Genomic DNA, 113549 nt, shown 5'->3' on the forward strand with positions numbered 1-113549 from the left:
CATACCGTCAATAACAAAATTCCAGGCAATCAGAGAAAAATGATAAATACCTGAAACTATTATGATATTTTCATGACGGTTGCGTGACTGCCCAAAACGGCGTCTGTATCCGTCTAAATTTGCGGCGCCGTCTCTGCTCCTCCCTGCGCTTTTCAACGGTGAAAGCCGGTTCGCCCGGTGCTATGGGAGTTCATGATCTGAAAGCGGCCCAAGCCCGCCCCAATGATGAGGAACATATGCTGGTTCTCGACAGCGCAGAGACGCGCAACGCTCTTCCCTTTCCCGCACTCATAGAGGCGCTCAGGGCAATCTTCTCCGGCGGAGGGACCGCCCCTCCCCGTCATCATCATGAGATGGAGGTTCCCGGAGAAGCCGCCGCGACGCTTCTTTTGATGCCGGCCTGGGTTGCCGGACGCTATTTCGGCGTCAAGATGGTGTCGGTGTTTCCCGGCAACGGCGGGCGCGGGCTGCCGGCCATCTTCGGCTCCTATCTTCTGTCCTCCGGTCTGACCGGTGAATTGCTGGCGGTGATGGATGGCGGCGAACTGACGGCGCGGCGGACGGCGGCGGCCTCGGCGCTCGCTTCCTCCTATCTGTCGCGCCCTGACGCCTCGACCATGCTGATGGTCGGAACCGGTCGTCTGTCGCTCAACCTGATCGAGGCGCATGCGGTTGTCCGTCCCTTGAGCCGCGTGCTCATCTGGGGCCGCGATCACGCCAAGGCTCAGGCGATCGCCCAGTACGCTGCAGGCTTTGGCGTGAGCGTCGAAACTGTCGCCGATCTCGAGGAGGCGGCCCGGCAGGCCGACATCATCTCCTGCGCCACCCTGTCGGAACAGCCGCTGATCCACGGCGACTGGCTGAAGCAGGGCGCGCATCTCGATCTCGTCGGCGCCTTCAAACCCAGCATGCGCGAAAGCGACGACCGCGCTGTCAGCCGCGCCAGCCTGTTCGTCGACACCTATGAGGGCGCGCTGTCGGAGGCCGGCGACATTCTTCAGCCGCTCAAGGCCGGCGTCATCGATCGGGACGCGCTCAAGGCGGATCTGGCTGAGCTTTGCTCGGGCCGGACAGCGGGACGGTCGAGCGCAGACGAAATCACGCTGTTCAAATCGGTGGGCGCGAGCATCGAGGATCTGGCCGGCGCGATTCTCGCGCTCGAACAGGTGCAGCGCAAGGCCGCCGAGGAATTGTGATTTCAGCCATGCCGTTCAGCCTGCCGCATTATCCGGTCTCCGACGTGCTCGACGAGATTGCCGCCGCCCTCGCCAAACAGGGCCGCGCGGTGGTCTCGGCGCCGCCGGGCGCCGGCAAGACCACGCTGGTTCCCCTCCATCTACTCGACGCGCCCTGGCGTGGCGACGGCCGGATCATCCTGCTCGAACCGCGACGGCTCGCGGCGCGGGCCGCGGCCCGGCGCATGGCTTCGCTGATCGGCGAGGAGGTCGGCGGTCTCGTCGGCTATCGCATGCGCCTCGACCAGAAGGTTTCGGCGCGCACCCGCATCGAAGTGGTGACCGAAGGCGTGTTCGCCCGAATGATCCTCGACGATCCCGAACTCTCCGGCACGGCCTGCGTGATCTTCGACGAGTTCCATGAACGCTCGCTCGACGCCGATCTCGGCCTGGCGCTGGCGCTCGACGTGCAAGGCGCGCTGCGCGAGGATCTGCGCATCCTGGTGATGTCGGCGACGCTGGATATCGAGCGGGTCGCCCGGATGATGGACGATGCGCCGATGATCGAAAGCCTGGGCCGCGGCTTTCCGATCGATATCCGCCATCAGGACCGCGATTCGTCCTTGCCGATCGAGGATGTCATGGCGCGGGTGATTACGGAGGCGCATCGTTCCGAAACGGGCTCGATCCTCGCCTTTCTGCCCGGACAGCGGGAAATCATCCGCACCACTGAACGGCTCGAGGGGCGGTTCGGCCCGGAGACCATCCTCGCGCCGCTCTATGGCGCGCTCAGTCAGAGCGAGCAGGATCTCGCCATCAAGCCTCCGCCTCCGGGCCAGCGCAAAATCGTGCTCGCCACCTCGATCGCCGAGACCTCGATCACCATCGACGGCGTGCGTATCGTGGTCGATTCCGGCCTGCAGCGGCTGCCGGTGTTCGAGCCGGCGACCCAGATTACCCGGCTGGAAACGAGGCGGGTAAGCCGGGCCTCGGCCGATCAGCGCGCCGGCCGCGCCGGCCGCACCGAGCCGGGCATCGCCATCCGGCTGTGGTTCGCCGGCCAGAATGCGGCGCTGGAGGCCTTCACGCCGCCGGAGATTCTCGCCAGCGATCTCTCCGGTCTGGCGCTCGACCTCGCCGCCTGGGGCGTCAAGGATCCCACCACGCTCGCCTTTCTCGATCCGCCGCCCGAAGCGGCCTTTACCGAAGCCAAGACGCTGCTGATGCGGCTCGGCGCACTCGATCGGCAGGGCGATCTCACAGAGACCGGACGGATGATGCGCCGGCTGGCGCTGCCGCCGCGACTGGCGGCGATGACGGCGAGCGCGGCGTCCCAGGGCCTGGGCCGCCAGGCCGCCGAACTCGCCGTGCTGATCACCGAACAGGGGCTTGGCGGCAATGCGGTCGATCTCGACGAGCGGCTGTCGCGGTTCCGCTCGGATCGTTCCGAGCGGGGGCAGGCGGCGCGGGGTCTGGCGCGGCGCATCGCCGAGGCGCTTCCGAAAATAGCGGCGTCGGATCAGCCTGTGACAGCCGGGCGGCTGTTGCTGCACGCCTTCCCAGACCGGATCGCCGCCCAGCGCGGGGCGCGCGGCCGCTATGTCATGGCCAATGGCCGCGGCGGCGAATTGGCCGACACCGACGCCCTGGCGCGGTCGGACATGCTGGTCGTCGCCGATCTGACCGGCCGCGCCGCGGCGCAGCGCATCCTGTCGGCGGCCAGCGTCAGCCGTGCGGAGATCGAGGAGGAACTGCCCGGCGCGATCGTCACGGAAAGCCAATGCGTCTTTGATATGGGCTCGCGGCAGGTGCGCGCCCGCCGCGTGACGCGGCTCGGCGCGATCGTGCTCGAAGAACAGCCCTTGCCGCGTCCCAATGGAGAAGAGGCGGCGAGAGCGCTGGCCGAGGGGATACGCGCGCTCGGGCTCGACGCCCTGCCGTTTTCGAAAGCGGCGCGACAATTGCGCGAACGCATCGGCTTTCTCTATCGCATGCTCGGCGAACCCTGGCCGGATGTGAGCGACGCGGCGCTGCTCACGGGGCTCGAGGCCTGGCTGATGCCTTTCGTGCTCGAACCGCGCGGCGTCGATTCGATCGGGGCGGACGCGCTTCATGAAGGGCTGATGAGTCTTGTGCCGCATGAGGTCAGGCGCGAACTCGACAAGGCGGCGCCGACCCATTTCGATTCGCCGGCCGGCAATCGCCATCCGATCGATTATTCGGGTGAGGAGCCGCTGCTCACCATCCGGGTGCAGGAACTGTTCGGTCTCAAGAGCCATCCGGCCATCGGCAACGGACGTATTCCTCTTGTGCTGGAATTGACCTCGCCGGCGCACCGGCCGATACAGACGACGCGAGACCTGCCGGGTTTCTGGAAGGGGTCGTGGAAGGATGTGCGCGCCGATATGCGCGGGCGCTATCCCAAACACCCCTGGCCGGAGGATCCGGCGGAGGCGGCTCCCACCGCCCGGGCCAAGCCGCGAGGCACATGAGGCGCGAAAGGATTGAGAATGGCGATCGAGGCTTTTTCCCAAGGGGACGACAGCCGCAGGCTGAGGCTGGAAACGCTGGTGCGGCTGCGCTGGCTATCGGTGGTCGGCCAGACGACGGCGGTGCTGATCGTGTCGCTGGTGCTGCAGTTTTCGTTGCCGCTCAAGATCTGCGCGGCGCTGATCGCGCTTCTGGCCATGGTCAACGCCTTCCTCCAGCTTCGCTATCCCTCGACCCAGCGGCTAGCGCCGGAGCCGGCGCTGTCGCTGCTGGCGTTCGACCTCCTGCAACTCGCCGCCCTTCTTTATGTGACGGGCGGTCTCTCCAATCCCTTTGCGCCGCTGATCTCGGTGCCGGTGATCATTTCAAGCGCCTCGCAGCCTTTGCGCTATAGTCTCGCGCTGGTGGCGGTGGCCATTCTCTGCATCACCGCGCTCGCCTTCACACCCTATCCGCTGCCCTGGTATCAGGGCGTCACCGTGCCGTTCGAGCCCTTGTTTCTCGCCGGCATGTGGTTCGCCATCGTGCTGACCACCTCTTTTGCGGCCTTCTATTCCTATCGCGTGTCGCTGGAGGCGAGCCAGCTGTCGGAAGCGCTCGCCGCCACCGAACTGGTGCTGCAGCGGGAAATGCATCTTTCGGAACTCGACGGGCTGGCGGCGGCGGCGGCGCATGAACTCGGCACGCCGCTCGCCACCATCGCGCTGGTCGCCAAGGAAATGAGCCGCGAAATCGGCGCGGGCGATCGCTTCCATGACGATGTTCAACTGTTGATCTCGCAGAGCGAACGCTGCCGCGACATCATGCAGAGACTGACGACGCTGTCCTCCGGCAGCGAGGAGCATATGCGCAATATGCCGCTGTCCTCGCTGATCGAGGAGGTGATCGCGCCGCATCGCGAATTCGGCATCGAGATCAAGGTCATCGAAGAAAGCCCGCGCGCCGAGGAGCCGCTGGGCCGGCGCAATGCAGGCGTGGTCTACGGGCTCGGCAATCTCATCGAAAACGCTGTCGATTATGCGCGGTCGGAAGTGGTGGTGCGGGTCTATCACGACAAGGATTTCGTGCGGCTGTCGATCGAGGACAATGGCGAGGGTTTCGCGCCCGATATTCTCCAGCGCATCGGCGAGCCCTATGTCACCCGGCGCTCCCCGCACGCCAAGGCGGGCGGCCTGGGCCTCGGTCTGTTCATCGCCAAGACGCTGCTCGAGCGCTCAGGCGCGGAATTGACATTCGAAAATGCCCCCGGCGCCCGCATCACCGTGATCTGGAAGCGCGAATTCATGGATCAGAAAGCATAATCCACGCCTGAGACCATTTGGCAAATCCCAAAACGCGCTATATTCGTAGAAACAATGCGCGACCGAGATTGAAAAAAGGCAAGAACAATGGACGCAGCATCCAAAACGGCTCCACAGGACGTCATCGGCGCCGACGCCTCGCTCCTGATCGTGGAAGACGATGCGCCGTTTCTGAAGCGCCTGGCGCGCGCCATGGAAACGCGCGGCTTCAAGGTCGAAACCGCCGAAACCGTCACCGAAGGCATCGCCAAAGCCAAGGCCCGGCCGCCGAAATACGCCGTGGTCGACCTCCGCCTCGCCGACGGCTCCGGGCTCGACGTGATCGAGGCGATCCGCGCCAAGCGCGACGACAGCAACATGATCGTGCTGACCGGCTATGGCAACATCGCCACGGCGGTGACGGCGGTGAAGCTCGGCGCAGTCGATTATCTCGCCAAGCCCGCCGACGCCGACGAAGTCTATGCCGCGCTGACCCGCCGCGCGGGCGAGAAGGTCGAACTGCCGGAAAATCCGATGTCGGCCGATCGCGTCCGCTGGGAGCATATCCAGCGCGTTTATGAAATGTGCGAGCGCAACGTGTCGGAAACGGCGCGCCGGCTCAACATGCATCGCCGCACGCTGCAGCGCATCCTCGCCAAGCGCGCGCCAAAGTAAGCGCGCCCTCAGGCTTCAGCCGAAATCATCCCCGATATCCTGCGGGTCGGCGAGCCCCAGCCGTTCGGCCGCCCATTCCGCCTGCATCAGCCTGTGAGACGCGATGCGGGCGATCGACAGCGTCATCGCCTTGCGCTGCGGCGGGGATAGGCGATGTTCGGGCGCCTCGCGCAGCATATGCGCGCCATAGGCGTCGGAGACGAACAGACCGCAGTCTTCCGGAAAGATCTCCGCCGGCACATCCGGCAGCGTCGCGAAAAACAGCCGGTCGCAGAAGGCGCGGTAATCGCCCCATTTGCGGTCGACGCGGAAATCCTCGATCGACGACTTGATCTCGATGATCCAGATCTCGCCCTTGGGCGTGAGCGAAACGAGATCGGCGCGGCGGCCGCTCGCCAATCCAAGCTCGGGCAAGGTCGAATGTCTCATATCCAGGAGCAAGCGTTGCATGCCGCGTCGGACCGACAGCGCGCGCTGAGACTGCCTCCCATCTCTAAGCGGATTATCTCCATGCACGGATATGATCGACATCGGCGTTTCCTCGTCCCCGTCAGGCGAAAACTCGTTCGCAATCTGCTAAATGTTGCAAAAAAACCATTCTTTCCCTATTTGCCCGCCACCATAGGGGACAGGGGTTTGGGGCCGCTTGCAAAGCCGGAATTTATCGAAAATAACACGCCCATAGAGATGGTGGGCGTGACGCCATCCTCCCTCCGAGAACCTACACAAGAGACAAAGATGCGCTTTCGCACTGCGACTACGGCTTTTGGCATGCTCCTCGCCATGGGCCTTGCTTCCTGCACCACCACGTCCGAAACCAAGACGGCCGGAAATGCGCCCGCCAAGGTCGAGACTGCGGAGATCTTCACCGATTCCTACGGCAAGACCACTGATTCGGGCTATGCCCTGCCGGCGATCCCGATCAATCGCGTCGACAAGAAATTCCACCGCCAGGTCGTCAATTACGAGACCGACCGCAAGCGCGGCACCGTGATCGTCGACACCAAGAATCGCTTCCTCTACTACGTTCTGGGCAATGGCAAGGCGATGCGCTACGGCATCGGCGTCGGCAAGCAGGGTTTCGCCTGGAAGGGCGAAGCCTATGTCGCCTGGAAGCAGGAATGGCCGACCTGGCATCCGCCGGCTGAAATGGCCGAGCGCAAGCCTGAGGTCGCCAAATATGTCGAGAAGGGCATGGAGCCCGGCATCACCAATCCGCTCGGCGCGCGCGCCATGTATCTGTTCAACGATGAAGGCCGGGACACGATGTTCCGTCTGCACGGCACGCCGGAATGGAGCTCCATCGGCACCGCCGCGTCGTCGGGCTGCATTCGCCTGATGAACCAGGACGTGATCGACCTCTATAACCGCGTCCGCCCCGGCAAGGGCACCCGCGTGGTGGTTCTATAGCAGGATATCAAGATCCATCGCCCACGATGGATCGAAGGCATTGAAAAAGCCGCGTCGGGAAACCGAGGCGGCTTTTTCTGTGATGATGCGTGCGACGCGCGGCTCAGGCCGCGCTTTTCGTCTTCAGTTCCAGTCGACGGCGATGCAGCACCGGCTCGGTATAGCCGTTCGGCTGGGCGCGACCCTTTAACACCAGATCAAGCGCCGCCTGGAAGGCGATCGAGCTGTCGAAATCAGCGGCCATCGGCCGATAGAGGGGATCGCCGGCATTTTGTCCGTCGACAACCGCCGCCATGCGCTTCATCGTTTCAGTCACCTGCGATTCGGTGATGATCCCGTGATGCAGCCAGTTGGCCATATGCTGAGCGGAGATGCGCAGCGTGGCGCGGTCTTCCATCAGGCCCACATTGTTGATGTCAGGCACCTTCGAGCAGCCGACGCCCTGATCGACCCAGCGCACGACATAACCGAGAATGCCCTGGCAATTGTTGTCGATTTCGCGCTGGATTTCCTCGGCCGTCCAGTTGGGGCGCACCGCAACCGGCACGGAGAGAATATCCGACAGGTTCGCCTTGGGGCGGGATTTCAGATCCGACTGCACCCTGGCCACATCGACCTTGTGATAATGGGTGGCGTGCAGCGTCGCCGCCGTCGGCGAGGGAACCCAGGCGGTGTTGGCGCCGGCCTTGGGATGGGCGATCTTCTGCTCCAGCATCGCCGCCATCAGATCGGGCATGGCCCACATGCCCTTGCCGATCTGGGCGCGACCCGACAGGCCGCATTCGAGGCCTGTGTCGACATTCCAGTTCTCGTATGCGGCAATCCAGGCGGCCTGCTTCATGTCGCCCTTGCGGATCATCGGACCGGCTTCCATGGAGGTGTGGATCTCGTCGCCGGTGCGATCGAGGAAGCCGGTGTTGATGAAGACGACCCGCGATCGGGCGGCGCGGATGCATTCCTTGAGGTTGACCGTCGTGCGGCGTTCCTCGTCCATGATGCCCATCTTGATCGTGTTGGGCCGCATGCCGAGCGCCTGCTCGACCCGATCGAAGATCTTCACCGCGAAGGCGACTTCCTCGGGTCCATGCATCTTCGGCTTGACCACATACATCGAGCCCGCTGGCGAGTTCATGCGACGGCCATCAGGACCGACATCGTGCAGCGCAATCAGCGCAGTGACCAGCGCATCCATGATTCCCTCGGGAACCTCATCGCCATTCTTGTCGAGAATGGCCGGATTGGTCATGAGGTGGCCGACATTGCGCACCAGCATCAGCGAACGGCCGCGCACGCGCACCGGCTCGCCTTCGGGGCCGGTGAACTCCATGTCCGGATTGAGTCGGCGGGTGAACGTCTTGCCGCCCTTGCTGACCTCTTCGCTCAGGTCGCCCTTCATCAGGCCGAGCCAGTTGCGATAGACGGTGATCTTGTCCTCTGCATCGACGGCGGCGACCGAATCCTCGCAGTCCATGATGGTGGTGATGGCCGATTCGAGCCTGACATCGGCGATATGGGCCGGATCGGAGCCGCCGATCTGGCTCTGGCTGTCGATGACGATCTCGATCAACAGGCCATTGTGCCGCAGCAGGATGCCCGGCTCGCTTGTCTTGCCCAGAGAGAAGCCCGCGAATTGCGAGGGATCCTTGAGCCCGGTGACGCCGATGTCGTTTTCGACGAACAGACCGCCATCGGCAATGCTCAGCGAGGTCGCCATGCTCCAGCTGCCGCCGGCGAGCGGCACGGCGTCATCGAGAAAGGCCTTGGCCCAGGCGATGACCTGGGTTCCGCGCACCGGATTATAACCTTTGCCCTTTTCCGCGCCGTCGGTTTCCGGAATGGCGTCGGTGCCGTAAAGCGCATCATAAAGCGAACCCCAGCGGGCATTGGCGGCGTTCAGCGCGTAACGGGCGTTCATCACCGGCACGACGAGCTGCGGCCCGGCGATGGAGGCGATTTCGGCATCGACATCGCTGGTGTCGACCTGGAAGGCTTCGCCTTCGGCAACGATATAGCCGATCTCGCGCAGAAAGGCTTCATAAGCGGCGAGATCGCTGGGCGCGCCGTTCTCCCGGTGCCAGGCGTCGATCTCAGCCTGAATGGCGTCGCGCTTGGCGAGCAGCGTGCGATTTTCAGGCGCAAGATCATGAACGATCGCGGCAAAGGCGGCGAAGAACGCGTCCACATCCACGCCGGTGCCCGGCGCCGCCTCATTGCGGATGAAATCATGGAGGTCGGCGGCCATCTTCAGGCCGTGAATGTCGATCCGGTCGGTCATGCGCATGCTCCCGCGTCAAAAACTGGCGCGGCAACAGTGCTGTAAGCGCGCGCCAGCGTCAATCGGATCGGGCGAGACAGGATTATTTCCTTTTATGGAAACAATCTCAGGTGATTTTGGGTCGACCCGACGCGGTGGCGATGAATCGCGCTTCCACCAGCTTGGGGCTGCCCTCGATCTCGGGCCGGTCGATCTCCTCGATCATCCGCACAACGGGTTCCTCCGCGCCGCTGTCGATCGCGGCCTGGATGGCGGCGGCGCGGGCCCGGTCGCGGGCGTAATCGAGCGTTGCGGCCTCATTGGTGCGCCGCTCGGTTTGACCACCGCCGGACACCATGAACACGCCCTCCTCAGGCGCGGTTACCGTCACCTGCACCGTCTGGCTGATTTCGCCGGCCACCGCGCCGATGGCGTTGGCGACGCCGGCGTCAGAAGGGATTACCGATTCGGCCGAGAGCATCTCGGCAATGGCGGGATAATAGACATGCGCCGAAGCGCCGAGACCGATCAGCGGACGGTCAAGGCTGACGGCGAAGCGGACGACGCCCGGCTTGCGCTTCAGCGCCCGGTCGACCGCTGACGACTGGGCGGGATCGACGCCTTCGACGCCATCCTCGCTGAGGGCTGCGGCGAGAATCACCTCCGAAGACTGCCGCGTCATGCGGTCGGCGATCAATTCGGCGAAGGCTTCGGCTGACTCGGCGATGGGCTTGCCGGCGCCGGTGCGGGCGCGGGCCCCGAGTTCCAGACCGAGCCGCGCGGCCTCCGCATCCCACTGACCCTGACGGCCCAGCACATGCATGGCGTCGGAGGGAGTGACGCCGGAGATATGCACGAGGCCGCGGCTGACCAGCCGGTCGAGCGAGGCGCGCTGCATGGACGAGGCCAGGAGATCGTTGAGCGCCTGCGGCTTTTCGGTGATTCGTTCATAAAGGCCAGCGTCGGCAGCCGACAGCCCGCTCGCAAACCGGTCCGGCAGGCCGGAGCGCAACGCGAAACGCCCGTCATGGCGGCCGGCATGGGTCGCCTTCAGCTGGCGGTCCAGCATCTCCTTGATCTCAGGACCATGCAGATGCGCCGCGAGACTCAGCGGCAGGATGCGGCGGGGGCCGAGCGTCAAAGCGCCCTCAAGGCCACGGGTGGAGACATGCACTTCCGAATCGCCGCCGAGGCCATAGGTGCGCATCGCCACCGCCTGCACCATGGTGCGATAACCGCCGACCACGGCGCCCTCGCCGTCCAGCCGCGGCTTGCCCTTGTCGAGGATGGCGACATCGGTGGTGGTGCCGCCGATATCGGAGACGACGGCGTCATCAAGCCCGGTGAGAAAGCGGGCGCCGACGAGACTGGCGGCAGGACCGGACAGAATGGTCTCGATCGGCCTCAACCGCGCTTCCGCCGACGAGATCAGCGCGCCGTCGCCGCGCACCACCATCAAGGGGGCTTCGACGCCGCGCGCTTTCAGAAAATCTTCAGAAGAGCCGATCAGCCGGTCGATCATCGACACCAAACGCGCATTCAGCAGCGTCGTCAGCGCCCGGCGGGGGCCTCCGAGCTTGGAGGAGAGGTCATGGCTGCAGGTGACAGGCAGATGGGTGTGATCGCGCAGGAAATCGCGCACCCGGATTTCATGCGCCGGATTCCGGACGGCGAAATAGCCGGCCACGGCGAAGGCGGTCACGTTTGAGCCGAGCGTCTCGATCGCCTCTTCGAGCGCGGCCATGTCGAGCGGCGTCTCATGGCCATGGACATTGTGGCCGCCGGGCAGGAAGATCACCGGGTCGGTTCCCAGCGCGGTCTTCAAGCCGTCACGCTCCAGGTCTTCGGGACCGAAGCCGATCATGATCAGGCCGACGCGGCCGCCCTGTCCCTCGACCAGCGCATTGGTGGCCAGCGTGGTCGACAGCGAGGCGAGCCGGATGGCGGAAACGTCGACGCCGGTTTCGGCCAGCACGCGATCGACAGCGCCGCGAATGCCCTCGGCGAGATCGTGCCGCGTCGTCAGCGCCTTGGCGCGGGCCTTCACGCCCTCGGCGGGGCTGAAGATGACGGCGTCCGTGTAAGTGCCGCCGGTGTCGATGCCGAGAAGAAATTGCGAGGTCACGCCGTTACATCCCCATAAGCAGGCGAAGGTCGCCTGAAGCCGAGTTGCGCCGAGCCTTCGATTATGGGATTTCATCCGTCAACGAAAGGTCAGGCTGCGGCAGATCCGCGGTGAATTTGAGCAAAATCAAGCGAGATAAGGTCATGCGCCCTTCCCTTCTCCGTCTTTCGCTCCTGGCGGCGTTTCTCTCCGCCGCCGCATCCTCTTACGCGCAGGACCAGAGCGAGGACGAGTTTGCGCCGAAACTACCGGAGCGCAGCATCTATGAGGCGATGCTGGAGGCCAACAAGCCGAGCGGCTGGGTGCAGTTCCGCAATTTCGCCGGCGGCCAGTATCTCTATTTCACTATGCTGCAGGTGATGCGCTGTCGGCTGTCGGAGGTCCGCTATTCGATCAATTCCACCGCGCTCGACCAGCGCTTTCCGCTCGGCCCCTGCGATCCGCAGCAACCGTTCAACGTGCCGGATGATCCGGACAACAGATATGTCTATCTCAAGCTCAAGGCCGGCGAGGCGGTGACGGTGACGGTGCAGGCGGTGTGGGACGACGGCGCAGGCAGCGAGATCATCACCTATCGTCCCTGCGACAATGTCGGCGAAAGCGCCTGCGCCCGCATCAAGGCGATCGACCGGCCCGAGGTCAAGCCGGACGCGCCGAAACCCGCATCGCAATCCCGTTGAGCGGCTGGGTGGTCAACCGTTGAACCGGCCAGGGCCTTTCGCCGGCTAACACATCGAAGCGGAAGCGCTTCATCAGCACGGCGAGCGCAATCACCGCCTCCTGCAGCGCAAAGGTCGCGCCGATGCAGACCCGCGGCCCCGCCCCGAACGGCAGATACTGAAAACGGCCGATCCGCTCGCGGTTTTCCGGCAGGAAGCGCTCGGGCATGAAATGCCGGGGCTTGTCCCAGTAGAGCACATGGCGATGCAGCGTCCAGGGCATGATCAGCACCGAGGTTCCCTTGGGCAGCGTGATGGTGCGGCCGTTTTCATCCGTCCACTGGTCGTCTTCGATGGGCGCTCGGTTGATCGACGGTGCCGGCGGATAGAGCCGCAGCGCTTCCTCGAAAGCGGCGCGCACATGCGGCATCGCCTCCAGCCAATCGACGGGATCGCGGCCTTCGGCCATCACCCGATCGATCTCCTCTTCCATCCGGATGCGGAAATGCGGGCTTTCCGACACGCAATAGAGCGTCCAGGCCAGCGCCCGGGCCGTGGTTTCGTGGCCCGCGCCGATGAAGGTGAGGATATTGTCCTCGATCTCGTCGCGCGTCAGACCCTCAGGGCCTTCGAGCCGCAACAAGAGCGTCAGGAAATCGTCGGGCACGCCGTCCGGATCGGCCTTCATCCGGGCGCGGCGGGCGTCCATCGTGTCGGAGACGATCTTGCGGAAGGCTGATAGCGCGCGTTTTCCCGGGATGCGGGTCAGGCGGGGGATCCAGGCTGGGGCTTGGAGCAGATCAAGCGGGTCGATCCGGCCCATATTGTGCAGAAGCGAATCGACACGATCGGCGAAACCCTCGGTGCCCGTGGCGATCTCGCCTGAAAACAGCGTGTCGGCGAGGATTTCATAGGTGAGTTCGGTCATGCCGACGGCGATGTTGACCGGTTCCCCCGTCCGCGCCGCCTCATCGTAGCGTTCGGCCAAGGTTTCGGAGATCCGCAGCATCTTGCCGGCGAAGCCGCGGGCATGGCGGGGCGTGAACACCGGGGCCATGGCCTTGCGCGAGCGCTTCCACACCGCGCCTTCGGCGGTCAGCAAGCCATCACGCAGGATCGGCCTGAGCACCAGCTGCCGGATCGGCTGCATGGCGTAATTGGCGGCGTTATCAACCAACACATGGCGGATGAGGCCGGGATGATTGGCGATAGTGGTGAGCCGGCCGAAGAATTTCACCTGGATGTAAGGCAGCGAATAGCTCGGCGCGCCCCAGAGCTCCAGCGGATTGCGGAACATCACCTTGATGATCTCGAGCCGCGAGGGCGGCACGGTGCGCGGGATCGGAGCCGGCGGCTCGAAGGGTTCGGGGCGGATGTCCATGATCGTCTCCTCGCCCCCATCGCTTTATCGTCAGAGGAGGCTTTCGAGTTCCGCCAGCTTGTCGTTGACCAGCCAGCCGTAATAATTTTCTTCCGGCAGTATGGGCGCAACGCCCTCGCCGCGCGAGCGGTTCCTGGCGGCGAGCCTTGCGGCGCGTTCGTCGGAATTGCCCACATTATACAGTGTCGCGATCACGCCTGGATTTTTTGAAATGTCCATTTTTGCAATCCGCCTGTAGTCGTCGATCGACATGCGGATCGAAGCGGCCATATAGGCGAGCGATTTGTCGGGATCCATGATCGCTTCATAGACGGCGTTGGCGTCGTTTTCATCGAGCTTGGGATAGCCCGAGGTCTCATGCACCATGTCGGAGAGTTCCAGCGCGGTCAAAGGGTTGATCTGGCCGAGGCCGAATGTCTGGCCGGCATAGAAGGGCTGGAAAAACACCGCCGAAAAGCGGTTGTTCGGATAATCGATCCCATCGACGCTTTTGCCGCGGAAGCTCTTTTCCCAGACGCGCTCGCGGCAGGTCCAGAGATCATAGGACCCCTTCTCATTGGCGCAGACGGAGAACTCGGCGCGGGAGACGAATTCGTCCACTTTGACGCCGTCATAGGCGAAGCGGAAGGAATTGCCGGCATACGCCGCCGCCTTCACGTAGTAAGACTGCAGCCGATCATAGGCGTCGACATTATACGTGTGCTCGCCGACGATCGCGCCGACCATATGGATCGGATCGATGCGATACTCGCGCGCCGTCGCCTTGATCTTGTCCATCAGCTTGCGATCATTGGCGAGCAGATCGCGCACTTTCTCATATTTGTCGTCGAATGTGGTGCGGCCGGCCTTGGTGCGGCGCTTGGAGGCGCCGGGAATGTCGGGCTGCTCGGCATTGCGGTTGCCCTTGGGCACCAGCGTCACGCCATCGGCCTGGGCCGGGACGACGAAGGAGAGGCCGAGGACTGTGGTCAGGGAGAGCAGCAACAGGCGCAAGGGTAAGGTCCGCAGGGTGTATGATTGAAATGTCACATGCGGATGGCCCGCAATCGTGTCAAAATCAAGTGCCGAGCGCGAGGCCCGGCTCCGATTTCTCTCAAACCCTTATCAGGCCTTAGAGAATATAGCGCGACAGATCGGCGTTTTGGGCGAGTTCGCCAACATGCTTCTGCACATAGGCTGAATCCACGGTGAGCTCGCGATTCGGCTGGTCGGGCGCTTCGAAGGACAATTCGTCGAGCACCCGCTCCATCACCGTCTGCAGACGGCGCGCGCCGATGTTTTCGACGGTCGAGTTGAGCCGCACAGCCACATCCGCCAGCGCGTCGATCGCGTCTTCGGTGAAATTGAGTTTCACCTCTTCGGTGCCCATCAGCGCGATATATTGGCGGATGAGGCTGGCTTCCGTCTCCGTCAGGATCCGGCGGAAGTCTTCCTTGGTCAGCGCCTTGAGTTCGACGCGAATCGGCAGACGGCCCTGAAGCTCCGGCAGGAGATCAGACGGCTTGGACACATGGAAGGCGCCCGAGGCGATGAACAGCACATGGTCGGTTTTGACCGGTCCATATTTGGTCGCCACCGTCGTGCCTTCGACCAGCGGCAAGAGATCGCGCTGCACGCCTTCGCGGGATACGCCCGCGCCGACCCCGCCGTCACGGGCGGCGATCTTGTCGATTTCGTCGAGGAAGACGATGCCGTCGTTTTCCACCGCCTTCACCGCTTCCCGCGCGATCTGGTCATTGTCGAGCAGTTTGTCGGATTCGTCGGCGACCAGCAGATCATAGGAGTCCTTGACCGTCGTCTTGACCTTCTTGGAGCGGCCGCCCATCGCCTTGCCGAGGATGTCGGAAAGATTGAACACGCCGACATTGGCGCCCGGCATGCCCGGCATTTCGAGCGTCGGACCGGAAGAGGAGGCGTCGGCCACCTCGACCTCGATTTCCTTGTCGTCGAGTTCGTTGTTGCGCAGCTTCTTGCGGAAGGAATCGCGCGTCGCCGGCGAGGCGGTCGCGCCCACCAATGCGTCAAGCACCCGCTCCTCGGCGTTCTGATGCGCCTTGGCCTTGACCTCGGCGCGCTTTTTCTCGCGCACCAGGCCGATGCCGACTTCGACGAGATCGCGGATGATTTGTTCGACGTCGCGGCCGACATAACCGACTTCGGTGAATTTGGTCGCTTCGACCTTGATGAAAGGCGCGCCGGCGAGCTTGGCGAGGCGACGGGAGATCTCCGTCTTGCCGACGCCGGTCGGGCCGATCATCAGGATATTCTTGGGCATGACCTCGTCGCGCAGGTCATCCGACAGCTGCTGGCGGCGCCAGCGATTGCGCAACGCGATGGCGACCGCGCGCTTGGCCTCTTTCTGGCCGATGATGTAGCGGTCCAGTTCGGAGACGATTTCCCTGGGGGTGAATGTCGTCATTGTCTTTCCGTTTCCTGTTGGGCGTCGAGATGCATCAGAAGCACGACGCCATATTCGGTGTCTCTCTGGTCGAGCCGCTGAAACCCGGCCTTTTCATACATTTTGATCGCGGCGGCGTTTTCGGCGTCGGGATCGGCGATGATCCGGCGCGCGCCCTCGGTGAACAGCATCTGGCAGAAGGCCCGCGTCATCGCCGTGCCATGGCCGAGGCCGGTGAGTTCCGCGACCCCGATAAACTGATCGATCCCCAGAGTTCCGGCCGGCTGGTCGGCATAGGGGTGGCCGTAATCCTCATGCGGATCGTAAGCCTGGAAGTAACCGGCCGGACGTCCCAGAAACTCGCCGATAAAGGGCTTCACCAGCCCGAGATCGAGAATTTCGTCGATTTCCTCCAGCGCCGTCGCCGCCTCGCCCCACCACTGGCTCACATGCGGAGCCAGAAGCCAGCCGCCGACCAATGCGAGGTCGGCGCGCTCCATGGGCCTGAAGCGATAAACCTTGTCAGGCGGCTTCAAGGGTTTCGACCACGATATTGTGGTTGGTGTAGACGCAGATGTCGCCGGCGATGGTCATGGCGCGGCGGGCGACCTCTTCGGCCGAATGTTCGCTGTCCATCAGCGCCCGCGCCGCCGCATAGGCGTAATTGCCGCCCGAACCAATGGCCATTGTCCCATGTTCCGGCTCCAGCACGTCGCCCTGGCCGGTAACGGCCAGCGTGATCGATTTGTCGGCGACCAGCATCATCGCTTCCAGCCGACGCAGATATTTGTCGGTGCGCCAATCCTTGGCGAGTTCGACGCAGGCGCGCATCAACTGGCCTGGATATTGTTCGAGCTTGGCTTCCAGCCGCTCGAGCAGGGTGAAGGCGTCGGCAGTGGCGCCGGCGAAGCCCGCGATCACATCGCCCTTGGCGAGGCGGCGCACCTTGCGGGCGTTGCTTTTCATCACGGTCTGGCCGAGCGAGACCTGGCCGTCGCCCGCCATGACCACCTGGCCGCCCTTGCGGACGGTGATGATGGTGGTGGCGTGCATGGACTGGTAGGGATTGTCTTCACGCATAACTGTCTCTTGTTTTTCTTGTCGGTTATTTTTCTTGTCTGCGGCGCGAACTTGCGCCGTCCGTCCGGCTTTATGTAATCGAGAGGCTTCGAAATACAATCCCGGCGGGTCGGCGGGCCCCGAGGCCGTTATCGGCTGGATTCTTGGTCGATGGACTGTTATGGAGCCGGCAAGGCAAACGGGTGGCGGTGAGTAGAACCATGTCCCAGCAAGAATCCCAACGCATCGGCAGCGTGTCGCGCAAGACCAACGAGACCTCGGTCTCCGTTTCGGTCAATCTCGACGGAACCGGCGCCAACACGATTTCCACCGGCGTCGGCTTTTTCGACCATATGCTCGACCAGTTGTCGCGCCATTCGCTGATCGACATGGAAATCGAGACCAAGGGCGACCTGCATGTGGACGACCATCATGCGGTCGAGGATACCGGCATCGCCATCGGGCTGGCCATTTCCAAGGCGCTGGGCGATCGTCGCGGCATCACCCGCTACGCCTCGCTCGATCTCGCCATGGACGAGACGATGACGAAGGCCGCCATCGACGTGTCGGGGCGTCCCTTCCTTGTCTGGAACGTCGCCTTCAGCGCGCCGAAGATCGGAACCTTCGACACCGAACTGGTGCGCGAATTCTTCCAGGCGCTGGCCATGAATGCGGGGATCACCCTGCATATCCAGAACATCTACGGCGCCAACAACCATCATATCGCCGAAACCTGCTTCAAATCCGTCGCCCGCGTTCTGCGCGCGGCGCTCGAAATCGATCCGCGCCAGGCGGGACGCATTCCCTCCACCAAAGGCGCTCTCTGAGGTTCCATGGCCAGTTTCTATGCCTTGACGCCGAAAACCTGCCGCGACCCGGCGGTGGAGACGCTGTTCATCCGCGACGGCTTTTCCTGGGGCGCTTTTCTGTTGCCCCTGCCCTGGATGCTCTATCGCCGGCTCTGGCTGATCACGGCCCTTTCCGTCGTGGCGCTGTTTTTCGCAAGCCTTGCGGCCGAAGAGTTCGGGCTCGACGGTCTGTCCTTGGCCTTCGGCTTGATCCTGTCGCTGTGGACCGGTTTCGAGGGCGGCCATCTCCGCGCCATGCATCTGGAAAAGAAGGGCTGGCGGATCGAGGACGTGATCAACGCCCCCGATATCGACACGGCCGAAGCCCTGTATTTCGAGGCGCTGGCTGACACGGCGCCGACCCAGCCGACGGCTCGGCCCAAGCTGCCCGAAGGGCGCGCCGGCGCGCCCGGACCCACCGTGGCGCTCGGCCTTATCGAACCCTATGGAGGACGCTGATGCGCGTCGCGATCATCGATTACGGTTCCGGAAATCTGCGTTCGGCGGTGAAAGCTTTTGAGCGCGCTTCACGTGAAACAGGCGCCGACGCCGAGATCGAGCTGACCGACAAGGCCGACCGCGTCGCCACCGCCGACCGCATCGTGCTGCCGGGCGTCGGCGCTTACGCCGATTGCCGCCGCGGCCTCGACGCCGTGCCCGGCATGGTCGACGCCCTGCGCGACAGCGTGGAACACAAGGGCAAGCCCTTTCTCGGCATCTGCGTCGGCATGCAACTGATGTCGTCGCGCGGATTGGAAAAGACCGTGACCGAAGGCCTCGGCTGGATCAAGGGCGACGTCACGCTGATGACGCCCTCCGATCCCGCCCTCAAGATCCCGCAGATCGGCTGGAACACGCTGACGCTGCATCACGAACATGCGCTGTTTGACGGCATCCCGACCGGCGAAGACGGGCTGCACGCCTATTTCGTCCATTCCTATCATCTGGCGGCCGAGCGCGACGACGACGTCGTGTCGACAACCGACTATGGTGGTCCGACGACCGCCTTCGTCGCCCGCGACAACATGGCCGGCGCGCAGTTCCATCCGGAAAAGAGCCAGACGCTCGGCCTGCGCCTGATCGGAAACTTTTTGAGCTGGAAACCCTGACATGATTCTTTTCCCGGCTATCGATCTCAAGGACGGTCAATGCGTGCGCTTGAAGCTCGGCGACATGGAGCAGGCCACCGTCTATAATCCCGACCCGGCCGCCCAGGCCCGCGCCTTCGAAGACCAGGGTTTCGAATGGCTGCATGTGGTCGATCTCAACGGCGCCTTCGCCGGCGAAAGCGTCAATGGCGGTGCCGTCGAGGCGATCCTGAAGGCGACGAATAACCCGGTGCAACTCGGCGGCGGCATCCGCACGCTCGCCCATATCGAAGCCTGGCTCGCCAAGGGTCTCTCCCGCGTTATCCTCGGCACCATCGCGGTGCGCGATCCGGCGCTGGTGAAGGAAGCCTGCCGGCTCTTTCCCGGCAAGGTCGCCGTCGGCATCGACGCCAAGGGCGGCAAGGTCGCCGTCGAAGGCTGGGCCGAGGCCTCCGAACTCGGGGTGATCGAACTGGCCCAGCGCTTCGAAGGCGCGGGCGTGGCGGCGATCATCTACACCGACATCGACCGCGACGGCATTCTCGCCGGCATCAACTGGGCTTCGACGCTGGAACTGGCCCGCGCCGTCTCCATACCGGTCATCGCCTCGGGAGGCCTCGCCTCGCTCGACGACATCAGGCGGTTGGCCCAACCGGACGCCGCCATTCTCGAAGGCGCGATCTCCGGCCGGGCGCTCTATGACGGCCGGATCGATCCGGCGGCGGCGCTGGAGATTCTCAAGGGCGCGAGAGGCGGATGACCGACAAAGCCGGCTTCTGGAGCACGCGGAAAATCGTCGTGATCTTTCTCCTGTCCGGAGCGGCCATCGTTCTGTTTGCGCTCGGGCCACTTCTGCTGGCTCTTTCTGCTGGTTTGATAGCCCAGACCGCTGGCTGCACGCTGGATGAAGGTTCTGTACATGCCTGCCTGATCGGCGGCGTCGAGTTGGGCGAAACGCTCTATACGATGTTCGTGCTGGGATGGCTGACAATGATGACGGCGCCTCTGGGCGCGATCGCCGGCCTGGTTTGGCTGATCGCGCTCGCGGGTGTCGTGATCCTGCGGCTGATAAGGAAGAAAACTTGATTTTGCATATGTCAGGCCAGAGCCGGTCCCTTGACAAAAGGGCTGTCCGGCCTTCTCTAGCGGCCATTAGATGTTTAGGGCAGGAGCAAGGCCTATGACCCTGAAAGCCCGTGTCATTCCCTGTCTCGACGTCAAGGACGGCCGTGTCGTCAAGGGCGTGTCCTTTGTCGATCTCATCGACGCCGGCGATCCGGTCGAGGCGGCGATCGCCTATGATGCGGCAGGCGCCGACGAGCTCTGCTTTCTCGACATCACCGCCTCCTCGGACAATCGCGACACGATCTTCGACGTGGTGGCGCGCACGGCCGATCACTGTTTCATGCCGGTGACGGTGGGCGGCGGCGTCCGCGCGCTCGCCGACATTCGCAAGCTGCTGCTCTGCGGCGCCGACAAGGTGTCGATCAATTCGGCGGCGGTGAAGACGCCCGACTTCGTGGCGGAAGCGGCCGACAAATTCGGCGACCAGTGCATCGTCGTCTCGCTCGACTGCAAAAAAGTCTCGGGCGAAGGCGAAGAGGATCGCTGGGAAATCTTCACCCATGGCGGCCGCAACCCGACCGGCATCGACGCGCTCGACTTCGCCACCGCCATGGTCAAGCGCGGCGCCGGCGAATTGCTGGTGACCTCGATGGACCAGGACGGCCGCAAGACCGGCTACGACATCGCGCTGACCCGCGCCATCGCCGATTCCGTGCATGTGCCGGTGATCGCCTCCGGCGGGGTCGGCACGCTCGACCATCTGGTTGAAGGGGTGCGCGACGGTCACGCCACCGCCGTGCTCGCCGCTTCGATCTTCCATTTCGGGACCTATACGGTCGGCGAAGCCAAACGCTACATGGCCGAACGCGGCGTGCCGATGCGACTCGATCGCGCCTGACGGGAGACGTGGGATGAGCAACTTCACGCTGTTGGATCTCGAAGCCATTGTAGCGCGCCGCGCGCTCGCCTCGCCCGAGGAGTCCTGGACCGCGAAGCTCTTCGTCGCCGGCCAGGGCAAGGCGGCCAAGAAGCTGGGCGAAGAGGCGGTGGAGGCGGTGATCGCAGCGATCTCAGGCGACCGAGAGAACCTCACCGACGAGGCCGCCGATCTGCTGTACCACCTGCTGGTGGTGCTGAAGATCGCCGATATTCCGCTGTCGGCGGTGATGGCGGTGCTGGAAGCCCGCACCGGCCAATCCGGCCTCACCGAAAAAGCGAGCCGGCCTGCATGAGCCCGGCGGAGAAGCAGGCGCTCGCCGCGCTCGACCATATGGCTGACGACGCCTACTCGCCCTATCGCTTCTTTACAGCCGAGGAATGGTCGCGTTTCCGCGCCGCCACGCCGCTGACGCTGACCGAGGACGAAGTGGCGCGGCTGCGCTCGCTCAACGACCCGATCGATCTCGACGAAGTCCGGCGGATTTACCTCTCGCTGTCGCGGCTTTTGTCGGCGCATGTCGAATCCTCGCAAATGCTGTTTGCCCAGCGCAAGCGCTTCCTCAATCTGGCCGGCGATCAGAAGACGCCCTTCATCATCGGCGTCGCGGGCTCGGTGGCGGTGGGCAAATCCACCACCGCCCGCATCCTGAAAGAGCTGTTGTCGCGCTGGCCGTCCAGCCCCAAGGTCGATCTCGTCACCACCGACGGATTTCTCTATCCCAATGCGCGGCTCCAGAAGGACAACCTCATGGAGCGCAAGGGATTTCCGGAAAGCTACGATATGCCGGCGCTCCTGAAATTCCTCTCGGCGATCAAGGCCGGCATGAGCCATGTGCCGGCGCCGCTCTATTCGCATCTGACCTATGACGTGCTTCCCGACCAGCATCAGGATATCGACCGGCCCGACATCCTGATCTTTGAGGGCATCAATGTGCTGCAATCGCGCGACCTGCCCGCCGATGGGCGGATCGTGCCGATGGTGTCTGATTTCTTCGACTTCTCGATCTATATCGACGCCCAGGAAGACATGATCCATCGCTGGTATGTGAACCGCTTCATGCGGCTGCGCGAGACCGCCTTCCGCAATCCGGAATCCTTCTTCCATCGTTATGCGACGATCTCGGAAGAGGCGGCGCTCGAGATCGCCGAGGGTCTCTGGGCCAATATCAATCTCAAGAATCTGCGGCAGAACATTCTGCCGACCCGGCCGCGCGCCGATCTCATCCTGCAGAAGGGCGAGAATCACCTGGTCGAGAAAGTCTCGCTTCGGCGGCTGTAGCCGGCGCTCCTCCGCCGAAGTCGCCCCGCTTCACCGCCAACAACCCGTAGAGCGCCAGCCCTGCCGGCGCGAGCACGCCGACGCCGATGCCCTGGTAATTCGGCAGATGGGCGAAATAGGGAAAGAACCACAACAGGCAGAAGATATAGCGGTTCGGCGGCCGGCCCGAGAGATAGAGCGTGACGACCGCGACGCTGAAGGGGACCGCGTCATAGCTATAGCCATAGGGCGTGGCGGTCAGCGCGAAAAGCGCGGTCAGCACCGCCTTGATCCGGAGATCGACATCCGGCTTCCGCCATATCCAGAATACGGCGCAGATGGCAAACACGGAAAACAGCGCCTGATAGGCGTATGAGGCGACGACGCCCAGTCCGATCGACCGCCCCAGGATGAAGAAAGTCATGGCGTTGGCGTGATAGAACTGCGGATAAGGGGCTTCCAGAATTCGCGCCATCAGCGGCGAGGTCACGGTGGCGAAGCCCGTCCAGACCTCAAAGCCGAAGGCAAGACCGGTCGCAGCGACGAGAGCCATCGTGGTTGTTGCGGCCGAGGCAAAGGCGCGCCAATTGCCGGTGGCGAGATAGACGACGGGGATAAGCAGGCCGAGATGCGGCTTGATGGTCAGGAGACCCGCCAACAAGCCGGAGAGAATTGGAGCGCGCGTCGTGGTCAGCAGAGCCCCGAGCAGCAGCGCCGCCGTCAAACTGCCGTTCTGTCCGAATACGCCGCTGGTGACGACGGCTGGCGAGGTCAGGATGGCGGCGAGCGCTTGCCAAGGCAAGCGAAGCGGCGTCAGCGCCAGAGCCAAGACAGCAATGGTTCCGAAAGTCCAGATGGCGTAGGCCAGCGGCAGCGGCAAGAAGCTGAGCGGCATGCCGAGCCAGAGAATGGAAGGCGGATAGCTCCATTCCTGGTTCGGGAGAAGCGGACTGAACATGGCGCGAAGACCGGCGCGATAGGCCTCGACATCGAAAAGCCAGCTGACATGGCCTTCACGCGCCAGTCGCGAGCCGGCCCAGAGATTGGTGAAATCCCAGTAGGGCAACTTCTTGGACAGAATGGAGAAACCGTTTTCGTCGAACTGCCAGAGCTGAAATTGATAGCGTATTGCGATCACCAGACCCGCAGCGACGCAGAAAAGCGCAAAGCGCGATTCATCCCGGTTTCGGCAACGCCAATCCAGGCCTGTCAGCCCCCGACTATCCATTTCCCTCACCCCGCCAGGGCGTCACCCGCCTCAAGGTAAGATTGATACGGCCTTCCCGTTTCAGAAGCGTTGACGTACCGCGATAGAGACGGTCGACGCCGTGAAAGGCCAGGCGGCTTTCGCCGCCGATCAGCACGAGATCGCCGCTGTCGAGACGAAAGGACACGGTGCGATCCTCACGGCGGAGACCGCCGACCCTGAAGAGGCAGGCGTCGCCGAGCGAAACCGACAGGACAGGCGCGGCGAGATCCTGTTCGTCGCGGTCCTGATGCAGGCCCATCTTGGCCTCAGGTCCATAATAATTGACGAGACAGGCTTCTGGCGGACCTTCAAAGCCCGACATGTCCCGCCAGAGATCGAGGAGCAAAGCGGGAATGGCAGGCCAGGGACGGCCGGTGACGGGATGAACGGGCTGATAGCGATAGCCGCGCTCCTTGTCGGTCACCCAGCCGAGCGGGCCGCAATTGGTCATGCGCACGCTCATGGGCTTGCCCGTGCGGGGCATTTCGGGGGTGAACAGCGGGGCCTCGGCGACGACCAGCCTGATCGCCTCGACGAGGTCTTCCTGCGCGCTTCGGGACAGAAAGCCGGGAATATGGCGAATGCCTTTGGGCAGAACGAGCATCAGAATCACTCTCCTTGCAGCGATGATACGCGGCTTCGATGTATGGAGGCCATAAGACGCGCCAAATCGCTCCGCCGCTTTTGATCGCCCGGAGTTGTCCGTCATTGTCTCGCTTCGCCCATGAGGGCTCGGCCGGGGCGCGAAGAACGCCTCGTTAAGTTAGTTTAATATGACGCTCGTCGCGCCCCGCATTCGGCGGTTTGTGCCTCGAACTTGACGCTCGTCGCCGCAGGTCGAGCCTGCGGGTAATCCGCCTCTAAAGCGGGCCTTACTATGACGTCCCTTGCGAGACGCCACTCTGGGGGACGCTTTCACGCCCAGGTCCCCAGTGTTCGGGGGTCGTCGTTTCTCGAAGCCCCGGAGAAAGAGGGTTCACGTCGTCCCTCTTCCCCCAGCGCCGGCCCCATCTCGCCGCGACGCCTCGCGGTGTAGCCGATGATGGGACAATTGAGAGGATAAGCGGCAGGGGATGGTGGGGGATGAAAAAATTTCGGGAGGGTGATTTTTTAAGAAAGACCCTCCCCAACCCCTCCCACAAGGGGAGGGGCTTAACCCGGGGTTGACACTGACGTCCCACAGTTCTGCCTAGCGGAGGAGAGGTGAATTGCGGCTGGAGGGTGCGGCAGCATAAGCCCCTCCCCCTTGTGGGGAGGGGTTGGGGAGGGGCTTACCTCCGCTACGTCGTCATCCTCGGCCTTGTGTCGAGGATCTGAGCCAGCGAGCAAAATCAAAGCGTTGCAGATGCTCGGGACAAGCCCGAGCATGACGGCCGAGAGGGTTTTGTTCCATATGCGGTTGACGGCGTGCGCGGCCCCTCATCTGGCTGCCGCCACCTTCTCCCCGCGCATGCGGGGAAATGTCCCGGCAGGGGGATTAGGGGCGGAGCAAGACGTCAACCGAATAGGACTCGGCCATCCGCCGTTATCTTCGGCCCTGTGCCGAGGATCCGGTCTACCGAGCAAAATCAAAGCGTTGCAGATGCTCGAGACAGGCCAGAGCAGGATGGCGGAGAGGTTTTTGCCGCGGAAAATTGCCGATGCGTCGTCCTTATGTGCATTGCACAATGCCGCCGCAATCAGTTGTATGATGGAATTATGACAGATCGTATTGCCAAATTCCTCGCCTGGGCCGCGCTGGCCGTGATCATTTTCGTGACCGTGTCGCCGATCGGGCTCAGGCCGCATGATTTCGGGCCGGTGAATTTTGATCGCGGACTGGCGTTTGCCGGTTTGAGCGCGCTGTTCGTGCTTGCTTATCCCAAAGCCTGGGCGCCGACGCTGGCTGTGCTGGTGATTGCGGCCTTCGGGATCGAAGCGCTGCAGGAGCTTTCGCCGAGCCGGCATGCGCGGCTGGACGACGCGGTGGTGAAAGCGGCGGGCGCGGTGATCGGGGCGCCGATCGGCTATGCGACGGCCTGGATGATGCAGCGCATGCGCAACGCGCGGGCGTGACGGGCGTCAATCCGAATCGATCTTGCCCCTACCCTTCTTGACTTCTGAACGACCGGCCTTGGCCTTGAGGCGGCGCTCGATCGAGCCTTTGGTGGGGCGGGTCTTGCGGCGCGGCGGCGGAGGGGGCTGGTTGGCCTCCAGGATAAGCGCCTTCAGGCGTTCGCGCGCCTCCTCGCGGTTGCGATCCTGCGAGCGATAGGCGTCGACGAAAATCACCACCTCTCCCTCCTTGGTCAGCTTGCGGCCGAAGACGCGGCGAGCATTGGCCTTGACGCGGTCGGGCAGTGACGGCGAGTTCAGGAGGTTGAGGCGGAGTTCGACGGCGGTGGCGACCTTGTTGACATTCTGCCCGCCCGGACCGGACGCGAGGACGAAGCTCTCCGTCAGCTCCCAGCCGGCGATCACGATCCGGTCATCGATGTAAAGCGGGTCGGCGGCCATGGTTCGAAGTCTCCTGGCCCCGCTTTGCCATGAGCGGCGTGCCCAGACAAGCAAAACCCGGCGGAGGGACGCCGCCGGGCCTGCCTGGTGAAAGTAATCTCGCCCGTTTCACGTGAATCCGAACCGATTATTCCGCGGCCAGACGAATGCCGGGGGCGGCGTCGCGCACCGAGCCGTCGACATGGTTTTCGAACTTGGCGAAATTGGCGACGAACATGTCGACCAGCTTCTGCGCCTGGGCGTCATAGGCGGCGCCGTCGATCCAGGTGGAGCGGGGATCGAGGATCTTGGTCGGCACGCCTTCGACCGCCACCGGCACTTCGAAACCGAAATTGGCGTCGCGGCGGAAGATGGCGTCGTTGAGTTTGCCCGAAAGCGCCGCCGTCAGCAGCGCGCGCGTCGCCTTGATCGGCATGCGCGAGCCCTGACCATAGGCGCCGCCGGTCCAGCCGGTATTGACCAGCCAGCAGGTGACACCGTGGCGGGCGATCAGCTCCTTGAGCAGATTGCCGTATTCGGTCGGGTGACGCGGCATGAAGGGCGCGCCGAAGCAGGTCGAGAAGGTCGCTTCCGGCTCGGTGACGCCCTTTTCGGTGCCGGCGACCTTGGCGGTGTAGCCCGACAGAAAGTGGTACATGGCCTGATCCGGCGTCAGACGCGCGATCGGCGGCATCACGCCGAAGGCGTCCGCGGTGAGCATGATGATGGTGCGCGGATGGCCGCCGAGACCGGTGTCCGACGCATTCGGAATGAAATGCAGCGGATAGGCGCAACGGGTGTTTTCGGTGAGCGAGGCGTCGTTGAAATCCGGAAGGCGGTTTTCATCGAGCGGCACGTTTTCCAGCACCGTGCCGAAACGTTCGGTCGTGGCGTAGATTTCCGGCTCGGCCTCGCGCGACAGGCGGATGGTCTTGGCGTAGCAACCGCCTTCGAAATTGAAGACGCCGTTTTCGCCCCAGCCATGTTCGTCGTCGCCGATCAGCGTGCGGTTGGGATCGGCCGACAGCGTGGTCTTGCCGGTGCCGGACAGGCCGAAGAACACGGCGGTGTCGCCCTCCGGACCCATATTGGCCGAGCAGTGCATGGGCATGACGCCCTTTTCCGGCAGCAGGTGATTGAGCACGGTGAAGACCGACTTCTTCATTTCGCCGGCATAGGACGTACCGCCGATCAGCACGAGACCGTTGGTCAGGTCGCAGGCGATGACGGTTTCCGAGCGGCAACCATGGCGCGCCGGATCCGCCTTGAAATCGGGCAGATCGATGATCGTCAGCTTCGGAACGAAGGCGTCGAGCGCCGCCCGCTGCGGACGGATCAGCAGATTGCGGATGAACAGCGAATGCCAGGCGAGCTGGGTGACGATCCGGGTCGGCAGGGCGTTTTCAGCATCGGCGCCGCCGATCAGATCCTGGACATAAAGCGATTTGCCGGCGCCGAAAGCCAGCATGTCGGCTTTCAGCACAGCGAAATGCTCCGGCGACATCGGCTTGTTGTTGTCCCACCAGATCTTGTCATGGGTGGAGGCGTCGTCGACGACGAACTTGTCCTTGGCGGAACGGCCGGTGTGCTGACCGGTCAGCGCCCGAAGCGCGCCATGGGCGGTGAGCACCGCTTCGCCGTTGCGCAGCGCATCCTCATAGAGTTCGGGCTCGGAATAGTTATACCGGACGGAAACGACGCCTTCAAAACCCAGCGCGCTAAGACGATTATCCGGATTGGTTGTTCCGAGCTCTTGCATGACGATGTCCTTTCCCAGTGAGACAGAGCGTTGATGGACGGGACATAGACATAAATGTTTTAAAGGCACAAGCGAAATTACCGCGAATAAACCAATAGGATCAATGCATTAATCGATTTAAAAAAATGTCATACTATTTAAATCGTTTTAAAAATGACCTAAATCGGTTCGCAGAACAGCCTGCCGAACTACACCTTCTCGTAGAAAACAGACCTTGAAAAAGGCTTTGCCACAATTTGTTCCACCTTTATACTCATGAGAGGCAGAGCCGCCACAATTGGCGCCTGCAACCGGAGACTTTCATGGCGACAATCGCGCTGGTCGACGACGACCGCAACATCCTCACCTCGGTGTCCATCGCGCTCGAAGCGGAAGGGTATAAAGTCGAGACCTATACCGACGGCGCATCGGCGCTCGACGGCCTGTTGCAGCGCCCGCCGCATCTGGCGATCTTCGACATCAAGATGCCGCGCATGGACGGCATGGAGCTGTTGCGCCGCCTCCGGCAGAAGTCGGACATTCCGGTGATCTTCCTGACCTCCAAGGACGAGGAGATCGACGAGCTGTTCGGCCTCAAGATGGGCGCGGACGATTTCATCACCAAGCCGTTTTCGCAGCGCCTGCTGGTGGAGCGCGTCAAAGCGGTGTTGCGCCGCGTGGCGAGCCGGGAAGCGGCAGCCGCCGCCGGCCCCGCAACGCCCGCCAAGCCGGGCGCCGTCCAGACCAAGTCGCTCGATCGCGGGCTTCTTTCTATGGACCAGGAGCGCCACACCTGCACCTGGAAAGGCCTGCCGGTGACGCTGACGGTGACCGAATTCCTGATCCTGCATGCGCTGGCGCTGCGCCCAGGCGTGGTGAAGAGCCGCGACGCGCTGATGGACGCCGCCTATGACGAGCAGGTCTATGTCGACGACCGCACCATCGACAGCCACATCAAGCGACTGCGCAAGAAGTTCAAGGCGGTCGACGACGATTTCGACATGATCGAAACGCTGTATGGCGTCGGCTACCGTTTCCGCGAAACCGCCGGCGCCTGAGCTTGCGGCCATGGCCGAATGCTGGCATAGCGCGGCCGAACGGCAAGGCGGCGGGAAGAGCAAGCGATGACCGCTGAGGACATCGGCAGCAAAAAGACGGATGCGCAGGCGGCGGCCAAGCCCCGCCAGCGCAAGCGGCTGCGCCTGTCGCGCCCGTTTCTCTATCTGCGCAAGCTGCTCGGGCATGCGGTCTTCTCCTCGCTCACCCGGCAGATCCTGTTCTTCAATCTGGTGGCGCTGGTGGTGCTGGTGGGGGGCATCCTCTATCTCAACCAGTTCCGCGAAGGGCTGATCGACGCCAAGGTCGAAAGCCTGCTGACCCAGGGCGAAATCATCTCGGCGGCGATCTCGGCCTCGGCCCAGGTCGACACCAATTCGATCACCATCGATCCGGAAAAGCTGCTCGAATTGCAGGCCGGGCAATCGATCACCCCGGTTCCGAACGACGAGGATCTCGAATTCCCGATCGATCCCGAGCGGGTGGCGCCGGTGTTGCGGCGGCTGATCTCGCCGACCCATACGCGGGCGCGCATCTTCGATCCGGACGCCAATCTCATCCTCGATTCGCGCTTTCTCTATTCGCGCGGCCAGGTGCTGCGCTTCGATCTCGCCCCGGTTGAGGACGAATCGCCAGTGCTCTCGGATCGATTCGCCTCCTGGATCAACCGAATGCTTCAGCCGTCGAACCTGCCGGTCTATAAAGAGAGCCCCGGCGGCGACGGCATGATCTATCCGGAGGTCAAGAACGCGCTGACCGGCGTGCGCGGCGCAGTGGTGCGCGTGACCGAAAAAGGCGAGCTGATCGTCTCCGTCGCAGTGCCGGTGCAGCGCTTCCGCGCCGTGGTCGGCGTCCTGCTGCTCTCCACCCAGGCCGGCGACATCGACCAGATCGTCCATAGCGAGCGGCTGGCCATCATGCGGGTGTTCGGCGTGGCGACCATGGTCAATGTCATCCTGTCGCTGCTGTTGTCCTCGACCATCGCCAACCCACTGCGGCGCCTGTCGGCGGCGGCGATCCGTGTCCGGCGCGGGGTGAAATCGCGCGAGGAAATCCCCGACTTCTCCTTCCGCCAGGACGAGATCGGCAATCTCTCGGCCGCCATCCGCGACATGACCAATTCGCTCTATGACCGCATCGCCGCGATCGAGAGTTTCGCCGCCGATGTCAGCCACGAGCTCAAGAACCCGCTGACCTCGCTCCGAAGCGCGGTCGAGACGCTGCCGCTCGCCAAGAGCGACGACTCCAAGAAGCGGCTGATGGACATTATCCAGCACGACGTGCGGCGGCTCGACCGTTTGATCTCGGATATTTCCGACGCCTCGCGGCTGGACGCCGAACTGGCCCGCGCCGATTCGAAACCCGTCGATCTCGTCAAGCTGCTGGAAAGCCTCGTCGACATCTCGCGCCAGGTGCGCGCCAAGGGCAAGCAGGTCGACATAGGGTTGGACGTCGATCTCAAAAGCGCCGGCAAGGGCAAGTTCAGCGTCACCGGCCATGAATTGCGGCTCGGCCAGATCATCACCAATCTCGTCGAGAACGCCCGCTCCTTCGTGCCGGACGAAGGCGGGCGCATCACCGTGAAGATGCGCAAGGCGGGCGGCGACTGCGTGATCCTGGTCGAGGACAACGGGCCGGGGATCGAGGCGGAGAATATCGACCGGATCTTCGAACGCTTCTACACCGACAGGCCCGGCGCCGAAGCTTTCGGGCAGAACTCCGGTCTCGGCCTGTCGATCAGCCGGCAGATCGCCGAGGCGCATGGCGGCACGCTGACGGCGGAGAATATTCTCGACGGGACGGGCGAGCGGATCGGCGCGCGCTTCATCCTCACACTGCCCGAAAAGGGCCAGTCATGAGCGGCGAGCTCGTCCACGCCACATCGCTGGTGGTCGGGACGACGGGAATCCTGATCGTCGGCGCTTCGGGCTCCGGCAAGAGCGCGCTCGCGCTCCGGCTGATCGAAGGCGCGGCGCTCAGGGGCCGTTTTGCCCGGCTCGTCAGCGACGATCAGACCAGGCTCACGCGGATTCACGGACGATTGATCGCAAGCGGCGCGCCCGTGATCCATGGGCTGATCGAATCGCGCGGCGCGGGTCTCCTTCAAATCGAAGCGCTCGATGAGGCGGTGATGGACATCGCGCTCGAGCCCGTCATGGTGAGCGCAGAAAACCGAATTCCTGCGGAAAACCGCCGCTGGACGAGCCCCGGCGGGCTGAGCTTGCCGCTCTTCTCGCTCGATCGCGCGATTTCGGATCCTTTTGCGGTGCTGATGCGTCTGATCGGCACAACAGCCCCGACGCGGGACGCGACATCCGCGCGGGATTGTCTCAAATCGTAATTTGGGGCTTGAACTTCCGGCTTTCCTTGCCATGATGGCGCGCTGACGGTGGACGGACGCGGGATTATTCGGTAACAGCACCGCCCTACGATCCACGATTAGGAGCTGTACCGAGTATGATCGGACTGGTGCTTGTGACGCATGGCCGCTTGGCGGAAGAATTCCGCGCAGCGCTGGAACATGTGGTCGGCCCCCAAAAAGCCCTCGCGACGATCTGCATCGGACCCGAAGACGATATGGATCTGCGCCGGCAGGACATCATGGACGCGGTCACCGGAAATGACGACGGCCATGGCGTCATCATCCTCACCGACATGTTCGGCGGCACGCCCTCCAATCTCTCGATCTCGGCCATGGCGCGCGGCAATACCGAAGTGATCGCCGGCATGAACCTGCCGATGCTGATCAAGCTCGCCGGCGTGCGCGCCGAAAACAACATGCAGAAAGCGCTGGTGGAAGCATCCGACGCCGGCCGAAAATACATCTATGTCGCCAGCCGCGTGCTGAACGGCAAATAAGGGCGATCCGGGGGGAGAATGCTCGAACGCGAAATTCTGATCATCAACAAACGCGGCCTGCATGCGCGCGCCTCGGCGAAATTCGTGCAGACCGTGGAGGGCTTCGACGCCGAGATCCGCGTCAGCAAGGACGGCATGACCGTCGGCGGGACCTCGATCATGGGCCTGATGATGCTGGCGGCGGGGCCCGGCTCCACCATCCACGTGACCGCGAGCGGCGCGCAGGCCGACGAGGCGCTGGCGACGCTCGAAGCGCTGATCGCCGACAAATTCGGCGAAGAAATGTGACGAAGCGCTAACCACGGCTTCATAAACATATAAAGATTTGTTTATGTCATTCTTGCCTTGCGGAGCGACGGGTGCTACACCACGCGCCATGCAATCCTGGGCGCGCGCCGCGTGACCCGGCCGCCCGAGCGCGGCATGTCCCTCACTCATCTGGAGACGCAAGAATGACCGCCAAGCAAGACTATCTGGTCGCCGATTACGGGCTCGCCGATTTCGGCCGCAAGGAAATCTCGATCGCCGAAACCGAAATGCCGGGCCTGATGGCCGCGCGCGCCGAATATGGCCAGAGCAAGCCGCTGAAAGGCGCCCGCATCAGCGGTTCGCTTCATATGACGATCCAGACCGCCGTGCTGATCGAAACGCTGGTGGCGCTCGGCGCCGACGTCCGCTGGGCCTCGTGCAACATCTTCTCCACCCAGGACCATGCCGCCGCCGCAATCGCCGCCGCCGGCATTCCGGTGTTCGCCGTCAAGGGGGAGACGCTGGAAGAATACTGGACCTATACCGACCAGATCTTCCAATGGGCCGATGGCGGCCTGTCCAACATGATCCTCGATGATGGCGGCGACGCCACCATGTATATCCTGCTCGGCGCCCGCGCCGAAGCCGGCGAGGACGTGCTGTCGCTGCCGGGCTCGGAAGAAGAAGAAATCCTGTTCGCCCAGATCAAGAAGCGCCTCGCCGCTTCGCCGGGCTGGTTCACCAAACAGCGTGACGCTATCAAGGGCGTGACGGAAGAAACCACCACGGGCGTGCATCGCCTGTATCAGCTGGCTGAAAAGGGCCTCCTGCCCTTCCCGGCCATCAATGTGAACGATTCCGTCACCAAGTCGAAGTTCGACAACAAATATGGCTGCAAGGAATCGCTGGTCGACGGCATTCGCCGCGGCACAGACGTGATGATGGCCGGCAAGGTGGCCGTGGTCTGCGGTTACGGCGATGTCGGCAAGGGTTCGGCCGCCTCGCTCTCCGGCGCCGGCGCCCGCGTCAAGGTTACCGAAATCGACCCGATCTGCGCGCTGCAGGCGGCGATGGACGGCTTCGAAGTCGTCAAGCTCGAAGACGTCGTCTCCACCGCCGACATCTTCATCACCGCGACCGGCAACAAGGACGTCATCCGCATCGAGCATATGCGCGAGATGAAGGACATGGCGATCGTCGGCAATATCGGCCATTTCGACAATGAAATTCAGGTCGCGGCGCTGCGCAACCTGCGCTGGACCAACATCAAGCCGCAGGTCGACATGATCGAGTTCCCGAAGGGCAACCGCATGATCCTGCTGTCGGAAGGCCGTCTGCTCAATCTCGGCAACGCCACCGGCCACCCCTCCTTCGTGATGAGCGCCTCGTTCACCAACCAGGTTCTCGGCCAGATCGAGCTGTTCAACAACAAGGGCCAGTACGAGAATCAGGTCTATGTGCTGCCCAAACACCTGGACGAGAAAGTCGCGCGTTTGCACCTCGACAAGCTCGGCGTAAGGCTCACGGAGCTTTCCGACGAGCAGGCAGGCTATATCAGCGTCGAAAAGAACGGTCCGTTCAAGGCCGAACACTACCGCTATTGATAAGACGCCGTTAACCATACAAGATCTAGAAGCCGCGCGGCGAAAATGCCGCGCGGCTTCTTTTTTGGCCAAATCTATTTGCGAGCAAACTGCAAGATAGTATTGTTTTTGAACATGATTCGAATGTCACGGTACGGCTGGTCGAGCGGCGGCGAACCGAAACGTGACGGAAACGGCGCTTTGCGGCGGGCGTTTTCCATCATGGGTCCCGAATGACTCAGGGGTCGATCCGCCACGCATGCGCGGCGGAACACACGATCCAATTGGATCGGGCTCGATGCGGAGCTCCATGACAATGACGGAACAGGGTACGGGGACTGGTCTAGATCATGATGGAATATGACAGGCTATTCGAGCGCGAGCCGGAAGCCGGGAGCAATCCCGACGCGGGCAAAAAGCGCATGCGGCTGAGCACAAGAAGCCTTCTCTATTCCGCGACCAGTCTGTTTCCGGCGGCGGCGCAAGCGGCGGATGCCCCGGGCCACGCCTTCACCAGCGGTCATGTCGTGGCGCTCTCCTCCGTCGGCGGGCTGGTCTCGGCGCTGCTGATTGGAGCCTTCACGCTTCTCCGGCGCAAGACCGCCGTCGAGAACGAGAACCGCCAGATCAAATCTGCGCTTTCCGACGCCCATGGCAAGATTTCGCGCTATGAGGCGCTGATCGCCGACAAGAACCGGCGCATCGTGATCTGGGACGGCCTGACCGGCCAGGCGGAAGTGCTCGGCGAATTGCCGATCGAAACCGGCGCGCCGCGCGACGACCGGGATTTCCTCGCCTTCGGCCGCTGGCTGAAACCGCGTTCGGCCGGCGAACTGGAACGCGCCGTCGAAGCGCTGCGCGGCGGCGCGACGAGCTTCGACATCGTGGTCGAAACCAACCGCGACGAAGTGATCGAAGCTCAGGGCCGCGTGTCCGGCGGCCGGGCTTTCGTGCGCTTCCTCGCGCTCAACAATCTGCGCGCCGAACTCGCCGAACTGCAGATCGAGCGCGAACGGCTGCAAAGCTCGATCCGCTCCTTCCAGACGCTGCTCGACGCCGTGGACATGCCGAGCTGGCAGCGCGACAAGACCGGCGCTTTGACCTGGGTGAACGAAGCCTATGGCGAAGCCGTGGCCGCCCCATCGCCCGAAGCCGCCGTGCGCGAGAGCCGCGAATTGCTGGAAACGGTGACCCGCGAGAAGATCAAGGCGACCGCCACGCATGACAATCCGTTCCGCGACAAGGTCGCGACCATCGTCAATGGCAACCGCACCTTCTACGACGTGGTGGATGTGCGCAGCCGCGAGGGCTCGGCCGGCATCGCCGTCGACGTTTCCCGCTCGGAAGCGGCGCGCGACGAACTCCGCCGCACCATCAAGAGCCATGCCGAGACGCTGGACATGCTGGCGACGCCGGTGGCGATCTTCGACGAGCGGCAGAAGCTGCAATATTACAATCAGGCTTTCCGCCAGCTGTGGAATCTCGACATTCCCTTCCTCGAATCGACGCCCGACCATGCCGAGCTCCTCGACCGGCTGCGGGCGGCGGGCCGCCTGCCGGAACAGCTGAACTGGAAGGCCTGGAAGGACACGATCCTGTCGGTCTACCGGGCCATCGATCCGCATACCGATCTCTGGCACATGCCGAACGGCCAGACGCTGCGCGTCTTCGCCACGGCCCGGCCGCAGGGCGGCGCGACCTGGGTGTTCGAGAACCTCACCGAACAGGTGGATCTCGAAACCCGCTACAACACGCTTCTCAAGGTGCAGGGCGAAACGATCGACCATCTCGCCGAAGGCGTGGCGGTGTTCGCCCCCGATGGACGCATCACGCTGTCGAACCCGGCCTTCCGGGCGCTGTGGAACATCACCAGCGAGGAAGCGGCGCCGGGCACGCATATCAAGGACATCGAGAAAGCCTGCCTGCCCTCCTACGACCAGGCGGACGGCTGGAAGAATTTCAGCCGCATCATCACCAGCTTCAACGACCAGCGCATGCAGGCGGCGGGCAAGATCGAGCTAAAGACCGGTCTCGTGCTCGACTATGCCGTCATTCCGCTGCCCAACGCTCAGACCATGCTGACCTTCGTCAACGTCACCGCCAGCGAACTGGCGGAACGGGCGCTGAAGGAAAAGAACGAAGCGCTGCACAAGGCCGACGAGCTCAAGAACGCTTTCGTCCAGCACGTCTCCTATGAGTTGCGCTCGCCGCTCACCAACATCATCGGCTTTACGGATCTGTTGCGCACGCAGGGCATGGATCCGCTGACGTCGCGCCAGGCCGAATATCTCGACCACATCTCCAACTCCTCCTCGGTGCTCTTGACGCTGGTCAACGACATTCTCGACCTCGCCACCGTCGATGCCGGGATCATGGAGTTGCATTACGAAGCGGTGACGGTGAATGACCTGCTCGACGAAGTGGCCCTGCAGGTGGCGCACAAGCTGCAGGAAAACCAGGTGACGCTGAAGATCACCGCCGATCACGATCTCGGCGTCGTCTATGCCGATCATCAGCGCCTCAAGCAGATCTTCATCAAGCTTCTGACCAACGCCGCCAATTTCGCCCCCGAGCGGAGCTCGATCGGACTGAAATGCTGGCGGGACGGCGAGGACTTCCTGTTCACCGTCAGCGATCCCGGCCCCGGCATGAGCGCGGAAGCGGTGGAGAAGATCTTCAACCGCTTCGAATCCAGCAACAATGGCGGACGCAAATCCGGCGCGGGCCTCGGCCTCGCCATCGTCGACAGTTTCGTCAGCCTGCATCACGGCCGCATCGCCGTCGACAGCGCGCCCGGCGCGGGAACGCGCATCACCTGCCGGATTCCGGCTGGCATGGCGACGGCGGCGCGGCTCGACAAGGTCGCTCTATGACGTCATCCATCAGCCTGTTCCTGCCCGATGAAGCCGCAACCCGGCGGCTCGGCGAAGACCTTGCCTTGACCGTGAAGCCCGGCGACTGCCTGGCGCTAACGGGCGATCTCGGCGCCGGCAAGAGCGCGCTCAGCCGCGCGCTGATCCGCGCGGTCGCCGATGACGACGAGCTGGAAGCGCCGAGCCCGACTTTCACGCTGGTGCAGAGCTACGAACTCCGCTTTCCCATCCATCACTTCGACCTCTACCGTCTCGGCGACGAGAGCGAACTGGACGAACTCGGCCTCGACGAAGCGCTCGCCGATGGCGTGGCGCTGATCGAATGGCCCGACCGCGCCGGCGCGCGCCTGCCGAAGGACGCGATCCGCATCGCCATTTCCCACGAAAGCGACGGGCGGCGGCTGACGATCGAAACCAGCAATGAGCGATTCGCCACGCGTCTCGAGCGCGTGCTGGCCATCCGGCATTTTCTCGAAGACCAGCGCGGCGAAGTGGTCCGCCGCCGCTTCCTGACCGGCGATTCCTCCTTCCGCGCCTATGAGCGGGTGACGACGCCCAGCGGCGAAGAATTGGTGCTGATGGATGCGCCCCGGCGCTCCAACGGTCCGCCGATCCGCGACGGCAAGCCCTATTCGCAGCTCGTGCATCTGGCCGAGGATGTGAAGCCCTTCGTGGCGGTGGCGCGCTATCTGCGCTCGCTCGGCGTCTCGGCGCCGGAGATCTTTGGCGCCGATATGGACGCAGGCCTGCTGCTGATCGAGGATCTCGGCTCGCAAGGCGTGCTCGACGACAAAGGCCGGCCGATCCCGGAACGCTATGTCGAAGCGGTCAAGCTGCTGGCGGATTACCACCGGCATCCGACGCCCGAACGGCTGGAGATCCAAGCCGGCGAATGGCATCAGCTGCCTGAATTTTCACGTGAAACACTGAAATTCGAAGCCGAGGTGCTGATCGACTGGCATATTCCCTGGCGGCGGGGAACTGCAGTCGACGAGTCCGAGAAATCAGACTATCTCGCCATCTGGGACCATCTGATCGATGAGCTGGCCACAGTCGAAAGGCGGCTGGCGCTGCGCGACTACCATTCGCCCAATCTTCTGTGGTTGCCGGAAAGGGCGGGTTTCCAGCGCATCGGCGTGATCGATTTCCAGGACGCCATTATCGGGCCGTCCGCTTACGACGTCGTGTCGCTCGCTCAGGACGCGCGGGTGACGGTGAAACGGCCGCTGATGGAAAAGCTGATCGAGACCTATATGGACGATCGCGCCGCCCAAGGCGGTTTCGACCGCGACAGTTTCCTCAAGGCCTTCGCCATCATGTCGGCGCAGCGCGCTTGCCGGCTGAACGGGCTCTGGGTGCGGCTCCTGAAGCGCGACGGCATGCCCCATTATATGCGGCATATGCCGCGCACGCTCTGGCATCTGTCCATGGCGCTCGAACATCCTGTCTGCGCCCCCTTGCGCGACTGGATCAGGAAGGCTGGAATCCCCGTAGCCGAATCACCCGAAGATTGAGATCATGACGATCGAAAACGCCATGGTGCTGGCGGCGGGGCTTGGAACCCGCATGCGCCCGATCACCGACACGATGCCGAAGCCGCTTGTGCCGATCGCCGGCAAGCCGCTGATCGACTATGCGCTCGATGCATTGAAAGAGGCCGGGGTGCGCCGGACCGTGGTCAATGTGCATTATCTCGCCGAGCAGATGGAGGCGCATCTCAGCGCTTATTCCGGGCTGGAGATCCTGATTTCGGATGAACGCGCCGCATTGCTGAATTCAGGCGGCGGGCTGGTCAAGGGCTTGAAATTGCTGCCCGAGGGGCTCGTCTATGTGATGAATGCCGATCTGTTCTGGGCCGGCGACGGCAAGGGCGAGACAGGCAATCTCGCTAGGCTGGCGCGCTTCTTCGACCCGGCGACCATGGACATGGCGATGCTGCTGGCGCCGACGGAAAAGGCGACCGGCCATGACGGCGGCGACGACTTCCGGCTGGTCGAGGGCGGCGAGTTGATCCGCGCCCGTGAGGCGACCGCTGAGACGGGCGGGCAAGGCGTGATCTATGCCGGCGCGATCGTGCTTAATTCCAGACTGTTCGCCGATGCGCCGGAGGGCGCCTTCAATCTCAACATCTATTTCGACCGGGCGATCAAGGCGGGCAGGCTGAAAGGCCTGCTGCTCGACGGCGACTGGGCGACCGCCGGCACGCCGGAAGCGATCGCGCCCGCCGAAGCCGTGGTGCTCCGCCATCGCGCGAGCGCGTGAGATGAGCGACCCCCGCGTCTTCACCATCCCGCCCGGCGCGCCATTTCTGAAGACGCTGGCGCGGGCGCTCGTCGAGGGACGGCTGGTCTCCTCCTTCCGGCTGACGCCGGAGGATCCGCTGTCGCTGTCTAGGGCCACGATCTATCTGCCGACGCGGCGCGCGGCCCGCGCGCTTCGGTCGGAATTCGTGGACCTGATGGCGGGCCGGGCGGCGATCCTGCCGGTCATCCGTCCGCTCGGCGAGATCGACGACGACGCCGGCTATTTCGACGAGACGCCGGATGCGGCGCTGGATCTCCTGCCGCCGATCTCGCCTGTTCGCCGGCTCATTGAATTATCTCGCCTGATTCTCGCCTGGCGAAACAAGCTGCCGGCGATGCTGCGCGACATCCATACCGATTCGCCGCTGGTGGCGCCGGCAAGCCCGGCCGACGCCATCTGGCTGGCCCGCAGCCTGGTGGAGCTGATCGACGCGATCGAGACCGAGGAAACCGGCTGGGATGGGCTCGACCGGATCGATCTCGGCGACCGCGCCATCTGGCAGCAGCTGACCGGCGAATTCCTGAAGATCGCCCGCACCTTCTGGCCGGAGCGGCTCTCCGAACTCAACCGCTCTTCCCCCGCCGCCCATCGCGCCGAGGCGATCCGGGCCGAGGCCCGCCGCTACATGCGCGAACAGACGCCGCATCCGGTGATCGTGGCGGGGTCTACCGGCTCGATCCCGGCGACCGCCGAGCTGATCGAGGCGATCCACGGGCTCGATTGCGGACGTGTCGTGCTGCCGGGTCTCGATCTCGACATGCCCGAGGCGCATTGGCGTCTGGCCGGCGCGATTGGGCCTGACGGCAAGAAGGACGGCGATCCGGCCAGCCGCAGCCATCCGCAATATGGGCTTCATCATCTGCTCGCCCGGCTGAAGACCGAGCGGCGCGACGTCGCGCCGCTGGCGCTGGAACAAGACGGACTGCGCCTGCGCGGCCGCGCCGTCAGCCAGGCTTTCACGCCAGCGGAAGCCGAAGCCAATCACCGCGCCTGGCGCGACGAGACCGGGGAGGCCGCGCTGGCCGAGGCTTTCGAAGACATGGCGCTGATCGAAGCGGCCAATGAGCGCGAAGAGGCGCTGGCCGCGGCGATCGCGCTCAAGCTGGCGCTGAACGCCACCGACGGCGCGGCCCGAACCCGGGCGGCGCTGGTGACGCCGGACCGCAATCTCGCCCGCCGCGTCGCCTCTGAACTCAAGCGCTTTGGCATCGAGGCCGACGATTCGGCGGGCGCGCCGCTGATGACCGCGCCGCAGGGAGCGCTGGCGCGGCTTGTGCTGGAAGCCACGCTTCGGCCCGGCGACCCCGCAGTGCTGATCAGCCTGCTCAAACATCCGATCATCCGGCTCGGCATGAACAGGGCGACGCTGGAAACCCACGTCAACCGGCTGGAACTGCTGACATTGCGCGGCGGCACCGCGCCCGCCAATCCCTCGGCGTTGACGCCGCGTGTCGCCGAGGCCATCGCAAAGCTGAAAGACAATCCGCACAAGACCCATTGGCAGCAGCATCTGCTGATCGAGGATCAGCTGGAGATGCTGATCACACTGTCGCGGCGGATCGAACAGGCGGTCGAGCCGCTGACCAAGATGGCGGCGCGCGACCACTTTGGTCGGCCGATCCAGCGCTATCCCCTGCCCGCCTGGGCGGAAGCGACGGGACAGACGCTCGAAGCCTTCTGTCTCGACGAGCGCGACAGTCTTGAAAGCCTGTGGTCGAGCGAAGCGGGCGTGACGCTGGCGCGGCTGCTGCGCGAATTGCAGGAAACCGGCGATGCGCTGGAGGCTGACGGGCCGCAATGGATCGACGCGCTGACGGCGCTGATCGCCGGGGTCGGCGTGAAGCCGAAGAGCAACGACCATCCGCGCGTGATGATCTGGGGCACGCTGGAAGCCCGCCTACTGGAGGTGGACACGCTGGTGCTCGGCGGTCTCAACGAAGGAATCTGGCCGGCGCAGACGGCGAACAATCCCTTCCTGTCTCGGATGATGAAGACCGAGATCGGGCTCGAACCGCCGGAGCGGCGCATCGGCCAGGCGGCGCATGATTTCGTGATGGGACTGGGCGCGCAGAAGGTGATCCTGACCCGCGCGCTGCGCCAGGGCGGCGCGCCCTCGGTCGCCTCGCGCTTTCTGCAACGCTTGCAATCGGCTGCAGGCCAAAGCGTGACCGAGGCGATGCGCCAGCGCGGCGACGAGTATCGGGCGCTGGCGGAATCGCTCGACTACGGCGACGAGCAGCCGTTCTCGCCGCGTCCCGAACCTTTTCCGCCGGCAGAGAAACAGCCGGAGCGCTATTCTTTCAGCGAGGCGGGCCGGCTGCGCCGCGATCCCTATCAGATCTATGCGCGGCGCATTCTCAAGCTCGATCCGCTGGAGCCGTTCAACCGCGAGCCGGCGGCTCTGGAGCGCGGCAATCTCTATCACGCCGTGGTCGAGCGCTTCGTCAAAGGCGGCTTTGACGCCCGCGCGCCCGGGGCCTTCGACATCATCTCAAGGCTTACAAGCGAAGTCTTTGCAGAAGCCGCTCTGCCCCCGCATGTGGAAGCCGTCTGGCGACCGCGCTTTCTGGAAGTGGCGCGAGAATTTCTGGCGCATGAGGCCGAGCGTCGGCCGCTGATCGACAAGTCCTTCGTGGAAATCCGCGGCGAGCACCATCTGCCGGGGCTGACCGTGTCGGGCCGCGCCGACCGTATCGATCTGCGCAAGGACGGTCGCGCCGACATTATCGATTACAAGACCGGGCTAGGTCCCTCGCCCAAGGAAGCGCGCACGCTGCTCGAGCCGCAGCTGGCGCTGGAGGCGGCGGTGCTGAAAGCGGGCGGCTTTGCCGACCTCAAGGCGCGTCAGGCGGAAGATCTGCTCTATGTGCGGCTCAGGCCCGGCCGGAACTTCAAGGTCGACTGCGTCAACAACGAGAAATCCACCAAAACCAAGCCGGAAGACCGGCGCTCGGCCGATGAGCTGGCCACCGAAGCGTTGTCGCAGCTCGCCAAGCTGACGGCGGCGCTGAAGACGGGCAAAGCCGGCTTCAAGTCCCGCGTCGCGCCGTTCCGCGACAGCGATCATGGCGGCGATTACGATCATCTCGCCCGGGTGGCCGAATGGTCTTCCGCCGACAGCGACGAGGAGGCCGGCGATGAGTGAGGCCGCGACGACAACGCCGCTTAGCGAAACGACGCTTCTCCAGAACGCCGCATCCTCGCCGGGCATGTCGGTCTGGGTGTCCGCCAATGCGGGATCCGGCAAGACGCATGTGCTGACCCAGCGCGTCATCCGGCTGATGCTGAACGGCACGCGGCCCTCCTCCATTCTCTGCCTGACCTACACCAAGGCGGCGGCGTCTGAAATGTCCAACCGCGTGTTCGAGAAACTGTCGCGCTGGACGGCGCTCGACGACGAGCAGCTGGCGCGCGACATCGCAGGGATGGAAGGCGAAGCGCCCAGCGCCTTCAAGCTGGCTGAAGCGCGCAAGCTCTTCGCCCGGGCGCTGGAATCGCCTGGCGGGCTGAAGATCCAGACCATTCACGCTTTCTGCGAATCGCTCTTGCACCAGTTTCCGCTGGAGGCGAATGTCGCCGGGCATTTCAGCGTGCTCGACGACAAGGCGGCGGCGAGCCTGCTGTCGGAGGCTCGGCGCTCGTTGTTGACGGCGACGCAGGCCGAGGGCGACGAAGCCCTCGCGCGGGCCTTTTATGACGCGCTCAGCATCGCCGACGAAACCGGCCTCGACCGGCTGCTGAACGACCTGATCCAGAACCGCACCGCCATCCGGCGCTTTCTCGCCGCCAGTCGCGAGCGCGGCTATGAAGCGGTTCTCGCCGAGGCGCTGGGGCTGGAACCGGGGGCGACTATTTCCTCGACGGCGGCCCGCGCCTGGCCGTTAGCCGGATTCTCGCCCGCGGATGCCATGGCCTATATCGATCTCGCCAATGACAAGGGCGGATCGAAAGCGCAGGGCTGCGCCTATGCGCTTGGGCTCGCCGCCCGCGAGGAAGACCCCGTCAAGCGGCTGATCACCCTGCGCGAGGGGCTGCTGAAGGCGACGGATGAAGCGCCCTATGCCGAAAGCACATACGCCAACAAGGACATGCGCAATCGCGACGCCGCGCTCATCGACCGGCTGATCGGCGCGACGGGGTGGCTGGCGCGGATTTGGCAGGACTACAAGACCGCGCGTCTCTATGAGGCGACGCTGTCGGCCTTGATCCTCGGCGAACGGCTGATCGAGAATTACGAGACGCTGAAGAAGGAGCGCAGCTTCCTCGATTTCGAGGACTTTATCACCCGCACTGAAGCGCTGCTGAAGAAAGAGGGCATCGGCCCCTGGGTGCATTACAAGCTCGACCAGGGCATCGACCATATTCTGGTGGACGAGGCGCAGGACACGAGCCCGACGCAATGGGAAATCATCCGCTCGCTGACCGAGGATTTCTTCGCCGGCGAAAGCGCACGTCGGCTGAACCGCACCATTTTTGTGGTCGGCGACGAGAAGCAGTCGATCTATTCTTTCCAGGGCGCGCGTCCCGAGCGCTTCGCCGAAGAGCGGAGCTTGACCAAACGCCGCGCGGAAGACGGCGAACGGGCCTTTCGTCCCATCAATCTGCATGTTTCCTTCCGCTCGACAGAGGATGTGCTGACGGCGGTGGACCGGGTGTTCGCCGACCCCGCCAATGCGCGGGGGCTGAGCGCGATGGGCGATCCTGTCGTGCATGTCTCCAACCGCATCGGCCAGGCGGGCCGGGTCGATCTCTGGGAGACGATTGCGGAGGAAACGAGCGCCGAAGAGGACGAAGACTGGCTTGCGCCCTTCGACCGCGTGGCCGAACGCTCGGCCGCAGCCGAACTCGCCCGGCGGGTGGCGGCCTCGATCGAGGCGATGGCGGGCAAGCAAACCGTGGTGGAGCGCGACGGCAGCGTGCGTCTCATTCGGCCGGGCGACATCTTGGTGCTGGTGCGCAAGCGCGACGCCTTTGCGCTGACTTTGTCGCGCGAATTGAAGAAGGGCGGCCGCGTGGCGGTGGCCGGCGCCGACCGGCTGGTGCTCTCCAGCCATATCGCCATCCAGGACCTGATGGCGCTCGGCCGCTTCCTCATTCTCACCGAGGATGATTTGTCGCTGGCGGCGCTGATCAAATCGCCGCTGATCAATCACGACGAAGACGCTCTCTATGAACTGGCGGCGGAGCGCAGCCCTGCGGAAAGCCTGTGGCAGAGACTGAACGCGCTGGCCGAGACGTCCTCGCGCTGGCGGGTGGTGCGCGACCGGCTGGATGGCTGGCGCAGGATGGCCTGTTCGCTGCGCCCGCATGATTTCTACGCCCGTCTCTTGGGTGCCGAGGGGGCGCGGCGGCTGTTCCTGGCCCGCTTCGGCGCCGAAGTCAGCGACGTGCTCGATGAATTTCTGAGCTTCGCGCTCGATCACGAACAGGCGGGACTGCCGGGGCTCGCCACCTTCCTCGCGACGATGGAGGAGGATTCCCCCGAGATCAAGCGCGAGCAGGACAAGGGCCGCGACGAAGTCCGCATCATGACCGTGCACGCCTCCAAGGGGCTGGAGGCGCCAGTGGTGTTCCTCGTCGACAGCGGCGGCAAGCCGTTCGACAAGACGCTGTTGCCGCGCATGCGCATCGTCGAGCGCAGCGAGGGCGGAACCAGCCTGCCGCTCTGGTATCCCAATCGCGATTTCCAGTGCCCCGTGATCACCGCCGACGAAGCCAGATTGGGCGCGGGCGCGGAAGAGGAATATCGCCGGCTGCTCTATGTCGGCATGACCCGGGCGTCCGACCGGCTGGTGTTGGCGAGCTATCGCAAGAAGCGGGAAAACGCCGGCACCTGGGCCGAGATCGTCCGGACCGCCCTGACGGCGGATGACAGCCATTGCCGGCCCGAAACCTTCCGGGCCGGACCGCTTGAATGGCAGGGTTGGACCTGGCGCAGGCATGCCGGCGGAGACGTCGAGGCGACGGTCGAGACCGGAAAGGCCGAGACGCGGCCGCTTGCGCCAAGAGAGCCGCCGCCGGGGCTTTATGCGCCGCTTCCGCCGCTTGCCGATCTGCCTCGGCCGCTCGCGCCGTCGGGCGCGCATGCGGTGATCGACGAGAGCGCCGGCGACGAGGTGGTGAAATCGCTGCTGTTCGACCCGAAACGCTCGGGCTCAGGCGCGCAGACACGCGGCAAGATCATGCACCGGCTGCTGCAGACGTTGCCCGAATTTGCGGAGATGGAAAGGGCTGATGCTGCGGAGCGCTATCTGTCGCGGGCCGCGCCGGATTGGAGCGAGGCGGAGCGGATGCGCATCGCCGTCCAGGCGCTCGACATTCTGGATGATCCCGATCTCACCTTCCTGCATCATGCCGACACCAAGGCCGAAGTGTCGATCATGGGCCAGATCAGCCTGAAGGGACGCGCCTTCGCCGTCTCGGGCCGGATCGACCGGATGGGGCGCGACGACAAGGGTGTGTTCATTCTCGATTACAAGACCAATCTGTCGCCGCCGGAGCGCCGGGAGGATATCCCCTTCGCCCATCGCGCCCAGCTCGCGCTCTATCGCTCGGTATTGGAATCCATTTTTCCGGGAGAAATCATCCGCTGCCTGCTGCTCTACACCGAAGGACCACAGCTTTATTCCCTGACGGAGGCCGAAGTTGAAAAAGCCCTGCTTGAAATTTCGGCCCGATGATTTAGGTCATTGAACCGATCCCGGCGCATGACCACATATGTGTCCGAACAAGCCTGGGCGGCCCGCAATGATCCGCCCCAAGAAGGAGATTTCCGATGGCCACCGTCAAAGTCGACGTGAACAATTTCCAGGAAGAAGTGCTCAACTCCGCCGAGCCTGTCGTGGTGGACTTCTGGGCCGAATGGTGCGGCCCGTGCAAGATGATCGCGCCGGCGCTCGAAGAACTCGCCTCGGAATATGCCGGCAAGGTAAAGATCGCCAAGCTGAACATCGACGACAATCCGCAGCTCGCCGCTCAGTTCGGCGTCCGCTCGATCCCGACGCTCGCGATGTTCAAGGCCGGTCAGGTCGCCGACATCAAGGTTGGCGCGTCGCCAAAGACCGCGCTCAGCGCCTGGATCTCCAGCGCCGCCTGATTTTGAAAATTCAGTGATGATGATGAAGCCCGGCCTCGCGCCGGGCTTTGTCATTCCGGCAGCGTGCCGTTGTCTTCGAGCACCGTGCCGGCGAAATAGAGCGAGCCGCCGATGAGAATGCGCGGCGGGACCGGATCTGTTTCCGTCTCGACGGCAATCTGGCTCAGCGCGGCTGCAGTGGAAGCGGCAGGCTCGGCGCGAAGACCGGCTTCGGCGGCGTCATGGGCGAGCGCGACGGGATCGAGGCCGGCGTCGGAACTTCGGATCGCCACGGTATAGACCTTGTGGGCGAGGCCTTCGAAAGCCTCGAAATAACCCTTGGGATCCTTGGTGTTGATCATGCCGGTGACGAGATAGAGCGGGCGTGGCTCGCGCTCCTCGAAGGACACCATGGCCTCGGCGACGGCGCGGCCGCCATGCGGATTGTGGCCGCCATCCAGCCAGATTTCCGCGCCCGGCGGGGCGAAGGGAATGAGATTGCCCGTCTTGAGGCGCTGCAGACGCGCCGGCCAGCTGACCGACTTCATCGCCTTGGCGACCATTTCTTCGCGGAGCGTAAAGCCGGCGCTTTTGACGGCGCGGATGGCGGCGGCGGCGTTGGCGATCTGGTGGCGGCCCGGCAGAGCCGGCAGCGGCAGATCCATCAGCCCATCCTCATCCTGATAAACGAGGCGACCATTCTCTTCGTAAGCCAGAAAATCCTGTCCATAGATGGCGGGGTCCACGCCGGCGCGTTCGGCCCGGTTGACCAGGACTTCGAGAGCGGCGGCGTCTTCCTGCTTGCCCAGCACCACGGGACGGCGGCGCTTGATGATGCCGGCCTTGGCGGCGGCGATCTGTTCGATCGTATCGCCGAGCCAGGCCTGATGATCGAGCGCGATCGGCATGATCAGCGACACAGCGGGATGATCGAAGACATTGGTGGCGTCGAATTCGCCGCCCAGGCCCACTTCGATCACGGCGGCGTCGGCCGGATGTTCGGAAAACAGGATGAAGATCACCGCCGTCAGCAATTCGAAGACGGTGATTGGCTGGCCGGCATTGACTTGCTCAGCGCGGAGAACGGCGTGCAGCAGCGCCTCGTCGGAAACCAGACGACCGCCGCCCGGCGCGCCGAGCCTGTAGCGCTCATGCCAGCGCACCAGATGCGGCGACGTGTGGACATGGCAGGCGAGGCCCGCCGCCTCGATCAGGGCGCGGCAAAAGGCGGTGGCGGAGCCTTTGCCGTTGGTGCCAGCGATGTGGATCACCGGCGGCAGCCTGTCCTGGGGTCGACCGAGATCGTCGAGAAGCCGGCGGATGCGATCCAGCGACAGATCGAAGCCGCGCGGATAGATGCCGAGCAGGCGTAGGATTTCCTGCTCAGCGCGGCTCGGTTGCGTCGCGGTCATGGCCCCTCCCCGGTCCGGATCTTATGCCGCTTCGGCGACGACGTCGGGAAGATTGAGCATCATGCGGGTCAGCCGCGCCAGCGTGTCCGGAATGTCGTGACGGCGGATGACCATGTCGACCATGCCGTGTTCGAGCAGATATTCCGAGGTCTGGAAGCCTTCCGGCAGCTTTTCGCGGATGGTCTGCTCGATGACGCGCTTGCCGGCGAAGCAGATTTCCGCGCCGGGTTCGGCAAGATGCACATCGCCGAGCATGGCGTAGGAGGCGGTGACGCCGCCGGTGGTGGGATTGGTCAGCACGACGAAATAGGGCAGACCGGCTTCCTTCAACATCTCCACCGCCACCGTGGTGCGCGGCAGTTGCATCAGCGACAGAATGCCTTCCTGCATGCGGGCTCCGCCCGAGGCCGGGAAGATCACCAGCGGGCAGCGCTCGGCAATGGCGCGCTCGAAGGCCTTGATGATGGCTTCGCCGGCGGCGAGGCCGAGCGAACCGCCCATGAAGGCGAATTCATGCACGACGCCCACCATCTTGACGCCGCGCACCTGGCCTACGCCGGCCAGGATCGTGTCTTCCTGGCTGGTCTTGGCGCGACCGTCCTTGAGGCGGTCGGCATATTTCTTGGAATCGCGGAATTTCAGCGGATCCTGCGGCACCTTGGGCTGCGGCAGCGCCTCGTAGCGACCATCGTCGAACAGGTCGACCAGACGTTCCTTAGCCGGCATCTTCATGTGATAGCCGGAATTGGGAATGACCCATTTGTTGGCTTCGAGATCCTTGTGGAAGACCATTTCGCCCGTCTCCGGGCATTTGATCCAGAGATTCTCTGGCACGTCGGCGGTGGGCCGGCCGAGCATGGAATTGATCTTCGGACGGACGAAATTGGTGATCCAGTTCATGGCTCAAACTCCTGACCGGGGGCGTTTCCGCCCCGATATGGCTGTTTTACTCGGCGGCTGCAAGACGCGCGGCGCGCACGCCGGTGGACAGGCCGTTGACGAAGGTGACGACTGCCTGGACCGTATCGGCCGTGGCGTGGCCTTCTTTGTCAAGCGAGGTCGCGACCTGGTTGATGATGGCGGTGCCGACCACGACGCCGTCGGCGGCCGCGCCGATCAGGCGGGCGTGTTCGGCGGTCTTGACGCCGAAGCCGACGCAAACCGGCAGATCGGTATGGCTCTTGATGCGGCGCACGGCGCCGGCGATCAGCGATGGATCGGGCAACGCAGACCCCGTGATGCCGTTCATCGAGACGTAGTAGACGAAGCCCGACGTATTGGTAAGCACCTTGGGCAGGCGGCGGTCGTCGGTAGTGGGCGTGGTCAGGCGGATGAAGTTGACGCCCTTGCGGATAGCCGGGATGCAGAGCTCGTCATCCATCTCGACCGGAAGATCGACGATGATCAGACCGTCGATGCCGGCGTCCACCGCGTCATCGAGGAAACGTTCGACGCCATAGATATAGATGGGATTGTAATAGCCCATCAGCACGATCGGCGTGGTCTGGTCGTTCTCGCGGAATTCGCGCGCCATCTGGATGGTCTTGGCGAGCGAATGACCGTTCTTCAGCGCCCGCTGACCGGCGAGCTGGATGGCCGGGCCATCCGCCATCGGATCGGAAAACGGCGCGCCGAGCTCGATAATGTCGGCGCCGGCGCCCGGCAGAGCCTTCATGATCTCGAGCGAGGTCTGGTAATCCGGATCACCCGCCATGAAATAGGTGACGAGCGCGGGCCGGCCTTCAGCCTTGAGGTCGGCGAATTTCTTGTCCATGCGTGCGGTCATCGCGATCAGAGCCCCATTCCCAAAATCTTGCCGACGGTAAAGATGTCCTTGTCGCCGCGGCCGCAAAGATTCATCAGAATGATCTCGTCCTTGCCCATTTTCGGCGCCCGCTTGATCACCTCGGCCAAAGCATGGCTGGGCTCGAGCGCCGGAATGATGCCTTCGGTGCGGGTCAGCATCTGGAAGGCGGCGAGCGCTTCATCGTCCATGATTGGCACATATTCGGCGCGGCCCATATCCTTGAGCCAGGAATGTTCGGGACCGATGCCGGGATAATCGAGGCCGGCGGAGATCGAGTGACCTTCCTTGATCTGGCCGTCGCCATCCTGCAGCAGATAGGTGCGGTTGCCATGCAGCACGCCCGGCGATCCGGCGGTGAGCGAGGCGCAATGTTCTTCTCCGTCCAGACCCTTGCCGCCGGCTTCGACGCCGACGATGCGGACCGACTTGTCGTCGAGGAAGGGATGGAAGAGGCCGATGGCGTTGGAGCCGCCGCCGACGGCCGCGACCAGCATGTCCGGCAGACGGCCTTCGGCGGCCAGCATCTGCTCGCGCGCCTCGCGGCCGATGACCGACTGGAATTCGCGCACCATTTCCGGATAAGGGTGCGGACCGGCGGCGGTGCCGATCATGTAATAAGTGTCGTCGACATTGGTGACCCAGTCGCGCAGCGCCTCGTTCATGGCGTCCTTCAGCGTGCCGTTGCCGGCGGTGACCGGGATCACTTCGGCGCCGAGCAGCTTCATGCGGAACACGTTGGGCGCCTGGCGCTCAACATCGGTTGCGCCCATATAGACGACGCAAGGCAGGCCGAAGCGGGCAGCGACCGTGGCCGAGGCGACCCCATGCTGGCCTGCGCCGGTTTCGGCGATGATGCGCGTCTTGCCCATGCGCTTGGCGAGCAGGATCTGGCCGATGCAATTGTTGATCTTGTGCGAACCGGTGTGGTTGAGCTCGTCGCGCTTGAAATAGATCTTGGCGCCGCCGAGTTCGGCCGTCAGGCGTTCGGCAAAATAGAGCGGGCTGGGACGGCCGATATAATGCGTGCCGAGATTGGCGAGTTCGGCCTGAAATTCGGGATCGGTCTTGGCCTTGTTCCACTCAGCCTGCAGATCGAGGATCAGCGGCATCAGGGTTTCGGCCACGAAGCGGCCGCCATAAATGCCGAAACGGCCGTCTTCGTCCGGTCCGGCGCGGTAGGAATTGGGCTTTGCGATCTCGTTCACGCGTTTTCTCCTCAGGCCGCCTGCGTCGCGCGACGCACAGCGGCGAAAAATTCGTCCATTTTCGCCAAGTCCTTGACGCCGGGCGCCGATTCCACGCCCGATGACACGTCGATCCCCCGGGGACGGGCGATGCGGATGGCCTCGCCGACATTGTCCTTCGTCAAGCCGCCGGACAGCATGTAATCCACCGAAGGATCGAGCGCTGTCAGCAACGACCAGTCGAAGCTGACGCCGTTGCCGCCGGGAAGCTCGGAGCCCTTGGGCGGCTTGGCGTCGAACAGATAGCGGTTGGCGAGACCGTCGTAGGGCTCGATCCGCGCCAGATCTTCCGACGTCGACACCGACAAGGCCTTCATGACAGGCAGACCCGTCATGGCTTTTACGGTGAGAACCCGGTCAGGGCTCTCCGTTCCATGCAATTGCAGAATGTCGGGCTTGATCATGGCGATCAGTTCGTCGAGATCGTCGTCATCGGCATTGACCGACACCGAGACGATCTTGGCGCGGCCGCGGACGCGATCGGCCAGACGGCCGGCGTCGGCGGGCTCGATATGACGCGGGCTCTTCTCGAAAAAGATGAACCCGATATGGGTCGCGCCCAGTCGGACGGCGTGATCCACAGCCTCTTCGGTCTTCAATCCGCAGATTTTGATGTCGAGTTTCATCCGGCCCAACTCGCATGAAATGGAGTAAGAGTCGAGCCGTTTTTACGCCATCTCCGCGCCGAGAATGCGGCGCACTCAGCCGAAATCATGCACATGCAGCATGGCGCCGTTGCGCTTCAGCCAGTGCCGCGCCTCGTCCATGCGCGGGCAGAGGCGGGCGCAAACAGCCCAGAAGCGATCGGAATGGTTCATCTCCTTGAGATGGGCGACTTCATGGGCGGCGAGATAGTCGAGCACGTAAGGCGGCGCCATGATGATGCGCCAGGAAAAGCTGAGCGCGCCGTCATGCGAGCAGGAGCCCCAGCGGCTCTTGGTGTCCTTGAGCGTGATGCTCTTGATCGTCGCGCCGACTGCGGCGGCGTGGGCCTGGGATCGCGCTTCGAGATCCTTGCGCGCCTCGGCCTTGAGATAATCCTTGAGCCGGCGGGCGAGGTGATCCTCGGCGCCGCCGACGCGGATCACCGCTTCACCGTCGACGTCCGCAGTCTGGGTCAGGCCCCGCAGGAGACCGGTGCGCTCGATGCGATGGGCGACGCCGCGCAGATGCAGGTACCGGCCTTCGGTCAAGGCGTTGGAGCGCGGGAACCGGGCCAGCCGCGTCATCAGCCAGCCTTCGTGGCGGGCCAGGAAATCGTCGATCTCGCGCGCCTTCAGTCCAAACGGCACCGTCAGCTTCAGCGCCTGGCCGCCCGGTTCGATGCGCAGCGTGATGCGGCGGGCGCGCCGGTCAGGTTTGACGGTGAGCGGCAGGGAGCGGCCCGCGACTTCATGGGTGCGGGTGGACGGCGCATTGGGACGCTCGGGTTTCTGCAGGAAGGAAAGCCGCGACAACATGACATGAGGTCTAGCAGATTCACGCGTCAAAACAAAAGCCGGCGCGAGGGGCGCCGGCTCGATTTATCGAGATGTTCGCGGGTTAGGCGGGAAAGCCCTGATCCGGCGTATCGACCTGGTTAAGGCGCGCCTCGCGGTCGCGCATGAAACGGTCGAACTCTTCCTGATCCCGGGCGCGGCGCAATTCGCGCATATAGGAGTCGAACTCCGCGCGCATTTCGTCGAGCTTGCGGCGCTCTTCCTCGATGCGGTCCAGTTCGGCCTTGCGCCAGTCTTCAAAGGCCATGTTGCCAGAGGCGAACTGGAAGCCCTTGTCGCGCCAGCGACCGGAACGGCAGGCGCGGGCGAAACCGTCGACACGCGCATTGGCGTCGCGCTTGAAGGCGCTGAGACGATCGCCGAACAGGATATATGCCAGCATGGCCAATCCAAGCGGCCAGAACACGACGAAGCCGAGAACCATCAGGGCGATGGTGGCCGGCGTCCATTCGGGCCGTATGAGAGGGGCGGTGCGGTACATGGTGTCGTTTCCTCACGTTTGCCTGGCCCGCAAAAGCGCGGACCATTGCAATCGATGTGGGAAAGGACGCGCCGCATTCAAGCAGATCTGCGTCGAAATCGGACAAGAGCCTGAAACGTCATGCGTTTTTCAACGCCTGCTTAAACACGCTAAACGCGAAACTCAGGCCTTGGGCTGGGACTGAGCGCCCCGGCGCGGCAGCCTGAGCTTCGGCGTGGACGATTTCGCCGGCGAATTGGAATTGACCGCTTCGGTCCTTGCGCCATGTTCGCGCATGAAGGAGACGATGCGCGGCACGATTTCCTTGCGGAAGCGCGAGCCGTTGAACACGCCGTAATGGCCGACATCGGGCTGAACATAATGGCCGCGCTTGCCGTCCGCCAGCGACGAGCAGAGCGTCTGCGCCGCATGCGTCTGTCCGACGCCGGAGATATCGTCGTTTTCGCCTTCGACAGTGAGGAGCGCGGTGCGGCGGATCTTGGAGCAATCAACGCGAGAGCCGCGATGCATCATATCGCCCTTGGGCAGGGAGTGCTTGATGAAAACGGTGTCGACGGTCTGCAGATAGAATTCTGCAGTCAGATCCATCACCGCCAGATATTCGTCGTAGAAATCGCGGTGCTTGTCGGCGGAATCGCCGTCATTCTTGACGAGATGGAAGAAGAAATCCTTATGCGCGATCATGTGGCGATCGAGATTCATCGACATGAAGCCCGACAGCTGCAGGAAGCCGGGATAGACGTTGCGCATGAAGCCCGGCTGCGGCCAAGGCACCTGCATCACGACATTGTCGGCGAACCAGCTGAGCGGCTTGTCCTGCGCGAGCTGGTTGACGGCGGTGGGATTGATGCGCGTGTCGATCGGGCCGCCCATCAGCGTCATCGAGGCGGGCGCGAAGGGATCCTTGTCTTCTTCCATCCGCGCCACGGCGGCGAGCACCGGCACCGAGGGCTGGCACACGGCGAGCACATGCGTGTCTTCGCCGAGGAACCTGATCATCTCGATGACATAATCGATATAGTCGTCGAGATCGAAGGAGCCCTCGCTCAAGGGCACCATGCGGGCGTCTTTCCAATCGGTGATGTAAATGTCGGCATGCGGAAGCAGCGCTTCCACGGTTCCGCGCAGCAGCGTCGCGTAATGGCCCGACATCGGCGCGACGATCAAGAGCTTGGGATCGCGGCCATGGCCCGATGGCAACACGCGCTGAAAATGCAGGAGATCGCAGAACGGCTTGGACAGCGCGATCTGTTCATGCACCGAAACCGGCTTGCCTGAGATCGTCGTGGTCGGGAGATCAAAGGAAGGCTTGCCGTATCGCCGGGTGGCGCGTTCGAACACTTCGAGACCGGCGGCCATCGACCGGCCGAGCGCAGTGTAAGAGAGCGGATTGAACGGATTGGCGTAGGCGATGCGCATCGATTCGGCCGTTGCCCGGGCCGGCGCCATCGCGGCATGGCCCAATTCGTAGAAATGATAGAACATGTAAAACCTGCACCTCTTCCCGGGCGGAACCGCCGGTCAACCATTCTAATTCGTGATGGACACTAACAGTTCCGGCTTAATGGACAAGAAACGCGATCGCGCCAAGTCGATCGAATTCATCACATCTGGTGACGAATTGCGGAAAACAGGCCATCCGCGTGATGACTGTCGCCGATCAGCCTTGCGCCTGGATGACCGCCTTGATGAGCCCGGATTTCTGATGCGCCCAGCGCGGCAGATCCGTGATCGCGCCTGAAAAATCGGTGCGATGGGTGATCAGTTGATCGGTGTCGATGGCGCCGCTGCGGATCGAGGCGATGACATGGTCGAAATCGGCCTTCTGGGCGTTGCGGCTGCCGATGATCGACATTTCCCGCTTGTGGAACTCCGGATCGGCGAAGCTGATATCGTCCTTGACCACGCTGACATAGACGAGAACGCCGCCATGGGCGACGAAGGGCAACGCCGCCATCATCGAGGCCGCATTGCCGGTGGCGTCGAACACCGCCTCGAAGCCTTCGCCTTCGGTGATGGTCTTGGCCTGATCGAGCGCGGACGGGCCGACCGTGATGGAGGAGGCGAGACCGAAGCGGCCATTCGCTTCCGCGAGGCGTTCCTCGCTCAGATCCATCAGCGTCACCTTGAAGCCGGCGATGCGGGCAAACAGCGCAGTTCCCAACCCAATGGGACCGGCGCCGACCACGAGCGCGCGAGCGCCCGGTTCGACCGATCCGGCCCGACGCACCGCATGGGCGCCGATGGCGAGAAACTCGACCGTGGCGGCCTGCTCCGGAGACAGGCCCTTCGCCGGATAAACATTGACAGACGGCACGATGATCTCTTCGCAAAAGGCGCCGTCGCGATGGACGCCGAGCACCTCGATCGCCATGCAGCAATTCGGTTTTCCGCGCCGGCAGGCGAAGCAGCGGCCGCAGGCGATGTAGGGATTGACGGCGACGAGATCGCCCGGCTCAAGACCGGAGCCGACAGGCGCCTCCAGCACATGGGCGGAGATCTCGTGACCCATGACGCGAGGATAGGCGAGGAAGGGATGCTTGCCTTCATAGATGTGATAATCGGTGCCGCAGATGCCGATATGGCTGACCTTGAGCCTGACGTCTTCGGCCTTGGCAGGCTGAGGCGCCGCGCGCTCCACCAATTCGAGTCGGCCGGGCTCGGCGCACAGGATCGCTTTCATGTTCTTCCCTCCCCTCGCCGCTTCCTCGCGCGGCGTCATGCGAATTGCTTTTGTCTTTTATCTACAATATACAGATTGCGCAATGGGAGGACAGTCGCCGCTCGAGGCGACAATTGCGAATGGGAGGGCGCATGGCGCGGCAGAACACGCTGTTCAAGGAAGCCTATAACAGGTGCCTGAGCGACATCGAGGAGCAGGCCAACCTGCCCTCGGAGCCGGAACTCGGCGAGAAATACGGCATCAGCCGCACCACGGTCAGGGCGATCCTGGGGCGAATGCGCGACAGCGGCCTGATCGTGTGGGACAAGCGCAACAAGATCGTGCTCCGGCCGCCCAAGGACGAGGACTTCTTTCCCGACGAAGAAACCAATTCGCTGAACGAGATCATCGAGCGCGCCTTCATGAAGCGCATCCTGACCGGCGAAGCGAGCCCGGGGACCCAGATCAGCGAGGCGGAAATCGCCCGCGAGGTGGGAGCCGGCACGACCAGCGTGCGGGAATTCCTGATCCGATTCTCGCGCTTCGGCCTGATCGAGAAGCGGCCCAACAGCCATTGGGTGCTCAAGGGTTTCACGCTGAATTTCGCGCTCGAACTCAGCGAAGTGCGGGAAATGTTCGAATTCAAATCGGCCGCCGCCTTCGCCCATCTTCCGGAGGACCACCCGGCCTGGGCCGAGCTCGATGCGATCGAAGAGGAGCATCACGCCCTGCTCGCCGTGATCGAAGACCGGTTCCTGGATTTCTCGGCGCTCGACGAGCGCTTTCACCTTCTCGTGCATCGCGCCTCGGGAAACCGGTTCGTCATCGATTTCCACGACGTGATCGCCTTCATCTTCCACTATCACTATCAGTGGAACAAGACGCATGCCCGGGCTCGCAACGAGCGGGCGCTGCGCGAACATCTCGACTATATATCCGCACTCCGGTCGCGGGATCTCGCCCGCATCGACGCCGCCTGCCGGACCCATCTCGCATCGGCGCGTGAAACGCTGATCGCCTCCGTTCCCCATTGAGACCCATCATGACAACCCCCATTCTTCAATTCGGCACCAGCCGTTTTCTGCAGGCCCATGCCGATCTGTTCGTCAGCGAAGCGCTCGAGCGCGGCGAGGCGCTGGGCCCGATCACCATCGTCCAGACGACGCGATCGGGCGAACGCAGCCGGCGGCTGACGGCGCTCGCGGCGCCCGAGGGATTTCCCGTGCGCATCCGCGGACTAAAAGACGGCGCGGTGATTGATGAGGCCAGGCGGATCACCTCCGTCAAGAAGGCGTTGTCGATCCATGAAGACTGGACCGAGACCGCACGAATTTTCTCTAAGGAAGCGCAGGCGGTTATCTGCAATACCGGCGACGCCGGCTACGACATCTCCGCCGAGACCGAGGCGCTGCCAGTCGGGATTCCCGAAAGCTTTCCCGGCAAACTGACCAAGCTACTGCTCGATCGTTTCGAAAAGTGCGGAACGCCGCTGACCATTCTCCCGGCCGAACTGATCTCGCGCAATGGCGATGCGCTGAAGGCGATCGTGACCGGGCTCGCGGCGCGCTGGAAATTGCCGCAGGCATTCCGCGACTGGCTTGAGGGCGAGGTGATCTTCTCCAACACGCTGGTCGATCGCATCGTCTCCGAGCCGATCAAGCCGGCCGGCGCCGTGGCCGAGCCCTATGCGCTCTGGGCGATCGAAACGCGGCCGGGCCAGACGCTGCCGTGCAGACATCCCGACATCGTGGCGGCTGCGGATATCTCATCCTATGAACGGCTGAAGCTGTTCATTCTCAATCTCGGACACACGGCGATGACCGAGAAGTGGCTGGCCTCAGACCTGCCCCGCGACATGGTGGTGCGGGATCTCTTGGCGCGGCCCGACTATCTCGACTTTCTCGAACGGCTCTATGCCGAGGAGATCATTCCCGGCTTTGCCCATCGCGGCATGAAGAGCGAGGCGGAAGCCTATGCCCGCCAGACGATCGAGCGCTTCCGCAATCCCTTCCTCGATCACCGGCTCTCCGATATTGCCCAGAACCACATTGAAAAGATCCGTCGACGCGCCGGTGGTTTTCTGGAATGGACCGGGGTCGACGCGCCTGCTCTCGAAAATATGATCCGAAAAGCCGACCAAAACGTTCAATAAATGCTGCGTCGCCCGTTCGGGCTGTTGAAGTTTTTCGCCGGCTCGACTCTTATCGCAGCCGCATCAGGGACATCCCTCGCCTCGGGCTTTCGGTAAGGCGCAGGGACTGTCGCATGCGGCTGCGCGTCATCCTCCCAGGGATTTGAACCCGACGCGCGAGCCGCACGACACAAGGCCCGCTGCGAGTGTCAACGCTTCGCCGCGCTCTGGTTTGGGCGCGGCAGAAATTTCGATAAGGAATAGATATGTCCGACAGCCGCCACGCCGATCATCCGGCCTCTTCGATCTTCGTCGATCGCTGGTCCCCCCGCTCCTTCACCGGCGAAGCTCTGCCGGAAGCGGCGCTGCTGACCATTCTCGAAGCCGCCCGCTGGACGCCCTCGGCCAGCAACACCCAGCCCTGGCGCTTCGTCTATGGCGTCAACGGCACGCCGGAATTCGACAAGCTCGTCTCGGTGCTGATGGGCTTCAACCAGGTCTGGGCGCCGAAGGCCGGCGCGCTGCTGCTGGTCGTCTCCAAGACGCAGACCGTCAGCGCCGACGGCGCCGTCAGCCCGCTGCGCTGGCATTCCTATGACGCCGGCGCCGCCGCACTCGCCATCGCGCTGCAGGCCGAGGCGCTCGGCTATCACGCCCATTCCATGGGCGGCGTCGAGGGCGAGAAGGCCAAGGAGGTCTTCTCCATTCCCGAAGGCTACAAGGTGGAAAGCGCCATCGCCATCGGCAAGCTCGGCCCCAAGGAGGCGCTGCCGGAGAAACTGCAGGAACGCGAAGTGAAGAGCGATCGCTTGCCCATCTCCGAATTTGCCTTCAAGGGCGAATTCAAGGCTTAAGAAAGCCTGAATGTTTCACGTGAATCACGAGAAAACGCCGGGGATAACCCGGCGTTTTCTGCTTTGCCGGAGAGCGCCGGAAGGGGAAACACCGACTTTGACTTGAACCGGCGCGCAGACCGGCTCGACAGCCAATTCATCTTTCCGGCGGCGCACGGTTCCATCGATTATGTCAGGCGCCGATCAACACCTCGACGGGTTCTCCTCTCGGAAAGCTTACGACCTTCTTCGGCAAAGACCAGTCAGTAACGGATCGCGGTTCCCCGACACCGGCGACATGCGCATATGCGAGCCGTGCGGCCAGTTGGTCGAAGGTCTTATGCCCCTCTTGCGGCCACGAGCGAGAATGTCTGGAAAGATCCGCAGACAGACCCCAATAGTCCCATGGTTTCAGCTCCAATTTGCGTAGCGCCGCCATCTGCCGATACAAGCTGCCCGCGACGAACCAGTCGCCGGCAAGACCAAGACTCGAGACCCCCAACTGCGAGGCAATCCCCGGCTCGTCCTTCAATCGGCGCCATGCCTCGTCCGCAGTCATGAACCGCTCGCCAGGCACGTCCTGGGCATCGAAAGGAATTTCCTCAAGACCGGCGAATTCGACGTCGAGCCGCTTCCACCGCCCGCCGTCGCGCCATTCGCAAAGCCAGTGATCCTCCCAGTAGCCAGGCGCAAGATAGTCGGCGAACCCGACGCACAAGCGAGCCGGCACGCCGCCGAGGCGAAATCTGCTCACGGCTAGAAGAGCGAAATCGCGGCATAGACCGCCGACTTTCCGCTGCGGCGTTTCACCGTCAAGCAGATGTCTTTTGGCGGCCTCAGACAAAAGCTCCGCCACGGAGCGAAGCTCCAGATCGGCTACCTGTTCGGGTTGGAACCCCCGCTGCCTCGATTCGGGTCCACGAGGATGCTGCATCCAGGAATTGATCCACCGGGCGATCGTCTTTGGCTGTTCGCCGGCTCGCATCAGGGTTTCACGATAGGGCCCGGGATCCGAGTAAAGGCTCTGGGACGCATAGAAGGATGTGTGCATGACTGTCTCTTTCCGGTTGAGGTCGAGACACGACAAGGAGGGCAAATTTTCAAAAATTGTCAATCGGATCCTGTCACCGATTTCCACGACGTCGAGGTAGTGGATCCGTGGATTGCGCCCGTGGGCGCCAGGGATTGTCCGACGACCAAGCGTGTGCGCCGTTCGAACTTGACAGCCGCTGAAAGAAAAACCGCCCGCAACATTCCAGTGGCGGGCGGTTTGATTTCAGTCGTCAGGGGCGCTCTTTGCCGCCTCGCCTGATCCGTGGAAGGATCAGATGTCGAGATTTGCGACGCTGAGGGCGTTTTCCTGGATGAAGTCGCGGCGCGGCTCCACCTCGTCGCCCATCAGGCGAGAGAACAGACCGTCGGCGTCTGTCGCGTCCTGCACCTTGACCTGCAGCAGCGAGCGGACATTCGGATCGAGCGTGGTTTCCCACAGCTGCTCGGCGTTCATTTCCCCGAGGCCCTTATAGCGCTGCATCGACAGCCCCTTGCGGCCGAAGGTGAAGACCGATTCGAGCAGCATGCGCGGGCCGGCGATTTCGGTCTCGCCTTCGCGGCGAACCAGCGCCGGCGGCACGCCGTAGATTTCGCCGAGACGCGACGACATCTGGTCGATCATGCGGGCGTCCTGCGAGCCGATCAGCGCCATGTCGATGACCAGCGATTCCTTGACTCCGCGGACCATGCGTTCGAAACGCAGTGAGCCGGCGTCGGACATTTCGCCCGTCCAGCCGCGTTCGGTCTCCTCAGCGATGACATCCATGCGGCGGGCGATTTCGGCGGCGACCGCTTCGGCGCGGGCGCGATCGCTCATCAGTTCGGCGTTCAGTCCGCCGGCGATCGCCGCCTGTTCGACCAGCGACCGGTTGTAACGGGAGTGCAGCCCGTCGATCAGGGTGCGGACGCGCAGCGCATCGTGAATCACGTCGCGCAGATCGGCGCCGGCGCGCACTTCGCCGCCGCCGAGGCGCAGCGACACGTCTTCGAGGCCGGCGTCGATGAGATATTCATCCAGCGCCTTTTCATCCTTCAGATAGGTGGAGGACTTGCCGCGGCTGACTTTGTAAAGCGGCGGCTGGGCGATGAAGAGATGACCGCGCTCGATCAGTTCCGGCATCTGACGGAAGAAGAAGGTGAGCAACAGGGTGCGGATATGGGCGCCGTCGACATCGGCGTCCGTCATGATGATGATCTTGTGATAGCGCAGCTTGTCGGCGTTGAACTCATCCTTGCCGATGCCGGTGCCGAGCGCGGTGATCAGCGTGCCGATTTCCTGGCTCGACAGCATCTTGTCGAAGCGCGCGCGTTCGACATTGAGGATCTTGCCGCGCAGCGGCAGGATCGCCTGATTTTCACGCGAGCGGCCTTGCTTGGCCGAGCCGCCTGCCGAATCACCCTCGACCAGGAAGAGTTCGGATTTGGACGGATCACGCTCCGAGCAGTCGGCCAGCTTGCCGGGCAGCGAGGCGATGTCGAGCGCGCCCTTGCGGCGGGTCAGTTCACGCGCCTTGCGGGCGGCTTCGCGGGCGGCTGCGGCTTCGACCACCTTGCCGACCAGGGTCTTGGATTCCGATGGATGTTCCTCGAGCCACTGGTTGAGCGCCTCGTTGACGAGATTTTCGACGACCGGGCGGACTTCGGAGGAAACGAGCTTGTCCTTGGTCTGCGACGAGAATTTAGGATCCGGCACTTTCACCGAGAGAACCGCGGTCAGGCCTTCGCGGCAATCGTCGCCTGTCAGCGAGACCTTTTCCTTCTTGAGGATGCCGGAGCTTTCGGCATAGCCGGTGATCTGACGGGTCAGCGCGCCGCGGAAGCCGGCGAGATGGGTGCCGCCATCGCGCTGGGGAATGTTGTTGGTGAAGCACAGCATGTTTTCGTGATAGCTGTCGTTCCACCACATCGCGACTTCGACGGTGATGCCGTCCTTCTCGCTGCTGATCGAAATCGGCTTGTCGACGAGCGGCTTCTTGGCGCGATCGAGATAAGCGACGAAGGCTTCGAGGCCGCCGGAATAGAGCAGTTCTTCCTGCTTTATATCGGAATGCCGCTTGTCGGTGAGCACGATGCGGACGCCGGAATTGAGGAAGGCGAGTTCGCGCAGGCGATGTTCGAGCGTCTGGTAGTCGAAGACCGTCTTGGTGAAGGTCTCCGGGCTCGGCAGGAAGGTCACCTCGGTGCCGGTCTCGTTGGGCGAGTCGCCGATCACCTTCAGCGGCGCATCGGCGACGCCATGGCTGAAGCTCATCTCGTGGATCTTGCCCTCGCGGCGGATCTTGAGTTTGAGCCAGATCGACAGCGCATTGACGACCGAGACGCCGACGCCGTGCAGACCGCCCGACACCTTGTAGGAATTCTGGTCGAACTTGCCGCCAGCATGCAGCTGGGTCATGATCACTTCGGCGGCGGACACACCCTCTTCCTGATGGATGCCGGTGGGGATGCCGCGACCATTGTCGGTGACGGTGCAGGAGCCATCGGCGTTCAGCGTCACAGTCACCAGATTGGCGTGACCGGCCAGCGCTTCGTCGATGGCGTTGTCCACCACTTCATAGACCATGTGGTGCAGACCGGAGCCATCGTCAGTGTCGCCGATATACATGCCCGGCCGCTTTCTCACCGCGTCGAGGCCCTTGAGAACCTTGATGCTATCGGCGCCGTATTCGCCGGCGGGAGCCGGTGCGTCGTCTTCGGTGGATCCGGTCATGGATGGCTTTCTCTTGGCTGTCTTGCAAAATCGTCGAAGGCGAAAAATCGGCCTTGCGAATCACTTTTCAGAAGGTGACCGACTATAGGATTTTTCGCCGAAAGGCCAAAGCTTGGCCATGGAATTAGGGCCTAAAACGGGTCGTCAACGGGCTTTTTCCCGGAGAAAAACGTGTCTGTCGATTGTTTCCGTCAGTTCGGCCATCGCCTCGGGAGAAAGACTGCGGATTTCGGCGGCCAGGCGGTTGGCGAAGGCGGTGTAGGCGGCGGGCAGGCCGGTGGTGTCGACCACGATGCGGGGATGGGATTGCGAAGCGATGCGGAAGAGATCGTCGGCTTCATCCCAGATGATGTTGAAGTAACCCGCCACCCGCTGGAGAAAATCAAAGCTCGGCCGGCCGCGATGGCCATTCTCCAGCGCCGAAAGATAGGCCGGCGTGACGCCCAGCGCCGCCGCCATCTGTTTCTGGCTGACGCCTCGTTCGCGGCGCAGCCGACGCACGGCCTCGCCGAACGGCGTCATGGCCGCTCTCCCCGGCTCCGCGACAGGCGCACATAGAGCGCACCGTCTCCGCCGTGATTGGCGGCCGCCGGCTCATAGGAGGAAATCAGCGACCGGAAATCCGGCTTGGAAAACCACATCGGCACCGCCCGTTTCAATGCGCCGTCGCTGCCCATCGAACCGCCCTTGCCGGTGATCACCAGCACATGCCTGAGACCGCGCTCATGGGCGCGGACAAGAAAGGAGTGCAGGATGGCGTGCGCCTCGGACTGGAAGAGGCCATGCAGGTCGATGCGGGCTTCCAATTCGAGCCGGCCCTTGGCGAGCTTGCGCTTGACCGGCCGCTCCAACGGATGATGCCTCTGGGCCTGTGGACGCGGCGTGGTCGGCGTCTCGGAAGGAAGCGGGGCGGCGGCAAGCGAGGGCGCCGAATGTGCTTCGCCGGATTCCTGCTCACGCATCAGCGCGTCGAAAGCCTCGATCTCGTTCATACGGCCGGGCAGCGCACGGGTGCTGCGGGCCACCTTGCCCCAGAGAATGCGGTCTTCGGTCGAGAGCTTCTTCTCAGTCGCCATAGCCGAGCTCCAGCACAGCGCGACGAGGAAGAAGAATGAAGAAATCGGCTTCGTTGCGGACATTGCCGGCAAGCGCGCCCGCCTCGTCTCCCGAACCGGTGAAGATATCGGCGCGAGCGGGGCCAACAATGGCCGTGCCGGTGTCGAGCGCGATCATCAGCCGGCGAAACGGATTGCCGCCGGTGAGATGCGCGAGACTGTCTGAGGAGAGATAGAAGAGCGACGAGAAGGTGTGGATCAACCTGTCCACCGCGATAGACCGCATGGGCTGAAGCGCAACCTTGGCGGCTGCGATGGGTCCGAGAGCGGGATCACTGACCTCGGCGTCGCGGAAGAAAATATAGGACCGATTGCTCCAGAGAATTTCATCCTGCCGATCCTCATGCGCGGCGAGCCAGGCGCGGATCGATTGCATGGAGATATCCGCCTCGGCGATCTCTCCGAGATCGATGAGGCGGCGGCCGATGCCGCTGAACGGATGGCCGGCCTTGGCGGCATAGGTGATGCGGCGGATCGCGCCATCCGGATAGCGCAGCCGCGCCGCGCCCTGGACATGGGCGAAGAAGACGTCGACGCGAGAGCGCGCCCAGGCGATTTCGAGCCCCCTGCCCTGAAGCGCGCCGCGATCGATTTCGCCGCGATCGAAAAAGGGCGCCATCGAGCCGTCTGGCTCTCGGCGGGCGAAGGCATAGGAGGCATCGAGATCTTCCGGACGGTTGTCGTCATCGAGATCGATGAGATCCTCGGGTCGGCGATAAAAGGGATGCCGAAAGAGATCGTCGGGATGGTCCGATACGTCGACCACCGGCTCGTAATAAGCGGTGACGAAGCCAGCGGCGCCATCGTTGCGCTGAATGCGAAAGGGCCGCAAATGCGTTTCGAAAAACCGGCGCGCTTCGGCCGGCGTCCGGGGCGTCACTCCTGCGGCGGCTTCGAACACTTCGGCAAGGTGTTCGGGCCGGAGACCGAGCGAGCCGATGCGATAGGGCTTGACCTCGCGACTATAGGCGAGACACCGCCGCATCGGCTCGAACAGATCCGAGGGATCGTCTTCGGCCCAGCCGGGCAGATCGGAATACGCCGCCGGGATCAGGCCGAAGCTCATTGCGGTCAGCCTTCGGACTGGGTGGAGACGAGCTTCCAGTTGGGATCGCGCGAACGGGTGTCGCGCAGGAAGGTCCAGCGATCCTTGACCTCGGAGACATCCTCGGCATTGCCGTCGACAAGGGTCCCCGCTTTGTCATAGGTCGCCGAGATCAGCTGGCTGACGATCTTCATCGTCACCGTGACTTCGGGACCTTCGAGGCCGGCGGCGACCATGTCGGCCTTGTCGATGCCGACGAAGGTGAACTTGACCTTTTCGCCGGCCTTCTCGCGCTCGGTGATCGCAGCGTTGAAGCCTTCATAGACTTCGTTCGACAGCAGGCTTTTCAGCGTCTTGCGATCGCCTTCGGCATAAGCCGTGACGATCATCTCATAAGCGGCGCGGGCGCCCTCGACAAATTGCCGCGGATCGAAAGACGGATCGGCTTCGACGATGCGGCGAAGAGCGTCATTCAGGGGCGTGCCGGGCGGTGCGAAATCATCGATGACCTGGAAGCGGTTTTCCGGCTCGGCGGCGCCGCGGCGGGGCAGCGTGATGACCTTGCCATCTTCTGCAGGCGGCTGCGGCCGCTCGGCCTCGCGGGCGGATTCACGCGGCGCGAAAGGGTCGTAGGGCGGCTTCTCATGCCCGGTGCGTTTTCCGAGAACGCTGCGGAGATTGAGAAATATCAGCGCCGCGACGATCAGGAAAAACAGGGTGATGATACTGTCTGTGCCCATGGCTGGCTTTGCCCTCGGTTCTTAAATTGCCTGCTTCGCTTCCCATATAGTCGTCCTATGAATATCATTCAAACGGAGGAAACAAGGGAATTACAATGCGCACCTCTTTGCCGCTCTTGGCGTTTCTCGCCACACCGATCCTTGAGATCGCGACTTTCATCCTCGTCGGACAACGGATCGGCGTCGGCCCCACCCTGCTTCTTGTGTTGTTCGCTGGGTTTGCGGGCGTGATGATCTTGCGGCGGCAGGGGCTCGGGGCCCTAAAAAAGCTGAACCGCAATCTCAGGCGCGAAAGCCTGTCAGGCGAGGGATTGGCCGATAATTTCCTTATCGCGATCGCCGCCGTGCTGTTGATTATTCCAGGATTTCTGACCGATATCGTGGCGCTTCTGCTGCTTCTGCCGCCGGTCCGACGACTGATCTGGCGTCGCTGGGCAAACAATATCCGGATGCGAACCTATTACACCTCCAGCCACTCGTCCGGTCCGAAACGAAGCGGCGCGCGCTCGAAAGGCGATTTCGTCGATCTCTCGCCAGAGGATTTTCGGCGTGACATCGATCCCGACGCGCCGCGGTTGGACCGGCCGGATTAAGGCCGAGGGTTGTAAGGCTACGGGCTAAATGCTAGATGGCAGGCCCCGGGGCTCAGCGCCCTATGCTTCGGTCAGAGAAGTCGAACTTCGCCGCCGGCCCGTCGCCGTGAACCCCGGACACTGGAATCTGTACGGCGAGGCCAGAGGTTTCGCCATGGCGATGAGGAAAAGATTATGTCGAACGAAAACGCGAATGGCGCCGAAGCGCAGCCCTCGATCAACATCCTGGCGCAGTATGTGAAGGATTTCTCCTTCGAAAATCCGGGCGCGCCGCGTTCGCTGCAGGCCCGCGACAAGGCCCCCTCGATCAACATCTCCGTGAACGTCAACGCCAATCCGCTGTCGGAAACCGATTTCGACGTGGTGCTGACGCTCGACGCCTCCGCCAAGGAAGGCGATAAGGTGGTGTTCCATGCCGAGCTCGCTTACGGCGGTCTGTTCCGCGTTGCGGGCTTTGCCCAGGAGCATATGCTGCCGGTGTTGTTCATCGAATGCCCGCGCCTGCTGTTCCCCTTCGCCCGCCAGATCATCGCCGACGCCACCCGCAACGGCGGCTTCCCGCCGCTGATGATCGACCCGATCGATTTCGCGGTGATGTTCCAGCAGCGCATGGCCGAAGAACAGGCCAAGGCGCGCGTGGCCGCCAACAACTGATCTTCCGATTTCTCTTGATATCGAACGCCCGGTTTTTGGCCGGGCGTTTTTTATTGGCCCGTGGGCGCGGCGCCGAGACCGTATTTCGTCCAGATCGCCTTGTCGCCCATCTTCTTGACCAGCGCCTTATGCGCCTCTGCTTCCGCTGCCGACAGGCGCGGCGCGAGCGGCATCGGCCGCTTGAGCGTCACGACATCGGATTGATCCTCGACTTCGATAGAGCGCGTCCGCTCGGGACCGGCGAGACCCAGCGCGGTCTGGCGGCCGCCGATCAGCTCGATGTAGACTTCGGCCAGCAGTTCAGAGTCGAGCAATGCGCCATGCTTTAGACGATGGGAATTGTCGACGCCGTAACGCCGGCAGAGCGCATCCAGCGTGTTGGGGCCCATCGGATGTTTGCGGCGGGCGATCTGCAGCGTATCAACGACGCGTTCGCCGGGAATAGAGGGAAGGCCGAGCCGGGCCAGTTCGGCATTGATGAAGCCCATGTCGAAATTGGCGTTGTGGGCAATCCACTGGGCGCCGTCGAAAAATTCGAGGATCTCCTCGGCGACCTTGGCGAAGATCGGCTTATCGGCCAGAAAGTCATCGGTGATGCCATGCACCGCCAGCGCATCGGGATGCACCTTGCGGCCATCTGGATTGATGTAGAGATGGATAGTGCGGCCGGTGGGAAAATGATCCCGGAGTTCGACGCCGCCAATTTCGATGATGCGGTCCTCACGCGAGTCGAGGCCGGTGGTTTCCGTATCGAAAATGATTTCCCGCATGGTCATTGATCTCCATTTTCGAGCGTGTCGAGGATGCGCCGGACCTCGACGCGAGCATGCTCCAGGCCGCGGCCGGTGTCGATGATGAAATCGGCCCGCTTGCGTTTCTCCGCATCGGGCATTTGCCGGGACAGAATGAGTGCGAATTTCTCTTCGGTCATTCCAGGTCGCTCCAGAACCCGCTCCCGCTGGATCTCGGGCGCGCAGGTCACGACCACCACTTTGTCGGCCCTCTGTTCCGCCTTGTTTTCGAACAGCAGGGGAATATCGAGCACGACAAGTCTTTCGCCGGATTCGCGATAGGCGTCGATCAGCGCCTTCTCCCTCTTCCACACCAAGGGATGGACGATGGCCTCAAGCACGCGAAAGCGATCCGGCGCCTCCGCCAGCGCCGCAGACAATTTCTGCCGGTCCACCTGGCCATCGACGACAACACCTGGAAAGGCGTCGCCCAATGGCGCAACCGCCTCGCCGCGATAGAGATCGTGAACAATGCTGTCGGCGTCGATGACGGGCACGCCTTCGGCGCGGAAGAGCTCCGCGGTCGTCGACTTGCCCATACCGATCGATCCCGTCAGGCCCAGGCGCAACATCAATGCCGCTCCAGATCGGAAATCACCAGATCGCGCAACTCATCAGTCACTTGAGGCCGTTGGCCGAACCATTTCTCAAATCCGGGCACGGCCTGGTGAAGAAGCATGCCAAGGCCGTCGCAGATCGAACGACCCTGATCCCGGGCCATGGCGAGGATCGGCGTGATCAGCGGCGCATAGACGATATCGGTGACGAGCGCGCCTTCCGCCATCGGGGCGAAATCGATGTCGATCGCTTCGGCCCCATCCATGCCGAGCGACGTGGTGTTGACGAAGAGATCGGCGCCGGAGAGACGTTCGGTCAGCGCCTCGATGGGCGCGGCGTGGATCTTTTCCCCGAAACGGTCGGCGAGTTCCTGCGCGCGCAGAAGTGTGCGGTTGAGGACATGGATCTCGGCAAAGCCCCGATCACGCAGCGCCTGAAGGATCGCCCGGCTCGCGCCGCCGGCGCCGAGCACCACGGCGCGTTGACGCTGTCCATCCCAACCTTGCGCCCGCTGATCGAGATTGGCGAGGAAGCCATAGCCGTCCGTGTTGGTCGCCTTCAGCCGGCCGTCGTCGCGATAGAGCGTGTTGGCGGCCCCCAGTTCGCGGGCCAGTTCATCAGGATCGTCGGCGAGGGCGAAGGCGCTCTCCTTATGCGGAATGGTGACATTTCCGCCTCGGTAGCCGGATTCACCGGACTTGAGAGCAGCAACGAAGTCGGCGAAATTGTCTGGCGCGACTTCAACCGACTGATAGGAGCCTTGCAGACCGAGCGTCTTCAGCCAATGGGTATGGATCATCGGCGAGCGCGAATGCTTAATCGGAAAGCCGCAGACAAAAGCCTTCCTTAACGATGTTTCACGTGAATCAGCCATCGATGGCTCCCAAACTTCTGAGACCAGGCAACAGCGTCAACATCGGCAGGCCGAGAATGGTGAAGTAGTCTCCGTCAATGCGCTCGAACAGCTGCACGCCCGGCCCTTCGAACTGGTAGGCTCCGACGCTCTGCAGGATCCCCTCTCCTGAGAGATCGAGGTAACGTGACAAAAACGCCTCTGAGATCGGCCGCATGGTCATCCGGGCGATCGAGACATCCGACCAGACCACCTTTCCGTCATTGGCCACGGCGACGCCGCAATTCAGATGATGCGTCTTGCCGGAAAAGGCCCGGATGTGGTCGGCAGCTTCGGCCATATCGCACGGCTTGTGGAAGATGCGTTCACCGAGCGACAGCGTCTGATCGGAACCGATGACATATGCATCCGGATGTTTCAACGACACATGCAGCGCCTTGGCTTCCGCAAGACCCCGCGCCACAGCATCGGGATGCGCGCCGCGGGCCAGAAGCGGTTCCTCGACAGCCCGCTCATCTATATCAGCCGTGACGGCCTCGTAGTAGAGCCCTGCCCCGGTCATCAGTGATCGCCGCGATGCGCTCTTCGACGCCAATATCAATCTGGCCATGCCAACATCTCCCTCATATCGGCTGAGGACTAGCGAAGCTTCGGGCGAAGAGCAACAATGGCGGCGGCCGTCTCTTCGATCGATTTGCGGGTGACGTCGATCAGCGGCCAGCCGTTCTTGGCGCAAAGTTGGCGGGCGTATTTGATCTCTTCGGAAATGGTGGCCCGGTCCGTATAGCTGTCCTGATAGCCGGACGTCGCGCCGAGAATGCGGTTCTCCCGCACCTGGCTGATATGGTCGACGCTGGCGACCAGGCAGACGATCAGCGGCCGCTTGGCGGCAAGCAGTTTCTCAGGCAGCTTGGCTCCGACGACCAGAGGAATATTGGCGGTCTTGATGCCGCGATTGGCGAGATAGATCGCGGTCGGCGTTTTCGACGTGCGGCTGACGCCGAGAAGAATGACGTCGGCCTCGTCGATGTTATGCGGCAACTGGCCGTCGTCATGATCCATGGTGAAATTGAGCGCTTCGATGCGGGCGAAATAGCCGGCGTTGAGCTGATGCTGCGCCCCGACCCGACGGCGATTGGGAGCGCCGAGATAGGATTGGAAGATTTCTAGGACCGGCTCGATCACCGAGACGCAGGGCACGCCCATTTCCCGACAGGCTTCATCGATGACCGCGGCAATCTCGCGATCGATGATGGTGTGAAGAACAATGCCCGGCTCTTCATCGATCGCCGAGAGCACGTCGCTCACCTGCTTGCGGCTGCGCACCAGCGGATAGACATGTTCGACCGCCAGGCAATCGCCGAACTGCGCCGCCGCCGCTCGGCCCGCCGCGATGAGCGTTTCGCCGGTCGAATCGGAGATCAGATGCAGGTGAAAGAATTTTTTCTTGTTTTCCACGCTTTTGACGCCGCCTGTTGAGCAGTGTGGACAAAGTGCCGTTTTGGTCCGGGCGGGAAAAGCTCTCTGGGAAAACCCCCGATTTGTCCACAGAGAAAGCCTGAGCGGAGAGCGGAAATCCGGGGGTGTGGAAAAGACTCATGCTTGCGGATACGTCAAAATCTGTTCCACGGTCATCCACAAGCGAGGTCTGAACCTTTCTGTCCCCAACGCGCTGGAATCCAGGGAGGAAGTGGACCTCCCGAAATTTATCCACAGAGCGATGAAATCTCCCCACCGGACTCCTGTGCGCTTGCGTCGCGGAGCGAAAAACCTGTTGAGCCCTGATAATCCTTGAATCCCACCGACTCTTAAGAAATAGCAATCTAGATCTATCTGTTATTTTATGAGGCGGGATGTGGAAAAGACGGCGCGAAAGGTGATGGAGGTTCTCTCCGGGAAGACGGTGAGCCCGCCTCCGGTATGGCTGATGCGGCAAGCCGGCCGCTACCTGCCCGAATATCGTGAGACCCGACGGCAGGCGAAGGGCTTTCTCGATCTCTGTTATTCGCCCGATCTCGCAGTCGAAGTGACGATGCAGCCGATAAGGCGCTACGGTTTCGATGCGGCGATCCTGTTTTCCGATATTCTCGTCATTCCCGACGCCATGAGACGCAATGTTCGTTTTGTCGAAGGAGAAGGGCCGCAGCTCGACCCGATTTCACTTGAGGAGATCGAGCGTCTGGAAGCTCCCGATCTTGCCCGGCATCTCGCTCCGGTTTTCGAAACGGTAAGCCGGTTGAGAACGGAGCTGCCAGACACGACTACCCTGCTCGGCTTTTGCGGAGCGCCCTGGACCATCGCCACCTACATGATTGCGGGGCATGGCACGCCGGATCAGGCCCCTGCCCGGCTCTTCGCCTACCAGCATCCCAAGGCGTTCGACCGTCTGCTCTCCGTCATCGCGGAAGCCTCCGCTGACTATCTGATCCGGCAGATCGACGCCGGCGCCGATGCGGTGCAGATCTTCGATTCCTGGGCGGGTGTGCTCGGTGACGACGAGTTCCAGCGTTATGCTGTCGGTCCGGTGCGCCGCATCGTCGATGTCGTCAGGGCGGCGCGACCTGAGACCAAGGTGATCGCCTTCGCCAAGGGGGCCGGCGCCAATCTTCGGACGTATCGCCAAGGCGTCGACGCCGATGCGATCGGTCTCGACTGGGCCCTGCCGCTGGATTTCGCAGTGGAGCTGCAGAAGGACGGCGCGGTTCAGGGCAATCTCGATCCGCTGCTGATGGTGGCGGGGGGCGAGGCGCTGGAAAACCGGGCGCGGCGGATCCTCGACAAGCTCGGCCATGGTCCGCTGATCTTCAATCTTGGCCACGGCATCACGCCGCAAGCCGATCCGGAAAATGTCACGCGCCTGCTCGAAATCATTCGCGGCGGCTGAGGAGAGAGCGATGAGCGAGGCGAAAGCAGAGCCGGGCGCCAAGGCGTGGAAACGCGCAGCCGCTGCGATTGCAGTTTTCGTCGCGCTGATCGGGGCGGTTTTCTATTTCGCGCCCGACAACGCCTATCTCTGGATCAAGGCGATGCATGTGATCGCGGTGATCTCCTGGATGGCGGGATTGCTCTATCTGCCGCGCCTGTTCATCTACCATCATCAGTCGGCGGTGGGATCGGGGACGTCCGAGACGCTGAAGGTCATGGAACGCCGGTTGTTCCGGGTGATCATGAACCCGGCGATGATGATTTCCTGGGGCCTCGGCCTCTACCTCGCCTGGGATGGATTCGGCTTCATCGGCGGCTGGCTGCATGCCAAGATCGCCGCTGTCGTGCTGATGACGGCGGCGCATGTCTATTTCGGCCGCGCGATGCGCGCATTCGGCCGTGACGAGCGCCCCGCCACCGAAAGAGCATGGCGCTTTCTCAACGAAGCGCCCGCGCTTCTGATGATCGCCATCGTTTTGTTGGTAATCGTGAAGCCATTCTGATTTGACTTGTCAAAGGGCGGCGAGTCTGGCAGAGCACTAGTCGCATGCGGAGTGACGGCGCAATTTTGCTTCAATCTGCTTGGCGGCATGCCCATCCCTCCTTCATGCCGATCCCCTGACCGCTCCGGTTCTCCTTCCCAAACGCCCCGATGGTTCCCTTCATGGCCGAGATGAAACTCCAAGACCTCAAGAACAAGACCGCCACAGATCTCTTGGCATTCGCCGAATCGGTGGGCGTCGAAAACGCCAGCGTCATGCGCAAGCAGGAACTGATGTTCGCGATCTTGAAGAATCTCGCCGCCCAGGAAGTCGAAATCATCGGCGAGGGTGTCGTGGAAGTGCTGCAGGATGGCTTCGGCTTCCTGCGCTCCGCCAACGCCAACTATCTGCCGGGCCCTGACGATATCTACATCTCGCCTTCGCAGATCCGCCGTTTCTCGCTGAAGACCGGCGACACGGTGGAAGGACCGATCCGCAGCCCCAAGGAAGGCGAACGCTATTTCGCGCTTCTGAAGGTCAACACCATTAATTTCGACGATCCGGAAAAGATCCGTCACAAGGTTCATTTCGACAATCTGACGCCGCTCTATCCGAATGAGCGGTTCAAGATGGAACTGGACATTCCGACCAACAAGGACATGTCGCCGCGGGTGATCGATCTCGTCGCGCCGCTCGGCAAAGGCCAGCGCGGACTCATCGTCGCGCCGCCGCGCACGGGTAAGACGGTTCTGCTCCAGAACATCGCCCATTCTATCACCGCCAACCATCCGGAATGCTACCTGATCGTTCTGCTGATCGACGAGCGGCCGGAAGAAGTGACCGACATGCAGCGCTCCGTGCGCGGCGAAGTCGTGTCCTCGACCTTTGACGAGCCCGCCGTGCGTCACGTGCAGGTCGCTGAAATGGTGATCGAAAAGGCCAAGCGGCTCGTCGAGCATGGCCGCGACGTGGTTATTTTGCTGGATTCGATCACCCGTCTCGGCCGCGCCTACAACACCGTTGTGCCCTCTTCGGGCAAGGTTCTGACCGGCGGTGTGGACGCCAACGCATTGCAGCGCCCGAAGCGCTTCTTCGGCGCGGCGCGCAATATCGAGGAAGGCGGTTCGCTGACGATCATCGCGACGGCGCTGATCGACACCGGCAGCCGCATGGATGAAGTGATCTTCGAAGAATTCAAGGGCACCGGCAACTCCGAAATCGTGCTGGACCGCAAGGTGGCCGACAAGCGCATCTTCCCGGCCATGGATATTCTCAAGTCCGGTACCCGCAAGGAAGACCTGCTGGTTCCGCGTCAGGATCTGCAGAAGGTCTTTGTGCTTCGCCGGATTCTGGCGCCGATGGGCACGACCGACGCGATCGAGTTCCTCATCGACAAGCTCAAGCAGACCAAAAACAACGGCGACTTCTTCGATTCGATGAACACCTGATCATCAGCGAGGAAGCTCCGGGCTGCTTTGGCTTGAGCGGAATAACAAAATACAGTATGGCAACCGCCGGGCCTTCCCGGCGGTTTTCGTTTGCGCCCGACTTCTCTGGATAAGATTTACATGACGTCGTCCCAGGACACGATATTCGCGCTCTCCACAGGGTCGCTTCCGAGCGGCGTTGCAGTGGTGCGCGTCAGCGGGGCGGCTGTGAGCACAGTAAGACGCCATCTCCATCTCGGTGACTGCGAGCCGCGCGCAGCCTTGCTGAAGTCTGTACGACGGCCTACGGGCGACCTGATCGACCGAGCACTGGTGATCTCCTTCACCGGACCCAATTCGTTCACCGGAGAGGATTGCCTCGAGCTTCATCTCCATGGCGGCCGCGCGGTGGTGCGCGCGGTGCTGGATGAGCTCGCTGTTGTGCCGGGCTGCCGACATGCCGAGCCGGGCGAGTTCACTCGCCGCGCTTTCGACAACAATCGGCTGGACCTCACTGAAGCGGAGGGTCTCGCAGATCTGATATCGGCCAATACCGAGATGCAGCGGCGGCTCGCGATGTCGCAAGCGCGGGGCGATCAGGGGCGGCTCTATCGGGACTGGATGGATCGATTGACGCGTGCGCGAGCACTGATCGAAGCCGAGTTGGATTTTCCGGAAGAAGAGGACATTCCCGGGGCTGTGAGTGATCGTGTCTGGTCCGACGTGAAACAGATCGGATCCGAAATAAAATCATACCTTGCGAAGGGGCGATACGCCGAAATGGTGAGGGACGGTTTCAACGTCACCATCATTGGGCGGCCTAATGCCGGAAAATCAAGCCTTCTCAATAGTTTAGTCAAGCGACCTGTGGCGATCGTCACCGATATTCCCGGAACCACCCGGGATCTGATCACCGTTGATCTCGATCTTCAGGGATATCTCATTCGACTTACAGACACGGCGGGGCTGCGCGACACAGAAGAAGTTGTCGAAGCGGAAGGCATAAAGAGAGCGCGCGATGCGGCGCGCCATGCAGACCTGATTCTGAGCCTGCGTGATGAGAGTGACCTTGAGCCTTTCGAAATGGTCGATTCGGAAGTGGAACATATTTTTGTCACGACAAAAGCGGATCGTGGCGAAAATTCCGAATCCTCGAGCCTATCCATTTCCACAGTTTCGGGTCACGGCCTGGACGAGCTGATCGACGCCATTCTCAAACACGTCATTGGCTTGTTCGACAATGGCGGGTTGGATCTTGCCCCTACACGATCTCGCCATCGCAGCTTGCTCTCTTCCGCTTTGGATCACATCGATTATGCAGAAGTGGCGAGTGGCGATCCTTTGGAAATTCGTTCGGAGAGGTTGCGCCTGGCGGCTCGAGAGCTGGGCCGCATTACCGGCTTCGTTGATCCGGATGATCTCCTAGGGGTCATCTTTGCGGAATTCTGCATTGGAAAATAGGCGCTGATTCTCGTAATACGAGTCTCACGTTTCACGTGAAACACTGACGCGCAACTGATTCGGAAGCGCAATGAACGGAGTATCACATGCATCGCCGGTTTGATGTCATCGTGGTCGGTGGCGGACATGCAGGTGTCGAGGCGGCTTCCGCAGCAGCGAGGTTGGGCGCGAACACCGCTCTGGTGACTCACAAATTCGCGACGATTGGCGCGATGTCCTGCAACCCCGCCATCGGTGGTCTGGGGAAAGGTCATTTGGTTCGCGAGGTTGATGCGCTTGACGGCCTTATGGGTCGGGTTGCCGATAAAGGTGGAATTCAGTTTCGTTTGCTCAATCGAAAGAAAGGCCCGGCGGTTCGCGGACCACGCACCCAGGCGGATCGACGACTTTACCGTGAGGCTATGCAGGCGGAGATCGTGAATCACGATTATCTTGAGGTTATCGAGGGCGACGTCGTTGATCTTCTCCATAATGAGCACGGTGTTACTGCAGTCTGTCTCGGCAATGGCGATGTGATCTCCTGCGGCGCTGTGGTGTTTACCACGGGAACATTCTTGCGGGGTCTGATCCATATTGGCGACCGCAAGATTCCGGCCGGGCGTGTGGGGGAGCAACCCTCGATCGGATTGTCTTCGACGCTCGGAAAACTGGGTCTGAAACTCGGACGCTTGAAGACGGGAACGCCGGCCCGTCTCGACGGGAGGACGATTGATTGGTCTGGCCTGGACCGCCAGGGTCCGGATGAAGACCCCTCGCCCTTCTCCTTTATGACGGATGCGATCACCAATCCGCAGATTGATTGCGGTGTCACCCGCACGACGCCCGAGTCGCACAAAATCATCCAGGACAATATTCATCTCTCGGCCATGTATTCCGGACAGATTGAAGGGGTGGGCCCGCGATACTGCCCTTCGATCGAGGATAAGATCGTCCGCTTCGGCGAACGTGATGGTCACCAGATCTTCCTGGAGCCGGAAGGCCTCGATGACCCTACGGTCTATCCGAACGGAATTTCGACCTCGCTGCCGGAACATGTGCAGGACGCATTCATTCACAGCATTCCGGGTCTTGAGCGGGTCTCCATCCTTCAGCCGGGTTATGCGATCGAATATGACCATGTCGATCCGCGTGAGCTTGATCCAAGTCTCGAAGTCAAGGCGTTGCGCGGCTTGTATCTGGCGGGACAGATCAATGGCACGACAGGATATGAGGAGGCTGCAGCCCAGGGTCTGGTCGCCGGTTTGAACGCTGCGCGCCGGGCTGGCGGACAGGAACCGTTCATCTTTAGCCGCACCGAATCCTATATCGGCGTAATGATCGATGATCTCACCTCCCGGGGTGTGAGTGAACCCTACCGGATGTTTACGTCCCGCGCTGAATTCCGTTTGTCGCTTCGGGCGGACAATGCCGATCAGCGGCTAACGCCAGTCGGTTTGGAGTTCGGCTTGGTCGGCAGCGCAAGACGCGAGCGCTTCAGTCGCTATATAGAGGATCTTGGCGCTGTTCGCACACAGCTGAAGAATCATGCGCTGACACCGAATGAAGCCGCCAAACATGGGCTTCGCATCAATCAGGATGGTCAACGTCGGAGTGCTTACGAGCTGCTCTCCTATCCGGATATGACACTCGACCGTCTGTCGCTGGTCTGGCCGGATTTGAAAGCTGTTCCGAAGTTGAGCCGCGAAGCGATCGAAATCGAGGCGGCCTATGCTGTGTATCTCGAACGTCAGGCTTCCGAGGCGGCTGAGACGCGGCGCGAAGAGGAGCGCCTTATTCCTGACGACCTGGACTTCTCGGATCTTCCAGGTCTTTCCGCAGAGTTGAAGTCCAAGCTGGCGCGTTTCAAGCCACGCAATATCGCTCAGGCTGCAAAGATTGATGGAATGACGCCCGCTGCGATCACCTTGTTGCTGACTACGATCAAAAAACGTGACGCATTTCGGAAGGCTGGTTGACCATTGGTTGCAATGCAAAAGAGTCTCCGCGACAAACTAATCGGCATGGGTGTTTCACGTGAAACGCTGGACCGTTTGGAGACGTTCGCGGATGTTTTCAACAAGTGGGCGTCGGTCATCAATCTCGTTGCCCCCTCCACAAAGTCTGATTTGTGGGAGCGACATATCCTCGATAGTGCTCAGCTGATGATGTTGCAGCCGAATCCGGGGCAGTGGGTCGATCTTGGCAGTGGTGGCGGCTTTCCGGGTATCGTGACTGCCATCTTCCTGGCGGAGCGCGGTGACGGCCAAGTCCATATGGTCGAGAGCAATAACAAGAAGGCGGCTTTTCTGCGCGCTGCTCTGGCGGCAACCGGCGGACGAGGCGCCGTTCATGCCGTCCGGATCGAGACGGCGCCCGACCTGATTGCCTCCTGCGATTACCTGTCAGCCCGGGCTCTGGCCGAACTCGATTTGCTCTGCGCCTATGCTGAGCCTTGGGCGCTACGCAATCCTGAACTCGTCTGCTATCTGCACAAAGGCCGGGATTACCGTGCCGAGGTGGAAAAATCGCATAGGCGATGGTCGTATGATCTGGTAAAACACACCAGCATTGTGGAGCCGGATTCCGTGGTCCTTGAAATTCGGCGGCTCCAGAAGATTTCTTGACCTCATTTTGGTGGGCCGAATGAACAAGCCGAAGCACCGCATCATAACCATCGCCAACCAGAAGGGCGGCGTCGGCAAGACGACGACCGCCATCAATCTGGCGACCGCGCTCGCGGCGATCGGCGAGAATGTCCTGATCGTCGATCTTGATCCGCAGGGCAATGCCAGCACCGGGTTGGGCATCGACCGGAAAAGCCGCCTTCTGTCGACCTATGATCTTTTGATTGGTGATCATGGCGTCACTGAAGTGGCTATGCCCACCGTTGTTCCCAACCTGGCGATTGCGCCCTCGACCATGGATCTGCTCGGCGTCGAGATGGAAATCGGCCAGCAGCCCGATCGTGTTTATCGTCTTCGCCAGGCATTGAGCAGCCCGGAAGCCGCCAAGTTCGATTATATCCTGATCGACTGCCCGCCATCTTTCAATCTTTTGACAATGAACGCGCTTGCCGCCGCTCAGTCCGTCCTGGTCCCGCTGCAGTGCGAGTTTTTCGCACTTGAAGGCTTGAGTCAGCTCCTGGAGACGGTTGACCAGGTGCGTCGATCGGTCAATCCGGAACTGGATATTCAAGGCATTGTTCTGACGATGTTCGACTCGCGCAACAATCTTGCGCAGCAGGTCGTTTCGGATGTGCGCGAACATCTCGGCGAGAAAGTCTATCATACGCTGATCCCGCGCAATGTCCGGGTCTCGGAAGCGCCTTCTTATGGGAAGCCGGCAATCCTCTATGATTTGAAATGCGCCGGCAGCCAGGCCTATCTGCAGCTGGCGTCCGAGGTTATCCAACGGGAGCGGCAACATAGCCGCGCGGCATAACATTTCGTTGTCGAAATAGTCTGGTGTTGACATGAACGAAGATCCTTCAAAGCGTCGTCTGGGGCGCGGCCTTGCCGCATTGATCGGTGAGATGGACCAGCCTTTGTCGGTGCAGCAGGGAAAACCTTCGATTGGACCGGATCGCCGAGTTCCGATTGAAATGGTGATCCGCAACCCACGCAATCCCAGAAAGAACTTTCTCGAAGAGGAACTTCAGGATCTTGCTTCGTCCATCCGCCAGCATGGCATCGTGCAGCCGGTCGTGGTGCGCACGATGCCCGACGGAAAATTCGAGATCATTGCCGGCGAACGCCGGTGGCGCGCCGCTCAACTCGCGGGCCTCGTCGAGATCCCGGTTATCATTCGCGATGTCGATGATCGTACGGCGTTGGAATTGGCCATCGTCGAAAATGTGCAGCGATCGGACCTCAATCCAATCGAAGAGGCGATGGGTTATGATCAGCTGATCGCCGAACACGGTTATACGCAGAATGATCTCGGCGAAATCATCGGCAAGAGCAGGTCGCATGTCGCCAATAGCCTGCGGCTTCTGAAGCTTCCGGATCCGGTTCGTGACATGCTTTATGACGGGCGGCTGTCTGCTGGCCACGCTCGCGCCTTGATCCCGACATCCGATCCGGTCGCGCTGGCGCGCACGATCGTGGCCAAGGGGCTGTCTGTGCGCGACGCTGAGCGGATCGCCCAGAACGACATCAAGGGACTGACCGGCGGCGCCGAGCGTTCAAAAGCTGCGGAACCGGACGCCGACACCGTGGCGCTGGAACGCAGCCTCTCCGACAAGCTCGGGCTTGAGGTGAAGGTTGCCCACAAGGGTGAAGGTGGCCGCGTGACCATCGCCTATAAGACGCTCGACCAGCTCGAAGAGCTCTGCCGTTTGCTGGAAAGAAGCTGAATCCGGCTAATTAATTTCGCGCCTGCTTTCCACGACCCGCGATCAGGGTGGTGGCGAGCAGCGTTTGCAGAGCGATTGTGTCTTCGAGACTGTTGCGACGCCGGCATTGCAGAATGGCGAAATGCAGCCGATTGAGTTCCCGGGCGATGAGTTCGCCCGTCCAGGCTCGCAGCGCAGCTTCAATAACGGGCTTCCTGCGGAAATGCAGATGGCGGCCATGCGTTGCAATGGCGTCGGCGGCGCTGGAGCGCCTCTCCTCCATGTCGGCGCGCATGACATCGAGCAGCTGCAATTGCCGCATGACACCCTGAATCACCAGAAAAACCGGCGTCTTCGATGCGATAACTTTCTGAGTGGCGTGCAGGAAGCCGTCGCGGTCCCCCTTCAACACAGCGTCGACGGCATCGTCGGTGGAGATGGCGCTGGCGTCGCCGATTACCGCGGTCACGTCTTCTGCTTCAATGGTCTGGCTGCCGAGAGCGTAGAGCGCCAGTTTGCGGATCTCCCCACGGGATGCGAGCCGATCGCCGCCAAGCGATTCTCCGAGGAGAGTGCGAGCGTCGGCCGTTATCTTCAGGCCATAGGTTCCGAGTTCCTCGTCAATCAGGCCATTCAATGCGCGCGCATCGTCGGCATAGCAAGGGATCGCCATGGCTCCGGACGCCGTTTCGGCGGATTTGCGAAGATTGGCACCTTTTTTGAGGTCGCCAGCTTCGATGATGATCCAGGCCGCCAGATCCTTATCTGCACCGAGATTGGTCACGGCATCGGCAAGGCCCTTGTCTGCTCCGGCGCCTTTGATCCAGATGAGTTTTTCGCCGCCAAACAGCCCCGTGGAACGCGCTTCGTCATAAAGGCGGCCGGGATCGCCGGAAAGGTCAGACGCCTCAAGACGCATGAAGGAGAAGGCATCCTTGAGATCCACCTTCGTGGCGGCCGCAAGTGCTTCTGCGCGTTCGGAGACGAGTCCTCTGTGGGGGCCATAAATCAAAAAGAGGCGGTGGTCGCCCAGCCGCCGCTTCAGGAAAGCATCGAATTCATGCGCCTTTATTTCGGCCATGTCACCGGCCGAGCCAGGCTGCAAGATCGGCGCGAATAAGTTCGGCCAATTCGCGAGCGGCGCGGTTTTCCGCATCGCGGGTGGCGCGAATCTTCGCATATTCCTGGGTGTTGAAATCGACGAGCGCCACGGACGAGCGATGACCGGTCTTCAGCACTTCACCGGTCGCCTTTTTGGTCAGTGTGAAATCGGCCTTGAGAACGATGCGGCCGGCGCGGTCCTGATCCGCCGAACTGTCGACGAGCACGCCGACATTGCGGGTCTTCACCTTGATGTCGACTTCATATTCCGGATTGGCCGGTTCACCGGCGCCGCCCGCGACGAGGAAGATCAGATTGTTGCGGACCTCGAGTTCGATCCGGTCGTCGGCTTCCGAAAACTCGATCGACTTGAGCGCCGCATCGACGCCAGACCCCGTGGCGTAGAGCGGACGCACCTGGCATCCGCCGGAGACCAGGAGAAGCCCGAGACCGGCGGCGCCGAGGATGCGCTTGATGGGCGCTGCGAATTTGCGATCAGACGACGACATTGACGATCCTTTGCGGCACCACGATGATTTTCTTCGGCGTCTTGCCCTCGAGGGCGGCTTTCACCGCGTCGAGCGCCAGCACGGCCTGTTCGATCGAAGTTTGATCCGCATCGCGGGCGATTGTCAAATCGGCGCGCTTCTTGCCGTTGATCTGCACCGGCAGGGTGATCTCGTTTTCAGCGACGAGATCCTTGTCGAAGACGGGCCAGTCGGCTTCCGCAACGAGACCATTCTTGCCGAGCACCGTCCAGCATTCCTCGGCGAGGTGCGGCGTCATCGGCGCGATCAGATGCACGAGAATTTCGGCGGCTTCACGAACGGCTGCGATATAGGCCGCGTCCGCCTTGCCCGAGGCGACTGTGGTCAGCGGCTGGGCCAGAGCATTGACGAATTCGTAGATGCGGGCGACGGCCTTGTTGAAGCCGAGGCGCTCGTAGTCGCCTTCCACGGCCTTCAACGTCTTATGCGCGATTTGAGAAATCGCCAACGCATCGCCTTGCTTAGCCGGAGTCGCCTCGACTGTGTTCAGCTGTTCGGCGGCTTCCGAGAGCAGGCGCCAGACGCGCTGCACGAAACGATGCGCGCCTTCGACGCCGCCTTCGGTCCAGATTACGTCGCGATCCGGCGGAGAGTCCGAAAGCACGAAGAAGCGGGCGGTGTCGGCGCCATAGGAAGCGATGATGTCGTCGGGGTCGACGACATTCTTCTTGGACTTCGACATCTTCTCGATCGAGCCGATGGCGACTTCGTCGCCGCCGTCGAGCAGATAGGCCTTGCGAGCGCCTTCGACTTCCTCGATGCGGATCTGAGCGGGCTCGATCCATTCGCGCTGGGCGCCCTCGCCGCGGCTATAGGTTTCATGCACCACCATGCCCTGCGTAAACAGGCCCTTGAAGGGTTCGTCGAGACCCACATGGCCGGTTTCGCGCATCGCGCGGGTGAAGAAGCGGGAATAGAGCAGGTGCAGGATCGCATGCTCGATGCCGCCGATATACTGATCGACCGGCAGCCAGGCGTCTGCGGCAGCGGGATCCGTCGGCGCATCTTCCCAGGGCGCGGTGAAGCGCGTGTAATACCACGACGAATCGACGAACGTGTCCATCGTGTCGGTTTCCCGACGCGCATCATGGCCGCATTGCGGGCAGGCGACATGCCGCCAGGTCGCATGACGGTCGAGCGGGTTGCCGGGCGTGTCGAAGGTGACGTCGTCGGGCAGTTGCACCGGCAGGTCCTTCTTCGGCACGGGCACGACGCCGCAGACTTCGCAATGGATCACCGGAATCGGGCAACCCCAATAGCGCTGGCGAGAAACGCCCCAGTCGCGCAGGCGGAAATTCACCTTGCGTTCGGCCTGCGGCGCGCCATGCAGTTCGGTCGCAGCCAAGCGGTTGGCCACTTCGTCGAAGGCTTTCTCGGTGGTCATGCCGTCGAGGAAGCGCGAGTTGATCATCACGCCGTCGCCGATATAGGCTTCGTCGGTGACGTGGAACTCATCCTTATTGGCGTCGTCCGGCATCACCACCGGCGTCACCGGCAGGCCGTATTTGTTGGCGAAGTCGAGGTCGCGCTGGTCGCCCGAGGGGCAGCCGAAAATCGCGCCCGTGCCATAATCCATCAGCACGAAATTGGCGATGTAGACGGGGATTTCCCAAGTTGCGTCGAAGGGATGGCGAACACGCAGGCCCGTATCCAGGCCCTTCTTCTCTGCTGTTTCGAGCGCAGCCAGCGATGTGCCGGCGCGGCGGCAGTCTTCGCAGAATTCCGCAATGGCCGCATCCTTGGCGGCAGCCGCCTTGGCGACCGGATGATCGGCGGAGATCGCCAGGAAGGAGGCGCCGAACAACGTGTCCGGACGGGTGGTGTAGACGGTGATGTCCTTGAGATCGGCAAAGCCGTCATGCGGCACGACGTCCCAGCGAACGGTCAGGCCTTCCGAGCGGCCGATCCAGTTCTTCTGCATCAGCCGGACCTTTTCCGGCCAGTTTTCGAGCGTGTCGAGCTTGTCGAGCAGATCCTGGGCGAAGTCGGTGATCTTGAAGAACCACTGGGTCAGTTCGCGCTGTTCCACCAGCGCGCCGGAGCGCCAGCCGCGGCCGTCGATGACCTGCTCATTGGCGAGCACGGTCATGTCGACCGGATCCCAGTTGACCTTGGAATTCTTGCGATAGACCAGGCCCTTTTCCATCATGTCGAGGAAGAGATGTTGCTGGCGCTTGTAATAGGCGACGTCGCAGGTGGCGAATTCGCGCGACCAATCCAGCGAAAGACCCATGCTTTTCAGCTGCTTGCGCATCGTCGCGATGTTTTCGTAGGTCCAGTCCTTGGGATGGACCTTGTTTTTCATCGCCGCGTTTTCGGCCGGCATGCCGAAGGCGTCCCAACCCATGGGATGCAGGACATTGTAGCCGCGGGCGCGCTTGAAGCGGGCGACCACATCGCCCATCGCATAGTTGCGCACATGGCCCATATGGATACGGCCAGACGGATAGGGGAACATCTCGAGGACGTAATACTTCTCGCGCGGGTCGTTGTTGTCGGTTTCGAAGACTTTCTCTTCGTTCCAGCGTTGCTGCCAGCGGGGTTCGACCTCGCGCGGATTGTAACGTTCTGACGCCATTTTTCTTGTCCGGGACCCTGAATTCTCGATCAAATCGGGGGTGACCTTCATCACGAAAGCGGGGGCGCGTCAAGTTTTTAGGCGGCTGGAAACGCCTCGCGCTCTTGGCAAAAGCAGGCTCCGAAGGCTAGGTAGGCGCAAAGCAGAAGGAGCCGTTCATGTCGACCGTGGAACGCTATCACGAGATCCTCGCCCGCATCGCCAAGGCCGCCGATGAGGCCGGCAAAGCCGCGCCGCAGCTGGTTGCGGTGACCAAGACATTTTCAGGCGACGAGATCCGGCCGGTGATCGAGGCGGGCCATCGCGTCTTCGGCGAAAACCGGGTGCAGGAAGCGGAGGCGAAATGGCCGGCGCTGAGATCAGAGTTTGCCGGCATCGAATTGCGGTTGATCGGGCCGCTGCAGTCCAACAAGGCCGAGTATGCCGTGGCCCTGTTCGACGTTATCGAAACCGTCGATCGTGAAAAGATCGCCCGGGCGCTGAAGGCGGAGATGGACAAGCAGGGCCGCAGCCCGCGCCTCTATGTGCAGATCAATACCGGGCGCGAGCCGCAAAAGGCGGGCGTCGCCCCGGATGACGCGCCCGCTTTCCTGTCGCTGTGCCGCAACGAGCTGGGTCTGGCCATTGAGGGGCTGATGTGCATTCCACCGGCGGATGAAAATCCCGGGCCGCATTTCGCGCTGCTTGCGAAACTGGCCCGGGAAAACGGCGTCGACAAGATGTCGATGGGCATGTCGGGTGATTTCGAGATCGCCACGGCCATGGGGGCGACGAGCGTCCGCGTGGGCTCGGCGATCTTCGGCTCACGCTGAGACGGGAACCGGGCGCGGCTGGGTCGCGACGACCGTCAGGAACAGGAGCATGGAGGAGAGCGCCAGAAGGCTGCCGACGATGGCCAGCCCCTCCCCCTCACCTTGAACCGCCAGCGCAATTCCGGGCGCAAGCGTCAAGACGGCGAGATTGGCGACGACCACCTGGATAACGCCGAGCCGCCGTATGCCCGATCCCGAGGTGATGGCGTAATAGGCGCCGAACAGCGCCAGGAGCACGCCGCCGACCAGATTGAGATGGGCGTGCGCCGGCGCCAGCGTGTGATCCTGCGCGATGCCCATATAAATGCCCAAGCCCATACCGATGGTGAGATAGAGCGCGGATGCGATCCAGCAGCTGCGAGAAAGTGTGTTCATGATGTCCTCCAGGGCGCGTTTGCCTCTCCGGCATTGCGCTTTGTCAATTCAACCGATTGTATCGCGCCGCATCTAACCCTTTGGTCGGATTGTCCCCATCCGCTTCTTCACGATAATTGCACATAAGGCGGTTTCGATCGGGAGGCGGAAACGATGACGGGCGGATACAGGGACGTTTATGCGGCATGGCAGCGAGATCCGCTGTTCTTTTGGAAACAGGCCGCGGAGAAGATCGACTGGTTCCGGGCGCCGACCAAGATATTCGACGAAAGCTTGGGCGTCTATGGTCGCTGGTATGCCGACGGTGTGACCAACACCTGCTACAACTGTCTCGACCGCCATGTCGAGGACGGACGCGGCGACCAGTTGGCGCTGATCCATGACAGCCCTATGACCAACTCCGTCACCCGTTACAGCTATTCCGACGCGCTGGCCGAGGTAAAGGCGATTGCCGGCGTTCTCAGCAGCCTCGGCGTCGGAAAGGGCGATCGCGTCGTCATCTATATGCCGATGATCCCGGAAGCGGTGTTTTCCATGCTGGCCTGCGCGCGTCTCGGGGCGGTGCATTCGGTGGTGTTCGGCGGGTTTGCGGCGCATGAGCTGATGCATCGGATCGAAGATTCCGAGGCCAGACTGGTGATCACGGCGAGCTGTGGCCTGGAGCCCGGCCGCGTCGTGCCCTATAAGCCGATGGTCGATCAGGCGATTGCGGATGGCAAGGTCAAGCCCGACCACGTGCTGGTGTTCCAGCGGCCGCAGGCGCATGCCGATATGATCGCCGGCAGGGATGTGGATTTCGCCGAAGCAGTCAAGGACGCCAAGGCGTCAGGGCGCGACCAGATCGCCTGCGAGCCGGTTCTCGCCACCGATCCGCTCTATATTCTCTACACATCCGGCACGACGGGCCAGCCGAAAGGCGTGGTGCGCGACAATGGCGGCCATATGGCGGCGCTCGCCTGGTCGATGGAGAACATCTATGGCGTCAAGGCCGGCGAGGTGTTCTGGTCGGCGTCCGATATCGGCTGGGTGGTCGGCCACTCCTATATCGTCTATGCGCCGCTGATCAACGGATCGACGACGATCGTCTTCGAAGGCAAGCCGGTGGGAACGCCGGATGCCGGCACATTCTGGCGGGTCGTCGCCGAACATGGCGTGAGCGCGCTGTTCACCGCGCCGACCGCGTTCCGCGCCATCCGCAAGGAAGATCCGGAGGCGGAGTTCGTTGGCGCTTATCCGATGCCGACGCTCCGAGCGCTGTTTCTCGCCGGCGAGCGCGCCGATCCCGAAACGATCAAATGGGCGGAACGGCATCTCGGCGTGCCGGTGATCGATCATTGGTGGCAGACGGAAACCGGCTGGGCGATCGCCGCCAATCCCTTCGGCCTCGATCTCCTGCCGGTCAGGCACGGTTCGCCGGCGCTGCCGATGCCGGGCTATCAGGTCGATGTGGTCGACGACGCCGGCCATCCGGTGGCAAACGGCGTTCTCGGCAACATCGTCATCAAGCTGCCCCTGCCGCCCGGCTGCCTCGCGTCCTTCTGGAACGCCGACGAGCGCTTCCGCAAGAGCTGCCTCGAAGAATTTCCGGGCTATTACAAGACGGCCGACGCCGGTTATCGCGACGAAGACGGCTATCTCTTCATCATGGCCCGCACCGACGACATCATCAACTGCGCCGGTCACCGCCTGTCGACGGGGCAGATGGAAGAAGTCTGCGCGACGCATCCGGATGTCGCCGAATGCGCCGTAATCGGCGTCGCAGACGAGCTCAAGGGGCAAATCCCTTGCGGCTTCCTGGTGCTCAAGAACAATGTTTCACGTGAAGCCTGCGCGATCGAAAAGGAAGTCGTCAATCTCGTGCGCCAGGAAATCGGACCGGTGGCCGCCTTCAAGATGGTCATCCCGGTGACGCGGCTGCCCAAGACGCGTTCGGGAAAGATCCTGCGCGGCACGATGCAGAAGATCGCCGACCGCCAGCCGTGGAAAATGCCCGCCACCATCGACGATCCCGCCATTCTCGGCGAGATCGAGGCGGCGCTGAGGGCGCATGGTCATTAAGACCGGGCGGCGCTCTTCATCACCCCGATCAACCAGTCGGCGAAAAGCCGGGCTTCCGCCGGCAGCCAGCTGGGCATGACCAGATGATAGGCCTCGTCTTCGAGGATCGAGATATCGGAGAGGACGACGAGGTCTCCTTGCGCTATCTCGCGCGCGAAGACGTCCACCGGGCAGAGCGCGACGCCATGGCCGGCGATGACGGCCGTCGCCAGAAGATTGAAATCCTGGAATATCGGTCCCGTCATGGATGGCGCCGGCTGAACTCCGGCCTTGCGACACCAGTTCAGCCAATGAAGGGGATCTTCGTCATGAAGAAGGGTCGCTCTGGCGATCTCCGAGGGAGAGCCGAGCGCGCCTGAGCGGGCGAGGTAATGAGGGCTTGCGACCGGTTTGTTGATCCGCGACAGCAGCCGTCGACTCGTCAGTCCGGGATCTTTCGCCTCCTTCAGCGCGATCGCCAGATCGGCGTCGAGGTCGGCAAGCGTGTCCCGCGCATGCGCGTAGACCACGCGGATGGCGATATCCGGATGAGCCGCCTGAAAGTCCGGCAGCGACGGGATGAGCCAGCGGCTGGCGATGGAGGGAAGCGAAGCGATCGTCAGGGCGCCGGGTTGATGCGCCCGGCGCAAACTCCGGCAGCGGGTCTCGATCTGCCTCAGACAATCGGTCAGGGTCTCGCCGAGCGCCCTGCCCTCTTCCGTCAACGCCAGACCGCGCCCCTCGCGGCGGAAGAGCTCCAAGCCTAGCCAGGATTCCAGCTGGCGGATCTGATGGGAAACGGCGGCATGGGTGACGCCCAGCTCCCGGCTGGCCAGCGTCAGGCTGGAATGCCGGGCTGCGGCTTCGTAAGCGATCAACGAATTGGCGGGCGGCAGCTTCATGTCAAAAAATCTAACAATTCAGACGCGATTTCTCAATCGTTATTCCCTGCAAAACTCGGTATTTTTAGGGCACCACTTGTTAGAAAATTGGAGACATCAATGTTCAAGCGCAGCCTGAGTGATATCGAGCGGACGCCCTTCTTCGTGGATTGGGGCAACGGCACCAGTCACCGCCTGCTCACCGAACAGGACGGCATGGGCTTCACCGTATGTCATACGGTGGTCAAGGCTGGGAGCCAGTCGCTGCTCGAATACCGCAACCATCTCGAAGCCTGCTACTGCATCGCCGGCGAGGGAGAGGTCGAGGACATGAGCGGCAATGTCTTTCCGATCAAGCCCGGCGACATCTATGTGCTCGATGAACATGATCGCCATTATCTGAGGGGCGGCGCGTCGACAGACCTCATTCTGGTCAGCGTCTTCAACCCGCCGCTCAAGGGAACCGAACGTCATCGCCTGAATGGTGAACAGGGCTCGGCCTACTGACATCCGAACAGCAAAAAGCCCGGCGGTCGAGGCCGCCGGGCTTTTGATTGGGATGGCTGCGCCGGTCGATCAGTACTGATCGTCGTCGTCGTCCGAGCGGTTCGCCGATAGCGACTTGAGCTTGGCGAAGACGGCGTCGGCGTCGATTTCCTTGAAATCGTCGTGATCGGCGACGCGTTCGGTCTCGCGGGCCGATTCAAGCGTGGCGCCCTGTTCTTCCTCGGTCTGGAAGGGACGGTTGCGGGCGGCCTTGTCGACTTCCATGTCCAGATCGATCTGCGAGCAGAGGCCCAGCGTCACCGGATCCATCGGGGTCAGGTTGGTCGAATTCCAGTGGGTGCGTTCGCGGATCTGCTGGATGGTGTTCTTGGTGGTGCCGACCAGGCGCGAAATCTGCGCATCCTTGAGTTCCGGATGGTTGCGGACCAGCCAGAGAATGGCGTTGGGGCGATCCTGGCGCTTGGAGACCGGCGTATAGCGCGGACCCTTGCGCTTGGACTCGGGAACACGAACCTTGGGTTCGGAGAGCTTCAGCTTGTGGTTCGGATTGGCTTCGGCGCGGGCGATTTCTTCACGCGACAGCTGGCCCGTCGAAATCGGGTCGAGACCCTTGATGCCTTGGGCGGCTTCGCCATCGGCAATGGCCTTGATTTCGAGCGGATGCAGCTTGCAAAACTGTGCGATCTGATCGAACGACAGCGCCGTGTTGTCTACCAGCCAGATCGCCGTCGCCTTCGGCATGAGCAGCTGTTGAGCCATGGATACAATCCTTCTGAGCCGCCTGCGCCGGGGTCGCAGGCCGTTTGTGCTAATCACAATGTCCGGGGATGGACGGGCTTATAGCTCAAGCGTCGCGAAATTGCAATTGTTTGAGAATCCGTTGACCAAAGTCTCATTGCCGCGGCCGTTTCCGGTGCTATGTTATTGTCATCCAACCGCAAAGGAGTTGCGGGTCCGAGCGAACGAATTGGGAGGAGCCAATGTCCGCCAAAGTCTATCCGGTGCTGAAGCCGGCGAAAACGCGCGCGCTGATCGACGATGAGAAGTATCAGAAATGGTATGAGGAAAGCGTCGAGAACCCCGACAAGTTCTGGGGCAAGCATGGCAAGCGCATCGACTGGTTCAAGCCCTATACGAAGGTCAAGAACACCTCGTTCAAAGGCCGCGTGCCGATCAAGTGGTTCGAAGACGGCCAGACCAACGTCTCCTATAACTGCATCGACCGTCACCTGAAGACGCATGGCGAACGCACCGCCATCATCTGGGAAGGCGACAATCCCTATATCGACAAGAAGATCACCTATAACGAGCTCTACGAGCAGGTCTGCCGCATGGCCAATGTGCTGAAGAAGCACGGGGTCAAGAAGGGCGATCGCGTCACCATCTATATGCCGATGATCCCTGAAGCGGCCTATGCGATGCTCGCCTGCGCCCGCATCGGCGCGATCCACTCGGTGGTGTTCGGCGGTTTTTCGCCGGAAGCGCTGGCCGGCCGCATCGTCGACTGCGAATCCACTTTCGTCATCACCTGCGATGAAGGCGTGCGTGGCGGCAAGCCGGTGCCGCTCAAGGAAAACACCGATATCGCTATCGATATTGCGGCGAAAAACTACGTGATCGTCAACAAGGTGCTGGTCGTGCGCCGCACCGGCGGCAAGATCGGCTGGGCGCCGGGTCGCGATCTCTGGCATCACCAGGAAGTCGCCACCGTCAAGGCCGAGTGCCCGCCGGTGAAGATGCGCGCCGAAGACCCGCTGTTCATTCTTTATACGTCGGGCTCCACCGGCAAGCCGAAGGGCGTGATGCACACGACCGGCGGCTATCTGGTCTATGCCTCGATGACGCATGAATATGTGTTCGATTATCACGACGGCGACATCTACTGGTGCACGGCGGATGTCGGCTGGGTGACGGGCCATTCCTATATCGTCTATGGGCCGCTCGCCAATTGCGCTACGACGCTGATGTTCGAAGGCGTGCCGAATTTCCCCGACCAGGGCCGCTTCTGGGAAGTGATCGACAAGCACAAGGTCAACATCTTCTACACAGCCCCCACCGCCATCCGCTCGCTGATGGGCGCCGGCGACGACTATGTGAAGCGGTCCTCGCGTTCGACGCTTCGTCTCCTGGGTTCGGTCGGCGAACCGATCAATCCCGAAGCCTGGGAATGGTATTACAATGTCGTCGGCGAAGGAAAATGCCCAATCGTCGACACCTGGTGGCAGACCGAGACGGGCGGCATCCTGATTTCGCCGCTGCCGGGCGCGACCGACCTCAAGCCGGGTTCGGCGACGCGACCCTTCTTCGGCATCAAGCCTGAACTGGTCGACAACGAGGGCAATCCGATCGAGGGCGCAGCGGACGGCAATCTCTGCATCACCGACAGCTGGCCGGGCCAGGCCCGTTCCGTCTATGGCGATCACGACCGCTTCATCCAGACCTATTTCGCCACCTACAAAGGCAAGTATTTCACCGGCGACGGCTGCCGCCGCGACGAGGATGGCTACTACTGGATCACCGGCCGCGTCGACGACGTGCTCAATGTCTCGGGGCACCGGCTCGGCACCGCGGAAGTAGAATCGGCGCTGGTCTCGCACCATCTGGTGTCGGAAGCCGCGGTGGTCGGTTATCCGCACGACATCAAGGGGCAGGGCATCTATTGCTATGTGACGCTGATGTCCGGCGTCGAAGGCAATGACGCGCTGCGCGCCGAGTTGGTCAAGCATGTGCGCACCGAGATCGGCCCGATCGCCACGCCCGACAAGATACAGTTCGCGCCGGGCCTGCCCAAGACCCGCTCGGGCAAGATCATGCGTCGGATTCTCCGCAAGATCGCCGAAGACGATTTCGGCGCGTTGGGCGACACATCGACGCTCGCCGATCCCGGCGTGGTCGACGAATTGATCGCCAATCGCCAGAACAGGCAGATGAAAAAGGCGTCCTGACATCAAGCAGGGCCGGCGCGCGCAGCGCCGGCCCTTTCAACATCCTTGCCGGCTAACGATCTCTTCGACCTGTTCAATGGAATGACAGACATTCTCGCAGGGTATGCCGTCATTATCGCCATCCGCTCGCCGATAGCCGGAACACCAGAGAGCGACCGCGTCCTCGCAAGAAGACATCTGCTTGCAACTCAGTCTCACAGTTTGAACAAAGGACTGCGGATTGTGCGGCGTCGCGGCAAGCGGTTGCGGGATCAGAGACAGAATGAAAAACAGCGGCATGATGGTGCTCCTGTCTGAGCCTTATCCGCCAAAAGCGAAAAATCCACCAACGCGCTGCAACCTCAGCAAGAGGTTTTTTCTTTTCTGCCGCCATCGTAAGGCCGCGCCAGACCGGCGGCGAGCAGAAGATCGGATGCGTCGCTTGTTTCGCCAAAGCTGAGGCGCGCCACCACACGGCCGAAATATTTGTCGGCGTCGATATCCGACAAGGCCAGATCCCCTGCCGCAAGACGTTGTTCGAGAAGGTCGCGGGCGGCGCGGGCTCTTTCCCGCTCTGCTGGGCAGCGGCTTTTGAGTTCCGGCGTGTCGATGCCGCGCAGCCGCACCATCACCGAAATGGTCTGTTGCGGCCAGGGACGAGCGTTGACCAACACCGTGTCGCCATCGATCACCGACACGAGTTCGGCGGCCACCGGACCATCAACGTGATAGCGGCGGCTGGCTTCCGCCCAGCTCTGTTCACCGCTCGCCCCCAAGAGAGCGAGCGCCAGAACGGATGAAGAAGCGATGCGTCGAAGCGACTTGACCATGAAAAGGAAAATATTCCGAATTCACGGCGCGATCAATAGGAATTATTTCAGGTTAAAAATCGATGGCCCGACCGTTGATTTCCCAGTCTCCGAAGCGAGCGGGATCGGCGCCGCCACGACCTCCCACTTCGGGAGGACGCTCCTGCGCTTCGGCGGCCTTGCGGCGCGCTTCGGCTTCCTCGAGGGCCCGGAGCGCGGCTGGCGACAGCGGCTTGCGGCCGGATTCGTCATTGTCGTTGTCGGCGTCGGTCATGGCGTCACCCAGATTGATTTTTGCGGCTTCACATCCCATGTCATTGCATGACGGTCGAATTCAAGACCCGCATCAAGGAGAAACGGATGAATTACGTCAAGACTGCCATGTTGCTCGCCTTCATGACGGCCTTGTTCATGGGCGTCGGTTTCATGATCGGCGGGCGCGGCGGTATGATGATCGCCTTGCTCGTCGCTGCCGGCATGAACCTGTTTTCGTGGTGGAATTCCGGAAACATGGTGCTGTCGTCCTATAACGCCCAGGAGGTGGACGAACACAGCGCGCCGGAATTCTACCGGATGATCCGCGACCTCGCCGCCCGCGCCAATCTGCCGATGCCGCGCGTCTATATCATCAACTCCGACCAGCCGAACGCGTTCGCCACCGGTCGCGCGCCCGACGCTGCGGCAGTGGCGGCCTCCACAGGCTTGCTTCAGCGGTTGACGCCGGAAGAAGTCGCGGGCGTGATGGCGCATGAGCTGGCGCATATCGAAAATCGCGACACGTTGATCATGACCGTGACTGCGACGCTGGCCGGGGCGATTTCCATGCTCGGAAATTTCGCCTTTCTGTTTGGCGGCAATCGCGACGAGCGCAGCAATCCCTTCGGCTTCATCGGCGTGCTCGCCACGATGATCATCGCCCCCTTCGCCGCGATGCTGGTGCAGATGGCGATCAGCCGCACCCGCGAATACGCTGCTGACCGGCGCGGGGCCGAAATCTGCGGCAATCCGCTGTGGCTCGCGTCCGCTCTCGACAAGATCGCGACGGCGGCCCATCACATTCCCAATCCGCGCGCCGAAGCCAATCCCGCCACCGCGCATATGTTCATCATCAATCCCTTGTCGGGCGAGCGGATGGACAATCTGTTTTCCACCCACCCCAACACCGAAAACCGCATCGCCGCCCTGCAGGACCTGGCGCGCGGCATGCGGGCAGCGCCCGAGCGTGCGCGTCCTGCCTCGCCGCAGCCTGCGCCGGTCGCTCAGCCGCCACAAGAGCGCGCAAGCCCCTGGGGGGCCTCGACGGACGCGCCCGCGCCTGATAGTTCCGGTCGCAAAGGCCGCTCCGTGCCCAACATCACCTGGGGGCGCGGCGACCGCAAACCTCCCGAAGGACCTTATTCTTGACCAAGACACCCGGCCGCCCTCCCCGCAAGACATCCGACAGACGAGAGGCGGCCGATATCTCGGCCAAACCAGGCTACGCCGCCCGCGCCGCGGCCGCCAAGATGATGGCGGCGATCGTCGACCAGAAGACGCCGATGGATGGCGTCATCGACGACGATCACGGCAACCCGGCCTTCCGGGCTCTCTCTGGCGCAGACAAGGCGCTGGTGCGCGCCATCCTAAACTCCGCGCTTCGTCACCTCAACTGGATCAACGCCATTCTCGACGGCTATCTGCAGACGCCGTTGCCGGATGGCGCGCGGCACTTGCGGCATGTGCTGGCGGTCGCCGCCGCGCAGATCCTGTTTCTCGACGTTCCCGATCATTCCGCCGTCGATCTCGCGGTCGAGCAGGCGCGCCTCGATCCGCGATCGACGCGTTTCGCCAATCTCGTCAATGCGCTTCTGCGTCGGCTGGGCCGCGAGAAGGACGAGGCGCTGGCTCGCGTCCGCGCCGACGTGCCGATCTTTCCGGACTGGTTCCAGAAACGGCTCGTTGCGGCCTATGGCGAGGAGGTCGCGCGCAGGATAGGCGACAATTTCATTACGCTGCCGCCGATAGACCTGACCGTAAAGAGCGATCCCCAAGGCTGGGCCGACAAGCTTGGCGGCGCCGTGCTGCCGACTGGCAGCGTCCGGCTGAACGAACTCCATGGCGCCGTGACGGAACTCGAAGGCTTCGAGGAGGGCGCCTGGTGGGTGCAGGACGCCGCCGCCGCCATTCCGGCCAGGCTGATGGGGGACATATCGGGCAAGCGCGTGGCCGATCTCTGCGCCGCCCCCGGCGGCAAGACCGCGCAATTGGTTCTCGCCGGCGGCAAGGTGACGGCCGTCGAACAATCCGCGAGCCGGATGAAACGGCTGAAAGGCAATCTCGCCCGTCTCGGCTTCGAAGCGGAGTTCGTGGTCGCGAAACTCGAGGACTTGAAGCCGGAGAAACCCTTCGACGCCATTCTTCTCGATGCGCCCTGCTCATCGACCGGCACCATCCGGCGCCATCCCGATGTCGTCTGGACCAAGAGCCTGGACGATGTCGCCAAGCTTGCTTCCGTCCAGCGCCGATTGCTCGACGCCTCGTTCGCCATGGTCAAGCCGGGCGGGCGTCTCGTCTTCGCCAATTGTTCGCTCGATCCCCTGGAAGGCGAGGAATTGATTGCGGCCTTTCTCGCGGAGACGCCGTCCGCTCGGATGCGCCTACTAAATCCCGAAGAATTTTCGACTATTCCCCCCGAAATCATGCGTAACGGGCAGATCCGCACCACGCCTGACATGATGAACGGCGTCGACGGCTTCTATGCGGCCGTCATCGAAAGGGTTGAATAACCGATCTTGCCGATGGCGGCGCGGTTCGGCGCTCTGTAATCATTCGAATCAGGCCGGAATCGTCCAAAAACTGGAACGAGGTCTTTACATCGCGCCATATTAGGAAAATTGTATTGGCTGAATGCTGGATCACCATCCGTTTGAAAGACATGGGAAACCGCCTCGGCCATGAGTGAGCGCATGCGACGGGCTTTGAGGCGTTTGACCGCCTGGCGGATTGGCGCGGTTCCCACTCTGCGCCGGCCGCCGGATCGTTTGCTGGTGGCGCCGACAGATTTGCGCGCCGCCGATCCCTTCGTCGCCGAGGAGATTGCCGAGGGACGCTTTCCGCTGGCGGGGCGGCTGCTGGTCAGCGAGGGGCGTTCGCCCTTTCTTCTTGAATTGCCGTCGAAGGAGTTCGCCAACCGCCTGCATGGATTTTCCTGGCTCCGCCATGTCCGCGCCTCCAGAAACGACGCGCATGCGGCGATCGCGCGGCGCCTGACGGATGAATGGCTCGCGGCGCATGGCCGCCAGATGTCGGGCTTCGTCTGGGAGCCGGGGCTTGCGGCGCAGCGGCTGATCGCCTGGCTGTCGCATTCCACGGTGCTGCTCAAGAACACCGACATGGCTTTCTACAAACGCTTCCTGCGGTCGATCTCCGATCACATCCGCTATCTCGAAGCGATGACGCCGTCCAGCGCCGACGGTCTGCCACGTCTGATCGCCCGCATTGCGCTCGCCATGGCCTCGCTTGCCACACCGACCTCGCCGAAACGCGTGGTGAAGGCGGCTGAGCTTCTCGACGCGGAACTGGAGCGGCAGATCCTTGCCGATGGGGGACACATCTCGCGCAATCCGCGCGCCGGCTTGGAAATCCTGCTCGATCTGCTGCCGCTGAGGCAGACCTATGTCAATCTCGGCCATGATCTGCCGGTGCGGCTGGTGCCGACCATCGACCGGATGTTTCCGGCGCTGCGCTTCTTCCGGCATCAGGGCGGGGAATTGGCGCTGTTCAACGGCGCGACCTCGACGCTGGCCCGTGAATTGATGTCGGCGCTGCGCTATGACGAAACGGCGGGCGCGCCGTTCAAGGCGCTGCCGCATATGGGATATCAGCGGCTGTCTGCGGGCAGCGCGGTGGTGCTGATGGATGTCGGCCTGCCGGTTTCGCCCGATATGTCGCGCGAGGCGCATGCCGGCTGTCTCTCGTTCGAACTGTCGTCGGGAAAATACCGCTTCATCATCAATTCCGGCTCGCCGCATTTCGCCGGCGAGCATTATCGCCAACTGGCGCGGGCCACGGCGGCGCATTCGACGCTGACGCTGAACGACACGTCCTCTGCCCGCATGGTCAAAAGGAAGAGCGAGGGCGCGCCTTTTCTTGAAGGCCTGAGTGAGGTGAAGCTCCGCCGTCACGACGGCGAGGAAGGCGGCCAGGCGGTGGCTGCGGCGCATGACGGCTATGTCGGCCTTTTCGGGCTGGTGCATGAGCGCACGATCAGCATCAACTCCACCGGCGCGCTGCTGCGCGGCAAGGATCGCCTGAGAAACGCCGACGGGTCCGATGTCGGCGAAGACCGGCTCGACAAGGTGTCGATCCGTTTTCACATCCATCCGCAGATCGAGATCAGGCGCATCGATGAAAACGAAGTCCGGCTCGTCGCGCCGGACGGCGAACAATGGACTTTCGTGTGCATGGACGCCGAGGTGCTGATCGAGGACGACGTGTTCTTCGCCGATCCCAGCGGCGTTCGCGCCAGCCGTATGCTGGAGCTTTCCTATACGGCCGGTCTTCTGCCGGAAATCCAATGGGTCCTGACCCATCGCGGGCCGGGCTGAGCCTCTTATGACCGGACAGGCTCGAAAGCGGGTTTAAACCGCGCGCCGCCTGTGCTAACGGCGCGGCAGACATCGCTTTCAGGGGGCTCATGGCATGGCCGTGCAATCGAAACGAATTCCCGCGCCGGATCTGGTCGCTGTGAAGACCGCGCTCATCTCGGTCTCGGACAAATCAGGCGTGGTGGAGCTGGCCCGCGAACTGGTCGCGCTCGGGGTCGCCATTCTGTCGACCGGCGGCACGTTCAAGGCGCTGTCGGACGCCGGCCTGGCCGTCACCGACGTCTCCCAGGTCACCGGCTTTCCGGAAATCATGGATGGCCGCGTCAAGACGCTGCATCCGAATGTGCATGGCGGCCTTCTCGCCATCCGCGACGACGCCGATCACCGGAAGGCTATGGCGGATCATGGGATTTCCGCGATCGATCTGTCGATCATCAATCTCTATCCTTTCGAAGAGGTCCGGGCCAAGGGCGCCGACTATCCGGAAAGCGTCGAGAATATCGACATCGGCGGCCCGGCGATGATCCGCGCTTCGGCCAAGAACCACGCCTATGTCACCGTCATCACCGATCCGGCCGATTACGCCACGCTGATCGGGCATCTGAAGTCCGAGGGCGGAACGCCCCACCGCTTCCGCCAGCTGATGGCGCAGAAGGCTTACGCCCGCACCGCGGCCTACGACACCGCCATCGCCAACTGGATGGCCGAGGATCTCGGCGTCGAGGCGCCGCGCTACCGCACTGTCGGCGGCGTGCTGCGCGAAGAAATGCGCTACGGCGAGAACCCGCATCAGAAGGCGGCCTTCTATGTCACCGGCGAAAACCGGCCGGGCGTGGCCACCGCCGCGCTCCTGCAGGGCAAGCAGCTTTCCTACAACAATATCAACGACACCGACGCGGCGTTCGAGCTGGTGGCGGAATTCGCGCCCGAAAAGGGTCCGGCCTGCGCCATCATCAAGCACGCCAATCCTTGCGGCGTCGCGACCGGCGGCTCGCTCAGGGAAGCCTATCTCAAGGCGCTCGCCTGTGATTCGACCTCGGCCTTCGGCGGCATCATCGCCTTGAACTCGCTGCTCGACGCCGAAACGGCCCAGGAAATCGTCAAGCTGTTCACTGAAGTGATCATCGCACCTGAGGTTTCCGACGAAGCCAAGGCGATCATCGCGACCAAGCCCAATCTCCGGCTCCTGACCACCGGCGCGCTGCCGGATCCGCGTCATCCGGGTCTCACGGCCAAGACCGTGTCCGGCGGCCTGCTCGTGCAGGCGCGGGACGCAGGCGTGATCGACGATGTGACGCTGAAGGTCGTGACCAAGCGCGCGCCCACAGCCCAGGAGATCGAGGACCTGAAATTTGCCTATACGGTGGCCAAGCATGTGAAGTCGAATGCGGTGGTCTACGCCAAGGACGGGCAGACCGCCGGCATCGGCGCCGGCCAGATGAGCCGGGTCGATTCCGCCCGCATCGCCGCGATCAAGGCCGAGGATGCTGCCAAAGCAGCCGGCTGGGCTGAACCGAAGACCCGCGGCTCGGCTGCGGCATCGGAGGCCTTCCTGCCCTTCGCGGACGGGCTTCTGTCGATGATAGCCGCCGGAGCTACCTCGGTCATTCAGCCGGGCGGCTCGATGCGTGACCAGGAGGTGATCGACGCGGCGGACGCTCATGGCGTCGCCATGGTGTTTACCGGCATGCGCCACTTCCGCCACTGAGGCCAAAGCCTATCTTTGAACCCGCCTTTCTTACCGGAAAGGCGGGTTTCTCACGCCTTGTTTCTGGCGGGATAGGGCGTGGCGATCAGCAATACGAGGCCGACGACGAAGAACACGATCAGCGAGGCCATGCCGACCCGGGCCGAGCCGCTCGCCCAGATCATCAGGCTGTTGAGGCCGGTGGCCATGAAGGTGGTCGCCCGGCCCGACAGCGCGTAAAGGCCGAAATAGCGGCCGGCCTCCTCCGCATCGACGCTGCGCGACATAAAGGAGCGCGACGAGGCCTGGACAGGCCCGAAAGCCAGACCGATCAGCAGGCCGAACAGGATGTAGATTTTTTCGCCCTGGGTGCTGAACAGGCCCGCCGTGTCGCCTGGAACCAGCGGGATCAGGCCGAACAATGTGAAGTCGCGGGTGGTGGAGATATCGCCGATCGTGGCGATCAGCAGGAGGATCAGGCAGAGAATGACGACATTCTTGGAGCCGAAGGCGCCGTCGAGATGGCCTGCGGCCCAGCAGCCGAAAATCGCCACCACCGCCAGCATGATGCCGTAGATGCCCACTTCCGTGGTTTCCCAGCCGAACATCGCCGCGCCATAGGCGCCGCCGAGGATCAGCAGGCCGTTGACGCCGTCCTGATAGATCATCCGGGCGATCAGGAAGCGCAGGAGTGGCTTACGCTCGCCAAGCGACAGGATCGCGCTGCGCAATTCGCGCAGCCCCTGGCCCACTGCGCGGCCGATCGGGACGCTCTTGCGGATATCGGACGTGAACAGGAACATCGGTAGAATGAAGATGAGATACCAGATCGCCGAGAGCGGTCCTGTGACGCGCGCATCCTCGCCCTGGGCCGGGTCGAGACTGAAGATCGGGTCGAGGCCGATGAGGGTCTTGCCCGTCTGCGGCGAGCCGGCCATGAACAGCAGCACGGCAAACAGCGACACCAGCCCGCCGGCATAGCCGAGGCCCCAGGCGATGTTCGATATTTTGCCGGCATTGGCGTTGTCCACCAGCCGCGGCATCATGGAATCGTTGAAGACGATCGAGAACTCCGCCGCGATCGAGGCGAGCACGATCAACAGGCCGATGAACAGAACGGAGCTGCCGGGGGCGGCCTGCCACAGCAGCAACAGCGACAGGATCTTGACCACGGCGAAGGCGCCGATCCAGCGCTTCTTGTAGCCGCTCGCATCCGCGATCGCTCCCATCACCGGCGCGAGCAGCGCGATGATGATAGAGGAGACGACGTTGATATTGCTCCAATATTGCTGGCCCTGATCGGGATCGGCGACCATGCGCGAGACGAAATAGGGGCTGAAGATGAAGGTGATCACCACGGTAAAGAAGGGCTGCGCCGCCCAATCGAACATCATCCATCCAAAAATGGCCGCCCGGCTCGGCTTTTCGGCCGTCGTCTCCGCAGTCTTCATCACATTCCCGTCGCGCTTTCTAATCTGGCGTTTCACCGTGGCATGGCCTTGAGTCCCGTTCAAGCGCGGCATTGCGATTGTCCGGATCATAAAAGGTTGACAATTTCTTGCACTGCGGCAATCAAGGCTTGGAAAAGGCGGGGTAGAGTGATGGACAATGACGCGCCGGCGGAAATCGTCGCCATTTCCAGCCAGGTGGTCCGGGGGTCGGTCGGCAATCGCGCCGTCGTTTTCAGCCTGGAGGCCATGGGCCATCCGGTGCTGTCGCTGCCGACGGTGATCCTTCCCTGGCATCCCGGGCATGGGCCCTCGACCCGAATTCCACTGCCCGACGACGGTTTTGCCAACATTCTGGATGACATTGTGGCGTCCCAGTATGCCGGCGCCGTCCGCGCGGTCATCACGGGCTATTTCGCCACGCCCGGCCAGGCGCAGGCCGCAGCGATTTTCATCAGCCGGCTCAAGGCGCTCAATCCGGGCCTTCTCTATCTCTGCGATCCTGTGATGGGCGACGATGGCGGTCTCTATGTATCCTCGGCGACCGCCGGCGCCGTGCGCGATCAGCTGCTTCCGCTGGCCGACATCGCCACGCCCAATCGCTTCGAACTCGGCTGGCTGGCGGGGGCGCCGCTCGACAGCAATGCGCAGGCGCTGGACGCCGCGCTGGCGCTCGGGCCGCGGCGCGTGCTGGTGACGTCAGCGGTGGCGATGATGGCCGGCGGCACGGGAAATCTGCTTCTCACGGAACGCCATGCGCTGCTCGCCGAGCATCGGATGGTCGACAACGCCCCCAAGGGCCTGGGCGACCTCACCGCCGCCCTGTTCCTGTCCCGCATCATCAAGGGCGACAGCGACGAACGCGCCCTGCAGATGGCCACCGCGTCGGTGTTCGAGGTTCTGGCGCGAGCGGTCAAGCGCGGCTCTGACGAGCTCATGCTGGCCGAGGATCATCACAGTTTTTCGACGCCGATGGCGATGGTGCAGATGCGTCATCTCCTGCATCCCTCGCGTAAACGCACATCATGAAAGGAATAGACGTGACCGGTTTTCCTTCGCAATTGCTGGAGGGCTACAGCGCCTTCATGAGCGGCCGCTATTCCGGCGAATCCGACCGCTACCGCAAACTGGCTGAAAAGGGCCAGACGCCGACCACCATGGTCATCGCCTGTTGCGATTCCCGCGCGGCTCCGGAGACGATCTTCGATTCCGGACCCGGCGAACTGTTCGTTGTCCGAAACGTCGCCAATCTCGTGCCGCCCTATGCGCCGGACGAGAACTATCACGGCACGTCTGCGGCGCTCGAATTCGCCGTCCAGTCGCTCAAGATCCGCGACATCGTCGTCATGGGACATGGTCGCTGCGGCGGCATCCACGCGGCGCTGAATTACGGCGGCGAGCCGCTGTCTCCCGGCGACTTCATCGGCAAATGGATGGGACTGTTGCGGCCGACTGCGGAAGAAGTGCAGCACTACACGTTCATGACGCCCGCCGAACGTCAGCGCACGCTCGAGCGTGTCTCGATCCGCAACTCGATCGCCAATCTCAGGACCTTCCCTTGCGTCTCGATTCTGGAGGGCAGGCAGAAGCTCCGCCTGCACGGCGCCTGGTTCGATATTTCGACGGGGGAATTGTGGGTGATGAATCCGGAGACCGGCGATTTCATCCGGCCCGATCTCGAGGCGATCGAGAAGAAAGACGACGCCGAGCAGACGTCTTGAGTATTTTGGCGACGGCGGCGGGTCCAGCCCCTCGCCGTCGCCTTTTCTTGTCGGTCTCTACTGACCGTCGATCTGCGCGCCCATAATGGCGATCGCCTGCTGATAGACGGTCGCGGCGTTCCAGCCCTGGATGGCGGCGAAATTCGGCTCGCCCGGCTGATAGCCGGCGCCGGCGCTCCAGCCATGGCCGCGCAGGAAGTTGGCGGTCGAGGCGAGCGCGTCGGCGCGGGAGCCGACGAGATTGATATGGCCGTCGCCATCGCCGTCGACGCCGTAGGTCACGACATTCTTGGGCAGGAACTGGGTCTGGCCGATTTCGCCATGGGCGGCGCCGCGCGCGTTGATCTGCAGATCGCCGCGTTCCACCAGCTTCAGAGCGGCGTAGAGCTGTTCGGTGAAGTAAGCCGACCGGCGGCAGTCGAAGGCCAGCGTCGAGACAGCCGACAGCGTGTGCTCATTGCCGAGATAGGAGCCGAAACCGGTTTCCATGCCCCAGATGGCGATCAGCGGGCCGGCGGGAACGCCAAAGCGGGATTCGAGATGGTTGAACAGAGCTGCGTTGGCGGAGCGCATCTTCTTGCCGCGTGAGACGATGGTGGTCGCGCCGCGCTTGCGCATGAATTCGTCGAGGCTCAGCTTGAAGCTCTTCTGGCCGCGGTCGGCGCGGATGGTCGCCCGGCTGTAGGAGACCGACGAGAAGACCTTGTCGAGCGTACGACCGCTGATCCCCTGGTTCGCCGCTTCCGTCTTGAAATTAGCGACCCAGGCTTCGAAGCCCTTGGACGTGTTGCCGCAGGCTGCGGCATGCGCCGCCGGAGCGGCAAGAAGAGAAGCCGCGACAGCCATGCCTGCGGCCAGTTGCTTGGAAATCGAAATCATCAGCGCCTCACCCAGCGGAACGGCGCGACAGGCGCCGATTCGGTCTAAATTAGTTACAAGTCTCCCGGCTCCATCATCAAGACGAAACCCCGCGAGAATGACGTTTCCCGCGGGGTCCATACTTCGATTCCGGGTCACATATTCGTGAGACTTTGCTTATGCCGCCTTTAGCAAGCCACGGTTAATAAGTAGTTCCGCGATCTGCACCGCGTTGAGGGCCGCGCCCTTGCGCAGGTTGTCGGAAACCACCCACATGTTCAGGCCGTTCTCGACGGTCGCGTCCTCGCGGATGCGCGAGATGTAAGTCGCGTCTTCGCCGGCGCATTCGTACGGCGTCACATAACCGCCGTTCTCATGCTTGTCGATGACGAGGCAACCCGGCGCTTCGCGCAGGATTTCGCGGGCCTCGTCGGCGGTGATCTCGTTTTCGAATTCGATATTCACCGATTCCGAATGGCCGATGAACACCGGCACGCGCACGGCGGTGCAGGTGACCTTGATCGCCGGATCGAGCATCTTCTTGGTCTCGGCCAGCACCTTCCATTCTTCCTTGGTGTAGCCGTCCTCCATGAAGACGTCGATATGCGGAATGACGTTGAAGGCGATGCGCTTGGTGAACTTCTTGTTCTCGATGGGGTCGGCCACGAAGACGGCGCGGGTCTGGTTGAACAATTCGTCCATGCCGTCCTTGCCGGCGCCGGAAACGGACTGGTAGGTCGAAACCACGACGCGCTTGATCTTGGCGCGGTCATGCAGGGGCTTCAACGCCACGACCAGCTGGGCGGTCGAGCAATTCGGGTTGGCGATGATGTTCTTCTTGCGGAAGCCGGCCACAGCGTCCGGGTTCACTTCCGGCACGATCAGCGGCACCTCGGAATCGTAGCGCCAGGCCGAGGAGTTGTCGATGACGACGCAGCCCTGCTGGCCGATCTTCGGAGACCACTTCTTGGAAACGTCGCCGCCAGCCGACATCAGGCAGATATCGGTGCCCGAGAAATCATAATTCTCGAGATTCTTCACCACCAGCGTTTTGTCGCCGAAGGAAACTTCGGTGCCGAGCGAGCGGCTGGAAGCCAGCGCCACGACTTCATCGGCGGGGAAATTGCGCTCGGCCAGAATGTTGAGCATTTCGCGACCGACATTGCCGGTGGCGCCTGCGACTACGACTTTGAAACCCATTGTGATCGTCTCTTTCTTTTCTCTCCGCCGGTTGCTGGATCGGAACCGGACCGCAAGACATCGCGTCAGGTTCCCGCTCCCGGCCTAAAGCCGGGGAGAGAGCGGCGGGCCAGGAACGTCAGACGGTTTTCGTCTTCGTTTTGGTGGCCCTGGTTTTGCAAACAGGAGAAAAAAGCGACCGTCCGCCGGATCGTTGATCCGGACGGCGCATCAGGAGCGAGGCTCGAGCATGGCCAGACATGGGCGGTTCCCTTTCGGCGCTCACCTCTACCGGCTTTTGGTCCGGAGTCAAGACGGCAAGGTTGTTTGGCGTCGCGATAGTGCGGTTGCAGCGCATTTCGCATTGCACCTAATACTTTCGTCATAATCCCAAAGCCCATCTGCCCGCCCGTGCGACATCATGGCATCCTTCCCTATACGCCGGCAGTCGATGAAGGCCTTGGAGGAAAGGCGCTGTCCGGCATGTTCTGACTGGAGGATCTCACATGGCGGATATCGCAGCGACCCACAGCCGCGGCCGGCCGATGTCGCGAGAGGAGAAGAAGGTGATCTTCGCCTCCTCTCTCGGCACCGTGTTCGAATGGTACGACTTCTATCTCTACGGCTCGCTGGGAGCCTATATCGGGATGGCGTTCTTCAATTCCTATCCCGAGGCTACGCGCAACATCTTCGTCCTGCTCGCTTTCGCGGCGGGCTTCCTGGTGCGTCCGTTCGGCGCGCTTGTGTTCGGACGGTTGGGCGACATCGTCGGCCGCAAATACACCTTCCTGATCACCATCCTGATCATGGGCGTTTCCACCTTCATCGTCGGTCTTCTGCCCGGTTCGGCGCAGATCGGCATCGCCGCGCCCATCATTCTCATCATTCTGCGCCTGTTGCAGGGCCTGGCGCTCGGCGGCGAATATGGCGGCGCCGCGACCTATGTCGCTGAACATGCGCCCGACGATCGCCGCGGCTTCTACACGTCCTGGATCCAGACCACCGCGACGCTCGGTCTCTTCCTGTCGCTGCTCGTCATTCTCGCCGTGCAGTCGATCCTGGGACGCGACGCTTTCGCCGAATGGGGCTGGCGCATTCCCTTCCTGATCTCTGTCGCTCTGCTCGGCGTCTCCGTGTGGATCCGCGTTCAGATGAACGAATCCCCCGCCTTCAAGAAGATGAAGGAAGAGGGAAAGACGTCGAAGGCGCCGATCTCCGAAGCCTTCGGCCAGTGGAAGAACGCCAAGATCGCGCTGCTCGCGCTGTTCGGCGCCGTCGCCGGTCAGGCCGTGGTCTGGTATTCGGGCCAGTTCTACGCGCTGTTCTTCCTGCAGAACGTGCTGAAGATCGACCTGCAGGACGCCAATGTCATGGTCGCGATCTCGCTTGCCATCGGCACGCTGTTCTTCGTGGTGTTCGGCTGGCTGTCCGACAAGATCGGCCGCAAGCCGGTGATCATGCTGGGCCTGGCGCTCGCCGCGCTCACCTACTTCCCGCTGTTCAAGGCGTTGACCTGGGCCGGCAACCCGGCTCTCGCCAAGGCGCAGTCGGAAATCCGCGCCACGGTGACGGCCGATCCGGCGGACTGCAATTTCCAGTTCAACCCCACCGGCACGGCGAAATTCACCACATCCTGCGATATCGCCACCGCCTTCCTGACCAAGAACTCGATCCCCTACGACATCGTGCCCGCGCCTGCCGGGACTCCCGCGACCGTCAAGATCAAGGACGCGGTCGTTCCGAGCTATGACGCCGTCAAGGCCGGCGATCAGGCCAAGGGGCTGGACGCAACCTTCCAGAAGGCGGCATTCTTCGCTCTCAAGGACGCCGGCTATCCGCTGGTCCGCGGCGCGGCCTTCGTGCCCGAGCCCAAGATCGCCGCTTTCGTGGCGGCCAATCCGGAACTGAACCTGGATGAGGCGGCCATTCGCGCGCTGACGCCGGAAACCATGTCGGCGGCCAAGATCATCCGCGAGAAATACGCAACAGCCAAAGATCTCGAAGGCGTGACCGAAATGGCGGTCTACAAGGTGCCGGCCGGCGGCGAATTCAAGATCGTCGCCAATCCGGACGAAGTGAACTGGGTGCAGTGCATCGCCATCCTGACCGTTCTCGTGATCTATGTGACCATGGTCTATGGCCCGATCGCCGCCATGCTGGTGGAAATGTTCCCGACCCGCATCCGCTACACCGGCATGTCGCTGCCCTATCACATCGGCAACGGCTGGTTCGGCGGCCTGCTTCCGGCCATCGTCTTTGCGATGTCGGCGGCCAAGGGCGACATCTATTACGGCCTCTGGTACCCGATCGTGATCGCTGTGATGAGCCTGATCATCGGCATGATCTTCCTCAAGGAAACCAAGAACAACGACGTGCACACGCTCTGAGGCTTGCTCCGAGACAACAAAAATGGGGGCCCGGCAATCGCCGGGCCCTTCTTCTTATTTCATGACGTTCGTCTGGATCCACATATTCATCGTCCCCGGTCAGGCCACCACCCGCGGGCGTGAAAGATGCAGGCGACGGCGAAGGCGAACCAGGCGCCGAGCAGAAATCCGGCCGTTGAATCAGACGGATAATGCGCGCCGACGAAAACTCGCGTCGAGGCGAGCGCAACCCCAAGAGCAATCCAGACCAGCCAGTAGCGCGGATAGAGAATGGCGAGCGCAGTGAAGAAGGCGCCGGCCGTGGTTCCGTGACCCGAGGGAAAGCCCTGATAGAAGAATTGCATCTCGAACGGCCGAAAATCGAAGGGGCCGGTCTCGTCAAAAAGGGCGGGACGCGCCCGGCCGATAGCGTTCTTGAGAAGCGTGGCGGTAAGGCCGGAGGTTGCGACGCTGACGAAAACGAACGCTGCAGCCGAGGTGAGGCGACGGGTGAAATCCCTCACCGCGCCGCCATCCATGTCGCGATAGCTGACATAGACGGTGACGATCAGCGCCGCGCTCGACCAGAGGATCCAGCCGGACTTGGCGTAATCGGTCATCATCCGGCTCGGATGGCTGAGCCAGACCGGCCAGCGGCCCATCTGGCCGCCAGCCCAGGCGTCGAGCTGCAAGCCGACGATGACGGAGACCGCGAAAATCAGCGGCAGCGCGACATGGGGCCGCAACAGCCCCGTCGCCCTGAGTTCCGCCAGTGAAAAGCCTATCCGGGGCGTCGTCGTCATCGTCATGCAGCAGTAAACTCCCTCGGGGCGTTACGCCGCGAGGGTGAGATATTCCTCGAGGATCGCGTCACCCATTTCCACGGTTCCGACCTTCTTGCAGCCCTCGGCCATGATGTCGCCGGTGCGGATGCCCTTTTCCAGCACATTGGCGATGGCCTTTTCGAGCGCATCGGCTTCCTTGATCATAGCGAAGGAATATCTCAGGCACATGGCGAAGGAGGCGATCATGGCGATCGGATTGGCGATGCCCTGGCCGGCGATATCGGGCGCGGAGCCGTGCACGGGCTCATACATCGCCTTGCGCTTGCCGGTCTTCGGATCCGGCGCGCCGAGCGAGGCCGACGGCAGCATGCCCAGCGAACCCGTGAGCATCGAGGCGATGTCGGAGAGCATGTCGCCGAACAGGTTGTCGGTGACGATGACGTCGAACTGCTTCGGCCAGCGGACGAGCTGCATGCCGCCGGCGTCGGCCAGCATATGCTCGAGCGTCACGTCGGAATATTTCGCCTTGTGCGTGGCGGTCACGACTTCGTTCCAGAGCACGCCCGACTTCATGACGTTGCGCTTTTCCATCGAGCAGACCTTGTTGCCGCGAGTGCGGGCGAGCTCGAAGGCGACCGAGGAAATGCGTTCGATTTCAAACGTGTCATAGACCTGGGTGTCGATGCCGCGCTTCTGGCCGTTGCCAAGGTCGATGATTTCCTTGGGGCTACCGAAATAGACGCCGCCGGTCAGTTCGCGGACGATGAGAATGTCGAGGCCTTCGACGATCTCCGGCTTCAGCGAGGAGGCGTTGGCAAGCGCTGGATAGCAGATCGCCGGACGCAGATTGGCGAACAGCGCCAGATCCTTGCGCAGGCGCAAGAGACCGGCTTCCGGGCGCACGTCATAGGGAACGGAATCCCACTTGGGGCCGCCGACCGCGCCGAACAGCACAGCGTCCGCAGCCTGGGCCTTTTCCATGTCTTCTTCGGAAATCGCCGCGCCATGGGCGTCATAAGCCGATCCGCCGACCAGGCCTTCGTCGGTGACGAAACCGGCGTTGAACTTTTCGTTCATCGCTGTGATGAACTTGCGGACTTCCGCCATGGTTTCCTGGCCGATGCCATCGCCGGGGAGAAGGAAAAGCTTGCGTTCGGACATGTGCCGCCACTTTCGGTTCTGAGTTGAAACTGCGGCCTCCATATCCCTGCATTTGCGGCTTTTCAAGCCGTTCCAGCAGCCTTGCGGTTCGCTCGCCGAACCCATATAGTTGCGTCGTGCAACTATATGGGTTTCTAATGAGCATTGAGACAGAAGCAATTCGGCGCGCGTCACGGCGGCTGGTCCGGGAACTCGGTTTTCTCGGCGCCGGACTTGCGGGCACGACGCTGGCGCCGTCCGCAGTGCATGCGCTGGTGGAACTGGCGCGCAACGACCTCTCCGCCAAGGATATCGCGCAGCTTCTCCTGCTCGACAAATCGAGCGTCAGCCGTCTCCTGGCCAAGCTGTCGGATGAAGACCTGCTGCGGGAAGAAAGCGATGCGGAGGACGGGCGCAGAAAGAAGCTGGCGCTGACCCGAAAAGGCAGGACGCTCGCCGCCTTTATAGATGACTATGCCGACAGCCAGGTGACGCGGGCGCTCGCCAAACTCGATGCTCCCAACCGGATGCTGGTTCGGCGGGGTTTGGAAGCCTATGCTTCTGGGCTCGAAAGCGCGCGCCTCGACATCGCGCCGTCTCGTCCACAGCTGGAGATCGTGTCGGGATACCGGCCCGGCGCCATTGGGGCTGTTGTCGCTCTTCACGCGCGTTACTATGCTCGCCATTGGCGGTTCGGCGCCGCCTTCGAGGCGAAAGTCGCTGCAGGACTGGCCGACTTCGTCGGTCGTCTCGACAGGCCGAACAATGAAATGTGGCTGGCGGTGATGGGAGACGACATCGTCGGGTCGGCGGCTGTTGATGGCGAAGATCTCGGCGACGGCAAGGCCCATCTGCGCTGGGTGATCGTCGACGAGGTTTTGCAGGGGCAAGGCGTCGGACGCCGGCTTCTGGAGCGCGCGCTTGCCTTTGCGGATGCCCGGGCGTTTCGGGAAACGCATCTCTGGACATTCGCCGGGCTCGATGCGGCGCGCGCGCTTTATGAGCGAGCGGGATTTTCGCTCAGCGAGGAGTGGCGCGGAGACCAATGGGGAACAGAGGTAACCGAGCAGCGTTTCCTGCGCCTGCGCCCAACCCCGCCAATCTGACGCCGCAAGCTTGCCAGTCGGTCAAACTCCAATTACATACGGAACTGCTCTAACGGGGTGCTGGGATCGGTAACGATCGTCGGCTGAGAGGTCTTAAGACCAACCCGAAGAACCTGATCCGGTTAGCACCGGCGGAGGGATTAGACGGCACGATATCTCAGCGCCCTATTCCCGTTTGTTGAAACATGAAGGAGGCGCTGATGCGCAACGCGACCCTGTATTCTCTGGCGGCTCTGGCCGCTTTTTCCCTCGCTCACCCCGTCCTGTCGGCCGAGAAGACGCTGACGATCTACACCTATGAGAGCTTCACCTCGGAATGGGGCCCCGGCCCCAAGGTGAAGGCGGCGTTCGAAAAGACCTGCGCCTGCAAGGTGGACTATGTCAGCCTCGGCGACGGCGTGGCGCTCCTGACGCGGCTGAAGGCCGAGGGCGACAAGACCAAGGCCGACATCGTGCTCGGCCTCGACAACAATCTGGTGCAGGAAGCGCGCGACACCGGCATGTTCGCCGACCATGGCGTCGACACTTCCGGCGTCTCGATCCCCGGCGGGTTCAGCGATCCCGTCTTCGTGCCCTATGACTACGGCCATTTCGCCGTGATCTACGACACCGAGACGCTGAAAAGCCCGCCGAAGAGCCTGAAGGAGCTGGTCGAGGGCAATCCCGAAGAGAAGATCGTTATCGAGGACCCCCGGACGTCCACGCCCGGCCTCGGCCTGCTGGTCTGGATGAAAGCCGTCTATGGCGACAAGGCGGGCGAAGCCTGGGCCAAGTTCAAGCCACGGGTATTGACCGTGACGCCGGGCTGGTCGGAAGCCTATGGCCTGTTCACCAAGGGCGAAGCGCCGATGGTGCTGTCCTACACCACCTCGCCCGCCTATCACATGATCGCCGAAAGCCAGAACCGCTATCAGGCCGCAGCCTTTTCCGAAGGTCATCCGATCCAGGTGGAGGTTGCGGGCGTCGTGAAGACGACCAAGGACAAGGCGCTTGCCCAGTCCTTCCTCACTTTCATGATCTCGCCGGCTTTCCAGGACATCATTCCCGAAAACAACTGGATGCTGCCGGCCGCCAAGACCTCGGCGCCGCTGAACCCGGTGTTCGGCAAACTCGTCAATCCCGAGAAGACGCTGGTGATCGCGCCGGAAGAGGTCGCCGCCAACCGCAAGGCCTGGATCGATGAATGGCTGGCCGCCATGAGCGTAAAGTAAGCCGGCTCATGATCCGCTCGCGCGAGGACAGGGTTTGGATATCGGTGGGGTTTCTCAGCCTCGCCGGCATTCTCCTGTTCGTCGCGCTGGCGGCGGCGGCGCTCCTGGCTGCCGCCCCCGAGGCGTCCTATCCGCCCCTTCCCTATCTCGCGCATCTGACGGCGTTCACGCTCTGGCAGGCGTTTCTATCGACGCTGCTGTCGGTCGTCTTCGCCGTCCCGGTGGCGCTGGCGCTGGCGCGGCGGCGGGCTTTTCCGGGGCGTGGTCTTGTCGCTGCGCTGCTGGTCCTGCCGCTCGGACTTCCCGTTCTGCCGGCTGTGTTCGGTCTGATCGAAATCTGGGGGCGGCAGGGCCTCGCCAATGACGTCCTGGTCTGGTTCGGGGCTCCCCGCCTGTCTATCTACGGTCTCTCCGGCATTCTCATCGCGCATGTTTTTTTCAACCTGCCGCTCGCGGTGCGTTTTCTGCTGACCAGTCTCGACGCCGTGCCGAGGGATGAATGGCGACTTGCCGCCAGCCTCGGCTTTTCCCGTCTCTCCCTCTTCCGCTTCGTCGAGGGTCCTGCGCTCCTGCGGGCCCTGCCCGGCGCCGCCGGATTGATCTTCATGCTGTGCATGACGAGTTTCACCATCATCCTGACGCTCGGTGGCGGGCCGGCGACCTCGACGCTGGAAGTGGCGATCTATCAGGCGCTCAAATTCGATTTCGACCCGGCCCGCGCCCTGGCGCTCACAGGGCTGCAGATCGCGCTGACCGCTCTGGTGTTTCAGGCGCTGCGTCTGGCGCCTGATGTGGACGAGGCGAGATCCACGCTGTCATCCCGCCCTTTCCGGCCCGACGCTGCGGGACTTGCGGCGCGCGGCAACGATGCTGTCATCATCCTGCTCTTCACGCTGTTCGTGGCGGGACCGCTCTTGGCCGCAACGATCGCCGGGCTGAGGGCGGATCTTCTCCGTCTCGTCTCCGATCCTTTCTTTCAGCGCGCGTTGGCGATCAGTCTCGGCATAGCCCTGTCGGCAGGACTTCTCTCCACGCTGCTCGGCTATACGCTGCTCGAGGCGCGGCGGCGCTTTCCTTCGGGCTCGCTGGCCCGGCGGAGCCTCGGCCTCACCGATTTCATCCTGCTGTCGCCGCCCTTGGCGTTGGGGGCGGGCTGGTTCGTGCTGACGCTCAGGCTGGATTGGCTTGGCGTCGGCGCGCCGTTTGCCGTGATCGTCATCAACGCGCTGATGGCGATGCCTTTCGTCGCCCGTGCGCTCGGCCCCGCCCTCGATAGCCACGCCCGCCGCACTGAAAGGCTGGCCCTGAGCCTCGGCGTGACAGGTTGGAACCGGCTGCGGTTGATCGACTGGCCGGCGTTGAAAACGCCTATCCTCACTGCTCTCGGTTTCGCCATGGCTCTGTCCCTCGGCGATCTCGGCGCCATTGCGCTGTTCGGCGACGAGACTTTCATCACCCTGCCCGCACTGCTCTACGCCAAGCTCGGCAGTTACCGCGGCACGGATGCGGCCGGTCTTTCCCTAATTCTCGGTCTCGTCTGCCTGGCCCTGATGGCGCCGGCGCTCAGGAATTCGAACTCGGGAGCAGCAGGCCATGCCTGATTTCGACGTCGCATCGCTCGACCTTCGCGTGGAAGATCTCGGCATCGCCTTCGGGGCGCGGGAATTTCGCTATCGCCTGCATCTTCAGGGAGCCGGCTTGGTCGCCGTCACCGGGCCGTCGGGCGCGGGAAAGTCGACGCTCTTTCACCTGCTGGCCGGGTTCGAAGCCCCGACCAGTGGCCGCGTCCTGTTCGGCGGGCGCGACATCACCCATGAGCCGCCCGGACGCCGGCCGCTGACCTATGTGTTCCAGGAGCACAATCTCTTCGCCCACCTGACCTTGTTCGACAATGTCGGGCTCGGCATCAACCCTGCCCTGCGGCTCGATGCGGCGGCGCGCGCCCAGGTGTCGAAAGCGCTGGAGGCCGTCGGGCTCGCCGGGTTCGAAAAGCGCAAGCCCGCCGATCTCTCCGGCGGCGAAAAGCAGCGCGTCGCTTTCGCCCGGGCGCTGTTGAGAAAGCGGCCGCTGCTGCTGCTCGACGAACCCTTCGCCAGTCTCGACGAGACGCTGCGCCAGGATATGGGCGCTTTGGTGCAGTCCATGCAACAATCTGCGCCGGTGATCGTTATGATGATCACACATGACCGGAGCGAGATCATGCGCATCGCAGATCGGGTCGTGGAGGTCCGGGACGGCGCCGTGACCTTCACTGGCTCGACAGGGGATTGGAAATAGACCGTCGAAATCACGGATAAAGCTGGTTCCAGCCTCAAAATCGACTGATTTCGTTAAGAATTTGACGGTCCCGGCGTCACAGATTGTGCTATGCAACACGCCGTGAAATCGGCTAATGGTGCCCCGTCCGGTTGAATACGGGCAAGATGAGGACAGCGCTCTGACAGTCGGAAGCAGGAGAATGAGCGGCGATCGGCGGCCTGGCGGACGCATTTTGCGTGTGCGCCGGGACAATCTTTTGCGCGCCTGCGCCCTGGCTTCCACCGTCTTTCTCGTCACGGGCTGCCAGTCCATTCTGGAACAGAGCTACGAGCCGAATATCGCGCCCTCGACCTCGCCGCAGATCGTCGACGAGGTGCAGAAGAACGACCCCCGCGCGGAATTGGGCGCGCGCGAGCATCCGCGCATCGTCGCCTCTTATGGCGGCGAATATCACGATCTCAAGACCGAGCAACTGGTGGCGCGCATCACCGGCGCGCTGACCGTGGTGTCGGAAAACCCGGCCCAGTCCTACCGCATCACCATTCTCAATTCCCCCGCGATCAACGCCTTCGCCCTACCCGGCGGTTACGTCTATGTCACGCGCGGGCTTCTCGCGCTCGCCACCGACGCATCCGAAGTCGCGGCCGTGCTCAGCCATGAAATGGCGCATGTGACCGCCAATCACGGCATCGAGCGCCAGCAGCGCGAAGAGGCGGCGGTTATCGCCAGCCGCGTGGTCAGCGAAGTCCTGTCGTCGGAAATCGCCGGCAAGCAGGCGCTGGCGCGGTCGAAGCTTCGGCTTGCCGCCTTCTCGCGCAACCAGGAACTCCAGGCCGATGTCATCGGCGTACGCATGCTCGGCGAAGCGGGTTACGACCCCTATGCCGCGGCGCGCTTCCTCGACGCCATGGGCGCATTCCAGAAATTCAACGCCGGCGCCGATGGCGCGGGCTCGGGTCTGGACTTTCTGTCCAGCCACCCGTCGACGCCGCAGCGCGTGGAACTGGCGCGCATGCATGCCCGGCAATTCGGCATGGAAGGCAAAGCCGGCGACCGCGGCCGCGACTACTTCCTCGCCGGCATCGACGGGCTGCTCTATGGCGACAGCCCGCAAGAGGGCTATGTCCGCGGTCAATCCTTTCTGCATGGCAATCTCGGCATCCGCTTCGACACGCCGCCTGGCTTCCGCATCGACAACAAGGTCGACGCCGTCATGGCGACGGGTCCGGGCGATGTGGCCATCCGCTTCGATCTTGTCGACGACAATTCCGGCGGCAGTCTTGCGGCCTATATTTCCAGCGGCTGGGTGACGGGGCTGCTACCCGAAACGGTGCGGGCGGCGAGCGTCAACGGCATGCCGGCGGCTGTGGCCCGCGCATCGGCTGAGCGCTGGGATTTCGACGTGACCGTGGTGCGAAACGGCCCCAAGATCTATCGCTTCCTGACCGCCGTGCCCAAGGGCCAGGACGCGCTGCTGAAATCGACGGCCGAAAAACTGCGCGCGACATTCCGCCGCATGAGCACCTCGGAGATCGCCTCGCTGAAGCCGCTGCGCATTCGCGTGATCGAAGCAAAGGCGGGCGATACCGCCGCCTCGATCGCGCAGCGCATGCTCGGCACAGACCGCAAGCTCGACCTGTTCCTGCTTCTGAACGGGTTGACGCCGCAGGCGCGGATCGCGGCGGGCGACAAGCTGAAGATCGTCGCCGAATAGCTGCTGCGTCGCTCTCACTGATTACGCAATGCCTGAAAATGCAAAACCCGGAGCTTGCGGCTCCGGGCTTGGCACAAAGGGATGAAAAAGCAGGATCAGGCTGCTTCTTCCTGTTCGTCGTCTTCGGTGATCTTGCCGGAACGGCGCGGGCTCTTGGCGAGATTGGTCTCGACGAGGCGCACGGCTTCTGTTTCGGACATCTTGTTGACGGCGGCGATTTCGCGCGCCATGCGATCGAGAGCCTGTTCATAAAGCTGGCGCTCGGAATAGGACTGTTCCGGCTGATTTTCGGCGCGATAGAGGTCGCGAACGACTTCGGCGATGGAAATCAGGTCGCCGGAATTGATCTTGGCGTCATATTCCTGCGCACGGCGCGACCACATGGTGCGCTTCACCCGCGCCTTGCCCTGCACGACCTTGAGCGCGCGATCGACGAAATCGGTCTCGGACAGCTTGCGCATGCCGATGCTGACGGCTTTCGCCACCGGAACCTTCAGGCGCATCTTGTCCTTTTCGAAATCGATCACAAAGAGCTCGAGCTTCATGCCGGCGACTTCCTGCTCT

Annotated in this window: 103 protein-coding genes and 1 riboswitch (1 of these 104 running past the window's edge); of the genes, 56 read left to right on the forward strand and 47 right to left on the reverse strand. The window is 62.7% G+C overall.

Annotation, left to right across the window (positions count from 1 at the left end; translation table 11 throughout):
• Positions 1-236: 236 nt before the first annotated feature.
• The 4 genes from E8Q41_RS18110 to E8Q41_RS18125 all read left to right on the forward strand — a co-directional run bounded on the left by E8Q41_RS18110 (position 237) and on the right by E8Q41_RS18125 (position 5620).
• On the forward strand, positions 237-1196 hold the full coding sequence (locus E8Q41_RS18110) for an ornithine cyclodeaminase family protein (protein WP_137156960.1): 960 nt from the start codon (positions 237-239) through the stop codon (positions 1194-1196).
• Positions 1190-3667, forward strand: coding sequence for an ATP-dependent helicase HrpB (gene hrpB / locus E8Q41_RS18115; RefSeq protein ID WP_170976548.1), 2478 nt, complete (start codon positions 1190-1192; stop codon positions 3665-3667). Before E8Q41_RS18110 ends, hrpB begins: the two co-directional genes overlap by 7 nt.
• Positions 3668-3685: 18 nt before the next feature.
• The gene (locus E8Q41_RS18120; protein WP_137156962.1) at positions 3686-4966 is read left to right on the forward strand and encodes an ActS/PrrB/RegB family redox-sensitive histidine kinase; all 1281 of its coding nucleotides are present in this window, start codon (positions 3686-3688) and stop codon (positions 4964-4966) included.
• An 87-nt stretch (positions 4967-5053) separates the two neighbouring features.
• Positions 5054-5620: an ActR/PrrA/RegA family redox response regulator transcription factor gene (locus E8Q41_RS18125; RefSeq protein ID WP_137156963.1), complete on the forward strand. Its 567-nt coding sequence runs from the start codon at positions 5054-5056 to the stop codon at positions 5618-5620.
• A 15-nt stretch (positions 5621-5635) separates the two neighbouring features.
• Here the strand turns inward: E8Q41_RS18125 and E8Q41_RS18130 are convergent, their stop codons facing one another.
• Positions 5636-6151, reverse strand: a complete 516-nt coding sequence (locus tag E8Q41_RS18130) for an MmcB family DNA repair protein (protein ID WP_137156964.1) — start codon at positions 6149-6151, stop codon at positions 5636-5638.
• A gap of 207 nt (positions 6152-6358) precedes the next feature.
• On the opposite strand from E8Q41_RS18130, the gene E8Q41_RS18135 reads away from it, so the two are divergent.
• A complete protein-coding gene (locus E8Q41_RS18135; protein WP_137156965.1) occupies positions 6359-7030 on the forward strand; it encodes a L,D-transpeptidase in 672 nt (223 codons plus the stop codon).
• A 103-nt stretch (positions 7031-7133) separates the two neighbouring features.
• On the opposite strand, the gene E8Q41_RS18140 is transcribed toward E8Q41_RS18135, so the two are convergent.
• Both E8Q41_RS18140 and E8Q41_RS18145 read right to left on the reverse strand, forming a co-directional pair.
• Entirely contained in the window at positions 7134-9305 is a 2172-nt protein-coding gene (locus tag E8Q41_RS18140; RefSeq protein ID WP_137156966.1) for a malate synthase G, read from the reverse strand.
• 106 nt (positions 9306-9411) lie between these two features.
• Positions 9412-11409: a hydantoinase/oxoprolinase family protein gene (locus E8Q41_RS18145; protein ID WP_137156967.1), complete on the reverse strand. Its 1998-nt coding sequence runs from the start codon at positions 11407-11409 to the stop codon at positions 9412-9414.
• Positions 11410-11552: 143 nt separating this feature from the next.
• On the opposite strand from E8Q41_RS18145, the gene E8Q41_RS18150 reads away from it, so the two are divergent.
• A complete protein-coding gene (locus E8Q41_RS18150; RefSeq protein WP_137156968.1) occupies positions 11553-12089 on the forward strand; it encodes a hypothetical protein in 537 nt (178 codons plus the stop codon).
• Here the strand turns inward: E8Q41_RS18150 and E8Q41_RS18155 are convergent.
• The 5 genes from E8Q41_RS18155 to hslV all read right to left on the reverse strand — a co-directional run bounded on the left by E8Q41_RS18155 (position 12049) and on the right by hslV (position 16927).
• Positions 12049-13449, reverse strand: coding sequence for a cytochrome P450 (locus tag E8Q41_RS18155; protein ID WP_137156969.1), 1401 nt, complete (start codon positions 13447-13449; stop codon positions 12049-12051). The two genes, E8Q41_RS18150 and E8Q41_RS18155, sit on opposite strands and share 41 nt — an antisense overlap.
• Positions 13450-13479: 30 nt before the next feature.
• Complete coding sequence (locus E8Q41_RS18160; protein WP_246660250.1) at positions 13480-14421, reverse strand: DUF1402 family protein; 942 nt, start codon at positions 14419-14421, stop codon at positions 13480-13482.
• Between the two features lie 139 nt (positions 14422-14560).
• Positions 14561-15868 (reverse strand): ATP-dependent protease ATPase subunit HslU, encoded by a 1308-nt coding sequence (gene hslU, locus E8Q41_RS18165; protein WP_137156971.1) that lies wholly within the window; start codon positions 15866-15868, stop codon positions 14561-14563.
• Positions 15865-16383: a GNAT family N-acetyltransferase gene (locus tag E8Q41_RS18170; RefSeq protein ID WP_246660240.1), complete on the reverse strand. Its 519-nt coding sequence runs from the start codon at positions 16381-16383 to the stop codon at positions 15865-15867. The genes hslU and E8Q41_RS18170 overlap by 4 nt, the downstream gene beginning before the upstream one ends.
• Positions 16370-16927 (reverse strand): ATP-dependent protease subunit HslV, encoded by a 558-nt coding sequence (gene hslV, locus E8Q41_RS18175; RefSeq protein WP_137156972.1) that lies wholly within the window; start codon positions 16925-16927, stop codon positions 16370-16372. Before hslV ends, E8Q41_RS18170 begins: the two co-directional genes overlap by 14 nt.
• A gap of 200 nt (positions 16928-17127) precedes the next feature.
• Here hslV and hisB point away from each other — a divergent pair, with 200 nt between their 5' ends.
• The 8 genes from hisB (at position 17128) to coaA (ending at position 22125) form a co-directional block, all read left to right on the forward strand.
• Complete coding sequence (gene hisB, locus E8Q41_RS18180; RefSeq protein ID WP_137156973.1) at positions 17128-17733, forward strand: imidazoleglycerol-phosphate dehydratase HisB; 606 nt, start codon at positions 17128-17130, stop codon at positions 17731-17733.
• Between the two features lie 6 nt (positions 17734-17739).
• Positions 17740-18213, forward strand: a complete 474-nt coding sequence (locus tag E8Q41_RS18185; RefSeq protein ID WP_137156974.1) for a DUF2628 domain-containing protein — start codon at positions 17740-17742, stop codon at positions 18211-18213.
• Positions 18213-18863, forward strand: a complete 651-nt coding sequence (hisH, locus tag E8Q41_RS18190; protein ID WP_137156975.1) for an imidazole glycerol phosphate synthase subunit HisH — start codon at positions 18213-18215, stop codon at positions 18861-18863. The genes E8Q41_RS18185 and hisH overlap by 1 nt, the downstream gene beginning before the upstream one ends.
• A gap of 1 nt (position 18864) precedes the next feature.
• Complete coding sequence (gene hisA / locus E8Q41_RS18195) at positions 18865-19602, forward strand: 1-(5-phosphoribosyl)-5-[(5-phosphoribosylamino)methylideneamino]imidazole-4-carboxamide isomerase (RefSeq protein ID WP_137156976.1); 738 nt, start codon at positions 18865-18867, stop codon at positions 19600-19602.
• Positions 19599-19928: a hypothetical protein gene (locus tag E8Q41_RS18200; RefSeq protein ID WP_137156977.1), complete on the forward strand. Its 330-nt coding sequence runs from the start codon at positions 19599-19601 to the stop codon at positions 19926-19928. The genes hisA and E8Q41_RS18200 overlap by 4 nt, the downstream gene beginning before the upstream one ends.
• A 94-nt stretch (positions 19929-20022) precedes the next feature.
• Positions 20023-20805 (forward strand): imidazole glycerol phosphate synthase subunit HisF, encoded by a 783-nt coding sequence (gene hisF / locus E8Q41_RS18205; protein ID WP_137156978.1) that lies wholly within the window; start codon positions 20023-20025, stop codon positions 20803-20805.
• Positions 20806-20818: 13 nt separating this feature from the next.
• Positions 20819-21139 (forward strand): phosphoribosyl-ATP diphosphatase, encoded by a 321-nt coding sequence (locus E8Q41_RS18210; protein WP_137156979.1) that lies wholly within the window; start codon positions 20819-20821, stop codon positions 21137-21139.
• Positions 21136-22125 carry a type I pantothenate kinase gene (gene coaA / locus E8Q41_RS18215; RefSeq protein WP_137156980.1) on the forward strand — a complete coding sequence of 330 codons (990 nt, stop codon included), beginning with the start codon at positions 21136-21138 and terminating at the stop codon, positions 22123-22125. Before E8Q41_RS18210 ends, coaA begins: the two co-directional genes overlap by 4 nt.
• On the opposite strand, the gene E8Q41_RS18220 is transcribed toward coaA, so the two are convergent.
• Positions 22067-23242, reverse strand: coding sequence for a glycosyltransferase family 87 protein (locus tag E8Q41_RS18220; protein ID WP_170976528.1), 1176 nt, complete (start codon positions 23240-23242; stop codon positions 22067-22069). The genes coaA and E8Q41_RS18220 overlap by 59 nt on opposite strands.
• A gap of 82 nt (positions 23243-23324) precedes the next feature.
• On the reverse strand, positions 23325-23957 hold the full coding sequence (locus E8Q41_RS18225; RefSeq protein ID WP_137156982.1) for an alpha-ketoglutarate-dependent dioxygenase AlkB: 633 nt from the start codon (positions 23955-23957) through the stop codon (positions 23325-23327).
• Between the two features lie 1094 nt (positions 23958-25051).
• On the opposite strand from E8Q41_RS18225, the gene E8Q41_RS18230 reads away from it, so the two are divergent.
• Positions 25052-25408 (forward strand): VanZ family protein, encoded by a 357-nt coding sequence (locus E8Q41_RS18230; protein WP_246660241.1) that lies wholly within the window; start codon positions 25052-25054, stop codon positions 25406-25408.
• 6 nt (positions 25409-25414) lie between these two features.
• Here the strand turns inward: E8Q41_RS18230 and arfB are convergent, their stop codons facing one another.
• Positions 25415-25849 carry an alternative ribosome rescue aminoacyl-tRNA hydrolase ArfB gene (gene arfB, locus E8Q41_RS18235; protein ID WP_137156983.1) on the reverse strand — a complete coding sequence of 145 codons (435 nt, stop codon included), beginning with the start codon at positions 25847-25849 and terminating at the stop codon, positions 25415-25417.
• 127 nt (positions 25850-25976) lie between these two features.
• Positions 25977-27587 carry a phosphoenolpyruvate carboxykinase gene (locus E8Q41_RS18240; RefSeq protein ID WP_137156984.1) on the reverse strand — a complete coding sequence of 537 codons (1611 nt, stop codon included), beginning with the start codon at positions 27585-27587 and terminating at the stop codon, positions 25977-25979.
• 302 nt (positions 27588-27889) lie between these two features.
• Here E8Q41_RS18240 and E8Q41_RS18245 point away from each other — a divergent pair, with 302 nt between their 5' ends.
• The 12 genes from E8Q41_RS18245 (at position 27890) to trxA (ending at position 45586) form a co-directional block, all read left to right on the forward strand.
• A complete protein-coding gene (locus E8Q41_RS18245) occupies positions 27890-28624 on the forward strand; it encodes a response regulator transcription factor (protein WP_137156985.1) in 735 nt (244 codons plus the stop codon).
• 66 nt (positions 28625-28690) lie between these two features.
• Positions 28691-30481: a sensor histidine kinase gene (locus E8Q41_RS18250; RefSeq protein WP_137156986.1), complete on the forward strand. Its 1791-nt coding sequence runs from the start codon at positions 28691-28693 to the stop codon at positions 30479-30481.
• Positions 30478-30963 (forward strand): HPr kinase/phosphatase C-terminal domain-containing protein, encoded by a 486-nt coding sequence (locus E8Q41_RS18255; RefSeq protein WP_137156987.1) that lies wholly within the window; start codon positions 30478-30480, stop codon positions 30961-30963. The genes E8Q41_RS18250 and E8Q41_RS18255 overlap by 4 nt, the downstream gene beginning before the upstream one ends.
• Before the next feature lie 116 nt (positions 30964-31079).
• Complete coding sequence (locus tag E8Q41_RS18260) at positions 31080-31481, forward strand: PTS sugar transporter subunit IIA (RefSeq protein WP_137156988.1); 402 nt, start codon at positions 31080-31082, stop codon at positions 31479-31481.
• Positions 31482-31499: 18 nt separating this feature from the next.
• Positions 31500-31769 carry an HPr family phosphocarrier protein gene (locus tag E8Q41_RS18265; RefSeq protein WP_137156989.1) on the forward strand — a complete coding sequence of 90 codons (270 nt, stop codon included), beginning with the start codon at positions 31500-31502 and terminating at the stop codon, positions 31767-31769.
• 164 nt (positions 31770-31933) lie between these two features.
• Positions 31934-33334 (forward strand): adenosylhomocysteinase, encoded by a 1401-nt coding sequence (gene ahcY / locus E8Q41_RS18270; RefSeq protein WP_137156990.1) that lies wholly within the window; start codon positions 31934-31936, stop codon positions 33332-33334.
• 329 nt (positions 33335-33663) lie between these two features.
• Positions 33664-36186, forward strand: a complete 2523-nt coding sequence (locus E8Q41_RS18275) for a PAS domain-containing sensor histidine kinase (RefSeq protein WP_137156991.1) — start codon at positions 33664-33666, stop codon at positions 36184-36186.
• The gene (tsaE, locus tag E8Q41_RS18280; RefSeq protein WP_137156992.1) at positions 36183-37700 is read left to right on the forward strand and encodes a tRNA (adenosine(37)-N6)-threonylcarbamoyltransferase complex ATPase subunit type 1 TsaE; all 1518 of its coding nucleotides are present in this window, start codon (positions 36183-36185) and stop codon (positions 37698-37700) included. Before E8Q41_RS18275 ends, tsaE begins: the two co-directional genes overlap by 4 nt.
• A 4-nt stretch (positions 37701-37704) precedes the next feature.
• Positions 37705-38448, forward strand: coding sequence for a nucleotidyltransferase family protein (locus E8Q41_RS18285; protein ID WP_137156993.1), 744 nt, complete (start codon positions 37705-37707; stop codon positions 38446-38448).
• Position 38449: 1 nt separating this feature from the next.
• The gene (addB, locus tag E8Q41_RS18290) at positions 38450-41635 is read left to right on the forward strand and encodes a double-strand break repair protein AddB (RefSeq protein ID WP_137156994.1); all 3186 of its coding nucleotides are present in this window, start codon (positions 38450-38452) and stop codon (positions 41633-41635) included.
• Positions 41628-45170 (forward strand): double-strand break repair helicase AddA, encoded by a 3543-nt coding sequence (gene addA, locus E8Q41_RS18295; RefSeq protein WP_137156995.1) that lies wholly within the window; start codon positions 41628-41630, stop codon positions 45168-45170. Before addB ends, addA begins: the two co-directional genes overlap by 8 nt.
• A 95-nt stretch (positions 45171-45265) precedes the next feature.
• A complete protein-coding gene (gene trxA, locus E8Q41_RS18300) occupies positions 45266-45586 on the forward strand; it encodes a thioredoxin (RefSeq protein ID WP_137156996.1) in 321 nt (106 codons plus the stop codon).
• A gap of 50 nt (positions 45587-45636) precedes the next feature.
• On the opposite strand, the gene E8Q41_RS18305 is transcribed toward trxA, so the two are convergent.
• From E8Q41_RS18305 to E8Q41_RS18345, 9 genes are all read right to left on the reverse strand, one after another.
• On the reverse strand, positions 45637-46977 hold the full coding sequence (locus tag E8Q41_RS18305) for a folylpolyglutamate synthase/dihydrofolate synthase family protein (RefSeq protein WP_137156997.1): 1341 nt from the start codon (positions 46975-46977) through the stop codon (positions 45637-45639).
• Positions 46978-46998: 21 nt separating this feature from the next.
• Positions 46999-47877, reverse strand: a complete 879-nt coding sequence (accD, locus tag E8Q41_RS18310; RefSeq protein ID WP_137156998.1) for an acetyl-CoA carboxylase, carboxyltransferase subunit beta — start codon at positions 47875-47877, stop codon at positions 46999-47001.
• A 46-nt stretch (positions 47878-47923) separates the two neighbouring features.
• On the reverse strand, positions 47924-48763 hold the full coding sequence (gene trpA, locus E8Q41_RS18315; protein WP_137156999.1) for a tryptophan synthase subunit alpha: 840 nt from the start codon (positions 48761-48763) through the stop codon (positions 47924-47926).
• 5 nt (positions 48764-48768) lie between these two features.
• A complete protein-coding gene (gene trpB / locus E8Q41_RS18320) occupies positions 48769-49989 on the reverse strand; it encodes a tryptophan synthase subunit beta (RefSeq protein WP_137157000.1) in 1221 nt (406 codons plus the stop codon).
• Positions 49990-50000: 11 nt separating this feature from the next.
• Positions 50001-50654 carry a phosphoribosylanthranilate isomerase gene (locus tag E8Q41_RS18325; RefSeq protein WP_137157001.1) on the reverse strand — a complete coding sequence of 218 codons (654 nt, stop codon included), beginning with the start codon at positions 50652-50654 and terminating at the stop codon, positions 50001-50003.
• A 75-nt stretch (positions 50655-50729) separates the two neighbouring features.
• A complete protein-coding gene (locus tag E8Q41_RS18330) occupies positions 50730-51488 on the reverse strand; it encodes a M48 family metallopeptidase (protein ID WP_137157002.1) in 759 nt (252 codons plus the stop codon).
• 82 nt (positions 51489-51570) lie between these two features.
• Positions 51571-52008 carry a DUF2852 domain-containing protein gene (locus E8Q41_RS18335; protein ID WP_137157003.1) on the reverse strand — a complete coding sequence of 146 codons (438 nt, stop codon included), beginning with the start codon at positions 52006-52008 and terminating at the stop codon, positions 51571-51573.
• A 162-nt stretch (positions 52009-52170) separates the two neighbouring features.
• Complete coding sequence (phaZ, locus tag E8Q41_RS18340; RefSeq protein WP_137157004.1) at positions 52171-53493, reverse strand: polyhydroxyalkanoate depolymerase; 1323 nt, start codon at positions 53491-53493, stop codon at positions 52171-52173.
• A gap of 175 nt (positions 53494-53668) precedes the next feature.
• Positions 53669-54691 carry a zinc-binding alcohol dehydrogenase family protein gene (locus E8Q41_RS18345; RefSeq protein ID WP_137157005.1) on the reverse strand — a complete coding sequence of 341 codons (1023 nt, stop codon included), beginning with the start codon at positions 54689-54691 and terminating at the stop codon, positions 53669-53671.
• A 131-nt stretch (positions 54692-54822) separates the two neighbouring features.
• On the opposite strand from E8Q41_RS18345, the gene E8Q41_RS18350 reads away from it, so the two are divergent.
• The 3 genes from E8Q41_RS18350 to E8Q41_RS18360 all read left to right on the forward strand — a co-directional run bounded on the left by E8Q41_RS18350 (position 54823) and on the right by E8Q41_RS18360 (position 57655).
• Positions 54823-55704, forward strand: coding sequence for a GntR family transcriptional regulator (locus E8Q41_RS18350; RefSeq protein WP_137157006.1), 882 nt, complete (start codon positions 54823-54825; stop codon positions 55702-55704).
• An 8-nt stretch (positions 55705-55712) separates the two neighbouring features.
• A complete protein-coding gene (locus tag E8Q41_RS18355) occupies positions 55713-56822 on the forward strand; it encodes a mannitol dehydrogenase family protein (protein WP_137157007.1) in 1110 nt (369 codons plus the stop codon).
• Positions 56823-57067: 245 nt separating this feature from the next.
• Entirely contained in the window at positions 57068-57655 is a 588-nt protein-coding gene (locus E8Q41_RS18360; RefSeq protein WP_137157008.1) for a nitroreductase family protein, read from the forward strand.
• 172 nt (positions 57656-57827) lie between these two features.
• Here the strand turns inward: E8Q41_RS18360 and E8Q41_RS18365 are convergent, their stop codons facing one another.
• The 6 genes from E8Q41_RS18365 to E8Q41_RS18390 all read right to left on the reverse strand — a co-directional run bounded on the left by E8Q41_RS18365 (position 57828) and on the right by E8Q41_RS18390 (position 64297).
• Entirely contained in the window at positions 57828-58685 is an 858-nt protein-coding gene (locus E8Q41_RS18365; protein WP_137157009.1) for a transglutaminase domain-containing protein, read from the reverse strand.
• A 273-nt stretch (positions 58686-58958) separates the two neighbouring features.
• The gene (gene gyrB, locus E8Q41_RS18370; protein ID WP_137157010.1) at positions 58959-61397 is read right to left on the reverse strand and encodes a DNA topoisomerase (ATP-hydrolyzing) subunit B; all 2439 of its coding nucleotides are present in this window, start codon (positions 61395-61397) and stop codon (positions 58959-58961) included.
• A gap of 144 nt (positions 61398-61541) precedes the next feature.
• Complete coding sequence (locus E8Q41_RS18375; RefSeq protein WP_137157011.1) at positions 61542-61919, reverse strand: helix-turn-helix domain-containing protein; 378 nt, start codon at positions 61917-61919, stop codon at positions 61542-61544.
• The gene (locus E8Q41_RS18380) at positions 61916-62473 is read right to left on the reverse strand and encodes a Smr/MutS family protein (RefSeq protein WP_137157012.1); all 558 of its coding nucleotides are present in this window, start codon (positions 62471-62473) and stop codon (positions 61916-61918) included. The genes E8Q41_RS18375 and E8Q41_RS18380 overlap by 4 nt, the downstream gene beginning before the upstream one ends.
• The gene (locus E8Q41_RS18385) at positions 62463-63578 is read right to left on the reverse strand and encodes a murein transglycosylase A (RefSeq protein ID WP_137157013.1); all 1116 of its coding nucleotides are present in this window, start codon (positions 63576-63578) and stop codon (positions 62463-62465) included. Before E8Q41_RS18385 ends, E8Q41_RS18380 begins: the two co-directional genes overlap by 11 nt.
• Before the next feature lie 5 nt (positions 63579-63583).
• Entirely contained in the window at positions 63584-64297 is a 714-nt protein-coding gene (locus tag E8Q41_RS18390; RefSeq protein WP_137157014.1) for a Tim44/TimA family putative adaptor protein, read from the reverse strand.
• A gap of 95 nt (positions 64298-64392) precedes the next feature.
• Between E8Q41_RS18390 and E8Q41_RS18395 the strand changes: the two genes are divergently transcribed.
• Positions 64393-64890, forward strand: a complete 498-nt coding sequence (locus E8Q41_RS18395) for an FxsA family protein (RefSeq protein WP_137157015.1) — start codon at positions 64393-64395, stop codon at positions 64888-64890.
• A gap of 174 nt (positions 64891-65064) precedes the next feature.
• Complete coding sequence (gene secB / locus E8Q41_RS18400) at positions 65065-65544, forward strand: protein-export chaperone SecB (protein ID WP_137157016.1); 480 nt, start codon at positions 65065-65067, stop codon at positions 65542-65544.
• A gap of 50 nt (positions 65545-65594) precedes the next feature.
• Here secB and dnaQ read toward each other — a convergent pair whose 3' ends face one another.
• The 5 genes from dnaQ to E8Q41_RS18425 are packed head-to-tail and all read right to left on the reverse strand — an operon-like array spanning position 65595 to position 69204.
• Complete coding sequence (dnaQ, locus tag E8Q41_RS18405) at positions 65595-66314, reverse strand: DNA polymerase III subunit epsilon (protein WP_137157017.1); 720 nt, start codon at positions 66312-66314, stop codon at positions 65595-65597.
• Between the two features lie 2 nt (positions 66315-66316).
• Positions 66317-66907: a dephospho-CoA kinase gene (gene coaE / locus E8Q41_RS18410; RefSeq protein WP_137157018.1), complete on the reverse strand. Its 591-nt coding sequence runs from the start codon at positions 66905-66907 to the stop codon at positions 66317-66319.
• Positions 66907-67767 carry a shikimate dehydrogenase gene (locus E8Q41_RS18415; RefSeq protein ID WP_137157019.1) on the reverse strand — a complete coding sequence of 287 codons (861 nt, stop codon included), beginning with the start codon at positions 67765-67767 and terminating at the stop codon, positions 66907-66909. The genes coaE and E8Q41_RS18415 overlap by 1 nt, the downstream gene beginning before the upstream one ends.
• Positions 67760-68356 carry a Maf-like protein gene (locus tag E8Q41_RS18420; RefSeq protein WP_137157020.1) on the reverse strand — a complete coding sequence of 199 codons (597 nt, stop codon included), beginning with the start codon at positions 68354-68356 and terminating at the stop codon, positions 67760-67762. The genes E8Q41_RS18415 and E8Q41_RS18420 overlap by 8 nt, the downstream gene beginning before the upstream one ends.
• 29 nt (positions 68357-68385) lie before the next feature.
• Positions 68386-69204 (reverse strand): pyruvate, water dikinase regulatory protein, encoded by an 819-nt coding sequence (locus E8Q41_RS18425; protein WP_137157021.1) that lies wholly within the window; start codon positions 69202-69204, stop codon positions 68386-68388.
• A 397-nt stretch (positions 69205-69601) separates the two neighbouring features.
• Between E8Q41_RS18425 and hemE the strand changes: the two genes are divergently transcribed.
• From hemE to E8Q41_RS18465, 8 genes are all read left to right on the forward strand, one after another.
• Complete coding sequence (hemE, locus tag E8Q41_RS18430) at positions 69602-70630, forward strand: uroporphyrinogen decarboxylase (protein WP_137157022.1); 1029 nt, start codon at positions 69602-69604, stop codon at positions 70628-70630.
• A 10-nt stretch (positions 70631-70640) separates the two neighbouring features.
• Positions 70641-71174 carry a protoporphyrinogen oxidase HemJ gene (gene hemJ, locus E8Q41_RS18435; protein ID WP_137157023.1) on the forward strand — a complete coding sequence of 178 codons (534 nt, stop codon included), beginning with the start codon at positions 70641-70643 and terminating at the stop codon, positions 71172-71174.
• Positions 71175-71335: 161 nt separating this feature from the next.
• Positions 71336-72601: a transcription termination factor Rho gene (rho, locus tag E8Q41_RS18440; protein WP_137157024.1), complete on the forward strand. Its 1266-nt coding sequence runs from the start codon at positions 71336-71338 to the stop codon at positions 72599-72601.
• Positions 72602-72721: 120 nt separating this feature from the next.
• The gene (gene mnmE / locus E8Q41_RS18445; RefSeq protein WP_137157025.1) at positions 72722-74041 is read left to right on the forward strand and encodes a tRNA uridine-5-carboxymethylaminomethyl(34) synthesis GTPase MnmE; all 1320 of its coding nucleotides are present in this window, start codon (positions 72722-72724) and stop codon (positions 74039-74041) included.
• Between the two features lie 86 nt (positions 74042-74127).
• Entirely contained in the window at positions 74128-75996 is a 1869-nt protein-coding gene (mnmG, locus tag E8Q41_RS18450; protein WP_137157026.1) for a tRNA uridine-5-carboxymethylaminomethyl(34) synthesis enzyme MnmG, read from the forward strand.
• 12 nt (positions 75997-76008) lie between these two features.
• Positions 76009-76644: a 16S rRNA (guanine(527)-N(7))-methyltransferase RsmG gene (locus E8Q41_RS18455; protein ID WP_137157027.1), complete on the forward strand. Its 636-nt coding sequence runs from the start codon at positions 76009-76011 to the stop codon at positions 76642-76644.
• 19 nt (positions 76645-76663) lie between these two features.
• Complete coding sequence (locus E8Q41_RS18460; protein ID WP_137157325.1) at positions 76664-77461, forward strand: ParA family protein; 798 nt, start codon at positions 76664-76666, stop codon at positions 77459-77461.
• Positions 77462-77492: 31 nt separating this feature from the next.
• Entirely contained in the window at positions 77493-78374 is an 882-nt protein-coding gene (locus tag E8Q41_RS18465) for a ParB/RepB/Spo0J family partition protein (protein ID WP_137157028.1), read from the forward strand.
• Between the two features lie 10 nt (positions 78375-78384).
• On the opposite strand, the gene holA is transcribed toward E8Q41_RS18465, so the two are convergent.
• The 3 genes from holA to leuS are packed head-to-tail and all read right to left on the reverse strand — an operon-like array spanning position 78385 to position 82580.
• On the reverse strand, positions 78385-79434 hold the full coding sequence (gene holA, locus E8Q41_RS18470) for a DNA polymerase III subunit delta (RefSeq protein ID WP_137157326.1): 1050 nt from the start codon (positions 79432-79434) through the stop codon (positions 78385-78387).
• Position 79435: 1 nt separating this feature from the next.
• Positions 79436-79963 (reverse strand): LPS assembly lipoprotein LptE, encoded by a 528-nt coding sequence (gene lptE / locus E8Q41_RS18475; RefSeq protein ID WP_137157029.1) that lies wholly within the window; start codon positions 79961-79963, stop codon positions 79436-79438.
• Positions 79950-82580: a leucine--tRNA ligase gene (gene leuS / locus E8Q41_RS18480; protein WP_137157030.1), complete on the reverse strand. Its 2631-nt coding sequence runs from the start codon at positions 82578-82580 to the stop codon at positions 79950-79952. The genes lptE and leuS overlap by 14 nt, the downstream gene beginning before the upstream one ends.
• Positions 82581-82738: 158 nt before the next feature.
• On the opposite strand from leuS, the gene E8Q41_RS18485 reads away from it, so the two are divergent.
• On the forward strand, positions 82739-83392 hold the full coding sequence (locus E8Q41_RS18485; RefSeq protein WP_137157031.1) for a YggS family pyridoxal phosphate-dependent enzyme: 654 nt from the start codon (positions 82739-82741) through the stop codon (positions 83390-83392).
• On the opposite strand, the gene E8Q41_RS18490 is transcribed toward E8Q41_RS18485, so the two are convergent.
• A complete protein-coding gene (locus E8Q41_RS18490) occupies positions 83384-83767 on the reverse strand; it encodes a hypothetical protein (protein ID WP_137157032.1) in 384 nt (127 codons plus the stop codon). The two genes, E8Q41_RS18485 and E8Q41_RS18490, sit on opposite strands and share 9 nt — an antisense overlap.
• A 153-nt stretch (positions 83768-83920) precedes the next feature.
• On the opposite strand from E8Q41_RS18490, the gene E8Q41_RS18495 reads away from it, so the two are divergent.
• Positions 83921-85825 (forward strand): propionyl-CoA synthetase, encoded by a 1905-nt coding sequence (locus E8Q41_RS18495; RefSeq protein ID WP_137157033.1) that lies wholly within the window; start codon positions 83921-83923, stop codon positions 85823-85825.
• Here the strand turns inward: E8Q41_RS18495 and E8Q41_RS18500 are convergent.
• Complete coding sequence (locus tag E8Q41_RS18500) at positions 85822-86706, reverse strand: LysR substrate-binding domain-containing protein (protein WP_137157034.1); 885 nt, start codon at positions 86704-86706, stop codon at positions 85822-85824. The genes E8Q41_RS18495 and E8Q41_RS18500 overlap by 4 nt on opposite strands.
• Before the next feature lie 99 nt (positions 86707-86805).
• On the opposite strand from E8Q41_RS18500, the gene E8Q41_RS18505 reads away from it, so the two are divergent.
• Complete coding sequence (locus E8Q41_RS18505) at positions 86806-87192, forward strand: ectoine synthase (protein ID WP_137157035.1); 387 nt, start codon at positions 86806-86808, stop codon at positions 87190-87192.
• A 69-nt stretch (positions 87193-87261) separates the two neighbouring features.
• Here the strand turns inward: E8Q41_RS18505 and E8Q41_RS18510 are convergent, their stop codons facing one another.
• On the reverse strand, positions 87262-87951 hold the full coding sequence (locus tag E8Q41_RS18510) for a DUF1013 domain-containing protein (protein ID WP_137157036.1): 690 nt from the start codon (positions 87949-87951) through the stop codon (positions 87262-87264).
• 221 nt (positions 87952-88172) lie between these two features.
• Here E8Q41_RS18510 and acs point away from each other — a divergent pair, with 221 nt between their 5' ends.
• The gene (gene acs / locus E8Q41_RS18515; RefSeq protein ID WP_137157037.1) at positions 88173-90137 is read left to right on the forward strand and encodes an acetate--CoA ligase; all 1965 of its coding nucleotides are present in this window, start codon (positions 88173-88175) and stop codon (positions 90135-90137) included.
• A gap of 36 nt (positions 90138-90173) precedes the next feature.
• Here the strand turns inward: acs and E8Q41_RS18520 are convergent, their stop codons facing one another.
• The 3 genes from E8Q41_RS18520 to E8Q41_RS18530 form a co-directional block, all read right to left on the reverse strand.
• Positions 90174-90416, reverse strand: a complete 243-nt coding sequence (locus E8Q41_RS18520; protein ID WP_137157038.1) for an excalibur calcium-binding domain-containing protein — start codon at positions 90414-90416, stop codon at positions 90174-90176.
• Positions 90417-90478: 62 nt separating this feature from the next.
• Positions 90479-90946 carry a thermonuclease family protein gene (locus E8Q41_RS18525; protein WP_137157039.1) on the reverse strand — a complete coding sequence of 156 codons (468 nt, stop codon included), beginning with the start codon at positions 90944-90946 and terminating at the stop codon, positions 90479-90481.
• A 52-nt stretch (positions 90947-90998) separates the two neighbouring features.
• Entirely contained in the window at positions 90999-91199 is a 201-nt protein-coding gene (locus E8Q41_RS18530) for a DUF1674 domain-containing protein (RefSeq protein ID WP_137157040.1), read from the reverse strand.
• A gap of 86 nt (positions 91200-91285) precedes the next feature.
• On the opposite strand from E8Q41_RS18530, the gene htpX reads away from it, so the two are divergent.
• The 4 genes from htpX to purH all read left to right on the forward strand — a co-directional run bounded on the left by htpX (position 91286) and on the right by purH (position 97219).
• The gene (gene htpX, locus E8Q41_RS18535) at positions 91286-92329 is read left to right on the forward strand and encodes a zinc metalloprotease HtpX (protein ID WP_137157041.1); all 1044 of its coding nucleotides are present in this window, start codon (positions 91286-91288) and stop codon (positions 92327-92329) included.
• A complete protein-coding gene (locus E8Q41_RS18540) occupies positions 92326-93690 on the forward strand; it encodes an RsmB/NOP family class I SAM-dependent RNA methyltransferase (protein ID WP_137157042.1) in 1365 nt (454 codons plus the stop codon). The genes htpX and E8Q41_RS18540 overlap by 4 nt, the downstream gene beginning before the upstream one ends.
• 261 nt (positions 93691-93951) lie before the next feature.
• Positions 93952-95511 (forward strand): heparinase II/III family protein, encoded by a 1560-nt coding sequence (locus E8Q41_RS18545; RefSeq protein WP_246660242.1) that lies wholly within the window; start codon positions 93952-93954, stop codon positions 95509-95511.
• Between the two features lie 94 nt (positions 95512-95605).
• A complete protein-coding gene (gene purH / locus E8Q41_RS18550; protein ID WP_137157044.1) occupies positions 95606-97219 on the forward strand; it encodes a bifunctional phosphoribosylaminoimidazolecarboxamide formyltransferase/IMP cyclohydrolase in 1614 nt (537 codons plus the stop codon).
• A gap of 50 nt (positions 97220-97269) precedes the next feature.
• On the opposite strand, the gene E8Q41_RS18555 is transcribed toward purH, so the two are convergent.
• Entirely contained in the window at positions 97270-98649 is a 1380-nt protein-coding gene (locus E8Q41_RS18555) for an MFS transporter (RefSeq protein ID WP_246660243.1), read from the reverse strand.
• Positions 98650-98799: 150 nt separating this feature from the next.
• Between E8Q41_RS18555 and pdxY the strand changes: the two genes are divergently transcribed.
• Together pdxY and E8Q41_RS18565 are read left to right on the forward strand one after the other, a co-directional pair.
• Positions 98800-99675, forward strand: a complete 876-nt coding sequence (gene pdxY / locus E8Q41_RS18560) for a pyridoxal kinase PdxY (protein WP_137157328.1) — start codon at positions 98800-98802, stop codon at positions 99673-99675.
• Positions 99672-100367: a carbonic anhydrase gene (locus E8Q41_RS18565; protein ID WP_170976530.1), complete on the forward strand. Its 696-nt coding sequence runs from the start codon at positions 99672-99674 to the stop codon at positions 100365-100367. Before pdxY ends, E8Q41_RS18565 begins: the two co-directional genes overlap by 4 nt.
• Before the next feature lie 57 nt (positions 100368-100424).
• Here the strand turns inward: E8Q41_RS18565 and E8Q41_RS18570 are convergent, their stop codons facing one another.
• Both E8Q41_RS18570 and E8Q41_RS18575 read right to left on the reverse strand, forming a co-directional pair.
• Positions 100425-101213: a lytic transglycosylase domain-containing protein gene (locus E8Q41_RS18570; protein ID WP_137157330.1), complete on the reverse strand. Its 789-nt coding sequence runs from the start codon at positions 101211-101213 to the stop codon at positions 100425-100427.
• Between the two features lie 189 nt (positions 101214-101402).
• Complete coding sequence (locus tag E8Q41_RS18575) at positions 101403-102425, reverse strand: aspartate-semialdehyde dehydrogenase (protein WP_137157045.1); 1023 nt, start codon at positions 102423-102425, stop codon at positions 101403-101405.
• 485 nt (positions 102426-102910) lie between these two features.
• Between E8Q41_RS18575 and E8Q41_RS18580 the strand changes: the two genes are divergently transcribed.
• Entirely contained in the window at positions 102911-104791 is a 1881-nt protein-coding gene (locus E8Q41_RS18580) for an MFS transporter (RefSeq protein ID WP_137157046.1), read from the forward strand.
• An 86-nt stretch (positions 104792-104877) separates the two neighbouring features.
• On the opposite strand, the gene E8Q41_RS18585 is transcribed toward E8Q41_RS18580, so the two are convergent.
• On the reverse strand, positions 104878-105579 hold the full coding sequence (locus E8Q41_RS18585) for a phosphatase PAP2 family protein (protein ID WP_137157047.1): 702 nt from the start codon (positions 105577-105579) through the stop codon (positions 104878-104880).
• Positions 105580-105603: 24 nt separating this feature from the next.
• On the reverse strand, positions 105604-106716 hold the full coding sequence (gene leuB / locus E8Q41_RS18590) for a 3-isopropylmalate dehydrogenase (protein WP_137157048.1): 1113 nt from the start codon (positions 106714-106716) through the stop codon (positions 105604-105606).
• 137 nt (positions 106717-106853) lie between these two features.
• On the opposite strand from leuB, the gene E8Q41_RS18595 reads away from it, so the two are divergent.
• From E8Q41_RS18595 to E8Q41_RS18615, 5 genes are all read left to right on the forward strand, one after another.
• Positions 106854-107801 (forward strand): bifunctional helix-turn-helix transcriptional regulator/GNAT family N-acetyltransferase, encoded by a 948-nt coding sequence (locus tag E8Q41_RS18595; RefSeq protein ID WP_137157049.1) that lies wholly within the window; start codon positions 106854-106856, stop codon positions 107799-107801.
• A gap of 43 nt (positions 107802-107844) precedes the next feature.
• Positions 107845-107958, forward strand: a riboswitch (TPP riboswitch).
• 43 nt (positions 107959-108001) lie between these two features.
• Positions 108002-109012, forward strand: a complete 1011-nt coding sequence (thiB, locus tag E8Q41_RS18600; protein ID WP_137157050.1) for a thiamine ABC transporter substrate binding subunit — start codon at positions 108002-108004, stop codon at positions 109010-109012.
• On the forward strand, positions 108985-110613 hold the full coding sequence (locus E8Q41_RS18605) for a thiamine/thiamine pyrophosphate ABC transporter permease ThiP (RefSeq protein WP_246660244.1): 1629 nt from the start codon (positions 108985-108987) through the stop codon (positions 110611-110613). Before thiB ends, E8Q41_RS18605 begins: the two co-directional genes overlap by 28 nt.
• Positions 110606-111289, forward strand: a complete 684-nt coding sequence (locus E8Q41_RS18610) for an ATP-binding cassette domain-containing protein (protein WP_137157051.1) — start codon at positions 110606-110608, stop codon at positions 111287-111289. Before E8Q41_RS18605 ends, E8Q41_RS18610 begins: the two co-directional genes overlap by 8 nt.
• Before the next feature lie 181 nt (positions 111290-111470).
• Positions 111471-112985 (forward strand): M48 family metalloprotease, encoded by a 1515-nt coding sequence (locus E8Q41_RS18615; protein ID WP_137157052.1) that lies wholly within the window; start codon positions 111471-111473, stop codon positions 112983-112985.
• Between the two features lie 95 nt (positions 112986-113080).
• Here the strand turns inward: E8Q41_RS18615 and E8Q41_RS18620 are convergent, their stop codons facing one another.
• Positions 113081-113549 carry the 3' portion of a CarD family transcriptional regulator gene (locus tag E8Q41_RS18620; RefSeq protein ID WP_137157053.1) on the reverse strand. Its footprint extends 101 nt past the window's final position, so the window shows 469 of its 570 coding nt (coding positions 102-570); its start codon lies beyond the right edge, outside the window; the stop codon is at positions 113081-113083.

Origin of the sequence: Rhizobium sp. FKL33 (assembly GCF_005222915.1) — a bacterium.
Taxonomy (GTDB): Bacteria; Pseudomonadota; Alphaproteobacteria; order Rhizobiales; family Rhizobiaceae; genus Rhizobium_E.

Excerpts from the sequence above, each read along its gene's own strand:
- E8Q41_RS18110 (WP_137156960.1), top strand. The coding sequence starts at position 237 with ATGCTGGTTCTCGACAGCGCAGAGACGCGCAACGCTCTTCCCTTTCCC.
- E8Q41_RS18120 (WP_137156962.1), top strand. The coding sequence starts at position 3,686 with ATGGCGATCGAGGCTTTTTCCCAAGGGGACGACAGCCGCAGGCTGAGG.
- E8Q41_RS18125 (WP_137156963.1), top strand. The coding sequence starts at position 5,054 with ATGGACGCAGCATCCAAAACGGCTCCACAGGACGTCATCGGCGCCGAC.
- E8Q41_RS18130 (WP_137156964.1), bottom strand. The coding sequence starts at position 6,151 with ATGTCGATCATATCCGTGCATGGAGATAATCCGCTTAGAGATGGGAGG.
- E8Q41_RS18135 (WP_137156965.1), top strand. The coding sequence starts at position 6,359 with ATGCGCTTTCGCACTGCGACTACGGCTTTTGGCATGCTCCTCGCCATG.
- E8Q41_RS18140 (WP_137156966.1), bottom strand. The coding sequence starts at position 9,305 with ATGACCGACCGGATCGACATTCACGGCCTGAAGATGGCCGCCGACCTC.
- E8Q41_RS18150 (WP_137156968.1), top strand. The coding sequence starts at position 11,553 with ATGCGCCCTTCCCTTCTCCGTCTTTCGCTCCTGGCGGCGTTTCTCTCC.
- E8Q41_RS18155 (WP_137156969.1), bottom strand. The coding sequence starts at position 13,449 with ATGGACATCCGCCCCGAACCCTTCGAGCCGCCGGCTCCGATCCCGCGC.
- hslU (WP_137156971.1), bottom strand. The coding sequence starts at position 15,868 with ATGACGACATTCACCCCCAGGGAAATCGTCTCCGAACTGGACCGCTAC.
- hslV (WP_137156972.1), bottom strand. The coding sequence starts at position 16,927 with ATGCGTGAAGACAATCCCTACCAGTCCATGCACGCCACCACCATCATC.
- hisB (WP_137156973.1), top strand. The coding sequence starts at position 17,128 with ATGTCCCAGCAAGAATCCCAACGCATCGGCAGCGTGTCGCGCAAGACC.
- E8Q41_RS18185 (WP_137156974.1), top strand. The coding sequence starts at position 17,740 with ATGGCCAGTTTCTATGCCTTGACGCCGAAAACCTGCCGCGACCCGGCG.
- hisH (WP_137156975.1), top strand. The coding sequence starts at position 18,213 with ATGCGCGTCGCGATCATCGATTACGGTTCCGGAAATCTGCGTTCGGCG.
- hisA (WP_137156976.1), top strand. The coding sequence starts at position 18,865 with ATGATTCTTTTCCCGGCTATCGATCTCAAGGACGGTCAATGCGTGCGC.
- E8Q41_RS18200 (WP_137156977.1), top strand. The coding sequence starts at position 19,599 with ATGACCGACAAAGCCGGCTTCTGGAGCACGCGGAAAATCGTCGTGATC.
- hisF (WP_137156978.1), top strand. The coding sequence starts at position 20,023 with ATGACCCTGAAAGCCCGTGTCATTCCCTGTCTCGACGTCAAGGACGGC.
- E8Q41_RS18210 (WP_137156979.1), top strand. The coding sequence starts at position 20,819 with ATGAGCAACTTCACGCTGTTGGATCTCGAAGCCATTGTAGCGCGCCGC.
- coaA (WP_137156980.1), top strand. The coding sequence starts at position 21,136 with ATGAGCCCGGCGGAGAAGCAGGCGCTCGCCGCGCTCGACCATATGGCT.
- E8Q41_RS18225 (WP_137156982.1), bottom strand. The coding sequence starts at position 23,957 with ATGCTCGTTCTGCCCAAAGGCATTCGCCATATTCCCGGCTTTCTGTCC.
- E8Q41_RS18230 (WP_246660241.1), top strand. The coding sequence starts at position 25,052 with ATGACAGATCGTATTGCCAAATTCCTCGCCTGGGCCGCGCTGGCCGTG.
- arfB (WP_137156983.1), bottom strand. The coding sequence starts at position 25,849 with ATGGCCGCCGACCCGCTTTACATCGATGACCGGATCGTGATCGCCGGC.
- E8Q41_RS18240 (WP_137156984.1), bottom strand. The coding sequence starts at position 27,587 with ATGCAAGAGCTCGGAACAACCAATCCGGATAATCGTCTTAGCGCGCTG.
- E8Q41_RS18245 (WP_137156985.1), top strand. The coding sequence starts at position 27,890 with ATGGCGACAATCGCGCTGGTCGACGACGACCGCAACATCCTCACCTCG.
- E8Q41_RS18250 (WP_137156986.1), top strand. The coding sequence starts at position 28,691 with ATGACCGCTGAGGACATCGGCAGCAAAAAGACGGATGCGCAGGCGGCG.
- E8Q41_RS18255 (WP_137156987.1), top strand. The coding sequence starts at position 30,478 with ATGAGCGGCGAGCTCGTCCACGCCACATCGCTGGTGGTCGGGACGACG.
- E8Q41_RS18260 (WP_137156988.1), top strand. The coding sequence starts at position 31,080 with ATGATCGGACTGGTGCTTGTGACGCATGGCCGCTTGGCGGAAGAATTC.
- E8Q41_RS18265 (WP_137156989.1), top strand. The coding sequence starts at position 31,500 with ATGCTCGAACGCGAAATTCTGATCATCAACAAACGCGGCCTGCATGCG.
- ahcY (WP_137156990.1), top strand. The coding sequence starts at position 31,934 with ATGACCGCCAAGCAAGACTATCTGGTCGCCGATTACGGGCTCGCCGAT.
- E8Q41_RS18275 (WP_137156991.1), top strand. The coding sequence starts at position 33,664 with ATGATGGAATATGACAGGCTATTCGAGCGCGAGCCGGAAGCCGGGAGC.
- tsaE (WP_137156992.1), top strand. The coding sequence starts at position 36,183 with ATGACGTCATCCATCAGCCTGTTCCTGCCCGATGAAGCCGCAACCCGG.
- E8Q41_RS18285 (WP_137156993.1), top strand. The coding sequence starts at position 37,705 with ATGACGATCGAAAACGCCATGGTGCTGGCGGCGGGGCTTGGAACCCGC.
- addB (WP_137156994.1), top strand. The coding sequence starts at position 38,450 with ATGAGCGACCCCCGCGTCTTCACCATCCCGCCCGGCGCGCCATTTCTG.
- addA (WP_137156995.1), top strand. The coding sequence starts at position 41,628 with ATGAGTGAGGCCGCGACGACAACGCCGCTTAGCGAAACGACGCTTCTC.
- trxA (WP_137156996.1), top strand. The coding sequence starts at position 45,266 with ATGGCCACCGTCAAAGTCGACGTGAACAATTTCCAGGAAGAAGTGCTC.
- E8Q41_RS18305 (WP_137156997.1), bottom strand. The coding sequence starts at position 46,977 with ATGACCGCGACGCAACCGAGCCGCGCTGAGCAGGAAATCCTACGCCTG.
- accD (WP_137156998.1), bottom strand. The coding sequence starts at position 47,877 with ATGAACTGGATCACCAATTTCGTCCGTCCGAAGATCAATTCCATGCTC.
- trpA (WP_137156999.1), bottom strand. The coding sequence starts at position 48,763 with ATGACCGCACGCATGGACAAGAAATTCGCCGACCTCAAGGCTGAAGGC.
- E8Q41_RS18325 (WP_137157001.1), bottom strand. The coding sequence starts at position 50,654 with ATGAAACTCGACATCAAAATCTGCGGATTGAAGACCGAAGAGGCTGTG.
- E8Q41_RS18330 (WP_137157002.1), bottom strand. The coding sequence starts at position 51,488 with ATGTTGTCGCGGCTTTCCTTCCTGCAGAAACCCGAGCGTCCCAATGCG.
- E8Q41_RS18335 (WP_137157003.1), bottom strand. The coding sequence starts at position 52,008 with ATGTACCGCACCGCCCCTCTCATACGGCCCGAATGGACGCCGGCCACC.
- phaZ (WP_137157004.1), bottom strand. The coding sequence starts at position 53,493 with ATGTTCTATCATTTCTACGAATTGGGCCATGCCGCGATGGCGCCGGCC.
- E8Q41_RS18345 (WP_137157005.1), bottom strand. The coding sequence starts at position 54,691 with ATGAAAGCGATCCTGTGCGCCGAGCCCGGCCGACTCGAATTGGTGGAG.
- E8Q41_RS18350 (WP_137157006.1), top strand. The coding sequence starts at position 54,823 with ATGGCGCGGCAGAACACGCTGTTCAAGGAAGCCTATAACAGGTGCCTG.
- E8Q41_RS18355 (WP_137157007.1), top strand. The coding sequence starts at position 55,713 with ATGACAACCCCCATTCTTCAATTCGGCACCAGCCGTTTTCTGCAGGCC.
- E8Q41_RS18360 (WP_137157008.1), top strand. The coding sequence starts at position 57,068 with ATGTCCGACAGCCGCCACGCCGATCATCCGGCCTCTTCGATCTTCGTC.
- E8Q41_RS18365 (WP_137157009.1), bottom strand. The coding sequence starts at position 58,685 with ATGCACACATCCTTCTATGCGTCCCAGAGCCTTTACTCGGATCCCGGG.
- gyrB (WP_137157010.1), bottom strand. The coding sequence starts at position 61,397 with ATGACCGGATCCACCGAAGACGACGCACCGGCTCCCGCCGGCGAATAC.
- E8Q41_RS18375 (WP_137157011.1), bottom strand. The coding sequence starts at position 61,919 with ATGACGCCGTTCGGCGAGGCCGTGCGTCGGCTGCGCCGCGAACGAGGC.
- E8Q41_RS18380 (WP_137157012.1), bottom strand. The coding sequence starts at position 62,473 with ATGGCGACTGAGAAGAAGCTCTCGACCGAAGACCGCATTCTCTGGGGC.
- E8Q41_RS18385 (WP_137157013.1), bottom strand. The coding sequence starts at position 63,578 with ATGAGCTTCGGCCTGATCCCGGCGGCGTATTCCGATCTGCCCGGCTGG.
- E8Q41_RS18390 (WP_137157014.1), bottom strand. The coding sequence starts at position 64,297 with ATGGGCACAGACAGTATCATCACCCTGTTTTTCCTGATCGTCGCGGCG.
- E8Q41_RS18395 (WP_137157015.1), top strand. The coding sequence starts at position 64,393 with ATGCGCACCTCTTTGCCGCTCTTGGCGTTTCTCGCCACACCGATCCTT.
- secB (WP_137157016.1), top strand. The coding sequence starts at position 65,065 with ATGTCGAACGAAAACGCGAATGGCGCCGAAGCGCAGCCCTCGATCAAC.
- dnaQ (WP_137157017.1), bottom strand. The coding sequence starts at position 66,314 with ATGCGGGAAATCATTTTCGATACGGAAACCACCGGCCTCGACTCGCGT.
- coaE (WP_137157018.1), bottom strand. The coding sequence starts at position 66,907 with ATGTTGCGCCTGGGCCTGACGGGATCGATCGGTATGGGCAAGTCGACG.
- E8Q41_RS18415 (WP_137157019.1), bottom strand. The coding sequence starts at position 67,767 with ATGGCTGATTCACGTGAAACATCGTTAAGGAAGGCTTTTGTCTGCGGC.
- E8Q41_RS18420 (WP_137157020.1), bottom strand. The coding sequence starts at position 68,356 with ATGGCCAGATTGATATTGGCGTCGAAGAGCGCATCGCGGCGATCACTG.
- hemJ (WP_137157023.1), top strand. The coding sequence starts at position 70,641 with ATGAGCGAGGCGAAAGCAGAGCCGGGCGCCAAGGCGTGGAAACGCGCA.
- rho (WP_137157024.1), top strand. The coding sequence starts at position 71,336 with ATGGCCGAGATGAAACTCCAAGACCTCAAGAACAAGACCGCCACAGAT.
- mnmE (WP_137157025.1), top strand. The coding sequence starts at position 72,722 with ATGACGTCGTCCCAGGACACGATATTCGCGCTCTCCACAGGGTCGCTT.
- mnmG (WP_137157026.1), top strand. The coding sequence starts at position 74,128 with ATGCATCGCCGGTTTGATGTCATCGTGGTCGGTGGCGGACATGCAGGT.
- E8Q41_RS18455 (WP_137157027.1), top strand. The coding sequence starts at position 76,009 with ATGCAAAAGAGTCTCCGCGACAAACTAATCGGCATGGGTGTTTCACGT.
- E8Q41_RS18460 (WP_137157325.1), top strand. The coding sequence starts at position 76,664 with ATGAACAAGCCGAAGCACCGCATCATAACCATCGCCAACCAGAAGGGC.
- E8Q41_RS18465 (WP_137157028.1), top strand. The coding sequence starts at position 77,493 with ATGAACGAAGATCCTTCAAAGCGTCGTCTGGGGCGCGGCCTTGCCGCA.
- holA (WP_137157326.1), bottom strand. The coding sequence starts at position 79,434 with ATGGCCGAAATAAAGGCGCATGAATTCGATGCTTTCCTGAAGCGGCGG.
- lptE (WP_137157029.1), bottom strand. The coding sequence starts at position 79,963 with ATGTCGTCGTCTGATCGCAAATTCGCAGCGCCCATCAAGCGCATCCTC.
- leuS (WP_137157030.1), bottom strand. The coding sequence starts at position 82,580 with ATGGCGTCAGAACGTTACAATCCGCGCGAGGTCGAACCCCGCTGGCAG.
- E8Q41_RS18485 (WP_137157031.1), top strand. The coding sequence starts at position 82,739 with ATGTCGACCGTGGAACGCTATCACGAGATCCTCGCCCGCATCGCCAAG.
- E8Q41_RS18490 (WP_137157032.1), bottom strand. The coding sequence starts at position 83,767 with ATGAACACACTTTCTCGCAGCTGCTGGATCGCATCCGCGCTCTATCTC.
- E8Q41_RS18495 (WP_137157033.1), top strand. The coding sequence starts at position 83,921 with ATGACGGGCGGATACAGGGACGTTTATGCGGCATGGCAGCGAGATCCG.
- E8Q41_RS18500 (WP_137157034.1), bottom strand. The coding sequence starts at position 86,706 with ATGAAGCTGCCGCCCGCCAATTCGTTGATCGCTTACGAAGCCGCAGCC.
- E8Q41_RS18505 (WP_137157035.1), top strand. The coding sequence starts at position 86,806 with ATGTTCAAGCGCAGCCTGAGTGATATCGAGCGGACGCCCTTCTTCGTG.
- E8Q41_RS18510 (WP_137157036.1), bottom strand. The coding sequence starts at position 87,951 with ATGGCTCAACAGCTGCTCATGCCGAAGGCGACGGCGATCTGGCTGGTA.
- acs (WP_137157037.1), top strand. The coding sequence starts at position 88,173 with ATGTCCGCCAAAGTCTATCCGGTGCTGAAGCCGGCGAAAACGCGCGCG.
- E8Q41_RS18520 (WP_137157038.1), bottom strand. The coding sequence starts at position 90,416 with ATGCCGCTGTTTTTCATTCTGTCTCTGATCCCGCAACCGCTTGCCGCG.
- E8Q41_RS18525 (WP_137157039.1), bottom strand. The coding sequence starts at position 90,946 with ATGGTCAAGTCGCTTCGACGCATCGCTTCTTCATCCGTTCTGGCGCTC.
- E8Q41_RS18530 (WP_137157040.1), bottom strand. The coding sequence starts at position 91,199 with ATGACCGACGCCGACAACGACAATGACGAATCCGGCCGCAAGCCGCTG.
- htpX (WP_137157041.1), top strand. The coding sequence starts at position 91,286 with ATGAATTACGTCAAGACTGCCATGTTGCTCGCCTTCATGACGGCCTTG.
- purH (WP_137157044.1), top strand. The coding sequence starts at position 95,606 with ATGGCCGTGCAATCGAAACGAATTCCCGCGCCGGATCTGGTCGCTGTG.
- E8Q41_RS18555 (WP_246660243.1), bottom strand. The coding sequence starts at position 98,649 with ATGAAGACTGCGGAGACGACGGCCGAAAAGCCGAGCCGGGCGGCCATT.
- pdxY (WP_137157328.1), top strand. The coding sequence starts at position 98,800 with ATGGACAATGACGCGCCGGCGGAAATCGTCGCCATTTCCAGCCAGGTG.
- E8Q41_RS18565 (WP_170976530.1), top strand. The coding sequence starts at position 99,672 with ATGAAAGGAATAGACGTGACCGGTTTTCCTTCGCAATTGCTGGAGGGC.
- E8Q41_RS18570 (WP_137157330.1), bottom strand. The coding sequence starts at position 101,213 with ATGGCTGTCGCGGCTTCTCTTCTTGCCGCTCCGGCGGCGCATGCCGCA.
- E8Q41_RS18575 (WP_137157045.1), bottom strand. The coding sequence starts at position 102,425 with ATGGGTTTCAAAGTCGTAGTCGCAGGCGCCACCGGCAATGTCGGTCGC.
- E8Q41_RS18580 (WP_137157046.1), top strand. The coding sequence starts at position 102,911 with ATGGCGGATATCGCAGCGACCCACAGCCGCGGCCGGCCGATGTCGCGA.
- E8Q41_RS18585 (WP_137157047.1), bottom strand. The coding sequence starts at position 105,579 with ATGACGATGACGACGACGCCCCGGATAGGCTTTTCACTGGCGGAACTC.
- leuB (WP_137157048.1), bottom strand. The coding sequence starts at position 106,716 with ATGTCCGAACGCAAGCTTTTCCTTCTCCCCGGCGATGGCATCGGCCAG.
- E8Q41_RS18595 (WP_137157049.1), top strand. The coding sequence starts at position 106,854 with ATGAGCATTGAGACAGAAGCAATTCGGCGCGCGTCACGGCGGCTGGTC.
- thiB (WP_137157050.1), top strand. The coding sequence starts at position 108,002 with ATGCGCAACGCGACCCTGTATTCTCTGGCGGCTCTGGCCGCTTTTTCC.
- E8Q41_RS18605 (WP_246660244.1), top strand. The coding sequence starts at position 108,985 with ATGGCTGGCCGCCATGAGCGTAAAGTAAGCCGGCTCATGATCCGCTCG.
- E8Q41_RS18610 (WP_137157051.1), top strand. The coding sequence starts at position 110,606 with ATGCCTGATTTCGACGTCGCATCGCTCGACCTTCGCGTGGAAGATCTC.
- E8Q41_RS18615 (WP_137157052.1), top strand. The coding sequence starts at position 111,471 with ATGAGCGGCGATCGGCGGCCTGGCGGACGCATTTTGCGTGTGCGCCGG.